Annotated in this window: 110 protein-coding genes (2 of these 110 running past the window's edge); 84 read left to right on the top strand and 26 right to left on the bottom strand. The window is 48.6% G+C overall.

Annotated elements, in window-relative coordinates; all coding sequences use genetic code 11:
• The 5 genes from truD to rpoS all read left to right on the top strand — a co-directional run.
• Positions 1–760: the 3' portion of a tRNA pseudouridine(13) synthase TruD gene (gene truD, locus ACJJIN_RS11370; RefSeq protein WP_444898141.1), read on the top strand. The gene continues 203 nt to the left of window position 1, outside the view; the window shows 760 of its 963 coding nt (coding positions 204–963); its start codon lies off the left edge, out of view; the stop codon is at positions 758–760.
• A gap of 54 nt (positions 761–814) precedes the next feature.
• Positions 815–1,486, top strand: a complete 672-nt coding sequence (locus ACJJIN_RS11365) for a protein-L-isoaspartate(D-aspartate) O-methyltransferase (protein WP_444898140.1) — start codon at positions 815–817, stop codon at positions 1,484–1,486.
• Positions 1,483–2,445 (top strand): DUF368 domain-containing protein, encoded by a 963-nt coding sequence (locus tag ACJJIN_RS11360; protein WP_444898139.1) that lies wholly within the window; start codon positions 1,483–1,485, stop codon positions 2,443–2,445. The genes ACJJIN_RS11365 and ACJJIN_RS11360 overlap by 4 nt, the downstream gene beginning before the upstream one ends.
• Before the next feature lie 194 nt (positions 2,446–2,639).
• A complete protein-coding gene (locus ACJJIN_RS11355) occupies positions 2,640–3,401 on the top strand; it encodes a peptidoglycan DD-metalloendopeptidase family protein (protein WP_444894558.1) in 762 nt (253 codons plus the stop codon).
• Between the two features lie 199 nt (positions 3,402–3,600).
• A complete protein-coding gene (gene rpoS / locus ACJJIN_RS11350) occupies positions 3,601–4,647 on the top strand; it encodes an RNA polymerase sigma factor RpoS (protein ID WP_413664895.1) in 1,047 nt (348 codons plus the stop codon).
• 92 nt (positions 4,648–4,739) lie between these two features.
• Here the strand turns inward: rpoS and ACJJIN_RS11345 are convergent, their stop codons facing one another.
• From ACJJIN_RS11345 to ACJJIN_RS11335, 3 genes are all read right to left on the bottom strand, one after another.
• The gene (locus ACJJIN_RS11345; protein ID WP_282931814.1) at positions 4,740–5,066 is read right to left on the bottom strand and encodes a YdbL family probable chaperone protein; all 327 of its coding nucleotides are present in this window, start codon (positions 5,064–5,066) and stop codon (positions 4,740–4,742) included.
• A 10-nt stretch (positions 5,067–5,076) separates the two neighbouring features.
• Positions 5,077–5,271 carry a YnbE family lipoprotein gene (locus ACJJIN_RS11340; RefSeq protein ID WP_282931815.1) on the bottom strand — a complete coding sequence of 65 codons (195 nt, stop codon included), beginning with the start codon at positions 5,269–5,271 and terminating at the stop codon, positions 5,077–5,079.
• A gap of 181 nt (positions 5,272–5,452) precedes the next feature.
• Entirely contained in the window at positions 5,453–8,443 is a 2,991-nt protein-coding gene (locus tag ACJJIN_RS11335; protein ID WP_444898138.1) for an intermembrane phospholipid transport protein YdbH family protein, read from the bottom strand.
• Between the two features lie 517 nt (positions 8,444–8,960).
• Here ACJJIN_RS11335 and pepN point away from each other — a divergent pair.
• Positions 8,961–11,591, top strand: coding sequence for an aminopeptidase N (gene pepN / locus ACJJIN_RS11330; RefSeq protein ID WP_444898249.1), 2,631 nt, complete (start codon positions 8,961–8,963; stop codon positions 11,589–11,591).
• A gap of 42 nt (positions 11,592–11,633) precedes the next feature.
• Here pepN and ACJJIN_RS11325 read toward each other — a convergent pair whose 3' ends face one another.
• Together ACJJIN_RS11325 and ACJJIN_RS11320 are read right to left on the bottom strand one after the other, a co-directional pair.
• Positions 11,634–12,182 carry a histidine phosphatase family protein gene (locus tag ACJJIN_RS11325; protein ID WP_444898137.1) on the bottom strand — a complete coding sequence of 183 codons (549 nt, stop codon included), beginning with the start codon at positions 12,180–12,182 and terminating at the stop codon, positions 11,634–11,636.
• A gap of 10 nt (positions 12,183–12,192) precedes the next feature.
• The gene (locus tag ACJJIN_RS11320) at positions 12,193–13,752 is read right to left on the bottom strand and encodes a carboxylesterase/lipase family protein (protein WP_444898136.1); all 1,560 of its coding nucleotides are present in this window, start codon (positions 13,750–13,752) and stop codon (positions 12,193–12,195) included.
• A gap of 275 nt (positions 13,753–14,027) precedes the next feature.
• Here ACJJIN_RS11320 and ACJJIN_RS11315 point away from each other — a divergent pair, with 275 nt between their 5' ends.
• The 5 genes from ACJJIN_RS11315 (at position 14,028) to ACJJIN_RS11295 (ending at position 23,275) form a co-directional block, all read left to right on the top strand.
• Positions 14,028–17,330, top strand: a complete 3,303-nt coding sequence (locus ACJJIN_RS11315; RefSeq protein ID WP_444898135.1) for a BapA/Bap/LapF family prefix-like domain-containing protein — start codon at positions 14,028–14,030, stop codon at positions 17,328–17,330.
• 144 nt (positions 17,331–17,474) lie between these two features.
• The gene (locus ACJJIN_RS11310; protein ID WP_444898134.1) at positions 17,475–18,905 is read left to right on the top strand and encodes a TolC family outer membrane protein; all 1,431 of its coding nucleotides are present in this window, start codon (positions 17,475–17,477) and stop codon (positions 18,903–18,905) included.
• On the top strand, positions 18,902–21,100 hold the full coding sequence (locus ACJJIN_RS11305) for a type I secretion system permease/ATPase (protein ID WP_444898133.1): 2,199 nt from the start codon (positions 18,902–18,904) through the stop codon (positions 21,098–21,100). The genes ACJJIN_RS11310 and ACJJIN_RS11305 overlap by 4 nt, the downstream gene beginning before the upstream one ends.
• A gap of 22 nt (positions 21,101–21,122) precedes the next feature.
• Entirely contained in the window at positions 21,123–22,367 is a 1,245-nt protein-coding gene (locus tag ACJJIN_RS11300; RefSeq protein WP_444898132.1) for a beta-barrel domain-containing protein, read from the top strand.
• Complete coding sequence (locus tag ACJJIN_RS11295; protein WP_444898131.1) at positions 22,367–23,275, top strand: transglutaminase-like domain-containing protein; 909 nt, start codon at positions 22,367–22,369, stop codon at positions 23,273–23,275. Before ACJJIN_RS11300 ends, ACJJIN_RS11295 begins: the two co-directional genes overlap by 1 nt.
• A 145-nt stretch (positions 23,276–23,420) precedes the next feature.
• Here ACJJIN_RS11295 and ACJJIN_RS11290 read toward each other — a convergent pair whose 3' ends face one another.
• The gene (locus ACJJIN_RS11290; RefSeq protein WP_444898130.1) at positions 23,421–28,178 is read right to left on the bottom strand and encodes a CapA family protein; all 4,758 of its coding nucleotides are present in this window, start codon (positions 28,176–28,178) and stop codon (positions 23,421–23,423) included.
• A 637-nt stretch (positions 28,179–28,815) separates the two neighbouring features.
• On the opposite strand from ACJJIN_RS11290, the gene ACJJIN_RS11285 reads away from it, so the two are divergent.
• Positions 28,816–30,081, top strand: a complete 1,266-nt coding sequence (locus ACJJIN_RS11285; protein ID WP_444898129.1) for an MFS transporter — start codon at positions 28,816–28,818, stop codon at positions 30,079–30,081.
• An 84-nt stretch (positions 30,082–30,165) separates the two neighbouring features.
• On the opposite strand, the gene ACJJIN_RS11280 is transcribed toward ACJJIN_RS11285, so the two are convergent.
• Both ACJJIN_RS11280 and ACJJIN_RS11275 read right to left on the bottom strand, forming a co-directional pair.
• On the bottom strand, positions 30,166–32,202 hold the full coding sequence (locus ACJJIN_RS11280; RefSeq protein WP_413664906.1) for an oxidoreductase: 2,037 nt from the start codon (positions 32,200–32,202) through the stop codon (positions 30,166–30,168).
• 225 nt (positions 32,203–32,427) lie between these two features.
• Positions 32,428–33,321, bottom strand: coding sequence for a LysR family transcriptional regulator (locus ACJJIN_RS11275; protein WP_444898128.1), 894 nt, complete (start codon positions 33,319–33,321; stop codon positions 32,428–32,430).
• 108 nt (positions 33,322–33,429) lie between these two features.
• Here ACJJIN_RS11275 and ACJJIN_RS11270 point away from each other — a divergent pair, with 108 nt between their 5' ends.
• The 7 genes from ACJJIN_RS11270 (at position 33,430) to ACJJIN_RS11240 (ending at position 38,963) form a co-directional block, all read left to right on the top strand.
• Entirely contained in the window at positions 33,430–34,104 is a 675-nt protein-coding gene (locus ACJJIN_RS11270; RefSeq protein WP_444898127.1) for a histidine phosphatase family protein, read from the top strand.
• 14 nt (positions 34,105–34,118) lie between these two features.
• Complete coding sequence (locus ACJJIN_RS11265; protein ID WP_444898126.1) at positions 34,119–35,351, top strand: acyl-CoA dehydrogenase family protein; 1,233 nt, start codon at positions 34,119–34,121, stop codon at positions 35,349–35,351.
• Positions 35,344–36,396 carry a phosphotransferase gene (locus tag ACJJIN_RS11260; protein ID WP_444898125.1) on the top strand — a complete coding sequence of 351 codons (1,053 nt, stop codon included), beginning with the start codon at positions 35,344–35,346 and terminating at the stop codon, positions 36,394–36,396. Before ACJJIN_RS11265 ends, ACJJIN_RS11260 begins: the two co-directional genes overlap by 8 nt.
• A gap of 24 nt (positions 36,397–36,420) precedes the next feature.
• The gene (locus tag ACJJIN_RS11255) at positions 36,421–37,197 is read left to right on the top strand and encodes an SDR family oxidoreductase (RefSeq protein ID WP_282931833.1); all 777 of its coding nucleotides are present in this window, start codon (positions 36,421–36,423) and stop codon (positions 37,195–37,197) included.
• Positions 37,198–37,199: 2 nt separating this feature from the next.
• Positions 37,200–37,976, top strand: coding sequence for an SDR family NAD(P)-dependent oxidoreductase (locus ACJJIN_RS11250; RefSeq protein WP_444898124.1), 777 nt, complete (start codon positions 37,200–37,202; stop codon positions 37,974–37,976).
• Positions 37,977–38,025: 49 nt separating this feature from the next.
• A complete protein-coding gene (locus ACJJIN_RS11245; protein WP_444898123.1) occupies positions 38,026–38,484 on the top strand; it encodes a MaoC family dehydratase in 459 nt (152 codons plus the stop codon).
• Positions 38,485–38,771: 287 nt separating this feature from the next.
• Positions 38,772–38,963, top strand: coding sequence for a hypothetical protein (locus ACJJIN_RS11240; RefSeq protein WP_444898122.1), 192 nt, complete (start codon positions 38,772–38,774; stop codon positions 38,961–38,963).
• A 213-nt stretch (positions 38,964–39,176) separates the two neighbouring features.
• On the opposite strand, the gene ACJJIN_RS11235 is transcribed toward ACJJIN_RS11240, so the two are convergent.
• The 3 genes from ACJJIN_RS11235 to dinB all read right to left on the bottom strand — a co-directional run bounded on the left by ACJJIN_RS11235 (position 39,177) and on the right by dinB (position 41,532).
• Positions 39,177–39,641, bottom strand: coding sequence for a hypothetical protein (locus ACJJIN_RS11235; protein WP_444898121.1), 465 nt, complete (start codon positions 39,639–39,641; stop codon positions 39,177–39,179).
• A gap of 13 nt (positions 39,642–39,654) precedes the next feature.
• Entirely contained in the window at positions 39,655–40,182 is a 528-nt protein-coding gene (locus ACJJIN_RS11230; RefSeq protein ID WP_444898120.1) for an RNA polymerase sigma factor, read from the bottom strand.
• A 273-nt stretch (positions 40,183–40,455) separates the two neighbouring features.
• On the bottom strand, positions 40,456–41,532 hold the full coding sequence (dinB, locus tag ACJJIN_RS11225) for a DNA polymerase IV (protein WP_444898119.1): 1,077 nt from the start codon (positions 41,530–41,532) through the stop codon (positions 40,456–40,458).
• 82 nt (positions 41,533–41,614) lie between these two features.
• Between dinB and ACJJIN_RS11220 the strand changes: the two genes are divergently transcribed.
• Positions 41,615–42,157 (top strand): carboxymuconolactone decarboxylase family protein, encoded by a 543-nt coding sequence (locus ACJJIN_RS11220; RefSeq protein ID WP_444898118.1) that lies wholly within the window; start codon positions 41,615–41,617, stop codon positions 42,155–42,157.
• A 25-nt stretch (positions 42,158–42,182) separates the two neighbouring features.
• On the opposite strand, the gene ACJJIN_RS11215 is transcribed toward ACJJIN_RS11220, so the two are convergent.
• From ACJJIN_RS11215 to mutS, 4 genes are all read right to left on the bottom strand, one after another.
• Entirely contained in the window at positions 42,183–42,341 is a 159-nt protein-coding gene (locus tag ACJJIN_RS11215) for a DUF1328 domain-containing protein (protein WP_282931841.1), read from the bottom strand.
• A 45-nt stretch (positions 42,342–42,386) separates the two neighbouring features.
• On the bottom strand, positions 42,387–43,082 hold the full coding sequence (locus ACJJIN_RS11210; RefSeq protein ID WP_282931842.1) for a polysaccharide deacetylase family protein: 696 nt from the start codon (positions 43,080–43,082) through the stop codon (positions 42,387–42,389).
• A 62-nt stretch (positions 43,083–43,144) separates the two neighbouring features.
• The gene (gene fdxA / locus ACJJIN_RS11205; RefSeq protein ID WP_108732342.1) at positions 43,145–43,468 is read right to left on the bottom strand and encodes a ferredoxin FdxA; all 324 of its coding nucleotides are present in this window, start codon (positions 43,466–43,468) and stop codon (positions 43,145–43,147) included.
• A gap of 139 nt (positions 43,469–43,607) precedes the next feature.
• Positions 43,608–46,259, bottom strand: coding sequence for a DNA mismatch repair protein MutS (mutS, locus tag ACJJIN_RS11200; RefSeq protein ID WP_444898117.1), 2,652 nt, complete (start codon positions 46,257–46,259; stop codon positions 43,608–43,610).
• A gap of 811 nt (positions 46,260–47,070) precedes the next feature.
• Between mutS and ACJJIN_RS11195 the strand changes: the two genes are divergently transcribed.
• From ACJJIN_RS11195 to ACJJIN_RS11150, 10 genes are all read left to right on the top strand, one after another.
• The gene (locus ACJJIN_RS11195) at positions 47,071–47,430 is read left to right on the top strand and encodes a hypothetical protein (RefSeq protein ID WP_444898116.1); all 360 of its coding nucleotides are present in this window, start codon (positions 47,071–47,073) and stop codon (positions 47,428–47,430) included.
• Positions 47,431–47,888: 458 nt separating this feature from the next.
• Positions 47,889–48,248, top strand: a complete 360-nt coding sequence (locus tag ACJJIN_RS11190) for a hypothetical protein (RefSeq protein ID WP_444898115.1) — start codon at positions 47,889–47,891, stop codon at positions 48,246–48,248.
• Between the two features lie 57 nt (positions 48,249–48,305).
• Positions 48,306–48,677 (top strand): hypothetical protein, encoded by a 372-nt coding sequence (locus ACJJIN_RS11185; RefSeq protein WP_282931105.1) that lies wholly within the window; start codon positions 48,306–48,308, stop codon positions 48,675–48,677.
• A gap of 130 nt (positions 48,678–48,807) precedes the next feature.
• A complete protein-coding gene (locus tag ACJJIN_RS11180; protein ID WP_444898114.1) occupies positions 48,808–49,644 on the top strand; it encodes a ParA family protein in 837 nt (278 codons plus the stop codon).
• Entirely contained in the window at positions 49,637–50,158 is a 522-nt protein-coding gene (locus ACJJIN_RS11175; RefSeq protein ID WP_444898113.1) for a hypothetical protein, read from the top strand. The genes ACJJIN_RS11180 and ACJJIN_RS11175 overlap by 8 nt, the downstream gene beginning before the upstream one ends.
• Before the next feature lie 368 nt (positions 50,159–50,526).
• Positions 50,527–50,883 (top strand): hypothetical protein, encoded by a 357-nt coding sequence (locus ACJJIN_RS11170; RefSeq protein ID WP_444898112.1) that lies wholly within the window; start codon positions 50,527–50,529, stop codon positions 50,881–50,883.
• A gap of 106 nt (positions 50,884–50,989) precedes the next feature.
• Positions 50,990–51,418 carry a hypothetical protein gene (locus tag ACJJIN_RS11165; protein WP_444898111.1) on the top strand — a complete coding sequence of 143 codons (429 nt, stop codon included), beginning with the start codon at positions 50,990–50,992 and terminating at the stop codon, positions 51,416–51,418.
• Between the two features lie 542 nt (positions 51,419–51,960).
• A complete protein-coding gene (locus ACJJIN_RS11160; protein WP_444898110.1) occupies positions 51,961–52,398 on the top strand; it encodes a hypothetical protein in 438 nt (145 codons plus the stop codon).
• 130 nt (positions 52,399–52,528) lie between these two features.
• On the top strand, positions 52,529–53,722 hold the full coding sequence (locus tag ACJJIN_RS11155; RefSeq protein WP_444895881.1) for an IS91 family transposase: 1,194 nt from the start codon (positions 52,529–52,531) through the stop codon (positions 53,720–53,722).
• A gap of 68 nt (positions 53,723–53,790) precedes the next feature.
• Positions 53,791–54,168, top strand: coding sequence for a DUF5071 domain-containing protein (locus tag ACJJIN_RS11150; protein ID WP_444898109.1), 378 nt, complete (start codon positions 53,791–53,793; stop codon positions 54,166–54,168).
• Positions 54,169–54,206: 38 nt separating this feature from the next.
• Here ACJJIN_RS11150 and ACJJIN_RS11145 read toward each other — a convergent pair whose 3' ends face one another.
• A complete protein-coding gene (locus tag ACJJIN_RS11145) occupies positions 54,207–55,148 on the bottom strand; it encodes an IS110 family RNA-guided transposase (RefSeq protein ID WP_444898108.1) in 942 nt (313 codons plus the stop codon).
• Positions 55,149–55,459: 311 nt separating this feature from the next.
• On the opposite strand from ACJJIN_RS11145, the gene ACJJIN_RS11140 reads away from it, so the two are divergent.
• The 25 genes from ACJJIN_RS11140 to ACJJIN_RS11020 all read left to right on the top strand — a co-directional run bounded on the left by ACJJIN_RS11140 (position 55,460) and on the right by ACJJIN_RS11020 (position 69,891).
• Positions 55,460–55,966 (top strand): hypothetical protein, encoded by a 507-nt coding sequence (locus tag ACJJIN_RS11140; protein WP_444898107.1) that lies wholly within the window; start codon positions 55,460–55,462, stop codon positions 55,964–55,966.
• Positions 55,967–56,419: 453 nt separating this feature from the next.
• Positions 56,420–56,707, top strand: a complete 288-nt coding sequence (locus ACJJIN_RS11135) for a hypothetical protein (RefSeq protein WP_444898106.1) — start codon at positions 56,420–56,422, stop codon at positions 56,705–56,707.
• Positions 56,708–56,830: 123 nt separating this feature from the next.
• Positions 56,831–57,175 carry a hypothetical protein gene (locus ACJJIN_RS11130; RefSeq protein WP_020411209.1) on the top strand — a complete coding sequence of 115 codons (345 nt, stop codon included), beginning with the start codon at positions 56,831–56,833 and terminating at the stop codon, positions 57,173–57,175.
• A 106-nt stretch (positions 57,176–57,281) separates the two neighbouring features.
• Entirely contained in the window at positions 57,282–58,157 is an 876-nt protein-coding gene (locus ACJJIN_RS11125; protein WP_444898105.1) for a toll/interleukin-1 receptor domain-containing protein, read from the top strand.
• Positions 58,158–58,223: 66 nt separating this feature from the next.
• On the top strand, positions 58,224–58,529 hold the full coding sequence (locus ACJJIN_RS11120) for a hypothetical protein (protein ID WP_444898104.1): 306 nt from the start codon (positions 58,224–58,226) through the stop codon (positions 58,527–58,529).
• 87 nt (positions 58,530–58,616) lie between these two features.
• Complete coding sequence (locus ACJJIN_RS11115; protein ID WP_444898103.1) at positions 58,617–58,874, top strand: hypothetical protein; 258 nt, start codon at positions 58,617–58,619, stop codon at positions 58,872–58,874.
• Positions 58,875–58,958: 84 nt separating this feature from the next.
• The gene (locus tag ACJJIN_RS11110; RefSeq protein WP_444898102.1) at positions 58,959–59,378 is read left to right on the top strand and encodes a HEAT repeat domain-containing protein; all 420 of its coding nucleotides are present in this window, start codon (positions 58,959–58,961) and stop codon (positions 59,376–59,378) included.
• 55 nt (positions 59,379–59,433) lie between these two features.
• A complete protein-coding gene (locus ACJJIN_RS11105) occupies positions 59,434–59,880 on the top strand; it encodes a hypothetical protein (protein ID WP_444898101.1) in 447 nt (148 codons plus the stop codon).
• Between the two features lie 21 nt (positions 59,881–59,901).
• Positions 59,902–60,654, top strand: a complete 753-nt coding sequence (locus ACJJIN_RS11100) for a hypothetical protein (protein ID WP_444898100.1) — start codon at positions 59,902–59,904, stop codon at positions 60,652–60,654.
• A gap of 131 nt (positions 60,655–60,785) precedes the next feature.
• The gene (locus ACJJIN_RS11095; protein WP_444898099.1) at positions 60,786–61,373 is read left to right on the top strand and encodes a hypothetical protein; all 588 of its coding nucleotides are present in this window, start codon (positions 60,786–60,788) and stop codon (positions 61,371–61,373) included.
• Between the two features lie 143 nt (positions 61,374–61,516).
• The gene (locus ACJJIN_RS11090) at positions 61,517–62,161 is read left to right on the top strand and encodes a hypothetical protein (RefSeq protein ID WP_444898098.1); all 645 of its coding nucleotides are present in this window, start codon (positions 61,517–61,519) and stop codon (positions 62,159–62,161) included.
• 105 nt (positions 62,162–62,266) lie between these two features.
• On the top strand, positions 62,267–62,566 hold the full coding sequence (locus ACJJIN_RS11085; RefSeq protein WP_444898097.1) for a transposase: 300 nt from the start codon (positions 62,267–62,269) through the stop codon (positions 62,564–62,566).
• Positions 62,567–62,570: 4 nt separating this feature from the next.
• Positions 62,571–63,458: an IS3 family transposase gene (locus ACJJIN_RS11080; RefSeq protein WP_444898096.1), complete on the top strand. Its 888-nt coding sequence runs from the start codon at positions 62,571–62,573 to the stop codon at positions 63,456–63,458.
• Positions 63,459–63,561: 103 nt separating this feature from the next.
• Entirely contained in the window at positions 63,562–63,924 is a 363-nt protein-coding gene (locus tag ACJJIN_RS11075; RefSeq protein WP_444898095.1) for a hypothetical protein, read from the top strand.
• Positions 63,925–64,013: 89 nt separating this feature from the next.
• The gene (locus tag ACJJIN_RS11070) at positions 64,014–64,280 is read left to right on the top strand and encodes a DUF6966 domain-containing protein (RefSeq protein ID WP_444898094.1); all 267 of its coding nucleotides are present in this window, start codon (positions 64,014–64,016) and stop codon (positions 64,278–64,280) included.
• 83 nt (positions 64,281–64,363) lie between these two features.
• Positions 64,364–64,744: a hypothetical protein gene (locus ACJJIN_RS11065; RefSeq protein WP_444898093.1), complete on the top strand. Its 381-nt coding sequence runs from the start codon at positions 64,364–64,366 to the stop codon at positions 64,742–64,744.
• 100 nt (positions 64,745–64,844) lie between these two features.
• On the top strand, positions 64,845–65,303 hold the full coding sequence (locus ACJJIN_RS11060; RefSeq protein ID WP_444898092.1) for a DUF2846 domain-containing protein: 459 nt from the start codon (positions 64,845–64,847) through the stop codon (positions 65,301–65,303).
• A gap of 111 nt (positions 65,304–65,414) precedes the next feature.
• Complete coding sequence (locus ACJJIN_RS11055; protein WP_444898091.1) at positions 65,415–65,726, top strand: hypothetical protein; 312 nt, start codon at positions 65,415–65,417, stop codon at positions 65,724–65,726.
• A gap of 105 nt (positions 65,727–65,831) precedes the next feature.
• Positions 65,832–66,080 carry a hypothetical protein gene (locus ACJJIN_RS11050; RefSeq protein WP_444898090.1) on the top strand — a complete coding sequence of 83 codons (249 nt, stop codon included), beginning with the start codon at positions 65,832–65,834 and terminating at the stop codon, positions 66,078–66,080.
• Between the two features lie 106 nt (positions 66,081–66,186).
• Positions 66,187–66,444: a hypothetical protein gene (locus tag ACJJIN_RS11045; protein ID WP_444898089.1), complete on the top strand. Its 258-nt coding sequence runs from the start codon at positions 66,187–66,189 to the stop codon at positions 66,442–66,444.
• A 596-nt stretch (positions 66,445–67,040) separates the two neighbouring features.
• Complete coding sequence (locus ACJJIN_RS11040; RefSeq protein ID WP_444898088.1) at positions 67,041–67,463, top strand: hypothetical protein; 423 nt, start codon at positions 67,041–67,043, stop codon at positions 67,461–67,463.
• A 93-nt stretch (positions 67,464–67,556) separates the two neighbouring features.
• Positions 67,557–67,691, top strand: a complete 135-nt coding sequence (locus ACJJIN_RS11035) for a hypothetical protein (protein WP_444898087.1) — start codon at positions 67,557–67,559, stop codon at positions 67,689–67,691.
• Between the two features lie 35 nt (positions 67,692–67,726).
• Positions 67,727–68,077, top strand: a complete 351-nt coding sequence (locus ACJJIN_RS11030; RefSeq protein WP_444898086.1) for a hypothetical protein — start codon at positions 67,727–67,729, stop codon at positions 68,075–68,077.
• Positions 68,078–68,604: 527 nt separating this feature from the next.
• Positions 68,605–68,943: a TonB family protein gene (locus ACJJIN_RS11025; RefSeq protein ID WP_444898085.1), complete on the top strand. Its 339-nt coding sequence runs from the start codon at positions 68,605–68,607 to the stop codon at positions 68,941–68,943.
• Between the two features lie 432 nt (positions 68,944–69,375).
• A complete protein-coding gene (locus ACJJIN_RS11020) occupies positions 69,376–69,891 on the top strand; it encodes a ClbS/DfsB family four-helix bundle protein (protein WP_444898248.1) in 516 nt (171 codons plus the stop codon).
• Positions 69,892–70,272: 381 nt separating this feature from the next.
• Here ACJJIN_RS11020 and ACJJIN_RS11015 read toward each other — a convergent pair whose 3' ends face one another.
• Positions 70,273–71,223 (bottom strand): IS5 family transposase, encoded by a 951-nt coding sequence (locus ACJJIN_RS11015; protein ID WP_444895065.1) that lies wholly within the window; start codon positions 71,221–71,223, stop codon positions 70,273–70,275.
• A gap of 1,347 nt (positions 71,224–72,570) precedes the next feature.
• Here ACJJIN_RS11015 and ACJJIN_RS11010 point away from each other — a divergent pair.
• On the top strand, positions 72,571–73,065 hold the full coding sequence (locus ACJJIN_RS11010; protein ID WP_444898084.1) for a DoxX family protein: 495 nt from the start codon (positions 72,571–72,573) through the stop codon (positions 73,063–73,065).
• Positions 73,066–73,629: 564 nt separating this feature from the next.
• Positions 73,630–73,977 (top strand): hypothetical protein, encoded by a 348-nt coding sequence (locus ACJJIN_RS11005; RefSeq protein ID WP_444898083.1) that lies wholly within the window; start codon positions 73,630–73,632, stop codon positions 73,975–73,977.
• A gap of 378 nt (positions 73,978–74,355) precedes the next feature.
• Here the strand turns inward: ACJJIN_RS11005 and ACJJIN_RS11000 are convergent, their stop codons facing one another.
• Positions 74,356–75,291: a TauD/TfdA family dioxygenase gene (locus tag ACJJIN_RS11000; protein ID WP_444898082.1), complete on the bottom strand. Its 936-nt coding sequence runs from the start codon at positions 75,289–75,291 to the stop codon at positions 74,356–74,358.
• On the bottom strand, positions 75,284–76,054 hold the full coding sequence (locus ACJJIN_RS10995; RefSeq protein WP_444898081.1) for a class I SAM-dependent methyltransferase: 771 nt from the start codon (positions 76,052–76,054) through the stop codon (positions 75,284–75,286). The genes ACJJIN_RS11000 and ACJJIN_RS10995 overlap by 8 nt, the downstream gene beginning before the upstream one ends.
• A gap of 672 nt (positions 76,055–76,726) precedes the next feature.
• Here ACJJIN_RS10995 and pcaB point away from each other — a divergent pair.
• Both pcaB and ACJJIN_RS10985 read left to right on the top strand, forming a co-directional pair.
• Positions 76,727–78,076 carry a 3-carboxy-cis,cis-muconate cycloisomerase gene (pcaB, locus tag ACJJIN_RS10990; RefSeq protein ID WP_444898080.1) on the top strand — a complete coding sequence of 450 codons (1,350 nt, stop codon included), beginning with the start codon at positions 76,727–76,729 and terminating at the stop codon, positions 78,074–78,076.
• Between the two features lie 322 nt (positions 78,077–78,398).
• On the top strand, positions 78,399–79,139 hold the full coding sequence (locus ACJJIN_RS10985) for a carbon-nitrogen hydrolase family protein (protein ID WP_444898079.1): 741 nt from the start codon (positions 78,399–78,401) through the stop codon (positions 79,137–79,139).
• Positions 79,140–79,178: 39 nt separating this feature from the next.
• Here ACJJIN_RS10985 and ACJJIN_RS10980 read toward each other — a convergent pair whose 3' ends face one another.
• From ACJJIN_RS10980 to ACJJIN_RS10970, 3 genes are all read right to left on the bottom strand, one after another.
• Positions 79,179–80,231 (bottom strand): NAD(P)H-dependent flavin oxidoreductase, encoded by a 1,053-nt coding sequence (locus ACJJIN_RS10980; RefSeq protein ID WP_444898078.1) that lies wholly within the window; start codon positions 80,229–80,231, stop codon positions 79,179–79,181.
• A 130-nt stretch (positions 80,232–80,361) separates the two neighbouring features.
• The gene (locus tag ACJJIN_RS10975; RefSeq protein ID WP_413664944.1) at positions 80,362–81,099 is read right to left on the bottom strand and encodes a TIGR04219 family outer membrane beta-barrel protein; all 738 of its coding nucleotides are present in this window, start codon (positions 81,097–81,099) and stop codon (positions 80,362–80,364) included.
• A 162-nt stretch (positions 81,100–81,261) separates the two neighbouring features.
• Positions 81,262–82,134, bottom strand: coding sequence for a LysR family transcriptional regulator (locus tag ACJJIN_RS10970; protein ID WP_282931865.1), 873 nt, complete (start codon positions 82,132–82,134; stop codon positions 81,262–81,264).
• Positions 82,135–82,331: 197 nt separating this feature from the next.
• On the opposite strand from ACJJIN_RS10970, the gene leuC reads away from it, so the two are divergent.
• The 21 genes from leuC to ACJJIN_RS10865 all read left to right on the top strand — a co-directional run bounded on the left by leuC (position 82,332) and on the right by ACJJIN_RS10865 (position 108,282).
• Positions 82,332–83,780, top strand: coding sequence for a 3-isopropylmalate dehydratase large subunit (gene leuC / locus ACJJIN_RS10965; RefSeq protein ID WP_444898077.1), 1,449 nt, complete (start codon positions 82,332–82,334; stop codon positions 83,778–83,780).
• A complete protein-coding gene (gene leuD / locus ACJJIN_RS10960; RefSeq protein WP_444898076.1) occupies positions 83,780–84,427 on the top strand; it encodes a 3-isopropylmalate dehydratase small subunit in 648 nt (215 codons plus the stop codon). The genes leuC and leuD overlap by 1 nt, the downstream gene beginning before the upstream one ends.
• 30 nt (positions 84,428–84,457) lie before the next feature.
• Positions 84,458–85,516, top strand: a complete 1,059-nt coding sequence (leuB, locus tag ACJJIN_RS10955; RefSeq protein ID WP_444898247.1) for a 3-isopropylmalate dehydrogenase — start codon at positions 84,458–84,460, stop codon at positions 85,514–85,516.
• Between the two features lie 69 nt (positions 85,517–85,585).
• Positions 85,586–86,701, top strand: coding sequence for an aspartate-semialdehyde dehydrogenase (gene asd / locus ACJJIN_RS10950; protein WP_444898075.1), 1,116 nt, complete (start codon positions 85,586–85,588; stop codon positions 86,699–86,701).
• Between the two features lie 190 nt (positions 86,702–86,891).
• Positions 86,892–87,887: an Asd/ArgC dimerization domain-containing protein gene (locus ACJJIN_RS10945; protein WP_444898074.1), complete on the top strand. Its 996-nt coding sequence runs from the start codon at positions 86,892–86,894 to the stop codon at positions 87,885–87,887.
• A 197-nt stretch (positions 87,888–88,084) separates the two neighbouring features.
• A complete protein-coding gene (locus tag ACJJIN_RS10940) occupies positions 88,085–91,468 on the top strand; it encodes a motility hub landmark protein FimV (RefSeq protein ID WP_444898073.1) in 3,384 nt (1,127 codons plus the stop codon).
• Between the two features lie 131 nt (positions 91,469–91,599).
• A complete protein-coding gene (gene truA, locus ACJJIN_RS10935) occupies positions 91,600–92,493 on the top strand; it encodes a tRNA pseudouridine(38-40) synthase TruA (RefSeq protein ID WP_413664951.1) in 894 nt (297 codons plus the stop codon).
• Between the two features lie 125 nt (positions 92,494–92,618).
• Positions 92,619–93,227 (top strand): phosphoribosylanthranilate isomerase, encoded by a 609-nt coding sequence (locus ACJJIN_RS10930; RefSeq protein WP_108732437.1) that lies wholly within the window; start codon positions 92,619–92,621, stop codon positions 93,225–93,227.
• Positions 93,228–93,546: 319 nt separating this feature from the next.
• Positions 93,547–94,770 carry a tryptophan synthase subunit beta gene (gene trpB, locus ACJJIN_RS10925; RefSeq protein ID WP_108732438.1) on the top strand — a complete coding sequence of 408 codons (1,224 nt, stop codon included), beginning with the start codon at positions 93,547–93,549 and terminating at the stop codon, positions 94,768–94,770.
• Between the two features lie 92 nt (positions 94,771–94,862).
• A complete protein-coding gene (trpA, locus tag ACJJIN_RS10920) occupies positions 94,863–95,672 on the top strand; it encodes a tryptophan synthase subunit alpha (protein WP_444898072.1) in 810 nt (269 codons plus the stop codon).
• Positions 95,673–95,832: 160 nt separating this feature from the next.
• Entirely contained in the window at positions 95,833–96,687 is an 855-nt protein-coding gene (gene accD, locus ACJJIN_RS10915; protein ID WP_282931874.1) for an acetyl-CoA carboxylase, carboxyltransferase subunit beta, read from the top strand.
• A 77-nt stretch (positions 96,688–96,764) separates the two neighbouring features.
• A complete protein-coding gene (gene folC, locus ACJJIN_RS10910) occupies positions 96,765–98,039 on the top strand; it encodes a bifunctional tetrahydrofolate synthase/dihydrofolate synthase (RefSeq protein ID WP_444898071.1) in 1,275 nt (424 codons plus the stop codon).
• A complete protein-coding gene (locus ACJJIN_RS10905; RefSeq protein ID WP_444898070.1) occupies positions 98,020–98,664 on the top strand; it encodes an SPOR domain-containing protein in 645 nt (214 codons plus the stop codon). Before folC ends, ACJJIN_RS10905 begins: the two co-directional genes overlap by 20 nt.
• Positions 98,665–98,905: 241 nt before the next feature.
• Positions 98,906–99,400, top strand: coding sequence for a CvpA family protein (locus ACJJIN_RS10900; RefSeq protein ID WP_282931877.1), 495 nt, complete (start codon positions 98,906–98,908; stop codon positions 99,398–99,400).
• A gap of 45 nt (positions 99,401–99,445) precedes the next feature.
• Positions 99,446–100,933, top strand: a complete 1,488-nt coding sequence (gene purF / locus ACJJIN_RS10895) for an amidophosphoribosyltransferase (protein ID WP_282931878.1) — start codon at positions 99,446–99,448, stop codon at positions 100,931–100,933.
• A 184-nt stretch (positions 100,934–101,117) separates the two neighbouring features.
• The gene (locus ACJJIN_RS10890; protein WP_282931879.1) at positions 101,118–102,299 is read left to right on the top strand and encodes an O-succinylhomoserine sulfhydrylase; all 1,182 of its coding nucleotides are present in this window, start codon (positions 101,118–101,120) and stop codon (positions 102,297–102,299) included.
• A 415-nt stretch (positions 102,300–102,714) separates the two neighbouring features.
• On the top strand, positions 102,715–103,626 hold the full coding sequence (locus tag ACJJIN_RS10885; RefSeq protein ID WP_444898069.1) for an AAA family ATPase: 912 nt from the start codon (positions 102,715–102,717) through the stop codon (positions 103,624–103,626).
• A gap of 4 nt (positions 103,627–103,630) precedes the next feature.
• The gene (locus tag ACJJIN_RS10880; RefSeq protein WP_444898068.1) at positions 103,631–104,641 is read left to right on the top strand and encodes a DUF58 domain-containing protein; all 1,011 of its coding nucleotides are present in this window, start codon (positions 103,631–103,633) and stop codon (positions 104,639–104,641) included.
• Positions 104,641–106,671, top strand: a complete 2,031-nt coding sequence (locus tag ACJJIN_RS10875) for a transglutaminase TgpA family protein (RefSeq protein WP_444898246.1) — start codon at positions 104,641–104,643, stop codon at positions 106,669–106,671. The genes ACJJIN_RS10880 and ACJJIN_RS10875 overlap by 1 nt, the downstream gene beginning before the upstream one ends.
• Positions 106,672–106,695: 24 nt before the next feature.
• Positions 106,696–107,916 carry an MFS transporter gene (locus ACJJIN_RS10870; RefSeq protein WP_444898067.1) on the top strand — a complete coding sequence of 407 codons (1,221 nt, stop codon included), beginning with the start codon at positions 106,696–106,698 and terminating at the stop codon, positions 107,914–107,916.
• Positions 107,917–107,988: 72 nt separating this feature from the next.
• Positions 107,989–108,282 carry a DUF3175 domain-containing protein gene (locus ACJJIN_RS10865; protein ID WP_413664960.1) on the top strand — a complete coding sequence of 98 codons (294 nt, stop codon included), beginning with the start codon at positions 107,989–107,991 and terminating at the stop codon, positions 108,280–108,282.
• Between the two features lie 30 nt (positions 108,283–108,312).
• On the opposite strand, the gene sppA is transcribed toward ACJJIN_RS10865, so the two are convergent.
• The 4 genes from sppA to arsC all read right to left on the bottom strand — a co-directional run bounded on the left by sppA (position 108,313) and on the right by arsC (position 111,587).
• Complete coding sequence (gene sppA / locus ACJJIN_RS10860; RefSeq protein ID WP_444898066.1) at positions 108,313–110,178, bottom strand: signal peptide peptidase SppA; 1,866 nt, start codon at positions 110,176–110,178, stop codon at positions 108,313–108,315.
• A gap of 86 nt (positions 110,179–110,264) precedes the next feature.
• Positions 110,265–110,612 (bottom strand): DUF2069 domain-containing protein, encoded by a 348-nt coding sequence (locus ACJJIN_RS10855; RefSeq protein ID WP_444898065.1) that lies wholly within the window; start codon positions 110,610–110,612, stop codon positions 110,265–110,267.
• A 10-nt stretch (positions 110,613–110,622) separates the two neighbouring features.
• Positions 110,623–111,243 carry an NAD(P)H:quinone oxidoreductase gene (wrbA, locus tag ACJJIN_RS10850; RefSeq protein WP_444898064.1) on the bottom strand — a complete coding sequence of 207 codons (621 nt, stop codon included), beginning with the start codon at positions 111,241–111,243 and terminating at the stop codon, positions 110,623–110,625.
• Positions 111,243–111,587 carry an arsenate reductase (glutaredoxin) gene (gene arsC, locus ACJJIN_RS10845; protein WP_282931887.1) on the bottom strand — a complete coding sequence of 115 codons (345 nt, stop codon included), beginning with the start codon at positions 111,585–111,587 and terminating at the stop codon, positions 111,243–111,245. Before arsC ends, wrbA begins: the two co-directional genes overlap by 1 nt.
• A 172-nt stretch (positions 111,588–111,759) precedes the next feature.
• On the opposite strand from arsC, the gene ACJJIN_RS10840 reads away from it, so the two are divergent.
• The 4 genes from ACJJIN_RS10840 to ACJJIN_RS10825 all read left to right on the top strand — a co-directional run.
• Complete coding sequence (locus tag ACJJIN_RS10840; RefSeq protein ID WP_444898063.1) at positions 111,760–113,163, top strand: YihY family inner membrane protein; 1,404 nt, start codon at positions 111,760–111,762, stop codon at positions 113,161–113,163.
• Positions 113,081–113,542, top strand: coding sequence for a TlpA family protein disulfide reductase (locus tag ACJJIN_RS10835; RefSeq protein WP_444894511.1), 462 nt, complete (start codon positions 113,081–113,083; stop codon positions 113,540–113,542). The genes ACJJIN_RS10840 and ACJJIN_RS10835 overlap by 83 nt, the downstream gene beginning before the upstream one ends.
• 162 nt (positions 113,543–113,704) lie before the next feature.
• Complete coding sequence (locus ACJJIN_RS10830) at positions 113,705–115,069, top strand: L-cystine transporter (protein ID WP_413664966.1); 1,365 nt, start codon at positions 113,705–113,707, stop codon at positions 115,067–115,069.
• A gap of 149 nt (positions 115,070–115,218) precedes the next feature.
• Positions 115,219–115,343, top strand: partial view of a hypothetical protein gene (locus tag ACJJIN_RS10825; RefSeq protein WP_444898062.1) — the beginning only. 289 nt of this gene lie beyond the right edge of the window; only the first 125 of its 414 coding nucleotides appear in the window; the start codon lies at positions 115,219–115,221; its stop codon lies off the right edge, out of view.

The following is a 115,343-nucleotide window of genomic DNA, read 5'->3' as shown; positions in this document are numbered from 1 at the left end:
TGGGGTGCAAAGCCGGGATGTCAGCTTTTATGGCTTGAAAGACCGACATGCTGTTACCACTCAATGGTTCAGTGTATGGCTCGGACAAAAGCCAGAAGCAGACTGGTCGCAAATTAACAGCGATGAGATTTCATTGCTCCAGGCCTTCCGGGGACCACGCAAGTTGCGTCGCGGCGAGCATATAGGGAATCGCTTCAAGATTCGGTTGCGCAATGTAGAAGGTGATCGGGACAAAGCAGAAGAAGTACTTCAGCTAATTCCCAAAGGGGTGCCCAATTACTTCGGTGAACAGCGCTTTGGGATTGATGGCAATAACCTTAGCCTGGCAAAAAACTTAGCTGAAGAAGACGGTCGCTGCCGCAAAAGCGAAAAGGCCTTCGCCATGTCTGCTGCCCGTAGCTGGCTGTTCAATCAGGTTTTGGCTGAACGAGTCAACACCGGAACCTGGCAGAGCCCTCTCGTTGGAGAACCTGAAGATTACCCAACTGGGCCTCTTTGGGGGCGTGGCAGAAATCTGTCAACGGATGCCCTGGGGCTGTTGGAAGAGCAAGTGTTGTCTCCGTGGCAGCCTTGGTGCAACTGGCTGGAGCACTGCGGTCTTAGCCAGGAGCGCCGGGCCATGATTTTATCCCCGGAGGCGTTTCGCTATGAGTGGGAAGGTGATCATTTAATCGTCGAATTTGCCTTGCCACCGGGTACTTTTGCTACGGCTTTGCTACGGGAGATAGCTCAGCTGGTCAATGTTAAACAGTGCACATAAAATTTGTATTTAGGTGACTGGCACTGTTGCACAAATCATGGACAAGAAAAGAATATGGATCGCTTGAGACAAGAAGGTCTGGGGATGACTTCCCAGCGAACCCGTAATCGCTTGATCCAGCGATTGCGGGAAGAGGGGATATCCAACGAGGAGGTGCTGGATGTAATGGCGTCCACTCCTCGACACCTCTTTCTGGATGAAGCCCTGGCTATTCGGGCTTACGAAGATACTGCTTTGCCCATAGGGTATGGCCAAACTATTTCCCAGCCATACATTGTCGCCCGTATGACTGAACTCCTACTGAGTAGAGCCAAGTCTCTACACCGAGTTCTGGAAGTGGGTACGGGCTCTGGCTACCAAACGGCCATTCTTGCTCGCTTGGTCGAACAACTTTATTCCGTCGAGCGTGTCGAACCTCTATTGGAAACCGCTCGCCATCGGTTGGGGGAGCTGGGTTATAGCAATGTAGAGTACAAGCTCAGCAATGGGGGCTTTGGTTGGAAAGACGAGGGTCCTTACGATGCAATCCTGGCTGCAGCAGCACCTGCAATGATTCCTGATGAGCTGCGAGAACAGCTGGCTCCCAATGGGGTTTTGGTAATTCCGGTGGGGGCCGAGCAACAATACCTGACGATGGTGACTCGTCGTGAGGATAGTAATAAGTTTGATGTGGAAAAGTTGGAAGCGGTACGTTTCGTGCCTTTACTCGGTGGCGTGGTTCGATGAGATTTACTGAGGTTCTAAAAAGTCGCTACCCCGGAGTACTTCTGCGGGGAATGGCAATGGGGGCTGCCGATGTGGTACCCGGTGTTTCCGGGGGAACTATTGCCTTTATTACCGGCATCTACCAGGAGCTTTTGGACTCCCTCAGTCGAATAGGCCCGCATTGTATTACAGTGTGGCGGAAGGAGGGGTTTCTATCCACTTGGCGCTATATTAATGGGAGCTTTCTGCTCTCTCTTTTCCTTGGGGTATTGTTGAGCGTTTTTAGCTTGGCCCACCTGATTAGTGGCTTACTGCAAAATTATCCAATTGTTGTGTGGTCTTTCTTTTTCGGTTTGGTTATCGCTTCTATTGTTCCCATTGTGAGAAATATCCCCCGGTGGTCGCCATCTGTTTTGGTTTTTCTCGTACTGGGTATTGCGCTTGCAGTAACTGTGAGCGAGATGCGGCCTTCGGAGATACCGGCAACTCCACTTACACTATTTTTATCAGGTGCTTTGGCAATATGTGCGATGGCACTGCCGGGAATTTCCGGCGCTTTCCTGCTGTTATTAATCGGGATATACCCCAAGGTTTTAGCTGCAGTTCATGAACTCCAAATTTCAAACCTATTGTGCTTTGCGGCAGGAGCGGCAATAGGTCTGATGCTCTTCAGTCGGTTGTTGTCTTGGCTGATGCACAAATATGTAGCCAGGACATTGGCATTTCTTGCCGGGGTTTTGTTGGGTAGTTTGAAGATTATTTGGCCCTGGAAACTGCCTATGCCTGGGGAAATCGAAGCATCAAGCAAATTGGCCCCTTTGCTATCCAACACTTCTCCGCTAACTTATGTCGAGCAAACCGGCGACAGTGCTCATTTGGGGGGCGCAATTGTTGCGGCTCTAGTGGCAGCGCTCTTAGTTCTCGCTGTAGACTTCTTTGGCAAGGTGCACAGAGAGAAGTCTTGCGCCACTCCGCAATAAGATCTGGAAAATCTCGGTATGGCAGCGTTTTATCAAACTTTTCCAGAGATTTTTGGAGCTTTTCTTTAGACACTTTTTCCATAAATGCCGTGGTCTGATGTAAAAAGAGAATAATGGAATGTCATCTTTTGCAACCTCTTGAGCGCCGATGTTGGCGGAACAAACTCCCTAAAATCGGTCATTGTTTGTGGGGGGTGTTTAAAATATTAGGCTTGCTGGTTCTGCTGCAGGCCGTTTCCTCCTGTTCCAGCCACAAAGCCCCCTCAAGCTCCCTACGCCAGCCCCCGAGTATCAAAATTACCCACCACACGGTTGGTAAAGGGGATACCCTCTATTCGATAGCCTGGCGTTACGGCAAGGATTTTCGCCAATTGGCTGCGATAAATGGTATCCGCTCCCCTTATCAAATATATCCTGGGCAGAGAATCAGGCTGACGGGTTCAGTGCCAACCAAGAGCACTGCCAGCACGCAAAAGAAGCAAAAAGCGCCAGTCGCAAAAGCTAAACCGAAAACAACACAAACGACCACTGCTAAAAAATCTTTAACACCAAGCCCAAAGCGCCAATCAACAGCATCTCGCCGGAGCGGATCGGTCAACTGGCGCTGGCCCGCCAAGGGGAAAGTGATTAGTCACTTCCGCTCTGGGGACCCATTGCGTAAGGGAGTTGATATCGCGGGTGAAAAGGGTGAGTCTGTACTGGCAGCGGCTGATGGCACCGTGATCTACGCAGGAAGCGCCTTGAGAGGTTATGGAAAGCTGCTGATCGTCAAGCACAACGAGGTTTACCTCAGTGCCTATGCACACAATCACCGGTTGCTCGTAAAGGAGGGCAGCAGGGTAAAGGCGGGGCAAAGGATAGCGGAACTGGGTTCGAGTGGTACCGACCGCAACAAGCTCCACTTTGAGATTCGCAAAAACGGTCAGCCAGTAGACCCTCTTGCCTACTTACCGTAAGTTCACGGCCGCAGTAAAGCTCTGCAAATAAAAATGGACTTTTAACTAGTACCACTTGAGGTAGTCACTGTAATCGTGGCCATCCCAGGGTCAGCCGATTCAGTGGCTGTCGCCACATACCTGCGGCATTGATAGTTGTGTTATCAATGTCCGAGTGTGTTGTGCGGCTGAAATTGGCAAAGTACAAGGAGCAGGGGAAATGGAAGCACAACGGCAAGACCAGTCTATGGCTGGCCAGGCAGAAGACTTTCCTCCTGAGTTAGACGTTGAAAATGATGAGCAGAAATTAGGTTCAACTGAAGCAGGTGTTAGTCGCACGCGGAAATCTGCGGCTAAAAAGAGTTCCGCACCCTCCCAGGCAGAGAAAAGTAGAGTTTGTAGATTGGATGGCGATGGCCATTTGCAGAAAAATCTCGACGCTACTCAACTCTATCTCAATGAAATTGGATTCTCCCCCCTATTGACCGCAGAAGAAGAGGTGTATTACGCGCGCAAGGCTTTGCGTGGAGATGCTGCGGCAAGAAAACGAATGATCGAGAGCAATCTTCGCCTTGTTGTAAAGATTGCTCGCCGCTACGTTAGCCGAGGTTTGGCACTGCTGGACCTTATTGAGGAAGGCAATCTGGGCCTGATTCGAGCAGTTGAGAAGTTTGATCCAGAGAGAGGTTTTCGCTTTTCCACTTACGCCACCTGGTGGATACGTCAGACGATAGAACGGGCCATAATGAATCAGACCCGGACCATACGCCTGCCCATCCATGTCGTGAAAGAGTTAAACGTGTACTTGCGTGCATCTCGAGAGTTGGCGCAAAAGCTGGATCACGAGCCATCTGCAGAAGAAATTGCCACCCTCCTTGAGAAGCCAGTCGAAGATGTCGAGCGTATGCTGGGGCTCAATGAGCGGGTTACTTCTGTAGATACTCCCATTGGGCCCTCTTCTGAGAAGACCTTGGTAGATACCATCCCCGATCAGCAGGAATCTGACCCAGCAGAGCTTTTACAGGACAGGGACCTTTTTGACAGCATCAACCGCTGGTTGGGAGAGTTACCTGACAAGCAGTGTGAAGTGGTCTCTAGGCGGTTTGGTTTGCGCGGTTTTGAAGCGAGCACCCTGGAAGAAGTAGGGCGTGAAATCGGTCTCACCAGGGAGCGGGTCAGGCAGATACAGGTGGATGCACTGAAACGTTTAAGAGAGGTTATGGAGAAGCAGGGGCTCGACGGGCATTCACTATTTGGCAATTTGTAGCCTCTACTCCTTGATAATACCCCACTGCCAGTTTCTGGCTGTGGGGTTTTTTATCATCTCTTCTTACTGAGCTGAAGTCTTCGGGCTATGAGTTACTTCCTTACCCAGCGTCCCAGGTTGTCCTGGTAGTATTCTCCGGGTGACAAGCGGGCTTCCAACTTTTCAGCGGCGCGTGTTGCCACTTGGGCTATATCAATTTTATTGCGTTCAGCGATTCGAGCGTAAGCAGCTTTTCGCTTGGCATTCACTTCTTTGACCAGTTTTTCCAGTTCTGGTGAGCTGGCATCTACGATAGCGATGTATCCGCTATTGGCTTCACCAACCAGGCCCTTACTTTTGGCTTCATTCAGGGAAATTGCCATTGCAGGCAGGGCGATTAATAAGCTCAGTGCCAAAAAGGCTTTCATTAATGTCTTCATATTTGCCTCCTTAGAAAATCCCTTCCTTGTCTTCAAACAGGTTGTCCAGGTCCTTGTCGACCTTGACCCGAATTTCATGCTCAATTTTCACATTCAGGTTTACTGTAATTGGCTCACTGGGAGCCTTGACCGCTACAGTGGGTGTACACCCTGTAGCAACCATAGCGTATAGCAGCCCCATAGGAATCAGTCGGCTGGCTTTCATCTGACACTCCTCACAGTACCTCTTTGGTACCCTTTTACTTTTTGTACCTAGCCCGTGTTACCTGCCTGGTTCAGCAGGTGAGTTGGATGCCGGCAGACCCAAGTATTTTATTGAGTCAACCTTAACCGGTGATGAACCAAGCAGGCTTGTACATACCAATAAAGGCTACTTCACTCCTGACCTATTGGTCCAGCTGCTTTTCCAGGGTTTCAGTCAAATCACGACTGGCTTGCAATGAGCGCAGCATATCTGGGATATTGTTTTCAAGGTTCAGGTTGATCACCAGGTCTCGATCAGAATCGATAGCCTCACTTCGACCAACCAGCTTTAGCTGTAGTTGGAGATCTCCGCTGGCTGGATAGTCTATGCTGCCTTCCAGTGTTTGAAACTCATAATCTTCCAGTGCATTGGCTATCAACTTAAGTTGGGGGTTGCTTGCCAGCATCTGCGGAGAAAAGGCTCCGTAGTAGCGTAAGCGTCCGCCTGGAGCTTCACCCTGAAGGTGGCCGGCTTCCACAGTGATACCCTCAGGTCCCGTTACAATGGGGATTTCCAAATTAATTAGCCCGCTGGCCTCAAAGTTCTCTGAGTCCGTCTCCTGAGCTAAAGCCTTTAGAGAAATACCTTGTGCATGTACAATGCTTTTTCGAGTCTCTTCAGCGAGATTCCAAATAAGGGCTGATGAAGTAACCTTGCCTTGCAAAAAATCAGCAGAAAAATTATGCAATGTAATATCTTTCTGTTTGTCCAGTTGCAGTGATAACTGGATATTTTTCACTGGTAAGCCCGCGTTAATAGATTCTATCGATAGTGGGTATGGTGTAGGTGTGATCCAGTGCCCATCTTCGTTTTCTACTTTTAGATCTCCACTGATTCCGGTGGCAAAACTATCTTTATAGGTTGCTGCAATATCGTCCAATAAAACATGGATACTATCTTTGGACTGGGAGGGCAAAGACACAGAACCACCGGCAGAAAGTCTGCCCGAGACGATATTGAGGGGAAGGCCCTGGATCGTATCGTTTAGAGAGCGATCCGTACTAAAGGTCACTTCAGGAACGGAAAATTCAACTCCACCTGAGGATTTTGATAAGTCGTAAGAGCCGCTTAAATCAATTTTAATTGCACCTGCTTTAATTTGACTATGACTTGTTAGCTTATTGTGTTGCAGGGATAGCTTGCCTTTGGCTGAAGAGTTAACCTTGTACTTTTCCGGTGTCTCAATCTCTAAATTGTTACTATTAAATTTACTGTCCAGCGCTGTAGCACCATTTTTGATGGTAACAATACTATCAAGAAAATTGAGATCTCCAGAAAGGGAAAATTGCTCGGTGTTGATAATTCCAAACTGACTGCTTATTTCTGGGAGAGTACAGATTGTAGGTTCTGTTACTTCGCAGTGTACTGCTGGTATATCTAAGTTTACTCTGTCAGCCTCCAATGTTTTGGTTGTTATTTTTTCTCCAGATACTTTAATGTTCTCTAGAGTGAATTTTTGACCTTCAAGATTGCTTTCAATCTTTGCCTTGGCCGTTGAACTTAGATTGGTAACTGCTAATTCTCTGGCCCGCTCATAAAGTTGGGATACTTTTGTCTTCAGCTCAAAGTTACAGGCACTGATATCAGAGAAGTGACATTGTATGTCGCTAGCGGTTAACTGTACTGTCGAGTCCCCATTGGAGCCTTGTATCGTTGCAGTTAGAGATCCTTGTTCGATCTTAATATCTCTTTGGTTGGGATTGGTCAGGTCACCTGTAATGGAGATAAGATCTTTAATGCTTGCCTGTATCTTGCTCTGATGTAATCCAGTAGTAATTAAAGGAGAGTTTTTTCCTGAAGTGGAAGCTGAAATATCCAATTGAATAGTTTGGTTTGGTATCAATTCTAATTGAAAGCTATTTACTTCTGGAGAGTTAAGATTGTTAAGCGAACTTAGTTGAAGTTTACCCTTAAATGTCACATCTCCATTAACACTATCAATAGGTAGTGCTGGCAAGTGTCTGAGATATAGGGGGGAATTAACTATAGTATTTGCACTTGTTAGATGAAAAGTACCTTCGATATCTAATTCGGGAGATGTCGCCGATGTGCTCGAGCTAAAGTCCGCACTTAATAGCGGGGTATTGGTGTTTTTATCAGTATCTAAAGCTATATCAAGCTCGCCACTCCCCTTGATATGTCGAGGTTTAAATGGAAATAGTGATTCAAGTGTTATTTTTATTGGATTACTTATAGATAATTGGGCTTCTATATTGGAGTTTAGTTGAGCGTATGGGATTGTGGCCTTTAGATCATTGCCATTAAGTTGAATGTCAATTTCTCGGTAGCTTGAAATGGATAGCAGATTGTCTGGCAAGCTAATTGCGGTGGTAGCTATAATTTTGCCTGATACTGTCGGCTTAGTTGTGGAGCTAGCTTTAGGTTCAAATATCTCTATCAGTGGGGCTATAGATTCCAGCTCTGATACAAGTTCACTGTTTAAAATCCATGTGTCAGTTTCTAGTTTAGCAATAGTTATATCAGCTTCAGACAGAATCTTTGAGTTGTTAGTTAGTATTCTGGGTTTTAGTTTGATTTCTGACAAACCTAAAAAAGCCTCAAAATATAAATTAAGCTCGCCAAACTGGGGGTGTTTAAGGGGAGTTTCGGCATGAATTTTTGTGCTGTCGCGAGCTATATTTAGTGGGCCGCCAATCAATTGGCCATCGGGTACTATTTGCTTAACGGATATCTTGCCTGGCAAAAAGCGGGTTAGACTTTGGCTTAGGGCACTTAACGATAATATATTATTTGTCTTGACATTATTTTCCGGGAGCTGCTCGTTGATATGGGCTTTGGTAACGATATCTTCAGCTTCCATGCTCCTGGTTAGCTTTTCTATTGATAGTTCAATTTTTTGGGTGTTATCTCGGTCATAAATAATATGGAAAGGATAGACAATTTTTACTCCTTCGAGGAGGATAATACTATTTACGCTGGACTTTAGGCGAACTTCCTGGATGGAAACTTCTTTAAAACCCAGTCGTAGTCCTGTCAGCTCCTGAATAACTACCTCTCCTGAGAAAATATTGATTAGCTGAGAGGCAACGATATCCTTTTTCCACCAGCTAGCTGCTATGAGGGCAGCTAAAAAACAAGATAGAGTTATGATGGAGATACGGAGTTTACGCACACTGAACCTCGGAATTCCCGCAAGAGATTAGCTCAAACTTAAATCTATTATTCGTTACGAAAGGGCGAAGTAGGAATACTTTAATCCCTTACTGCTACCTTATGACGAGTTTACCAGATTGGATAATTATACTGGCTGCAATTTCTCACCATGTTGGTCAGTATCTACTGTGCTGTGGGGTAGGGCAGACAGTAAGTGCTCTATATGGGTATATAATCGACCACTATTATATAGTTTTCATCTATCTAATGTGGCGCGCTGATAGTTTTTGTCTTCTCCGTCGCTGTTACCTCTGTGCTTGTGGAGGCAGACGTGCCAAGAGTGCCGGTGGGCAAGGCTGCAAGGGCAAGTATTAATCTAACTTATCTATGCGTGGCACCAATCGCGCTGGGAAGCTATAGTCCGGTTTTTAACTTGGGTGATAAATAGTATTAGCCCGGGTAACGATATTGTTGGTCCAATTAATCGAATTCATACTGCCCCGGAAGGGCATAGAATGACTGAAGGTGTTTCAATAATGAAAGATAGCCAGCCAAAGACCATTTACCTGAAAGACTATCAAGTACCAGATTACCTGGTGGATGCTACTGATTTACATTTTGAGCTGGAACCCAAGGCAACTTTGGTCAAATCTCGTTTGAATATTCGCAGAAATCCGAAAGCGGGCACAGGGCTGCCGCCTTTAGTGCTGGATGGTGTCGAGCTGGAATTACTTTCGGTTTCTTTGGATGGAGTTTTGTTGTCTACATCTGATTATCAGGTTCTACCTGAGGGCCTGTCTATCCCTGTAGAGAAACCAGAATTTCTGCTGGAAATCCGCAATCGGATAAATCCGGAGGAAAACACATCTCTAGAGGGATTATATCTCTCTAATGGTATGTATTGCACTCAATGTGAAGCTGAAGGATTTAGAAAAATTACTTTCTATCCTGACCGGCCGGATGTTATGTCCAAATTTACCACCACCATCGTCGCGCCGATGGACCACCCAGTACTACTTTCAAATGGCAATGAAGTTGAAAGGGGTAGATATGAAGATGGTCGTCAGTTTGTAACTTGGGAAGATCCATTCGCCAAGCCGGCTTACTTATTTGCGTTGGTAGGCGGGGACTTGGAGCATGTGGAAGATAGCTTCACAACAGCCTCTGGTAGAAAGGTTAAGTTACAGATCTTTACGGAAGCGAAAAATATTGGGAAGTGTGATCATGCTATGCGCTCACTTAAAAATGCGATGCGTTGGGATGAGGAAACTTACGGAAAGGAATATGACCTAGACATCTTTATGATTGTTGCTGTTGATCATTTCAATATGGGGGCTATGGAAAACAAAGGATTGAATATTTTCAATTCGGCCTGTGTGCTCGCTAGCCCAGAAACAGCAACGGATTCAGCTTTTCAGCGGATTGAGTCTATTGTAGGGCATGAGTATTTTCACAACTGGTCCGGCAATCGGGTTACTTGCCGGGATTGGTTTCAGTTGAGTCTGAAGGAAGGTTTTACCGTATTTCGTGATGCGGAGTTCTCCGCTGATCTTAATTCCCGAGCGGTTAAGCGTATTGAAGATGTATCCCTTTTGCGTACTACCCAGTTTGCTGAAGATGCCGGCCCTATGGCCCATCCTATCAGGCCAGATTCTTATATAGAAATTTCAAACTTTTACACTCTGACAATTTATGAAAAGGGTGCAGAAATTGTACGGATGATTCATACCCTCTTAGGTGAAGAAGGATTCCGCAAAGGAAGTGACTTGTACTTTCAGCGGCACGATGGCTGCGCGGTAACCTGTGAAGATTTCGTCAAGGCGATGGAAGATGCTAACAAGGTTGAACTGAAGCAATTCCGCAACTGGTACAGCCAAGCAGGCACGCCGATACTTGACGTGACAGATAGCTTTAATGAAACTGATGGCACTTATAGTCTAACTATTCGCCAGTCTTGCCCTTCATCGCCAGGTCAGGAAGAGAAGTTACCTTTCCACTTACCAATAAGAATTGGATTGCTGGGGGCTGATGGCGCAGAGCTTGTACTCAATGAGCAGGGTGATACTGAAACTGTTTTACAGTTAACAGAAGATGAGCAATCTTTTGAGTTTTCCGGGCTTGCGGAGAAGCCTTTACCCTCATTGCTGCGAGGCTTCTCCGCTCCAGTAAAAATAAGGTACAACTATAGTAATGAGCAGCTTCAATTTTTAATGAGGAAGGATAAGGACACGTTTAACCGCTGGGATGCAAGTCAGCGCCTAGCATTAAATGCTTTGTGTGAGCTTCAGGTGGCTTTTCGTAAAGGTGAGGAACTACAGGTACAACCAAGTTTAATTAGTGCTTTTAAAGAGGTTTTACAGGATGTTGATCTCGATCTAGCGCTGGTTGCAGAGATCTTGCAGTTGCCCAGCGAGCAGTTTATCGCTGAAGAGTCATCATCTATTGATGCGGAAGCAATAATTGTTGCGAGGGAATTTGTAAGGAAGGTAATAGCAGGTGAATTATTTGATGAATTTCGCACGCGCTATCTAGAATTGAATACGACTAAGCCCTATAGCCCGAATGCGTTAGATATTGCGCAAAGACGACTTAAAAATACCTGTTTATCCTATATGTGCATAACAGAAACTGAGGAGGCGTTAAATATAGCCCAGGTTCAGTTTGAGAGCGCTAGTAATATGACAGATAGTGCGGCGGCTCTCGCTGTTATTATTAATCATGCACCGGAAGATCGAGCCAGGGCGTTGATTGAGCAATTTTATGAGCGCTGGAAAACCGATACTCAAGTCGTAGAACTATGGCTGAGTCAGCAGAGTTGTAGTCCCAAGCGCGGTACATTGGAAAATATTCGTGCACTTATGGATCACCCAGCTTTTGAAATGAAAAACCCCAATAAAGTAAGGTCTGTAATAGGTGGTTTTGCTAATCGTAATTTTAAGCAATTCCATAAGATCGATGGTAGCGGATTTGAGTTTGTTGCCGATCAGGTTCTGGTCTTGGACAAGCTAAATCCACAAATTTCAGCAAGGCTGGTTATACCGATCACACGTTGGAAAAAATACTCTGGTAGCCTGGGTGAGAAGATGAAAGTTGCCCTGCAAAGGATTGCTGATTCGGGAGACCTATCTAAGGATTTGTTTGAGGTAGTCAGCAAAAGCTTGATTTAAAATAAATGCCCGCTTGGGGTATGCTGGACATACCCCATTTTCTTATAGAATTTTGTTATCTTTTTCTTCGCCTAGCTGGACTAAATGTAGCTTGTTTCCATCATTTTTTAGCTCAGTGATTGAAGTGTAATCGGGCCTAAATTGTTGTACTTTTTGGTGGTTTCGGATATGTGCAACAACTGAATTGATGACCATAAAATGGCAGAAGATAAAGGTGTCCTCTGAAAGACTTTCCAAATACCTGATTATTCCATCACGCCAATCTTTTTGTTCTCTGTCGCAAGGGTCCCACTCTCCAGTAAGTAATGTTCGTAACCAGGTTAGGCGTTGAGCTTTGGGTATTTCCTCTGGTGTAGGTATTTCCGTCACTGCATTTTCAATTACAACCTCTATATCCCAAACTTCGGCCAAGGGCTTTGCTGTTTGCTGTGCACGGAGTTTGGGGCTGCTTATTAATTGAACTTTCTCGAGAGAGGAAAGTTTTAGGGCTAGCTCTACTGCCTGCTTGTAACCTTCGTCTGTGAGTATTGGATCGGGGATGTGCTCCCCTTTCGCTGCTTCTCCATGCCTGATTAAAAAAATTCTTGCCATCTATGCCCGCCTAAAGATAACCATTCAACCTATCGTCGGGTATATGTTGCCATAAACTGAGAAGCTCTGGTGAGTTAAACGCCCTGGCTGAGGGATGATTGCCAAATCGCTTACTGTGTTTTCCTGAAAATTCTGGCCAATCATTGCCGGGTTTCCCTGTTTCAGAAAAATTCAACCAAGCTTGTTGCATTGAGGCACTTAATAAATGGGGGTTTTCTTCAGCACCATATAGTGTTTTCAAGGACTGATCGCTATGGGTTCCAAATACATAGCCAAGCTCAACGGCGTGACAGGCCCCTAGTAAAGGCTGTGCAGCGAGAGGTTGTGCAAAGTGATAGTGATAGTTTTCCCCCTGATGACTTTGTAGGTGTCTCAGCCCAGGCAAGGTGAATACCATATCAGTGAGCAAAAGGTTCCAGGCTCGACTCCACTCTGGCCAGGGATTGTCTGTCATTTTTTTTGCTAGTTGATAGTAATGTCTGAGTAGGGGCTTTAACTCGGACTCTGGGATAAGCCATTCGAGATGAGTGCATATTTGCCGGTAGTCCATGTTAAAGCTTTCAGGGTTTATCGCGCTGAAGAGATTCCATTCCTCCAAATTGTTCCCTAACAAAAGGGATGTTTGGTGTGTCGGGGAGAGCTTTTTTTCAGGGGAAAAAAGTTCCCTGTCTGCGACAGGTTTAAATGGCAGTTGCCCCCATTTTGCTGTCATAGATGTGTCAGAGAGTATTGCTTTTTGGGTTTTCAGAAGCAGTTTGGTCGGACAATTTTTTAGTGAGATGCCACCAGAGATTTTTTCATATTGTTGAATGAAAGTCTTACCAACATGGTTAGCGCTTTGCAGGGAGTGGGAGGCTCTTGGGTGCCCACTCTGGACAATTGCACGGCGTATAAGACCTTTACATTGTGGAGTTTCAAGTAAGGAGGCAATACTCATTGCCCCAGCTGATTCACCGAAAAGAGTGATATTGTTTGGATCTCCGCCAAATGCTGAGATATTTTTTTGAACCCATTGTAGGGCGGCTATTTGATCTAAAAGCCCTTCATTGCCGGTTGATGGTATATCACTAATATCCTTTAGACGTAGAAATCCCAGTGCGCCTAAACGGTAGTTTATAGTGACAACAATTGTCCGACCGCTAGCTGCTAAGTATTTACCATTGTAAATTTCTTGGCATCCTGATCCCATGTAAAAAGAGCCGCCATGAACCCAAAACATTACTGGCAGCTTTTTTCCTTGCGACATTGCGGGAGAAAATACATTCAAATAGAGGCATTCCTCCCTTTCAGGAAGATTCCCGTTTTGATCTCGAACTTCCATTAGGGCGGATGAGTTTTGCGCTGCTGGTGAACCAAAGCTATGCGCTTGGAAAGGATTTTTCCAGCGGTCTAACTCTTGCGGTGGTAGCCAACGTAAATTCCCTACAGGAGGGAGAGCGTAGGGAATACCCAAGAATTTATATACGCCAGTTTCCTCATCTGTGGTTCCGATGATTGGCCCGGCAGGCGTATCAACAACGGGGGTAGGTTTTTTGTTTAAGTGCCTGCCAATTTCCGGGTCTGTAGTCATTTGTAACTTCCTAATCTTGCTGAAGTTAGCACGAAAACTGTTTTTCTCCTGCCGCTGCCTAACTCCTCCTTGAAAACGTTTTGAATTACGTCCATACAAAAGTAGTGCGCGTAAAAACGTACTGGCGTAATTGTTTTTTTATGGAGGGAAATTAGTAAGGCTATGTATTAGTGAATCTAGTCACGGATGGGCTCAAAGTGGGGTATTTTCCGTCTTTAAGCTCAGGCCATGAACTGTGTATTTAGGAAGTTGCACCGTTTGAAGTTGGTGAGAGCATGATTGCGAAAATCTTTGACAAATCCACGGGCTCAATCGACGAGCGATCACTGGAGGGGCTATCTTTGACCTCTCCTGGTCTTGTCGAAATGCCCGCAGATCCTGAGGATATTGCGTCTTTTTCCAAGGACGGATTAGACCTCGTTATTGTTTTAAAATCCGGCCAGATCGTCATTGTTTCAGGGTTTTACCTGTTAGATGAAGATGGCGAGCACAGTGAGCTAGTGCTAACAGGGGCTGGAGAGCCTCTTATGTTAGCTTCTAATGGAGATTTAATCTCTGCCTTTGCTGCGGCTGGTGGCGCTTCTTATCCAGCACCAGCACCAGTCGATCCGGGTATTTCTTGGTGGATTCCTGCATTAATTGCACTTGGAGTTGTTGTTATCGCTGTAGCGGCTAGCGATAACGATGATGACAATCGCGATCAATTTTTTATTCCTGACTCTGATGCTGATGCTGATGCTGATGCTGATGCTGATGCTGATGCTGATGCTGATGCTGATGCTGATGCTGATGCTGATGCTGATGCTGATGCTGATGCTGATGCCGATGCCGATGCCGATGCCGATGCCGATGCCGACGCGGATGCTGATGCCGACGCAGATGCCGATGCCGATGCCGATGCCGATGCCGATGCCGATGCCGATGCCGACGCCGACGCCGACGCCGACGCTGATGCCGATGCCGATGCCGATGCCGATGCCGACGCAGATGCGGATGCCGACGCGGATGCCGACGCGGATGCCGACGCTGATGCCGACGCGGATGCCGATGCCGATGCTGACGCGGATGCCGATGCCGATGCCGATGCCGATGCCGATGCCGATGCCGATGCCGACGCAGATGCTGATGCGGATGCCGACGCGGATGCCGATGCCGACGCGGATGCCGACGCGGATGCGGATGCCGATGCTGATGCAGATGCCGATGCCGATGCCGATGCCGATGCCGATGCCGACGCCGACGCCGACGCCGACGCCGACGCCGACGCCGACGCTGATGCCGATGCCGATGCCGATGCCGATGCCGATGCCGATGCCGATGCCGACGCAGATGCGGATGCCGACGCGGATGCCGACGCTGATGCCGACGCTGACGCTGACGCTGACGCTGACGCGGATGCGGATGCGGATGCGGATGCCGACGCAGATGCAGATGCTGATGCCGATGCCGATGCCGATGCCGATGCCGATGCCGATGCCGATGCCGACGCGGATGCCGACGCAGATGCCGATGCCGATGCCGACGCCGACGCCGACGCCGACGCCGACGCTGATGCCGATGCCGATGCCGATGCCGATGCCGACGCAGATGCGGATGCCGACGCAGATGCCGACGCAGATGCCGACGCGGATGCAGATGCCGACGCAGATGCCGATGCCGACGCGGATGCCGACGCGGATGCCGACGCGGATGCCGACGCTGATGCCGACGCTGACGCTGACGCTGACGCGGATGCGGATGCCGACGCAGATGCAGATGCTGATGCCGATGCCGATGCCGATGCCGATGCCGATGCCGACGCGGATGCCGACGCAGATGCCGATGCCGATGCCGACGCCGACGCCGACGCCGACGCCGACGCCGACGCTGATGCCGATGCCGATGCCGATGCCGATGCCGACGCAGATGCGGATGCCGACGCGGATGCCGACGCGGATGCCGACGCTGACGCGGATGCGGATGCCGACGCAGATGCAGATGCTGATGCCGATGCCGATGCCGATGCCGATGCCGATGCCGATGCCGATGCCGATGCCGACGCGGATGCCGATGCGGATGCGGATGCCGACGCGGATGCCGACGCTGACGCGGATGCGGATGCGGATGCGGATGCGGATGCCGACGCAGATGCCGATGCCGACGCCGATGCCGACGCTGATGCGGATGCCGATGCTGACGCCGATGCCGACGCCGATGCCGATGCCGACGCGGATGCCGATGCCGATGCCGACGCCGACGCCGACGCCGACGCCGACGCCGACGCGGATGCAGATGCGGATGCAGATGCCGACGCCGATGCCGATGCCGATGCCGATGCCGATGCAGATGCCGACGCCGACGCTGATGCTGATGCGGATGCGGATGCGGATGCGGATGCGGATGCCGACGCCGATGCGGATGCAGATGCCGACGCCGATGCCGATGCCGATGCCGATGCCGATGCCGATGCAGATGCCGACGCCGACGCTGATGCTGATGCGGATGCGGATGCGGATGCGGATGCGGATGCCGACGCCGATGCGGATGCCGATGCGGATGCGGACGCCGATGCCGATGCGGATGCGGATGCGGATGCGGATGCCGACGCTGATGCCGATGCCGATGCCGATGCCGATGCCGACGCGGATGCCGACGTAGATATCGACATAAATATTGATATCGACATTGATATTGATATCGACGTTGACATCATCATTATCAATATCGGACATCATCCGCACGAGCAGAGCGCACTTCATGGAAGTGATGTAGCGACTCTGGGTGGCGACGGAGATATTTTGGCAGATCCGCCGTTATTCACTTGGGAACCGGACGGAGATGCTGATGCAGATGCAGATGCAGATGCTGATGCAGATGCTGATGCTGATGCTGATGCTGATGCAGATGCAGATGCAGATGCAGATGCAGATGCCGATGCCGATGCCGATGCCGATGCCGATGCCGATGCCGATGCCGATGCCGATGCCGACGCTGATGCCGATGTGGATATCGACATAAATATTGATATCGACATCGATATCGATATCGACGTTGATATCATCATTATCAATATTGGAAGGGACTACCAAGAGCCAGATGCGCTCCCAGATGAAGGTGTCGCTTTCATGGTTGAAAGTATTGGAATGCCAACAGATGAGATATTTGTTTGGGATTCTGACGCGGATGCCGATGCCGATGCCGATGCCGATGCCGATGCCGATGCCGATGCCGATGCCGATGCCGATACTAGCGTTGACATTGATATCAACATCGACATTTCAGTTGATATCGATATTGATATTGACATTACCATCATCAATATTGGATCAGATGTGGCAATGGACTCTGACGGCATATTGGATGTTGGTACTGCAACTGTGCCTGGTATTGACATGCTGGGTAGTGGCTCTGACTTGACTCTTGATGATCTATTCGAATCTGTGGGTAGCGATACTCAAATATTCGAGTCTGCTGGAGAGGTGGCTGGCGTAGATACGAGCCAAATTTCTAGTGGAGTAATGGATTCGATGGAGATGTCGGCAGCAATTGACGACACTATCGGAGATATGTGGCAACAAAACAGCTTGAGCGACACTTAGATCTGAAAGCGAAAAATTAACTTAAGTACCGGGCCGTAAGGCCCGGTTTTTTTTGGCTAGACTTTTGTGGCCACTCTACAGAATTTATGTAATTAGATGTTAATAGAGTGTTTAACCTCCCGGTAATTATTGAAAGTGAATATAGTGGAAGTGTTTAAACAGAAAATGAAAATATCATTTGTGTTGACTCTGGTGTTTTGGTCAATCACAGGTGACGCCGATATATTAATTTCTACCCGTTCCTCTGAAGTAATTAGCCCAAGAAGCATGGAAGTAGAGGCTTATGATTCATTAAAAAAGTTTTCCTTTAGGGAGTATGAGGAAGGTATAAAGCGAACTGAATTCAATATGCTTGAAGTGGTGCACCAAGCCGTCGGTTGGCATCCATTAATTGCAGAAGCCGTTGGGAATCTCTATCAGCAGAGGCAAGGCGTCAAAGCTGCACGATCGGGATATTTTCCTCGATTGAATGCTGGAATTGTGGCCGGGAACGACTCCGAGTACAAAAGCGAAGGTGATGGACACGCGTTCCAGGTGAATATTTCCCAGATGGTTTATGACTTTGGCAAAGTATCTAGCAATGTTGACTTTGCAAAGGCTGGTGTACAAAGGTCTCAGGCTGAAGTTCTCCAATCTATTGACGAAGTTGCAAGGAGAACCGCAAAAGCGGCAATTGAGGTTCAGCGCTATCAGTCTCTCCTTTTAACTTCTGATGCACAAGTTAATGGCGTATCTGCTATTGCTGATCTTGTGCAAATTCGAAAGGAGCGTGGAGTTAGTTCCCGCTCAGATGTGTTACAGGCGCAATCAAGAGTTGATGCTGCACAGGCATCTAAACAGCAAGTAGAAGCTTTGTTACGCCGATGGCGTACCACTTTACAGAATCTCACTGGATTCCAATCTCCATTTCGGGTGGCTATGTATGTTCCTGAGGACGTCGCACAAGCATGTGATGTCCAGTCTTTTGATTTGTCGTCAGTACCAGATGTACTTATTGCTGCCGCATCTAGAGCTGAAGCTGAAGCACAGCTTAAATCGGCAAAAGCAAATGCATGGCCAACCTTAACCCTTGATGGAAATGTGAATCAGTACTTGGATCAAAACTATGTTGATGCCAATGCACTTGATAGTAATGAGAAGGCGATTTTCTTTAATGTTTCCATGCCTATTTATCAAGGTGGAAAGATATCTGCCGGAAGAGAGGGGGCGAGTTATGCCTTGCTGTCGGCTGATGCGGCGAGAGACTCGGCACAATTATTTGTAACCCAAAAATATCGTGAGGCACAAGAAGAAGCTGAAGGGTTAATGCGTAGTTTGAGTTCGCTTAGCGCTAGGGAGAGCGCTATAGCTGAAACAAGGGATCTATATAAACAGCAGTATTCCACTCTAGGCACGCGGACTCTAATTGATTTGCTAAATTCAGAACAGGAGCTACACATTGCCCGCCGAGAAAAAAATAATACGATTTTTGATTTGCACCTTCTAAAAATAGATTGTCTACATAGTCGTGGTGGTTTGCGCGAGGCATTTAAACTGGATGGAACCGAGATTCAGGGTGTGGAGGTGTTGCCTTGAATGGAAGCCAATTAGATATTGCGGGTGAAATTGAAAAGCCATTTTCCAGCTCTAAAAATAATGCCGCTAACGTTACTCCTTGGTGTGAGGCAATAATTTCTATTGCTCGACATTATCGAATTGATTGCTCTTATGAAAGGGTCCGAATAGCTGGGAATTGGGGGGGATATAACTCTATAGAAAGCGTTGTTAGGCAGATGGCGCGACAGGCCGGGCTTACGGCAACATTCAGCTCGTTCAATGAGTCTGCGATCAATTCGTGGCGTTTGCCCATTGTTGCCCAATTGGTGGATGGTCAGTTAGTTGTTGTAGAGTCTGTATCTAAAGATATGGAACTGAGTGTTATCTACTGTGGCGATAAAGGTCTAAAGAGTACAGTACATCTGGACGATTTAAAAAATAATGTTCTGAACCTGGCTATATTTCGTCCCAGGAGAACGGCAACAGACTCTCGTATAGATGACTATGTTAAGACTGAAGACAAGCATTGGTTTCGCCGGATTATCCTTAGGGATTTGAAACCCTATTTTCATGTGATGATTGCCACAACAATTGCAAATTCTCTAGCACTAGCTGGAATTGTTTTTTCAAAACAGGTCTATGACAGAGTCATTCCAGCTGAGTCTTTTCCTACCCTTTACGTTCTATTTAGCGGTGTTGTAGTAGCAATTATCTTTGATTTTATTATGCGTACTATGCGAGTCAGGGTAACGGACTTGCTGGGGAAGCGTGCTGATATTCGTATGTCGGATTTGGTTTTTGGGCATGCTATTAGGGTTAAAGATCAAGCCAGACCAAAATCAACCGGTACATTTATCTCTCAGATTAGAGACCTTGAGCGCATAAGAGAATTGTTTACATCTTCCACCGTTTTGGCTCTTGCAGATTTACCTTTTTTTGTACTCTTTCTGTTTGTTATGTGGTGGGTTGCTGGGAGCTTGGCACTAATACCTCTTGTAGCAGTTTTCTTGTTAATTATTCCTGGGTTGCTTCTTCAGCCGAGGCTTGCAAAGTTATCGAAGGAATCTATTAAAGAAGGAGCGCTACGTAATGCAATGCTAATAGAAACGGTTCAAGGGCTGGAAGATATAAAAGCCATGCAGGCGGAACAGCGCTTTCAAGGGCAGTGGAATCATTTCAACGCAGTCACCGCAGATTCCAATCTAAAGCTGCGATATCTGGTTGGTGTTTTACTGAGTTGGACCCATAACGTGCAGTCATCAGTTTTTGCTGTAGTTGTGTTATTTGGAGCTCCGATGGTCATGGCTGGCGACATGACAACGGGCGCACTGGTTGCTGCCTCTATTCTTGGTTCGCGGATGATGTCACCAATGGCAAATATCACCCAGGTTTTAAGCCGCTGGCAGCAAGCCCGGTTTGCGATGAAAGGAATTGATCAGATTATGCAGTTACCGGTTGATAACCCTGAAGATGAAAAGAAAGTGCAGAAGTCCTCGCTTCAAGGAAATTATCACTTTAAACAGTCGGTTTATAACTATGGAGATGATACGTCTGATCCCGCTCTAGTTATTCCTGAATTAAAAATTACTCAAGGTGAACGGATTGCTATATTAGGTCGAAATGGATCCGGTAAGTCAACGTTGCTACATGCACTGTCGGGTTATATTGAGCCCGCTCGTGGTCAGTTACGGTTAGATGATGTCAGCTTGGCTCATATAGATCCCGCTGATGTAAGACGAGATATTTCTCTCCTTAGCCAAAAGACAGGGCTATTCCATGGGACTATTTATGAAAATCTTGTCTTAGGTTCTCCCAATGCCAGCGATGATGAAATTCTCGTCGCACTTAAAATGAGTGGTGCCGAGACTTTTGTGAGTAAGCTCCCGAAAGGCTTGGGATCTATGATTCAAGAAGGTGGCTACGGGCTGTCTGGAGGGCAAAAGCAGTCTCTGCTGATTGCTAGGATTTTATTACGTCAACCAAATGTTCTTTTGCTGGATGAGCCTACTTCAGCACTGGACGAAGCCACTGAGAAAAAATTTATTTGTGCATTATCAGATTGGAGTGTAAACAAAACAGTTGTTATTGCAACTCATAGAACTAGCATCCTTAGCTTTGTAGATCGAATAATTGTGCTGGATAGTGGTCGAGTTGTTCTCGATGAGCCAAAAGAAAAAGCACTCTCTATTCTTTCTCGACGGAAGGATCCTAAGAAGGATGAAGAAGTTTCCTAGAGGTTAGGATGGAGAAGCTGTAATGCCAATTCCAGATGACTTCGGTTTTCGCCGCGAACCAAAACGCATCGCTCTCTTAGATATTGATTCACAAAATGATGAAAAACAATATGAGGATGATATTGATGATGCATCTCTCGTACGCTCAGGAAGAATAGTTTGGGTATTTTTTTTATTGTTAGCCGCGTTGGTTTTTTGGTCTTACTTGGCCAAGGTTGATGAGGTTTCTTCTGGCGCTGGTAAAGTGGTTCCGACTTCGCGTTCACAGATTATCCAATCATTAGAGGGAGGAATACTGAAGGATCTTAAAGTTTCTGAGGGGGATATTGTCGAAAAGGGTGAAGTGTTGGCGCAGTTGGATCCTACAAAATTACGTTCGAATGTAGAAGAAATATTGGCTCGCTACAGAGCTGCTTTGGCTAGTGTCGCGCGATTGAGTGCTGAGGTAAATAGTACATCGATTAAATTTCCAGAGGAACTGTCTTCGCATGCGGAGCTTATTGCTAAAGAAAGAAAACTATTTGATACGCGGCGGAGAGGATTAGCAGAATCGTTGAAAGGTTCAAAGGAAACCCTAGAGTTGGTCAATAAAGAGTTGTCTATCACCAGGTCGCTTGTCGAATCAGGGGCAGCCAGTAGTGTTGATCTTTTACGTCTGCAAAGACAAAAGTCTGAGTTGGAGACAAAGATAAATGAGATAAAATCTATGTACATGGTGAAAGCCCGAGAGGAGTTGGCAAACTTTAGTGCTGAAGTTGAGGCGCTGTCTTCTGTAGTTGAGGGGCGTTCTGACTCACTAATAAGACTTACTCACAAATCTCCTGTAAGAGGCATTGTTAAAGCTATTGAGGTTACAACTATTGGTGGCGTAATCCCCCCAAATGGAAAGATAATGGAGATTGTCCCACTTGATGATCAGCTTTTAGTTGAAGCAAAAATTTCCCCCAGGGATATCGCATTTATTCGTCCTGGGCAGGTAGCTAAAGTAAAAATTACTGCATACGACTATACGATTTATGGTGACTTAAATGGTACAGTGACGACTATATCTCCTGATACGATTCAAGATGAGTTTGTGCCAGGCGAATACTATTATAAGGTTTTCATCCTCACAGATACTGATTCTCTGGAAAATCATGAGGGTAATAAATTTCCGATAGTGCCAGGTATGATTGCAGCGGTAGATATAAAAACGGGTTCGAAAACTGTTTTTGATTATCTTATGAAGCCAATCAATAAGGCGGGTGAGGCGCTACGGGAAAGGTAATGGCGAAATGGTTAGCTAACTCATTGGTGCACATTGTTTTTGGCTTCTTTGGTCTTTCTAGCTTATCTCAAGCTGAATCAAAAATTGTTACTCTTTCGGTTGAGGTCGCAATTACGAACTCTTCGAAGCAGGATATTAATGGTTATGTTCAAAGACTTTCTATGCCTGTAGAGTATAGTTTGCAGCAGTCATTAAAGAAGATTAGATATGATTATCCAGAAAAAATTATTTACAAGAAGCATGGTGTAGGGGGTTCTAAGTACCTTGAGTTTGTGCTGAGTATTCCTGCTGGAAGGACAGTTTCCAGGATTGTTGAGTTTGATTTAATGCTTACTTCATATGATTATACTCAATTGAGCAGGGGGCGAGACTTTTTTCCAAGTGGTACTTACTTAGAGTCAGCGAGGTTTATCGAGTCAGATTCCACTCCAATTAAAAAGTTATCCCTTAAAATACAAAATACTTTTGAAGATGAAGAGAGTCGTTTGAGGGCAGCTTTTTTGATTCCTCAAGCAATAATTAAATATAAAGTTCAGCCTACAAAAGGCGCTCTGGCGGGCCTTGAGTCAGGGGAGGGTGATTGTACAGAGCATGCGGCGCTTTTTGTCGCATTGGCACGCTCTATGGGGTATCCTGCAAGAGTTACTTCAGAGTTTCTTTTTTCCAAGAAAAAAAGATTTGATCGACCTAATCATCATGCCGCTGAAGTTTTTATGGGTGGTCGGTGGGTGCCGGTAGACCCCAATTTGGCGCAGAAGCCTTATCTTGGATATGGTTTCGGTAAGGGTAGTATAAGTAAAATTGTTCTTACTCGAGAGTTTTCATGGGTTTGGTCTAATTTGTTTCCGAAAGATTTTAAAGGTAAAAAAAATAATGTTAGTGTTTCTGTTTTGTGGAGTTTGCAATAAATATTGAATTTCTGGATTCAATTATTTGTTATGGGTGGGTTTAGTAGGGCGTGCAGTGGTATAGCGAATTACATCTGTCGGCCAGATGTGTAAGTTTGATCTGTATCATGTTTTTCTTGAGTTGTCATGTGTTGGATTTTAAGTTTTATTCTACCTCTATGGGTTGTCCGGTTTTTTGAAGTTTTTCTAGTAGGATGGGGATTGAGCCAAAGTCGGAGTCCCTTCTGGATCCTTTGATAAGTATTAGGTCTGAATCCTGGGAGAAATCAGCTAGATAGTCAACGAGAGGTGAAGCCTCTGAAAAATGTGGTCCTAAAATTTCTTCCGGTAATAACTCCCGGAGAAATTTCATTTCCTCACCGTGTGTTATTACCCAGTTAACATTGCTGTTGAGTAAGGGGTGAGTGAGACTTTCATGTAATTCTTGTGCTTTTTTACCTAAATGGACAATGCGACCTAGTACCGCAATTCTTCGTCCATTATTTTTTATTTTACTCTGAGAAAATACTGAGAATGCATTAATCATGGAGCAAACTTCAGCGTTCCAGCTATCATCAATAAGTGTTAGGGATTTACCTTGAATGTTTAAATTTTTTCTTTTTAAATGTCCCTCATCAAGTTCTAGGTCAAGCAATCTATTTGCGCATTGGGCTAGGTCTTTATCTAGCGCGTAAGCTGCACAAATAGCAGCTATGGCATTGTACATCATGCCAGTGCTGGGTGCGGGAACCTTTAATTCTAATCTTTGAGTTGGGAACTGTAGTGTGACATTGCTTCCAGTTTCATCGGCATCAATATTTATTATCTTAACATCTGCCCTTTCTCCTTTGCCAAACACTATTATTTTTTTAGCATATTTTTTTGCTTGCGAAAGAATATAGTCGAAGCACTTTAGGTGGTCCCCTAATATAGCTACTGAAGAATTCGTTAATCCGTCAAAAATGCACGATTTCCATTTCGCAGTGTCTTCAACTGATTTTATGCGATGGTTAGTTTGTGATAGACCAATTTCCGTAATTATAGATATAGTTGGTTTTATCTGTCTTGTGATGGGGCCTCGTTTCATCCATAATGCGCTCTGAGCCACTTCGATAACGGCAGCTTCATGGTCAGGATTTAGACTGGCAAGCATCGAAGGTGCGCCTACACGTGAGTTATAGTTACCTAAACTGGATAATATCTTTTCTTTGGGGCCCAGAATTTGCACAAGCATTTTTAGGGTGCTTGATTTTCCTGCAGTACCTGTAATGGCAATGACATCGCCTTGGAATCGTTTTCTGGCTGCTAATCCGAGCTCAATTATAACTTTTAATGGGTCTTCAACTTGAAGTACAGGCAGTTCCTTAGGCAATCCATCTACAGGGTGGGAAACAATGGCGCCAGCAATACGATGTGCAAATTCAGGAAGGGTTTTATGGCAGTCAAAGTAATTGGCAGATGGCTTTGAGCGCTGTTCGTGAAAATCTCTGTCTTTACTTGTATGAGCAACAAATAAGACAGGCCCCACTGCTTGGTCTAAAAATCCACTCCCAGAAATTACGCTGCGAATGTACCAATTTTCAGGTGGCGGCGTTAGCCATTTTCCTCCAGAAACTAGTTCAAGTTGTTGAGCATTCCAAGTCTGCATAGGCGTATGTTGGTATACAGCCGGAGGAAAATCTGTTTTGTATGTAGGAATTTGTGGCGGCTTCTTAGAAAAGTTTAGCTGTGTAATCATTCCGCCAACAATTACAGGCTTTACTTGTTGTGTGTTGGAAATAATACCTACGGCAAGTTGAAGATGAACAGGCTTAATTTGATTGGCTGCCGGGGCCCTTAACCCATAAAAGTCACGGTAGATTCTTCCTGGTTCCCATCGAGAAGTGGGTACTTGCCAATCACAAGGATCGTGGTCCATCGCCTTTCCCCAATAAGGCATAGATGTTTCTTTGATTGGGATCGCTCGAAAATCTAAACGGAAATCCTCCTTTACCTTTTTATCGGTAGTCCAAAATGACTCTACCCATAACATTTGTCTAGTCTTTATTTCACGCGGAAAAAATCTTACTCCCAATAGTTTAAGCGGCCCGCATTTTATTGGGGGGATGCGAGCATCTAGGGGGACTTGATCTACAGTCCAATTAGGGTTCAATGGACGCTTTTCTCTAATTACTTCTCGTTTGTAATGGGTTTTAAGAAGATGGGGAAGTTTACGGTATTGCCTGTCTGGAGGTGACAGTAGAATGGTTCCGCTACCATCTGGATTTAAGGTCAGGTGTGTCCCCAGCTCTGAGCAAGCTTTCGAAAATCGTTGCGTAAGATCTTTTGCTACATCTCCACTTAGTTGCTTACTGAAACCAAACCCAACACCTACGGGCACAAAAATGATTTTTTCTATTCCATTTTCGCTTAATTGGAGGCGAAAGATTCCACTATCGGCTAGGTTACGTCGGACCGCATCGAACAAAAGATCCCCAGCATCGTGGATAATAGGTCTGTCCTGATAAATTTCAATACCTTGTAGGTTATGTGCGCTGGTACCTAATATACCATCTGCTCCGGCATCGATAATGGCGTGGCCAATGGTTATTTCATCTTCGCTTGGTTTTGGTTCTCTGTTGTTTCCCCAATGAACAGCGACGAGCACGAGATGTGCTTTTTTGCGCGCTGCTTCAATCCTAGGCTTTAGGTTATCAAGCCAGAGGCTGGGTATGGTAAGTGGTAGATGAGCGCAACCAGGCGTACTTGGACCTGCGGCAAAGCGGGGCTGTGTGGCATCAATAGAGAAAATGGCGACGTTTAGCCGACCGGCGGGACGATATACTGGGGTAAGTGCTTCTTCGATATTAATACCTGATCCAGCGTAACCGATACCGGTTGCATCCAGCCAGTGTTGTTGCTCCAAAAGTGCTTTGCTTCCATAGTCCCCACTATGATTGTTTGCAGTAACAACGACATCAATACCGGCCTCCATTAACACGGATAGCATTTCAGGGCGGGCTCGGTAATAGTATGGGGATGACTCTCCCTTACTGATTCCTTGTTCGCCCTCAGTCCCTATCACACACTCTAGATTCACTACGCTTATATCTGCGTTTTTTAGGGCAATAATTGTGCCGAGCACTTTCTCGGTTCCAAATTGTGCCGTGCGATAATGTTGCCTTCGTGCCAAGTTTACGTCCCCCCCCCAAGCGAGCACAGGCAATGACTTGTGTGAATCGGCAGCTGGTTCGATAAGCATTTCTTGGTATGCCTCCTCAATATCCTCCGGTATATCTTTGGCGGCAATAAGATAATTTCGATAGGCGATAAAACCAGATAGATAGTGCTCGACATCATCAATACGAACTCTGAAAGCATGGTGCCGTATAAAAAAGCTTCCTAAGATTCGTCTGGGATTCTTGAAGTACATGGCTATTTCGGGCCAGAAATAGCCGTTTAGGAGGTACATTGCACGTTTGTGTAACGCTCTGTAAAAGTGCTTTAGATCTACCTGGTCTAGTAGGTACTGAAACTTGGGCTCTTTGCGTAAGCGAGTCACCATCTTTTCAGCAGCCATCATCAATTCAAGCAGAGTTGGGAAGGTGGTGATTCTATTTTCAACAAAATCCAAGTAACTGGAAAAGTTGCGAATACCGAACTGATAATACTTTTCTTCAGGGCGATATAGTGTCAGCTCATTGACACAGTAGCTCAGCCAGTGATCGTGGGCACGCCAGTGCTCAGCTCGGATAAAATAATTGAATGCCTTCTCGACCAATGTCAGCCAGCGGGAATCTTTAGTAAATCCGTAAAGACGCATTAAACCAAAGGCAGCTTCACCATCGTAATAGATGACTCTATGCTTGTCTTTAACTTGAAGTTCAGGATATTCAAGAACATGACAAAATTGCCCAGTGACGGCGTCTTGCATGTACTCCATACCAAGTGCCAGCTGCTCCATTAAATCGGAGTAGTGTTCGGTTTTTGTTACCTCAGAGTACTTTACTAGTGCCAGGAGTGATACAGCGTTGCCCCCTAATTTAATCTCATTATTCGACTCTACTAAAAATGCACCCATCTTCCCTGAAGGAAGGAGCGCGGATTGTATTAGCTTTTCTGTCAGGTACTTTAGTGACCGAAGGATGGAAGTCATCAGTGCTTTATCACCGGTTACCTCCCAGGCTTCAATCATCGCATAGGTACTGCTTGCATGACGCAAATTGTTATAGGTATCTATCTTCCGGTCGAAGCAGGCATGCCAACCATAGTGGAATGCTCCATTGTTTTTGACTTGGCTGCCCAGGTAATGGCTGCTTGTTTTAATTAATTTCGTAACAGTATTAGCATTTAGTTTTTCGATGATACGCCGACCAGCGTCTAATCCTGGACCATAGAGGCAGACGGGTTCACGTTTAGCTTCACAAAAAATCCCCTGAGTTGACAGAAGATATACTGGGCTGTCATCTGAAAAATCTAACTTGGTGTTTAGTCCAAAACGTTTCTTAGCATAGGCAAGGAAATTATTCTCGTTGATGATTACGTGATCGATCTGATTCCCGCCATAAAGCATGGCATTAGCATTGAGTTCCTGTTCAAGGAATGCGACATCACAGTTATCATCCAATGCCAGACCATAGCGAAAGTATGATCGTTTGGTATCTCTAAGTATTTGTTCCAGCCCAGCAAACGTCATTGCACTTTTTTGAGTTACCCAGTCAACTCTCAACCAGCAGGGGTTCACCCTGTGCGATTTTGCTGCACTTTGGATGATCTTTGCTAGGTCTTGCCATACCTCTGCAATATCTGCCGCCGTTTTATGTTTTACGATGGCACGCTTCTTTACATCGCTAATTGAAAAAAACAACGTATAAGGAGGGCGTTGGCTCCTCAATGCCTGCTCAACCTGAGCACGCACTTGAACGAGCATGTTGGATAGGGACATGTCGCGACTTATCTCTCTATTAAAAAAGCGTGGCAGTATTTTTTCTGCTGGTCGGCTCGGGTGCTTTTCCTGAACGAGTATAGACGGGGGGGAAGATTCTGCTTTTAGTGGTTTGTACTGAGGTGGTGGTGTGGTAAATATTTTTTTGTTTTATCTGTCAATTTGGGTTTTCAAAACAAATCTTGTCGGATAGTATTGGGTAACCGTATTCAGAATGATTGTTGTGCAACTCACTCAGATTATTCTCTATTAACCTGTAATTAACAGTTTGGGTTAATACCAAGGTTTAGCCGCAGGGCAGGAGCATTTTCTGCCAAGAAGGAAACCCGGGATCTTATCATCTCGGGTTTTTTTGTCGGTAAATATAGGTTGTTTGTCTCAAATTCATCTTGCTTACTGAAACTCTTCTTTGTCTGCTTCTTAATTTTCTGAGGTAGGCTGCTTGCCCTCCTCTGAAAGATGGGCACCTTGGCCGAATAGTGAAAGAACCTTCCGGGTTTGTATTTGTACCAAAGTCTTGCGGGCACTCGCCGAGTGGCCTTGGCGCCATTCTTTTATCTGGAACCAGCCAACTTAAACCATACAGGACAGGTGCCTCTATCGAATTGTTGGCAGTGAATCTATTGGAGTAGTAACCATGAATGGGAAGTGGTGGAGAAGCTTGAGGAGCTTCCCTCCGTTAGTTTGGATTATTTTAATTGGCAGTTTTTTTAGCCGTGGAACTTATTTTATGGTCTGGCCTTTCCTGGCCATCCTTCTGTTTGAAAAGTTTCACCTCGGTGCGGCTGAAATTGGTTTGATCTTGAGTGCATCTGCCGTTGGTGCTGCTGTATTGGGCTTCTTTACCGGTGCGCTATCGGATCGCTATGGGCGTCGCAATATGCTATTGCTTGGCTGTATTGTGAGTATTTTTTCCTTTGCCTTGTTGGCTGTGACGCAAACCTTGGCAGGATTTATCTGTGCGATGACCCTGTGTGCTATTGGTCGCGCTGTGTGGGAGCCGCCGGCGAGTGCGCTGATAGGCGACTTAATTGACGATCAAGCCAGCCGTGAATTGGCGCTGCAATTCCGCTACTTCCTGATTAATGTGGGGGCCGCGCTGGGGCCCATTGTGGGTGTCTGGGCCGGTTTGAGTGCGCAGCAATCCACTTTTGGGCTCACCTCTCTCAGCTACCTACTCTTAGCCCTGGCCTTTGTTTGGGGTTTTGCCAGAACTGAGAGCGGGCGTTTAGCGAGTAAGCAAAGGGATGCGGGCGTATCTCTGGGAAATACGCTTTCGGTATTGCGCCGTGATCAGGTATTTCTGGTGGTGATTATTGCGAATATTTTAACGCTGTTTATCTATGCGCATATGGATTCAAGCTTGGTGCAATACCTTACCCGCGCTGAAGCGCCGGGATTGGTGGAGCTGATATCCAGCATGATCTTTGTTAATGCGTCGACGATAGTATTACTGCAGTTTCCCATTATGAAGTTAATGGGGCCGCTGGCCATTAACACCCGTATTGTGATTGGGTTGGGTATTTTGTCGATCTCCCAGATTTGGTATGCCCTAAATCCGGTAGATTGGTTTTGGGGTTGGCTCGGAGCGACTTTTATTTTGAGTCTGGCTGAGGCAATTTTGTTTCCAACCATGAGCATTCAAATTGATCGGTTGGCACCATCCCATTTACGGGGTACCTATTTTGGGGCCTCTTCCTTTTATGCCATTGGCTGGTCGATGGCGCCATTAATTGGTGGAGTGATTATTCAATGGTGGAGTGGCCCGGCCTTATACGGCTTGTTAGTGGCGTTATGTGGAGTTGTGTTCGTGCTCTATCGCCTTACCGAGTATCTGTCTCGCCCTGAGTGGCTTGAGCCTGAGGGAACGGTAGTCGCGGATCGAGTCGCCAATGTGTCCTAGCAAGGGATACAGAATTTAAGGGCAAAAAAATACCCCCGCCAACTCTGGTCGACGGGGGTATTTTATTTTGTGATCGCTGGGAGATTAGATCTCGGCAGCGAGACGTGAGCCCTGGTCGATAGCGCGCTTGGCATCGAGTTCTGCGGCTTCATCAGCGCCACCAATCAGATGGGTGGTTACGCCGCGCTCTTGCAGAGCTTCATATAGCTTGCGTGCAGGCTCCTGACCGGCGCAGACAATAATATTGTCGACTTCCAGTACCTTTTCCTCTTCACCAACGCGGATATGCAGACCTTTATCGTCAATTTTGTCATAAAGGGCACCGGCAATCATCTCTACCTTGCGATGCTGCAAGCTGCCGCGGTGAATCCAGCCGGTGGTTTTACCCAGGCCCGCGCCCACTTTGGTGGTTTTGCGTTGCAATAGGTATACCTGGCGCGGAGAGCTTACTGCTTCGCGAGGCTTCAGGCCGGAGCGATTCTCCAGGGCAATATCGACACCCCATTCGTTGAAGAACTCTTCCTTATCGCTGGCGACCACTTCATCTTCAGTGGAGTGGGGGCCATCGTGGGTCAGGTACTCCGCTACATCAAAGCCGATACCGCCGGCACCGATAATGGCAACCTTCTCGCCAACCGGCTTCTTGTGCTTCAGTACATCCAGGTAACCCAGGACTTTATCGCTCTCAATGCCGGGGATCGGTGGAGTGCGCGGCTCGATACCGGTAGCAATAATCACTTCATCAAAAGATTGCAGGTCTTCCGCTGTGGCGATGGTATTAAGTTTTACTTCAACACCGGTGACTTCCAGGCGGCGCTTAAAGTAGCGCAGGGTTTCCTGGAATTCTGCCTTGCCGGGGATCTGCTTGGCGATATTGAACTGGCCACCAATCTTATCGCTGCCTTCGAACAGGGTTACTTCGTGTCCACGCTCTGCGGCAACGGTAGATGCGGCCATGCCCGCAGGGCCGGCGCCGATTACAGCTACCTTTTTCACGTTGTCGGTAGGCAGGTAGTTCAATTCGGTTTCGTGACAAGCGCGGGGGTTTACCAGGCAGGAGGTCAGTTTCAGCTGGAAAGTGTGATCCAGACACGCTTGGTTACAGCCAATGCAAGTGTTGATCTCGTCGGCGCGGCCTTCGGCGGCTTTGTTGACGAACTCAGAGTCTGCCAGGAAGGGGCGTGCCATGGAGATCATGTCAGCCTGGCCGGAGGACAGAACTTCTTCGGCGACTTCCGGCACATTGATACGGTTGCTGGCAACTACCGGGATAGACAGGTGCTTTTTCACCTTGGCGGTGATATCGGTAAATGCCGCGCGGGGAACACTGGTGGCAATAGTGGGAACGCGCGCTTCGTGCCAGCCGATGCCGGTATTGATAATTGTGGCGCCAGCTTTTTCGATAGCCTGGCCCAGAGCCACTACTTCATCGAAGTCACTGCCATCTTCCACTAGGTCCAACATGGACAGGCGGTAAATAATAATAAAGTTCTCGCCGACGGCTTCCCGTACGCGGCGCACAACTTCGATCGGCAGGCGGATACGGTTTTCGAAGGAGCCGCCCCATTCATCGGTACGCTTGTTGGTGCGTTTCACGATGAACTGGTTAATAAAGTAACCCTCGGAGCCCATGATCTCCACACCGTCATAGCCGGCTTCGCGAGCCAGGGTGGCGCAGCGTACATAGTCATCGATCTGGCCTTCGATTTCCTCGCTGGTCAATTCGCGCGGGGTGAAGGGGTTGATCGGCGCCTGGATGGGAGAGGGTGCAATCAGGTTTTCGTTGTAGGCGTAACGGCCGGTGTGCAAGATCTGCATACAGATCTTGCCGCCCTCAGCGTGAACAGCATCGGTGACTTCGCGGTGCTGCTGGGCTTCTTCCGAAGTGGTCATCTTCGAAGCGCCCTGGAATACGCCACTCTCTTCGTTCGGGGCAATACCACCGGTTACAATCAGGCCAACGCCACCGCGGGCACGTTCGGCAAAAAAGGCCGCCAAACGGGTGAAGCCATTGGGGTGTTCTTCCAGGTTGGTGTGCATGGAGCCCATCAGCACCCGGTTTTTCAGGGTGGTGAAGCCCAGGTCCAGGGGGGCAAGCATATTAGGGTAGGCTTGGGACATGGCAAATTTCTCTTCTTGTAACCTTTAGGGTTCATTTATGTATATGCAAAAAAGTGCATATCGTTGCCCAGCAGGATAACAAGACGGCCCACTGTGAAACAGTGACTTAACCGGTCGAATTCAGTGATCAATTACGGGCCCCATCTAACCTTGATGCGTCCCATTCTCATCTATAAATAAAGTGTTTTTTAAGGGTTCCCTGTCTCGACGTATACAGAGGCTCATTTACTCCTCTACCAAGCTTACCAACTTGTTTCGCAGCCATTGATTGGCGGGATCGTCGTGTTGATTTTTATGCCACAGCAGGTGCCAGTCCATTTGCGGTATTTGAAACGGAAGCTCAAACAATCGGGCTGAGTACTGTCGCGCCAGGCTGGCGGGGACTGTCAGTGCCAGGTCGGTTCTCAATACCACTAACGGTGCGACCCGGTAGTGCTGGACCCTCAATTTCACATTGCGACGGCGCCCTAACTTGTTCAGGGCAATATCTTCCAGGCCAGGACCACTCCGACGGCTGGAGACATGGATATGTTCCAGCTTCAGGTACTGTTCCAGGGTAAGGCTGGCGGAATCCGCCAAGGGGTGATCCTGGCGCAACATACACAGGTAGCGATCGTTCATCAGTCGCTGTTGTTTTATCTGTGGGGAAGTGGGTACGGGAACATCTAGGGCAAAGTCCAGGGTGTTGGCGGCCAGTTCCTTGACCAGCTGCTCCCTTGGGACCTGGAAAGACTCGACAGTGATACCTGGGGCCTCCTGCTCCAGCACTTCCAGCAGCCTAGGTAAAAGGAAAGTCTCCGCCATATCGTTCATGGAGAGCCGCAAGGTTTTTCTGGCTTCCTGTGGCACAAAATGACGCTGCTCGCTAAGGCTTGCCCCCAGTAGAGAAAGAGCTTCCTGGACCTTCGGCATAATGCTCTCAGTCAGTGGCGTCGGTGCCATACCGGTGGGGCTGCGAGTGAATAGTGGGTCGTCTAACGTACGGCGAAGTCGCGCGAGAGCATTACTGACAGCCGGCTGGGTGATATGCAGTTGCTCAGCGGCACGAGTCAGGTTTCGGGTTGTGTATATCGCCTCCAGCACGGGAAAGAGGTTCATGTCGATCCGCTGTAATTGCATTGCTGTCACCACCATCACTCTCATGAATGATTCAATATTCGCATAATAAACTTTGATGATTCAAATGCTGGAGATAGGGTTGGGGAGATCAAAAGGGGAGGGAAATAGGTGGCTGAATTTATTCTGGTACGTCACGGACAGGCTTCATTTGGGGCCGATGACTATGACAATCTCTCCGATACCGGCTGGCAACAGTCGCGCTGGTTGGGTGAATACTGGCGGGATAAGGGTATTCGTTTCGACCGGTTGCTGTGTGGCAACCTAACCCGGCACCGGCAAACTTTGGACGGCATTTGCGAGGGGCTGGAAATCCCCGGTGAAAATACCCGCAGTGTACTCACCCAGCTTAATGAATTTGATTTTCTAGCGGTTGCCAAGCATTACAGCGAACTATACCCGGATCGGGCACCGGGAGCAGGTGCCAGTCGCGCCGATTTTTATCGATTCCTGAAGCAGGGGATGCTGGCTTGGGCCGCCGGTGAGATCAGTCCACCGGAAACCTGGTCGCATTTTGAAGCCAGAATCGCAGATGCGCTTAAAAACATTTGCGATAGCCCCAAAGGCAGCCGAACCCTGGTTGTTAGTTCGGGTGGTGCCATTGCCATGATGTTGACGCAAATATTGGGAGGCTCAATTTCCACCGTTGCCAATCTCAATATGCAAATCCAAAACACAGCCGTTAGCCGTTTATTTTTCAGTGCAGAAAATATCAGTCTGCACAGTTTCAATCATGTGCCGCACCTGGATCGGGATGGGCGTCACGAACATATCACTTACAGTTGATCGGGCAGGTAGCGATGGAATTTGAATACTCAGACAAGGTAAAGGGACTGCTGGAACGCCTGCAAAATTTCATGCAGCAATATATTTATCCCGCCGAAGCGATATTTATGCAGCAGTTGCAGGAGGATCGCTGGGGAGAGCCGGCGATTTTGGCAGAATTAAAGATTAAAGCCCGGGAAGCGGAACTCTGGAATTTGTTCTTGCCGGATTCCCGTTACGGTGCCGGGCTCAATAACCTGGAGTATGCGCCCCTGGCTGAGGAAATGGGGAAAGTACTTTTTGCATCGGAGGTATTTAACTGTAATGCCCCGGATACGGGCAATATGGAAGTTTTGGCTCAGTACGGTTCTGAGGCCCAGCGGGAACAATGGTTAACTCCGCTTCTGGATGGAAAAATTCGCTCTGCCTTTGCTATGACCGAACCCCGGGTTGCCTCCTCCGATGCCACTAATATCGAAACGTCGATTATCCGCGATGGCGACAGTTACGTTATTAACGGTCACAAGTTTTATATCAGTGGCCTGATGAATAAACGCTGTAAAGTGATGATCGTGATGGGTAAGACCGACCCGGAAAATCCCAATCGTCACCAGCAGCAATCGCAAATCCTGGTACCCACCGATACGCCTGGAGTCAAAATAGTTCGCCCGATGACGGTATTCGGTTATGACGATGCACCGGAAGGGCATGCAGAGGTGATTTTTGAAAATGTCCGGGTGCCCGCAAGCCATTTAATTCTTGGAGAGGGGCGCGGTTTTAAAATTGCCCAGGGACGTTTGGGGCCGGGCAGGATACACCACTGTATGCGGTTAATTGGCCAGGCTCAAAGAGCGCTGGAAATGATGTCGGCACGCGCGGAGCAGCGCATTGTCTTTGGCCGCCCGATGAGCAAGCAGGGATCGGTGCGTGAAGATATTGCCAAATCCGCCTGCGAAATTGAGCAGGCACGCCTGCTGACTCTGAAGGCCGCTGCGCAAATGGATCGGTTGGGTAATAAGGCGGCCAAAGATTTAATCGCAATGATAAAAATTGTCGCGCCACAGATGGCTTGTAAGGTGATAGATCGCGCCATACAGATTCACGGCGCCGCGGGATTGGGGCAGGATTACAGCCTCGCCCATCACTATGCCTATGCTCGGACTATCCGTCTGGCGGATGGTCCCGATCAAGTCCATATGATGCAGTTGGGCAGAAACCTGGCTGCTCACTATGCCGCCGCGGAAAATCATGGAGGACTCAGTGACTGAGACGGTAAACAATTTGCGCAGCTCTGTGGAAGAGCTGCCTGTTGAGCGACTGCAAGAATATTTGTCCGGCAAAGTCGACGGTTTCAATGGGCCTGTAACGGTCACCAAATTTCCCGGTGGCCAGTCTAACCCCACTTTTAAGTTGCAAACCCCGGCGCGATCTTATGTTTTGCGGCGCCAGCCTCCGGGCAAGTTATTGAAATCTGCCCATGCCGTAGATCGGGAGTACCGGGTAATGTCGGCACTCGCCGATACTAATGTGCCGGTGCCCAAGGTATTGCACCTCTGTGAGGACCGGGACCTGATCGGTTCTATGTTTTATTTAATGGAATATTGTGAGGGCCGGATATTCTGGAATGCGGCACTGCCGGAAGTTGACGTCGAGCAGCGTAGCGCTATGTACAATGAAATGAATCGTGTACTGGCGGCCATGCACAGTTTGGATATTAATGCCGTAGGCCTTTCGGATTACGGCCGACCAGGTAATTACTTTCAGCGGCAGTTGGACCGCTGGAGCACTCAATATCGAGCCTCTGAGCTGGAGCCCATTGCCGCAATGGATGAGTTGATGGCCTGGTTGGGTGACGTTTTACCGGATGATGATGGGCGTATCGCATTGGTGCACGGTGATTACCGGCTCGACAATATGATTTTCCATCCTCAGGAGCCCAAGGTCATAGCGCTTTTGGATTGGGAACTTTCCACACTGGGACATCCCTATGCCGACCTCGCTTACCAGTGTATGCAAATGCGAATGCCCGCCGGCAAAGACAAAATGTCCGGCCTATTAGGCTTGGATATAAAGGCCTTGGGCATCCCCTCCGAAAAAGAGTATGTGGCCAAATACTGCCAGCGAATGGGTATTGATGGGATTGATAATTGGCCGTTTTATCTGGCATTTAGCTTCTTTCGCCTGGCAGCGATTGTTCAGGGGGTGGTGAAGCGTGCAAAAGACGGCAATGCCTCCAATAAAAATGCGGCAAAACTGGGAGCCCTGGTAGAACCCCTCGCACAAGCTGCATTGGATATCGCTGCTAACGGTTAACTTCTGAAATTATAAGGATAAGAAATGGCAAAGAATATTTTTGATCTCTCGGGAAAAATTGCCCTGGTGACGGGTGCCAGTCGAGGTATTGGTGAGGCCATCGCAAAACTTTTGGCTGAGCAGGGTGCCCATGTTTTGGTTTCCAGCAGAAAAATTGAGGGGTGTCAGGCCGTAGCCGACGCAATTGTGGATGCCGGAGGCTGTGCCGATGCAATCCCCTGCCATATTGGCAACATGGATAATATCCAGCAGGTTATTGGCGATATTCGCGAGCGATTTGGTCGCTTGGATATTTTAGTCAACAATGCGGCAACCAACCCTTATTTTGGGCATATTCTTGATACTGATCTAGCGGCCTTCGAAAAGACGGTAGAGGTCAATATACGCGGTTATTTCTTTATGTCGGTAGAAGCCGGCAAGTTGATGCGAGAGCAGGGGGGTGGCGTTATTGTAAATACCGCGTCAGTGAATGCCTTGCAACCGGGTGTAGGGCAGGGTATTTACTCAATTACCAAGGCGGCGGTAGTCAATATGACCAAAGCGTTTGCCAAGGAGTGTGCGCAATTTAATATCCGGGTGAATGCTTTACTACCAGGGCTTACAAAAACCAAATTCGCCGGGGCATTGTTTTCCCACGAGGATATTTATAAAACTGCGGTTGGCCATATTCCCATGCACCGTCATGCGGAGCCGGAAGAGATGGCGGGTACCGTTTTGTATTTGGTCTCCGATGCTTCCAGTTATACGACCGGCGAGTGTGTCGTTGTAGATGGTGGTTTGACTTCGTGTGGGGGGATTTAACCATGCATGATCCAATTCTCGATTTTAGCGATAAAGTCGCACTGATTACCGGTGCTGCCAGTGGATTTGGAAAATTACTGGCCGAGGAGCTTGGTTCTCGGGGCGCTCGTTTGGTATTGGGAGATATCAATGAAGAGGCTTTGATGCAGTTGGCGGACAAACTGGGAAGCCAAAATATTGCTGTGCGCGCCCAGCGCTGTGATGTTTCCCAAGAGTCTGATTGCGCTGCTCTGGCGCAATTGGCTCAGTCAGAGTTTGGACAGCTGGATATCGCTGTTAACAATGCTGGAATCGCGCCTCCGATGATGTCTCTTAAGCAGACCGATGAGGCCATGATGGATCTTCAGTACAACGTTAACCTTAAGGGTGTTTTCCTGGGGCTTAAACACCAGTTGCCCCTATTGAAGATGACCGGCGGAGCTGTACTGAATGTTTCCTCTATGGCGGGGCTGGGCGGTGCTCCCAAGATAGCCTCCTACGCCGCGGCAAAACATGGTGTGATCGGCCTGACCAAAACGGCAGCGATGGAAAACGCCAAGTACGGTATCCGTGTAAACGCGATTTGCCCCTTCTATTGTCTGACCCCGATGGTTACCGATATTGCAACTGAAGATGCCAGCCCTGAACAAGTTCAAGCGTTTCTCGCTGAGGGATGCCCGATGAAACGCCTGGGCAAGCCGGAAGAAGTCGTAGCGGCCATGTTGATGCTGGTTTCCCCAAAAATGACTTACATTACCGGGCAGGCACTGGCAGTAGATGGCGGTCTCTCGGCCTATTGAGGTTGGGAGTCGCTGAGAAAGCGAATAGAGAATCGAAAAGGAGCCTTCGATGCCTGTAGAAATTTCACCTGATAGCCTCGGCTATTACATTGGCTTTGAAACAGAGCCCACAGACTGGTTTGAAATTGACCAGCAGAGAGTTGATAGCTTTGCTGAGTGCACCTTGGATCGACAGTTCATCCATGTAGACCCAGAGGCCGCCGCCAAAACACCTTTTGGGGGAACGGTTGCCCATGGTTTTCTCTCATTGTCACTGCTGCCTTATTTTGTAGGGGCTCTACAGATAACGGTTACAGGTGCTTATATGGGGGTGAATTATGGTTTGGATAAAGTCCGCTTTATCAACCCGGTAAAGACCGGTAGCCGGGTGCGCGTATTTGGGAAAATACTGGATATTACGGAGAAAAAAGATTCCCAGTATCAAATTAAGCTGATGGTAACTATGGAAATAGAGGGCGAGGCGAAGCCAGCTTTAGTTGCAGAGTGGATTTTTCTGCAGATTACCTAGTGGGGTCGGTATAAGGTTGGACCACCATTTTTCTAAGTCGCAGAGGAAAGTGGTGGATTCGATCTGTTTGAGAGTTATTTAAGGCGAGTTTATATAAACGTTTTTTCCTGTTTAAGGGTGTTGAGACCCATGCGAACAATATTCAAGTGAGAAGCGGGAATACCTTTTTTGTAGTACTCGCCAGTAAAGTCAAATTGTTGGACTTCGATAAATGGTGAGAATAGGGTGCATCCCCAGTAGGGGTTTATACCCCACCAGCCATATTTTCCGGCGGTTCTGGGGTTTCTTTGAAAGAAGTTGTAAGCCCTTTTGATATTGTCATATTTGAGTTTGAATTTTCTTTTGTCATTGATGCTGTGGGCATCAAATATCACCAGGCATTGTATAGAGATGCCTTGCCGGCCAAGCGCATTGGCGATTTTTATCGCAGCATTTCCCCCTCTGCTGTAGCCAAACAATATCGCTGCTTTTTTGCGTGAAACCCCATTTTTAAGGTAACGGTAAATAGTTAGCTTTCGTGTGTGGGAGAATATCCGCCCATGAAGTTGGTTGATTACCGACTTTAGTACCGGATTTTCTCCGGCAGAAGGACCACCGGCACCGTAGATGCCCACCACAGTGTAGTGGCTAAGTTGAGACTGTATAGGGAGTGAGAATTCGAATTGGCCGCTTGAACTTGATATCAGTTGTTTCTAGCTCCTTGAAGCCGTGCTCGATAAAATCCGGCAGTGACGCTTAGCACTTTTACGTAATTCATCGGGTAGGGATTCTTCACTTGCATCCTGCTGTTCTGCCCGCCAATAGTGGCACAAGGCAACATACTCGCCACTATTTACCTGATTGCGTAGTGCGAGCCAGGGATCTGGCGCTGGGGTAACTGCCATCACAGTTTCTTTCCAATCCCTTAACGCCGGCTCGTACAAATGCTGCTCGGTGGAATTTGCTTTGTGAGTGAAGGCACCCAGGTGTTGGGCTGGATGAAGAAGCAATAGCAAGGCGGTTACCAAGCTACAACTTACTGTTGCACGAGAGAGTAGATGATTGACGTTTACTTTCGGCTTATAGGTTTGGGCTGTTTTATATAGATCGTCATCCAGCTGCTGCGGGGAAGTCAACGTCTCGGCTTCTTTAAAATATTGATTTTCCCAATTGCTCATAGCATTAACTCGATTACTCTTCGATAACTTCTACTTGCCAAGGTCTTCTCTCCGAACCGTATATCGCTTCGTCCAGTGCGGTGCGGGCGCGATGATATAGGGTGCGGCATTTATTGAGAGAGAGCTGCTCGATGTCAGCCACGGTTGCCAGTGGCAGCTTGCATTCCATATGCAGTAATAAAACATTGCGCAATTGAGAAGGTAAATTTTGAATTGCTGCAAGAATTCTATTGTGCTGGGGAGACTCTTGCGCGGATTTCTTCGAACTGGAAAATTCCTCAAGCTTGAGCAATTTATTGACTTGGATGTAAAGCCAACTTTTAAGCAGGCGCCCGTGCAGTTCTGGCGGATTTTCCAAAAGACCACGCCAGAGTTTTTGCAAGAGTAAAGTGGATGAAGACGGCGCCATTTGCATACAGTAGCGATACAGGGAATCTTTATGACGGCCGTAGAGTTGACGGAACACAGCAGGTTTGCGCGACTCCTTGTAGTATTGGAATAGCGCCTCGTCAGATAGCTGGCGTAACTCTTTGAGAGACAATGTCTTGAGCCTCCGTACGCAAATTATCCCGCCTCGAACCACTGGCCGAGTATTGGTTTATGCGGCGTCAATAAAGAAGATTGTAGTATGGTTCTGCGTCGCAATTATTCTCTGGCCAGTACTTATAATTTCAGCCGATGTCACGGTACGACAGATACGAATCTTCGGGCTTGCGAAGTATAGTTGCCCCTGGTTTGAGAGGTGGTTGCTCGGGTAAGGGCCAACGCCAGATTTATCGATAGGTGATGATGCGCCTAATTAAGCAATCAAACGTCAAAAAGAGGCTTGCTCCGGCAAGGGTAGTGGCAATTGGACAGGGCCTTGCCCCGCCCGGAGGTCTGTGAGTCGCAGGCCTACCCCAAGAAGGCGGATAGGAGCAGGGCGTTTTTCTCGACACTCCTTCAGTAGCTGGCGGAATTCAGAAATACGCCCGGCACGGCTGCTGCGCTCGTGGGTGCTGGTAGTAAAATCTGCGTACTTTACTTTAACGGTGGCGCCATTTACTTCGTAATGATCGCCGAGTTTTTCCAGGCGCTCCAGCAGACGCATATACAGCTCTGTCAGCTGTTCCAGCCATTCGTCAAAACTGGATAAGTCTTCGCGAAAGGTGCGCTCGACACTAACACTCTTGCGGGAGCCATCGCCGCTTACCGGGCGATCGTCAACACCACGGCAAAGGTCGTAAAGGCGGCGGCCAAATTTGCCAAACTTCTTACTCAGTTCAACTTGTGAAAAATTGCGTAAATCCGCGCAAGTGCGAATGCCTTGTCGATGCATTTTCTCTGCGGTCACCCGTCCCACGCCGTGTATTTTGTTGATAGGCAGGCGCAAAACAAATTGATCGACCTCGCTTGGCGTAATGACTGTCAATCCGTCGGGCTTCTGCCAATCACTGGCAATTTTGGCCAGGAATTTATTCGGGGCCACCCCGGCAGAAATAGTGATACCCAGGGTATCGCGCACCCGTTGCCGGATTTCCTCAGCGATTAGGGTAGCGCTGCCGTGGCAGCGGCCACTGTCGGTGACATCCAGGAAAGCTTCGTCCAGGGATAGGGGCTCAATATCATCGCAGTAGTCGAGAAATATCTCCCGTATCTGCCCGCTGACCTCCCGGTACTTAGCCATGTTGCCGGGTACTACAATCAAATCAGGGCACAGTTTCTTGGCCTGGGCGGTAGGCATTGCGGAGCGAACCCCATAGCTGCGGGCTTCATAGTTGCAGGTAGAGATCACTCCGCGGCGGTCGCTACTGCCTCCAACGGCCAAAGGGCATCCACGAAGATTGGGATCGTCACGCATTTCGACCGAAGCGTAGAAGCAGTCACAATCACAGTGGATAATCTTTCTCATGCTGTGATTATATACAGTGTTATGTCGTGCCAGAAAGTAATTTATGCCACTTGGACACCCGGCGATGACAGGTAGGTGAATAATGAGCAGTATTCCGTTGGTCGAGCACCCAACTTCCGATGATGTAGCCAGGGTTTTTGCTGAGATTGATGACGAGCTGGGGGGAATCCCCAGTCTGTTCCGTGTCTACGCCCAACACCCGGGATTGCTTGAGGCAAACTGGTACAAGTTTAAGACGGTGATGATTCACGGCTGTTTGTCGGCGCAGCTGAAAGAAGCCATTGGCCTGGCAGTCTCAGCCGATAACCACTGTGACTATGGCATTTACCATCACAGTATGTCTCTGCAAATGCTTGGGGTGGAAACCGATGAAGTGATGCGGATTCGCACTGACCCCAAGCATGTGCACTTTTCTGAAAAAGAGCACGCCCTGTTTGACTTGGCGCGCAATGCCAACAGCGCCCCTGATGACCATCGCGAGCACCTGATTGCCGCTGCGCGAAAGCTCGGTGCCGGTGATGATGAGATTCTTGAGGCGTTGGGCGTAATGGAGATGGTACTGGGGGCCAATCACATTGCTGAAGTACTCAGCCTGGCGCCGACCCGAGTGCCTCACAAGAAGTAATAACAGGCGCCCTTGGGCGGCTGTTCTACTTGGGTCTGCCGAAAATCAGTGCCAGCACAAACATCACAAGGAAAATAAAGAACAGAATCTTGGCTATTTCAGTTGCGGTCGAAGCGATGCCACTAAAGCCAAAGAAGGCGGCGATCAGCGCAATAACCAGGAAGGTGACAGCCCAGCGCAACATAAGAGGCTCCCAATAGAGTGGAGGGAGCCTTGGGCTCCCGTTCCGCTAATTGATAGAGTCCCGCTCCACAGGTTCCAAATGGTCGCCTGCTTTCATCAGGGTTAGTTGCTCCAGTGTGGCAAACTGGAAGCCCTTTTGCCTGAGTTGCGCAGTAATGAGGGGCAGGGCCTCCATTACCTGATGGTGCTGACCATACATGGGGTGAAGCAGAACCACACTTCCGTCTTTTGCCTTTTGGGATATATAGTCAGCTGCGACTTGAGCGCCGCCTGCTTGCAGTTGCTCAGTAGGATCGATATCCCAGTGAGCAATCTTGAACTGGTGATCACTTAAAAGCGTGCCCAGCTCGTCAGACATCTTTCCGTGAGGAGGGAGAAACATGGGCTTGCTGGTATAGCCATTACTTTGTAGTAGCCGACAGGTTTTTTTAATCTCTTCCTTGGCACTGCTCAAAGGCATCTGGGAAAGGTTTGTGTGTGAGTAACCATGGTTGCCTAACTGATGCCCAGCCTGAATGATTGCCTGGGTCTGTTCCGGGTACCTTTCCATTTCCTGCCCTGTAGGGAAAAAAGTGGCGGTCACTTCCAAAGACTCGAGCCGCTTTAACAGCGGTTCGGTTTTGTCGGGGGAGGGCCCCTCATCAAAAATAAGCGCTACCCATTTATCCTTGCCGGTAATTGCCTGGGCACAGATTGAAAATACAAAAAGCCAAATGCAAATAGCATTAATTATTATTTTCATTTTTTGGGGTTTCCACAGATAGAAAAAAAGCCGTCAATGACGGCTTTTTTCTTTGAACTTGTTTAGCGCTCTAGCTGGTCCAGCTTGCCCTTCTTGCCGTCCCATTCCTCGGCATCCGGTAATGGGTCTTTCTTCTCAGTAATATTGGGCCATACCTCGGCGAGTTCTGCGTTCAACTCGATAAACTCTTGCTGATCGTCCGGAACCTCATCCTCAGAGAAAATCGCGTTGGCGGGGCACTCCGGCTCACACAGGGCGCAGTCGATACACTCGTCTGGGTGAATTACCAGGAAGTTGGGGCCTTCGTAAAAACAGTCTACCGGGCAAACCTCTACACAGTCGGTGTATTTACACTTAATGCAGTTTTCCCCAATTACGAATGTCATGTTTGTCCCTCGATAGTGCCACTGAATTCTTCGTGCAGCGGATTTTATCAATTACTGGCGCGAATTGTAGTGGCTTTTCAGTCGATTTAGTTCACTGTTTATAACAGGATGAATTGGGCGACTAGGGTCGCCCGGTCTTTTACTTCAGTAACTTGCGTAAAGAATAGAGCGCTTCCAGTGCCTGGCGTGGCGTCAAATCGTCCGGATCAAGCTCCTCAAGGGCATCCACGGCCGGGTGGCTTGGGCTGCCAAACAGATCTACCTGCTGGGGGGAACCAGGGCCCGCAGGCATTGGCACAGCGGCTTCTTCCGGCTCCTGTTTGGGGGCCGGTGCAGGCGTAGCGATAGGAGCGGGCACATCTACTGACTGGGCGCCGGCTTCCAATGCCGCCAAGCGCGCGCGGGCCTCGGTCAATACATCACTGGGGATACCGGCCAGTTTGGCCACCTGCAACCCGTAACTTTTAGAGGCGGGCCCTTCCTGGATGCGGTGCAGGAAGACAATTCCCTCGCCGTGCTCGGTGGCATCCAAGTGGATGTTGGCGGCTTCAGGGCACTGGTTGGGCAGGTCAGTCAGTTCAAAGTAATGGGTGGCGAACAGCGTAAAGGCGCGCACTTCCCCTGCCAGGTAGTGGGCACAGGCCCAGGCCAGGGACAGGCCGTCGTAAGTGCTGGTACCACGGCCAATCTCATCCATCAGTACCAAACTGTGCTCGGTGGCATTGCGCAGGATATTGGCGGTCTCGGTCATTTCCACCATAAAGGTGGAGCGGCCACCGGCCAGGTCATCGGCACTGCCGATGCGAGTGAAGATACGATCCAGCAAGCCGATCTGGGCACTGTCGGCGGGTACGTAACTGCCACAGTGGGCCAACAGGGCAATCAATGCTGTCTGGCGCATATAGGTAGATTTACCGCCCATGTTCGGGCCGGTAATTACCAGCATGCGGCGGTCGTCGTGCAACTCAATATCGTTGGCCACAAAGGGCTCGTCCAATACCTGCTCCACCACCGGATGGCGCCCGCCGGTAATATGCAGGCCCGGCTCAGTGCCCAGTTCTGGGCGGCACAGGCGCAAATCGTCAGCGCGCTCGGCCAAGCAGGCCAGCACGTCTAATTCGGAGATACCTGCTGCGGCGGCTTGGAGCTCTGCCAGGGACTCATTCAACTGATTGATCAGCTCTTCGTACAATGCCTTTTCACGAGCTAGCGCGCGGCTCTTGGCGGAGAGTGCCTTGTCTTCAAACTCCTTCAGCTCGGGCGTGATAAAGCGCTCGGCATTCTTTAGGGTCTGGCGGCGAATGTATTCAGCTGGCGCCTTATCGCTTTGCCCGCGACTGATTTCAATAAAGTAGCCGTGCACCCGGTTGTAACCCACCTTAAGGGTGGGAATACCGGTGCGCTCTTTTTCCCGCTGCTCTAGTTGCACCAGGTAATCGCCGGCGTTTTCACTGATAGCGCGCAGCTCGTCCAGTTCTTCGTCGTAGCCGGTAGCGATAACGCCACCATCGCGAATTACCACCGGAGGGTTTTCAATAATGGCATCTTGCAGCAGCTCTACGGTTTCTGGCCACTCGCCGATCTGGCTGCACAATTCATTCAATAAAGTTGCTTCAGATTCCGCTAACTGTTGCTGAATTTCTGGGAATTGAGCTAGGGACTGGCCCAAGCGAGCCAAATCCCGAGGACGTGCAGAGCGCAGTGCCAAACGGCCCAGGATTCGCTCCATATCGCCTACAGGTTTGAGGGCATCACGCAGAGGCTCAAAGCCATAATCGGCAATTAACGCTGCGATGGCATCCTGGCGGTTGCGCAAGGTGGTCAGCTGGCGCAGGGGGTTGTTGAACCAGCGGCGCAATAAGCGGCTACCCATAGCGGTTTTACAGCTATCGAAGACCGACAATAGGGTATTGTCATCGCCACCGTTCAGGTTCAGATCAATCTCCAGATTGCGGCGGCTGGCACCATCCAAGGCGACTGTCTCATCACCACTTTCCGTCAGCAGGCCGCGAATATGGGGCAGCTCGGTACGCTGGGTGTCCCGTGCGTATTGCAGCAAACAGCCGGCAGCGATCACAGCGCCGTGCATATGGCTACAACCAAAGGCCTCCAGGTTCATGGTGCCGAATTGCTGGTTGAGCAGACGCAAAGCGCTCTCCAGCTCGAACTCCCAAGGTGCGCGGCGGCGCACGCCCGCGCGGCGTTCGATTTCAATCGGCAGGCTAAGCTCTTCCGGCGCAAGCAGTTCAGCGGGATTGTGGCGCTGCACCTGCTCGGCCAGAGCTTCCAGAGTATCTGTTTCCTGAACCACAAAACGACCGGTTGCCAGGTCCAGCAGTGCCAGGCCAAATACATCGCCCAAGTGTGAAATAGCAGCCAGGAGGTTATCGCGGCGATCGTTGAGAAGTGCCTCGTCGGTGACCGTGCCCGGAGTAACAATACGTACTACTTGGCGTTCAACCGGTCCCTTGCTGGTGGCGGGATCACCGATTTGTTCACAAATGGCAACGGAAACACCAGCTTTAATCAGCCGCGCCAAGTAGCCCTCAGCTGCATGGTATGGAATACCGGCCATGGGTATAGGCTCACCCCCGGACTTGCCACGGGCAGTAAGAGTGACATCCAACAGCTCTGCCGCCTTCTTGGCATCATCAAAGAACAGCTCGTAAAAGTCCCCCATGCGGTAGAACACCAGCTCTTGGGGGTGCTGGGCCTTGATGCGCATGTATTGTTGCATCATGGGGGTGTGTTCGGGTTTCGCGGCCTTGGTCTTGTTTGCGGTTTTTGGCATTTTTCTCTAAGAAAATCAGTAAGTTACAAAAGTGTTCGCAAACCCCAAGAGCCCCGCAGGAGTGGCGGCCGGCTCAGATTGGGGTAGGGGGCAGGTTTCCTCGGGGGCTTAATAAGCAGAAGCGTTCGATCAAATAATGAACGGCAAGCCCAAACCTGATGTTCTTGAAGCATGCAATCGGGATAGATCTGAACAGAAAGGTCCAGGCCAAAGTTCGAAGGGCTTCTTTATAGGGGGCGCAGAATAGCAGAGTGGGGGACAAACCACTATGGATGGCTTATCAACTGCAAGTGGAATGGCCAGCAGCGACCCTGTGATTTTATGAGAGCCTTGTAGGGAAGCGGGACGTTTTCGTCTTTGGGGTAAGGACCGTCACTTTTCTTTGCTCTAAAGAGTCTGCTGCTGATCTCAACAAAAAAGATTCCTGACTCAGTAAGGTCGAGTACTAAGCAAGCCAATTCTTTACGCGGTAGCGCATCCCTCCAGCTGGGACATATGTGCATAGTAGGCTGATGAAATACAGTACTGATAACTAAGTCCTGCTTCGTATATCAGAATTCAAAAGACGCTGCTCCTATTTCTGGGGAAAATTCTATAACTTGTTGATTTTTAAAGGATGTGAAAAATGATATAAAGCAGGGAGAGCTCGGAATTATAAAGACGCTGCTTTATATCTACTTGTTTCGTTTCGTGCCACTCAATGTATTTTTTTGATTTTATTGGGTTTTTAAGCGGGCTTTGATTGAAGGCGGTAGAATTATATAGAAGGGTGATATATAGACGCTGCTTTTGAATTAACTGTTAAGTGCTTATGATGGAATCGCGCAAAATTCTAGTTACAAAGTTAGTTGAGTATAAAGCTCCAATAGATGAGATTCTGAGAGATCTCAAGTCATACGGCTGGGATTCAGAAATTGACTTGGTAACTTTAAAGCCATCTCACCTGGAAAATGTACTGGAACTTTTTATCTCCGGTGAATTAAGTGATCAAAAAGTCAGAGAATGGGCAAATGCGATCGAACATCGAGAGGACATTGGGCTTCTTAGTGAGTACAAGGATACATTGGATGAAATGATATTTTGGTTAGCTAATCCAGCTATCAATTATCCAATAACAAAAGATTTAGCTAAGCGTGTTATCAAAAATCTACAGTCAAATAATGTGCAGTAAGCACTTAACAAGCGCCTGCAATCGGACCTCCGGCCGTTGAGGCGGGCGTTAAATGCCAAATGGAGAAGCCACATCAACACTACTGAAAAAACTGTTGTCGCGCTGTCATTGTTAATGTGTCTACCAACTTGGCTTGCATGTGATGGGCTGCGGATATATGTATTGCAAATAGGTCCTGCCTGGAAGGAGGGGCTGCATATCATTGCGTATACGGTAGTATTTTCAGCACTAATTTGGCTGCCCTATTTAGGCTTTTTAGTGTTTAAATGGTCACATATACAAAATATCATAAAGGCTATAACCTTGTTTCCCTTTATCGTAATGCTTAGTGTTACCCTTTATGGTAATTCCAAGGGTATTCCATGGTGAAAGCATTTAACAAACACATCAAAAACCGCTCCACTACGTTGCGCTGGACGTCGCTGACGCTCCGCCTTTTATGTGGGCGTTAAGTGCTTATGATGGAATCGCGCAAAATTCTAGTTACAAAGTTAGTTGAGTATAAAGCTCCAATAGATGACATTCTGAGAGATCTCAAGTCATACGGCTGGGATTCAGAAATTGACTTGGTAACTTTAAAGCCATCTCACTTGGAAAATGTACTGGAACGTTTTATCTCCGGAGAATTAAGTGATCAAAAAGTCAGAGAATGGGCAAATGCGATCGAACATCGAGAGGACATTGGGCTTCTTAGTGAGTACAAGGATACATTGGATGAAATGATATTTTGGTTAGCTAATCCAGCTATCAATTATCCAATAACAAAAGGTTTAGCTAACCATGTTATCAAAAATCTACAGTCAAATAATGTGCAGTAAGCACTTAACAAGCGCCTTCAATCGGATCTCCGACCGTTGAGGCGGGCGTTATGCATCATGAATAAATTACCACTCATCATACTTATCTCGCTTCTTTCGGCATGCGCAACCTATAAAGTTGAGCCGGAGGACAAATTTAGTGAAGCTATAAGCGATAAAGATGCTGTCGCCGTAACAAGAGTAAATAAGTGGCCAGAAGGCAATCATTGTTTTGAACCAATGATGTACGTACTCACGCTAGGCATTATCCCTACCCACTGCATCAATACATACAGTGTTTCATCCGGGTCACAAGAGCTTGGTCAGGTTAAAGTTACCTCAATGCAAGGCTGGGTAGCTCTTTTAATAGCTCCATTTCCAAATTGGCAGTATGGTTACACCAATGAGGTGGAGTCTGAAATCAAAGATATGGTGCAGGTAGCAGAGTAAAATGCATAACCAGGCCAGGCAAGATCGCCCAACCGGAGGCTGGGCTGGACAGCCTACGCTCTGCTTCGGCTGCCCTTGCTGGCAACGTTAGCTTTACAACATACACCGAGAAATAAATGGAGATTGTTACTTGATAGTCGTTAGCTTAATAAATATGAAAGGTGGCGTTGCCAAAACAACCATGGCAATCAATATTGCTGATTGCTTAGCAAGCAGACATGGAGAACGAGTCCTCCTTATTGATGTTGACCCTCAGTTTAATGCGACTCAGTGTTTAATGTCTCCGGAAGACTATATAGCGCATGTTGCAGGTGACGGCGACACTATACTAAAGGTATTTGATCGATCTCAGAGAGTCATCCCAAGCGCAGTAGCAAATCCTCAACAAGCAAAACCCAAAAAGCTCGAAGATATAGAGATTGTAAATGTAAAGCAAAACTTCGATTTGTTGCCGGGAAACCTTGAGCTGTACCGCCTTGAAATGGCGCCAGGGGATGGTCGAGAGAATCGGCTTAAAAACTATCTACAGAAAGTTCAAAATGATTACGACTACGTAGTAATAGACACTCCCCCTACACCATCAGTATGGATGACAAGTGCTCTGATAGCTTCCGACTTCTATCTTATTCCTGTGAAGGCTGACCCGATATCCCTAACTGGCATCGATTTGCTCAGAAGCATCATTGAAGAAAAGAAGGATAATTTTGGTCTTAATCTAGAATGTGCTGGCCTTGTTTTAACGCTTACTGAAGCCAATACAAAGGTGTTCCAACGTGCTAAAGAAAACTTGGAGAATGACCAATATTGGCGTAGATACCTTTACCCAGTATCATTACCAAAGCGGGTTGGAATTGCTCAGGGGCAGCTTGAGCAAATGCATATACTTTCAGGTGATAACAGCGAAGCCAAAATTGCAATCACTGGTATTACAACTGAATTTACCAATAGAGTAGAAGAAAATGAGTGAGTCGAAGAAAGGAAAAAGCAGGGTCTTATCAGATGAAACTAAAGTTAAGCACGCTATAGATTTCATCGAAGAACTTTCTTGGCTTCTCGACTCAAAGCGAAAATTAAAGTTGAGCGATATACCTGAAATTCTAAGGCATCAATTATCTGCCACTAATTCCGCTGCAGGAGCTGCAAATAAGTACGCGTCGCCCAATCCGAATATCCATTATTTAATTGGTGTTCTCCCTCGGCTTTTTCAGGACAAAAAGATATTTCCTAAAAATGAAGATATAGCGTCTTTTGCGAGTGATGTACTAGGTGTAGATATATCAAGAGTGGAAAAACGTTCAAAGTATGAGCTGATTGGTATGGTAGTTTGTGAATGCAATGAATTAGATGATTCAAAGCTAGAAGAAATGGTGAGTGCATTAGCCGTGGTGACAGGCAATTCAGAAAAGATTAGTCGATTTGCGGAAGAACGTAAGGCAACAGGTTTTTCTTGGAATGAAACTATTAGAAAATTAGCAGAATAATATGACTAGGGAATGCAATTCCGACTTTAAGCAAATCAAGAAGTATATTGAAGACTATAGGATTGACCAGAATTTAACAAACTCTGATTATGTATCATCTCTAAAGTTAATGCATAAGTGTTACTTTTCATCGATAACCTGGAATGCAGAGTTACTTCATAATAAAGCTACTTTTATAGCTATGGAACCGTCTTGTAATGAGGATATTATCTTGCGCTTAGTCGAGGTGGTTTCGGATTTAGGATCATCCCTATTCAATTGGTCAAATGGTAACTACAAAGCTTCTAGAGTAATGCTAAGGGTTGCTATAGAGAACTTCATTAGGGCTTTGAGTGCCTTTGAAGAAAAAGATCAATTGTTGGAGAAAAATGTATATCAACTCTTCGACAATGCATCTTCGCAAAACATTTTCAAAAAAAAATGCAACTGTTACTAAGTGTTATCAGTCTCTACATTCTGATTATAAGTTGCTTTGTGAAGATGCTCATACTGCCACGATACAAAATATGGAGCACCTAAGCTCTCTTTCAGACTTGCCTGCATATGAAAAAGTAAAATCAGATAATTCAGCAAATGTTTATGTGCGAGTTTGTAAAAACATAACTTCTGTATTCTGTATTACATTTAATACTTTCTATCACCAAATGCATCATAGAAACAAAGAAAACATCTTGAATAGTTTGGGGAAAGATATCAAGCCTGTTGTAACGGCGCCAGAAAGCTAACAAGCGCCTGCAATCTGACCTCCGGCCACTGTCACGCTTTATGCGTTCCGCACAAAGCGCGCCAGTAACTTCCGGCAGTTGAGGCGGGCGTTAGCATTCAGTAAATATGAAATTTTTATATAGAATACTGCGTTGGTTGTTTCTTGGAGCTGTTGGAGTTTCAGCAATCCTTATATTCCTAACTATAGGATTTGTCTGGTTGTGGGATATGAACTCTATCAACTCAATAGGCGAGGCGAAAGAACTTCTGAGCAAGCATGGCAGTAACGAGCACGAGCTAATAATTAATGAGTGCTCGAAGTTAATAAAGGATGGAGAAGAGCGCACTTTAATGCATGAGGATATCCCAGAAGTGCTAAAGTCGTTGTCGCCACAATATGTCCGAGCTTCAGAGTATTCATGTGAGGTAAACCTTTACAAACAGCCAGGCAAAGGAATTGGCTACTTTGTAAAAAAATCTCCTAGTGGCTCTTTCATACTTAGTTGGTTTAACCATTTTGAAAGTTGGGACAGTCATGATATTGAAGTCAAATAGTGCACATGCTAACAATCACAGGCAGTTAGCGCCGGCCCCTATTGGGGCCTCTGCGGGACGGCCTACGCTTCGCTTCAGCCGCCCCTGCTGTGGGCGTTATAGGGCCAAGGAATTACAGTGATAAAGCCACTTAATTTACTCTCAGTTCTTATTACCACATCCTTGCTAGTCGCATGTGATGGTGGCTACGAAACACCAGAAGTTAGAACTCCAGAAATGGCTGCTCAAGCAAAAAGCAGTGTAATTACATACCTCGCCAGAAAGAATCTACCTCCAGAAGGGCTAGCTATTTTAAAATCATCAGTGAAACCAGAGCCAAGCTTTAGTTACTTGTATACCGGTAACGATCGCTGCATCGAAATCATAGTTTTATGTTATGGTCAAAACTGTAGTGAAGTTCGATCATACCCGTATGATAGGCATAATGAACAATGTCCCCAATAACAAGCCGCAGCAATCGCTCCCGTTGGTCGCTGGGACAGCCAAAACGCTACGCTAATTTGTCTGCCCTTGTGCGGGGCGTTAACCCAACGAGGAAAGTAATGGCTCAAGAAAGAAAACCATTCATCACACTTGGAAAGTCAAAGCTTTCCAAATTCGCTAATGGCACTGTACTCGTCATCTTACTTGTCTATGCCGCTGTAAAGAGCGGCATCATAGAGCCAGCTGTTACACGAGGATTTGATTACACGATTCCTGCAAACGAGTTGTCAGTTTCTAGCGCTCAGGAGTTACAAGAAAAATTGGGGAGCTTCTCTCTCAACGAGGCACAATTAAGCTCAGAGCTTGCAAAAGCTGGCATAGACTTACATCAGTTCCAAGAAAACACGTCAATGGAACTCGTTATTAGCACAACGCAAAATGGATTCGAGGGCCTGGTTATTGAGTTTCAATCAACACTGGACCCAAATAAGCTAAAGTCAGTTTACGCAAAAATTGCTGACCAAATTCAAAGTCATGTTTCAAATAAAAAGGGTTAACAAGAAGCTGCACCCGACTCCGGCGCTATCGCGCCTCTGCGGGTGAGCTTGGCGTTGTACAAACCCGCTGCGCGGGAGTGGTGCCACTTTTAAATTATAAGAGGCATTTTAGAAAATGCATAACCGGGTATTGCAAAATATATTTTCTGCGTACAGTGGTTATTTATCTAAAACTGCGCAACCACTAAAAAATTTAAAGGCTATCTCCTCGATACAAGAATGCCGTACAAAATCGATGGGAAGCAGTTATTATCGTTGTAAGCACAACCATGTCACTGAACAGCATCATTCTTGTAGGCATAGAAGTTGCCCCCTCTGCTCAGGCAGAAAACAGCTCCAGTGGGTTGATCAGCAGCGTCGTAAATTATTTGATACAGATCATTTTCATGTGGTCTTTACTATACCTCATGAGTATCTGCCGATATGGCAATACAACGAGGAGAAGCTTACAGATATACTCTTTTTGTCGAGTAAAGAAACGCTATTTGAATTGATGGCAAGTAAGGACTATCACGGCGTAACCCCCGGGATGCTTATGGCTCTGCATACTTGGGGAAGACAGTTAACTTTACATCCACATATACACTGCCTGATCACCGCTGGCGGTTTGACTTTAAGAGAAAACTGGAAAGAAACAGGTGAGTATTTATTACCTGTGCGAGTGGTTAAGAGTTTTTATAGGGGAAAGTTTCAAGCGCTGTTACTAGAGCAGTATCGTGCTGGGCTAATCAAGCTGCCTCCCAGTTGGCCCATTGGCCAGTTTGATATTCTCTTTAAAGCTTGCTATCGCAAAGAATGGTCAGTTCGTATTCAGGATCGATATGAGCATGGACAAGGCGTTCTGCTGTATTTTTCACGATATATCAAAGGTGGCCCGCTGAAGCCAAAGCAGATATTAAACGTGGATCATAAGGGGCTGGAATTTCGTTATTTTGATCACCGTGACCAGCGACGCAAGCGACTAAGATTAAAGCCTGAAGAGTTCTTAAGACGTGTCTTGCAGCACATACCTCCAATAGGAAAACACATGGTACGGAGTTATGGATTATATGCTGGGTGCAATAAGAAAAAGCACGATCTATGTAGTAATCAAGTGGGTTTAATGAAAGATCAACGACTCCCAGCTGGATTGCAAATCCAAGATCTGGTGGTAGAGTGTGGGCAGTGCCATGAATCTACAAAGTTGACTGGCAGAGTGTGGTCTAAGGCGAAAAAAGGAATTTCCTTTATAAAGGGGGCGGCTCGGCAAGATAGTGCCGGCGGGAATGTACAACATGGCGATGAACCAGACACTGCAGGAATGGGCCTCTTTAGTTCGGCCTAAATTCAATGCCAGATCATTTTTTTTACCGCCTGCAGTGCAGGTTATCTAAGCGTTATACGCAATAAAAAATGAATATAGTCCCTGCTAATAAATCAGACTTAGATGCTTGTAATAATCTATTGCGGGCATCTGATGAAGAAGTGGAAGAAAAAGTAAATGAGCTTCTAGAATGGGTGCAGGACATCAACTGGCCAGTTGCAGTACCTATATGTGAAAGGCTTAAAAATATTGGCAGCCCGCTAGTAGGGCCAGTGAAAAAGATATTGTTGAGTAACGATGAAGTCTGGAAATATTGGGTTATTTCTGGCCTGTTAAGTAAGGCCTCAAATGAAACGGTATGTTCATTGAAAGCCGAGCTTGAGAATATAGTAGAAAACCCAACGGAAGCTGAAAAAGCAGAGGAAATTAATATCGTTGCAAACGAGGTTTTGGTTAAGTGCCAGTAAAAGCGTATAACAAGTGACTATGGTTACTCGTCAAGTTTTTAAGCCATACTTTCATCCCAGTAGGTGTTGTTTTTCACCATTGTATTCAGGATCGTAACCTGCTTTCTCATGCAGGCAACCAGAGCAACCTTTTTAGGTTTGCCAGCGTCGACTAATCGCTTATACATGGGCTTTAGTTTGGGATGATGTTGTATGGCCGACATGATGGAAACAAAAAGAACCGTGCGTACGCGATGCCTTCCACCTCGAATATATCGTTTGCCCTGGAAGTTGCCGCTATCACGGTTCATCGGGGCGATACCGACAAGTGCAGCGATTTCTTTACGGTTCAATTGTCCTAGCTCAGGAAGTTCACTCATTAACGTATAGGCCAATACATTTCCGACCCCTTTGGCACTCAACAATAGGTCACGCCTTTGCCGCCACTCGGACACACTGTTAACCAGTTTTTCCAGTTGCTTGTCGATACCTTGTAACTCTTTCTTGATGGTGTTTAGAATGGTCTGGATAGGTTTGTGTACTGATTTCGGCATCCTCTGAAGCCGATTCTTTTGCATTGTACTCATCTCTAAACACTGACTTCTTACAGCCAGTAAGTCACTGATCGCCCTAAGCTTTTCTGGTTTTAGCACCGACAGCCCTGGCTTCATGGCCTCACCAAAATGTGCAATATCCATTGCATCTAGCTTGTCAGTTTTGGCGAGGCGCCCTGCAGATTTAGCGAAGCTCCTTATCTGCGAAGGATTGCAAACAACAATAGGTAATCCGGCTTTGTCGGCGGCGCAAACAAACTCTAACTCGAGCCTTCCCGTAGACTCTATTAATACTCTTTGAGGTTTAAGAGGTTGTAGTTGTTTAATGGCACCTTTAATGCCATTTTTATCATTGGCAACACTAAAGAACTGGCCAGTAGGTCTCACATAAATATCGAGTTGTTTACTGCTGGTATCGATACCGACATTGATCTCTTGAGGTTCCATAAGATAAGCTATCTCCGCCTTGCTATTCGGGCTCGAGGCCCACATGACTATCCGAGTTATGCCTAGTGAGTGCTTATCACGTTCATACTTGTTATCGGTCTTTTACGAACCAGCCAAGCAGCGAACTGTGATAAACAAGGCCTTCGGTGGCCGCCGAAGGTGGGTCTCAATTTACCCGTTAACGAAAAGGATTTTCAACATCAGAATCGGGCAAGAACAACCATACAAGTCAGTCCACTGGGACGCCTCACCGCGGCGTTGCCGCGCTGGCGTCGCCCGTGGCTTCAAACGTTATGTTTCTTGGGTAGTGAATGGTCAATAGATATCTTGAAATATACCTAGGCTCTCCAGATGGTTTGAAATGCCTGATACAAGGTAATCTCAGTAAGTTACTCCAATTTTACAGGGATAGCTTATGGTATGGCCTGTCTGAAGAAGTGTTGAACTATGTAGACTCTTTAAACTTTGGTTCAGAATTAGAACCTATGGATGTAACGCAAGCTAGATATATCGATAAGTTTATTGAGTATGTATTTGACTTTTATGGTGAGCATCATGAGTTCCCAGAAAGTTTGGGAAATGTGTGGTGCACTGAATCAGAGATAGAGCATATTTTTTCCATAACAGGCAGGCGCATATTTTCTGGTTATGGTGCTGATTTTGATACGGGAAACAAATCGACAAAAATAGGGTATTTATCAAATTCTGAATTAAGAGATTTAAAAATATCTGGTGCGAGCGATTTTTTACAATTGTTAACGTCAGCGAGAGATTACGCAAAATCAAAAGGGTGCGGTCTTGTATATACCATCGATTAAACATAACAAGCGCAGGTTGCCGGAACGCCTTTCCGCTCCTTCGTCGCTACAAGTCGTCCGCAACTGCGGGCGTTATTAGGCTTACATTGATGAAACACTTCAGTTTTCTTTTTGTCGTTCTATCTATAAGTGGCTGTGTCAATCAACCCAAGACATGCTCGATGGCGAAGGGCTCAGAAGGCTGGGTGTATATTAAAAAACCGCCTGCGGAGGTGACGGAAGCAGCGGTAATACAAATTAAGAGTGGAGCGCATCATCTATGGTTAAAGAACAAAGATGGTCGTTATGGATTTTGTAGTCGGCCTAGAGATTACGTTGATTGCTCGTATCATTTCGAAGAAATAGATCTAGTCAATGGTAATTACGAGCAAGTTACTTTAACAGTATCTACGTGTGGTAGCCCCTATTAATGATTAGGGCGAGAAACCTAATTAACTGTTATAGGGCTAGAACTTGAGCCAAATTCACAAAGACCAAAAATTAAGTGTATATCTGTGGAAATTCATGGTTTGTCTTTTTGCTTCAAGCTTGATTCCCATGGCATATGTACTTTGGGCGGTTTTACCAGGGTTAAAGGGAGATTGGTTTGGTGTTGCTGTGGTTTCAGCGGTTTGTTCAGCATTATTGACTGCGGCTTTACCGGTAAATAATGCTCGTTACTATGTCCCAAGTAGTGTTGTTGTGGGCGTGTTATTTTATGGGATAATTCAGGGTTACTTATTATACAATGGGGCCCCATAACTAGGCCAAGCAGGCTCGCCCAGCCCCCTGTGGGGCTAGGCTGGACAGCCTACGCGGCACGCTTCGCACGCAAACGCTCCGGCCGCCCCTGTTGGCAACGTTATGAGTATTGAGATTTAAAGCATGGAGACAGTCACTTGCTATAGGCCAACCGGCGAAAAAGAGTTAGAACTGGTTAAGGAATCAGGCTATAAGAAATGGCCACCTCGTTTGCCAGAACAGCCAATTTTTTATCCGGTTACAAATGAAGAGTATGCCATTGCCTTAACACAGTGGAATATCACCGATTTCGGTGCAGGTTACGTAACCAAATTTGAGGTAGTTAAGTCCTTCATGGAAAAATACCCCATAAAATGCGTGGGTGCTAAGTCACATACCGAATGGTGGGTGCCGGCTGAAGATCTGGAAGATCTTAATAAAAATATTGTTGGGAAAATCGAGGTGATAGGTGAGTACCGAAGCTCATAACAAGTCAATTAACTACGCGCCTTCGGCGCCCGACAGCTTACACGCCGCTTCGCTATGTTTCAGCTGCGGGTTATTGAGGCGTTATGGGAATAAAGGAAATTTGTAGATGGCGGTAAGCGTGTTTTTAAGTCATAACCATCACGACAAGGATTTTGTAAGAAAGCTTGCGAGAGACTTGGAGAGCCATGGTGTTCGTTATTGGCTTGATGAAGCGGAAATGAAAATAGGCGATTCATTGATACAGAAAATACGAGAAGGTATTGATTCTGTAGACTTCTTCGCCGTTGTCTTATCTCCTAATTCTGTTGAAGCACCTTGGGTTGTAAATGAGCTTGATGTTGCTATGAATCACCAGATAAACGGGAAGCCTATTAAAGTACTCCCCATTCTGCTCAAAGAGTGTGAGCTTCCCGGATTTCTGGTTGGGAAGCTGTATGGGGATTTTCAGAACGAAGCTCAATACGAAGACTCATTTAAAACTCTCATTAATAGTATCGGATTGGTCTTCAATAAGAGCGTTATGAACTCTGAAAGAAGCTCAAACAGTCTCGGCACTGCTCTAGATAAAGCTTTCTTGAAAAGTTTGCCTCTTATGTCAAAACCTTTTCATCGGCCATTTCAGTATATGGGGATGCCCATCCACAAGGCTGAAGCAGAGGTTGGAGCCACTGCGAACTCTGTAGGTAACATTATCGTCGAAAATGATGATTGCAGAATGCTCCTAGAGGCAGAAGGGAACTTTATTAGCTATGTAGAAGTTGATCTGAAAGCCACTGCTCCACATAACCAAAATCAAGAATTCGATTCAGAGCCTGTTCTTGGTGCTTTAAGCATCGGATTGACGGAACTTGATTTAGAAAGGAAGAAAACCCATTACCACACCTACTATGACCATAGAAGAAAGCTCAAAGTCAGCGTCTCATGCCTTTATGATGGGGCGCCGCTTACGGTGGCATTTAGTTCAAAATACTATGGTATGTAAATCGCATAACAAAGCATTGCAGCGGATAAACCGCTGAATGCGGCGTTATGCATCTTCTGGTGACTAATGAGCTGGTTTCGAAGACAGGACAGTAAAAAGAACAGTGACTATCTTCTCGAGGGTTTGCTCGCAGGGATGGCAGCCTCTCTTGGGAGTTCATTATTAGTCATTGGAGCTTTGGGTGGCTGGTTAGGGTTTGTACCCTTTGTCGCTCTTTGTACTGCTACTTACTGGTGCGCAAAGATATTTATATACAAAAAGAAGCTTTTATCGGGTATCGGAAGAAGCGAATTTTGGTGGCTAGGTTTTTTCGCTGGCGGCCTTATCTTCATGGGCTACGGTTTTGCCGCATTGGGAGTGGTAAATGCATAACAAGGCGCTGTTGTCGCAGCCTATGGCTGCTGGGACGGCCCACTGTGTGGTCCGCCCCAAAGCTTGGCGTTAAATACAGGGAATTAAATGAAGAAAGGAAACAAGACTACAGGAATACAATTGCTGATCTTATTGGGCTTGTTTGTTGCTTCTATCGTTTGGTGGAGGCTTTGGTTTTACCAAGGCTTTGTTGGTCCCATTCCTTTCTTACATTGGTTTATCCACGTGGATGGTGAGGCCTCGTATGACTTAACCTATTGTGAAATGTTTATTCAACTCATACTGGTTTGGTTATCATCTAATGTGTTTTACTATGTTAAAAAACGTTATGGTAAAAGCATTTAACCAGCTCAGGCACGCGACCCACTTTTCGTTCCGCCTTTCGGCTCCACAAAAAGCGCTCGCATGCTAAAGACGTTAGGGCACCTCATGATTGAGTCTGCAGAAGAATTTAAAAGGCTTAGAGAAAGCGAAGTAATAGATGAATATACTCGCGCCGCTCATGACCAGGCTCCCACGAAAATATGGGAGGATGTTCTCGAGAAATATCCAAAACTGGCATTCTGGGTAGCGCAGAACAAAACTGTACCAGTCGAAATACTAGAAAATCTGGCAGCACACAATGACCCAAAAGTCCGAGGCATGGTTGCTCGTAAAAGGAAAATCCCAGAATCGCTCATGCTGCAACTAGCAAAAGATGAAGATGAATCCGTAAGGAATGCGCTGGCGAACAACGGTAAAATTACTGAAGCGGTATTGAGGGTTCTAATAAATGATTCCTGGCAAGTTGTCAGGGAAAGGGCTTCGGAGAAACTTCGAGCCCTAACAAGCAAAGGCAGCGGACGCTAAGAGCGCCGCTGCTTTGAGCGTTATGCCACTAATAAGAATTAAGTAGGAGTAGTTTATGAAATTAAGAATTGCAATTTTGGGTGTCTTGATACTGAACTCAAGTGCGGTAAGCTCAAATGAACCGGATACAGCAATGGGAGCAGCTGGACTTGCTTCCCAGCTGTCGAGCCATTTGAATAAAATGGTTGAAAGGTGCATAGAGTTTATTCCAGAGGGTGAAACGAAAATTCTTACTGCGCAATCCGGTTGGAGAGATAGGAATATAGACGTTATATCCGTTGCTGAGGGATTGATGGCTAAGGCTCGTATGGAATTGCCGGAAGTCTTCGCAAAGTTGGATGTTGCCGAGGATAAAAGCATAGCCGCAATGTTTTTGCCGATGACAGTCGAAATTAAAAGACAGTATTGCGGAAAATATTTTACAGATATCACTAACGGCTCTAGAGACATAAGGAATATAAGTCCTAAAGCATACGAGTTACTAAAAAATTATAAATCCTGAATAGGCATAACAAGGCGCGCAATGCTCGGCCAACCAGTTGGCCTGGACTGTCACTGCTACGCAGCGCCAGCCCATTCGCTTGGCGTTAAGCATACGGTAGAAGTTATCAAGAATATGATTGCAAGTATCTCCAATGAAATAAAAAGGGCGCCCGTTGCAACTATTTCCAGTGCTGCTGGGGTAATTTTTGCTGGTATAACGCTTTTTCTCGCGATCCTTCAATTTAAGTCTGGTATTTCGATTCAATCTGGAGATATTTCAACTTCCTCTGGAGATAAAGATTCAGTTAATGTAGGAAATTTGTTTTTAGCAGTCTCTTTTTTTGCATCTAGTTCTTTTACAGTAGCCGTAATTGTCCGCTTAATCGCAAGAAGACATGACTTAGCGGCTCTATTTTTGTCCGTTCCAATGGCAGCTCTTGTGAATTTTGTTACCGTTGTAATGCTTTACTTGGCTCCACCAAAGGAACTTACTAAAGATTTATTCACTTCTGCGCATGACTTAGTTCTGTATTCGTCCGTATTCGTTTTTCTTATCGTGTGTGGTCGGGCGGTGTTAGTAGACTTAGCGAGATCGGTAACTGAAAATGAAAAATCTGATACTACTAAAGATAAGGCTTCTGACTTTAATGTGCTCAGCATACTATTTTTATGCGCTCTAATGGTTGGCATTTGGTCAACCCTCGTTTTCAAAGGTCAATTATTGCTATCCAAAACGTTCTTGCCAGAAATCACGACCCCACACTTACCAAATAAAGAGGCAAAAAATGCCTAACAAAGTGCTGCAGCCGACGTCTTACTTTATTCGCCTTTTGCGCAGTCGCGTTGTTCCTATTTTTTTCGCAAAAGGCGAATAAATCAAGCCGCCGCTGAGCACGGCGTTAGGCCGCATAAGGAGATATTGAGGTGAAGAAGGTTATTTATATCTTGCTTTCTTTATTTTATGGAAATGCTGAAGCAAGTAGCGAAGACATTGATATTTTACTCAAAAATGCAACAGAAAGAGAGGGGCTAAGGAAGGCGCAGATAGAGAGAATTTTAGACACGTATGATCTGGAGAAATGGATTTTTACCAGCCGAGTTGTAGTTGATGAAAACGCAATTCGCCCTTCAAGTCATCCCGTCTTAACTTTCAATGTTAAGCGCATCGGAAGTGATGAATCCTTTCTTGCTAGCTTTTTGCATGAGCAAATTCATTGGTTTGAAGAAAAAAACAAAACACAAGTAAATGCGGCCATTGAAGACTTGAAGAAAATATATCCAGATGTTCCTAAAAAGCGTCCAGACGGAGCAAGAGATGAGTACTCTACCTATTTGCACTTGATAGTATGCTACTTAGAGTATGATGGGTTGCGTCAAAATATAGGAGATAAAAGAGCAACAGAGATCATCTCTAAGAACTCCGAGTATTTTTACAAATGGATTTATAAAACTGTGCTAAATGACGGAGACGCTATTCGCAAAGTAATCGAGGCGCATACACTTCGCATATAGATTGCCGGCCTAACTAGGCAATGCAGCCGACGTCTTACTTTATGCACTTTTTGCACAGTCGCTATGCTCTCATTTTCGTGCAAAAAGCATACAAAGTAAGCCGCGCCTGATTGCGACGTTAGGCTCAGAAAAGGAGAGAGATTGTGCTACATCGCATACTAAGTGGATTGATCCTTCTTGTTTTTTCACTCGCATGTCTAGCGACTGCACAGCGTCCAGATATTATCATCATTGATGATAAAGAGCTTCGCTTGAATACCAATCCACTTGAGAGTTATCTAAAGGGGATCAATTGGAAACCACCTGAAGAAGCTGCTATATGGTCATCCAACTGGAGGGGGTATGTGGCTTCTTGGGAAATAAAAGACAAGCATCTTTTGCTCTCGGATATAACCATTGAGTTGAATAGCGACTCTCACGAAGACCGAAAAAGAAAAAGCATATTGAATGAAATATTCCCAGCTAAGACAGAGGTGGTCGCAGAATGGTATAGCGGAGTACTTATAGTGCCTGATGGCGAAATGACAAATTATATCCACATGGGCTACGCTTCCACATATGAAGCATATCAAATATTGCGGATAAATAACGGAGTAGTTATTGAGCACATGAGGATGACCGAACAAGAGTTCAGACTCTATAAAAACAAGAAATTTGAAAAATTTAAAGAGTCTGAGCAGTTTAAGAAAGAATTTGAGAACCTTACTAACGGGGAACATGATTGGTCGGAAGAGGAAGCCATTGGGTTTATGAGAAGCTATTATGCTGAGTACTATCTCTCAAATTAATACTAAGCCTAACAAGTCGTTGTTGTCGCCGCGCTGCGGCTGGGACCTCCGTTGAAACCTTTCCCCATTGAGTAGACGCCTACTTTTTGAGTAGGGGAGGAAAAAATGCCGAAAATACTGAGTGAAGAGCGGGTTGTTGAATATTCAACAGAGTTCAAAGTTAGAGTGGTAGCTCTCGCTAACCAACTGAAAGTAGATACAACTACTATCGCCAACATTATTGGTTTGCATCCAGTAATGGTGTATAGATGGCGACAGGAAAGTAGAGAAGGCAAGCTGGTCGAGAAGCCCAGTCGTAGAATAAGTATGACAAAAATAACGAAAATTCCATCTCAAACTGATGATAAAGAGATCAGACGTCTAAAAAACAGGTTGAAAAACTGCAAAAGGAGAATAATTTCCTAAAAAAGTGGGAAATGTACCTGAAAGATCCAAAGCCGAAAGATTCTCGTTCATAGCTCTTAATCGATCAGACTTTGGTGTCAGGTACTTATGTAGATACTTGAATGTTTCACCCCAAGGATTTTATAAGTGGCTCAACCGTGATGAGAGCACTCGAGACATAGAAAATAGGCGAATTCTTGGGTGTATCGAAGCTATCTATGCGCAGCATGATGGTAATTATGGAAGTCCAAGAATTAGCGCAGAGCTGAAAGCTAATGGTGAACGAATAAATCACAAGCGCGTTGAGCGCCTTATGAGAGAGGCTGGAATCGTGGGGAAAGCTGGAAGGATCTATCGTCGGCGCCCTTTGCCTGGAAATCCTTGCATTAAGGTTGAAAATATACAAAGAGAGCCTGGTATGCCGAGTAAACCAGACTCTCAATGGGCTGGCGATGTAACCTATCTGAAGATCAATGGACAATGGCAATATTTAGCTGTGATTATTGATCTTTACTCCCGGAAAGTGTTGGGTTGGGAGTTGTCGGATACTCGAACTGTTGAGCTAACACTGTCAGCGCTAAATAAAGCTGTTCGTCGCAGAAATATAGAATCAGATCTAATATTTCACAGTGACCGAGGTTCTGAGTACGGTGCTTATGCATACCAAAGTCGACTCAAAGAACTGGGTATTGAGCCGAGCATGAACCGTCCAGGATTTATGAATGATAATGTGTATGTAGAATCATTTTTTCAAACACTGAAAACTGAGAGTTTCAAAGGATTTAATTTTGAATCCGTTGAGGAACTAAGAGCTAACTTAGCTTGGTATCTTGATAGGTACTATAACTTTAAAAGAAGACATGGTTCACTTGGGTTCAAAAGCCCAGATGAATATGAAAGTATGGCCGCATAAGATGAATATAAGGTGGCGTCTACTTTAAGGGGGGAGGCTTCTACACTGCGCTTCGCTACGTTCCTGCTGCCGGTTATTGAGGCGTTAAGTTTCTTACCAAACTATGACTTACTTAAAATGGACTTTATATTTTCTAGGGCTGCTAGCATTAGCTATAGTAACGCCCTTGGTTGCTTCAATGCTGCTGGGCTATTTCATCTGCTGGCAAGAGCCTATTGCAGGTCCAATAACAGCTATTACAGTTGTCGGGTATAGCTTCGCGGCAGCCCCAAGCCATAAAGCCTGGGGAGCAATTTTTGGTTTTTCTCTAGGTTGTGCTCTAGCATATATCGCGCCAGACATTGACATTTACCCTGAGTGCCATGCCAAAGCCTATCAAAAAAATTATATTGCGTTAGCACTTACTTATACAGCGGGGTTGTTATTTTTAGGGAGGCTGTTATTTTGGCCTCGACAAATAACTTAACAAGTGGCGGCACAATCGCAGCCTGCGGCTGCTGGACTCGCCACTACGTGGCTCGCCTGTGCGCCAGGCGTTAACTGTAATCGAGAATTATGGAATTAAACGAAGCAATTGATGCATTTAATCTTCTGCTTTCAAAGCATGGCGTGCGTAGCCGGAAGCTTAGTGCAGTAAATAGTGTCTCCGGGGCTCAAGCCATTCTGAGTAAGTTTGGAGGCATGGGTAGCGTTAGTGATTTGTACATATGTGCAGCAAATGGCCACAATATAGAACCCGAAAGTGAGGTCGCAGTAAATCAAAAGCTACATAGCTTACTTGATTGTATTTACACACACTGTAAAACCAAGGCAGGGCAATGAGCACATCACAGTTAACAAGTTGCGGAAGCGGGACAAAGTGCTGCGTACTTCGCCCCTTCGCAAGGCGTTAACTGTTCCTAATTATGAAAGCTATTCTGTATTCAAGTGAGGTTTTATTTGGTCTAGGGCCAATTCTGGTGCTTTGGCTAATCGGTGTTGGTATGGGGTTGCCGTTTAGCGTGGCAGCGGTATACAACGGCGAGGTGATGGGTGCTTTAATTCTTGGCTCGGTCCTACTTGGTTCAATTGGTATGTGGGGGCTTATTCAGCTCCTAAAAAAGCTAATATGGCCAGATATCAATTACTCTATCAAAAAATATCGGTTTCACCTTATTTGCGGTAGCCTGGCAGTGTTATTAGCGGCAATAAGCTTTATTGGCATCAACAATTTTGTGGTTATTTATATGGTGGTTCCAATATTGGTTACAGGTCATCTTTACCATGTTTGCAGTAAACACAGTTAACAAAAAAATCAACCAGACTCCGCTAAGCGTGGTTCGCTTTGCTCACAATGCCACGCTTAGCTACGCTCGGTTATTGTGGCGTTATACATTCAGAGGTAATATGAAAAATTTATCAATCATCCTGTTTCTCATTCAAGTTATATCTGGATGTGCCACATACAGCCCAAACTGTGACATTCCCACCGCGGAAGGTGACGATGCAGTAACTCTTATCATATACCGTCCTTCAGCTATGTACGGCATACTCTACGCAACTCCGTTCTCTATTGATAATTGCAGGATTGCTAACTTAAGCAATAACTCATATCAGGTACATAAGTTGCCCGCCGGTCAGCACAGAGTAGCAGCAGAAACGCACCCCTTTTCGGTCGGCGGTGACGGTGTTGTTTCTGGAAACTATGAAGCTGGTGAGACATACTATCTTCATTACTCTATGAGCGCTGGTAGTCCCTACTATATGCCAAATATTGGTATTGGCTTTACCACATCAACTCATTTTTATTTAACATCAAGAGAAACTGCTCTTGAATTAATGCCGGAACTTAGCGTGGTGCAATAAATGTAAAACAATTTGCTCAACCACCGTTCCGGCCGAAAAGCGGCCTCCACTGGGCAGCCAAACCTTCGGTTTGGCTGCCGGTTAGCAAGGCGTTAAGTGCTAAGGATAGGCATGGAAGAATTCGACTCGATACCTGAGATCATTTTTTGGACTACAAATGTAGGAGTAATAGCCTTAGGCATTCTTTTTTTCTTCATAATTAGAAATAGAGTAGCCAAATTGAGCTTGGTCATTTTAATGCTGGGCTTTCATTTCATTGTTGTTCCATCGGCTTTATTGGGCTGCGAGATAGCTGTATTTGATGATGTGTTTTGTAGAGAAAGTTGGTGGTTATTAGTGTTTATACCTCCAGCACAGTTTTTAGTTGGTGTTGTAGCCCTTGTAGCTGTCAAAATTATTGGCCGTGCAAATGCGGGCACTTAACAATAAAATTATGTTTTCGGCTACGCCGCAGGACGCATTAACAGCGCTTCGCGTTTAAAAACAATGCGCCTCATATTTAGGCGTTAAGTGATACAAGGGTGGCCAATGAAATCGTTCATCATTAATCTTGTCGGCTTAGTTGGATCTTGGTATATGATTGATCTTACTTCCGAAAACTCGCTTAATTCAGTATTTGCTCCATTATTATTTACAGCCTTTCTAATTTCCAGTGTGCTGTGGTTTATTGTGGAGTTCGGGATAACTCAGGGTTCTAGCACTGGTGGTTACTTTGACAGTGGTGATTCTGGTGGTTTTGGTGGTGGAGATGGAGGGGGTAGTGATGGTGGGTGTTAGATCACTTAACAAGCGCATGTTGTTCGCTAATATCGTGGCCGGACGGCTTACGCTATGCTCCAGCCGTCGCAAATGCGAACGTTAAGTTTCAATTCATATGGAATACTTGAATAAGGATGATATTTTCGAACTAATAGATTCCTTGAGTAGTGATGTTGTTAGCTTTGATAGAGTGCGTCCACATAATAAAGGTGAAATTAGAAAATCAGCCTCAATGGATAGAAGAGAGCTGAAAGAGTTTATCGCTGGGGCTATTGAAGAGGAGCATCAACCTGGTGGTAATATTGAAATATTTATTCCATTAATCAATAAAATTTTAGTTGGGCAACATGACGGAGTTTATTGGCTTGAGAGCAACAATTAACAAGTTGCTGAAGTGCACTCCAGCCGCAAAAGGCGCGGCTCACGCGGGACAGCCAAATCTTTGGTTTGCCTGTCCCTTAGCAAAGCGTTAAATTTCACCATGAACGAACCACGAATAAAAACGGCAAATAAAAGTAATGGGTCCATATTCCTGGCGATAGCAATTGTTGGCGCTTTGCATTTTTTCTTGTTGGGTCAACTTTATACACATGTAGGCCCACAAGAAGCAGGAAAATTTATTGGAGGGGTGGTACTTCTGTTAATATCTTTCTTCTCAATACTGGTCGCAATCAACAATTTCAGATTTAAAGTATTTAAGTGTCCAAATTGCCGATTGCGTATAGGGAAGATAGAGCCACATGGAAAAGTCCCTGGAGATCCGATTTACCAGTATTGTTATTGTTGTAATACTTTGTGGCTGGTAGGTAAGGTTCCTGGGCGCATACTGGCCGCCGGTGCAGATGCCTCCGATTCAGGCGCCGGCGGAGAATAAATTTAACAGTGCGCTGCAGGCCGACGTCTAACTTTGTGCACTTTATGCGCGGTCGCTACGCTCCCATTTTTGCATATAAAGCGCCCAAAGTTAGCCTCTAAGCCATGAATAAATTCTTAGTAGTCTTAGCTCTATTGATATGCTCACCAAGTGGGCTGGCAAGCTGCTGGATTGAATATACGAAGAAAACATTATCTGAAAGAATAGAAGAGTCGAATTTTACCTTTCGTGGAGAGGTTCAATATCGAAAGGCTATCGTATCGCAAGAAAAGGGGCATGAAGAAAGAATGGAATCTATTGAAGTTCTATTTGATAAGGTCGAAGATCTTAATGGAAATAGAATTGAAAAAATCTATCTAAAGCTTGATACAGCCTGTACGTGCAAATACGACTTTCAAGTCGGGGTAAGATATGTGGTTATTGGAGATAAGTCAGGCGCTCGGATTTCGGTTCAGAATTGTAATAATATCCTTACGGAGCAAATCTATGAGTTGCATCAGAAGTTCGAGCTTGGTGGCAAAGGCTAACGAGTAGGTGATGTTCGTTCCAGCCTCTCGTGGCTTCCATATGCCGCTTATGACTATGCCCACTCATATAATAAGAACACGAAGATCAAGCCAGTGAAGATCGAGTTCCCTGAGCCTTACTACAAAATAGAGGGAAGTTCTGCTGTAGTAGTTTACGGCAACTATATCGATAAGCTGTTTCTTTTGAAGAAAAATGGTATTTTAAAAGCTCGTGGGGACTTTCAATAAAAAAGCTAACAAGCAATGGCAGCATTGTCTAGACTATGAGAGATAAACGAGCCATATTTGCGACAGTTGAACTCTGGTATTGCGAACACAAAGGCATTCTGTTCGCAATCTTGGTTACGCTAGCAATTGGAGTGCTCTTCCTATATGTCGGTTTTCCTAAAAGCACTGAGCTTGTTTCAGGTGTCGCGCATGCTCAGGTTTATGATGGCAGCCAAACTGGAAATGAGCCTAAGCTCTTGGTCAAATTATCTAACGGCAACTTGGCTCATGTGGGGGTAAGTTCTCCTGGCCAAGTAAAAATAGGCTCAGAGCTGTGCCTATATAAAAAGACAAGTCATGCAGGTACAGTACATTTTTCAATTAAGGCAGTAGGTGAATGCACATAATAAAATTAAGCATGTGACGTTTGCTACGCGGCCGCACCTACTAAAGGCGTTAAGGTTCTTCATGAATAAGCTTGTCACTCTATTATTACTAAGTAGCAATACTTGCTTAGCTCAGGATCTAGTAGGCACCGGGTAGGATAGGAGTGGGGGTATATTTGATGGTGAGTCAGGCTGGGACGAGTGTGAGTTTAGATATGACAACACTTTTAAGTGTACAAACTATCCAAAACTAGGCTGTTTGGTTTTACCTTTTGAAGGAGCTTGGGAGTTAATAGGTAACACTTTCATTCTTCGCTTGGATGGTTCTTATATGGTAAAGGCTCATATTGCCGAGATTGATAAGGATTTCTTTAGAGGGCTGGTAGAAAATGGCAATAAATTTACGTTTAGCAGGCAAAAGCCTTAACAAGGCAATGTAGCTGACCTTTTACTTTGTGCGCTTTTTATACCGTTGCTGCGCTCCAATATGCATGTTAAATGTTCACGAAGTAAGCCGCCGCTGATCTTAGTGCTATGAGAATAAGAACATGAAGAGCATTCCAATAACTTTCATTCTCACTATTTCTCTCGTGTCCGGATTTGCGTCGGCAACAATAATTTATGTAAAGCCAAATTATCCTTTAGAGGCACTTAAAAATTGCATAGAGGGTTGGGTAGAGTTCGAAGTGACGGTAATTCCTGGTAGTTTTTTTGAAAATGTTAAAATCATAGATTCTTATCCTGAAGGTGTATTTGATGAGGCAGCTAGAAAAGCTCTTATGAAATACAAGTTAGTGCCTAAGGAATTAATAGGCGTAACTGCCCCGGTTCATGGCGTGAAGCGCAAAATAAGCTACAATCTGGACGGCGAGTGTATACAGAAATAACAATCACAGGCAGCGAGTTTGCGGCCCTATGGGTCTCCGCAAAGGTGTTAATTGGTACAAGGGGAGCAAATGAAATCATTCATAATTAATTTTTTCGGCCTAGTCGGATCTTGGTATATGATCGATCTTACTTCCGAAAATTTGCTTAACTCAATTTTTTTCCGTTAGTATTTACTGGCGTCCTAATTTCCAGTGTACTGTGGTTAGCTGTAAAGTTTGGAATAACCCAGAACTTTAGCTTTAGCTCTGGCGCTTACCTTGGCAGTGGTGATATAGGAGGTTTTGGTGGAGATGGCGGTGCCGTGATGGTGGGTGTAAATCACTGAACAAGCACATATTATTCGCCGCTATCGAAGGGCTTAAGCTACACTTCACCCACCGTAAATGCGAGCGTTATGTAAATACTCTGTAATCGAGTAACCATTGATAGCTATGTCTTCAATTTCGAAAAATAAAGAAGAATTAATCTCGTCAATTGAAAATTCTTATGAAAATTTATTTGCTGATTATATGGGGGTCCCCAAGGAGCTTTCGAGAAAGATTGGTGTTGAGGGTAATATAAAAAATACAGAAATAAGCGTTTCTGATACTATTTCATACCTGATCGGTTGGGGAAATCTTGTCCTAAAATGGCATGAGCTTAGGGTAAATAATCTCGAAGTAGATTTTCCAGAAAAAGGTTACAGCTGGAATGAGCTTGGGAAGCTAGCGCAGCACTTTCATGCATCCTATAAGGATTGGTCTTATAAACAGTTGCTGACAGAATTCCAGTTTACAATACAAAAAATACTGAAGCTTGTAGACTCATTGAGCAATGATGAACTTTATGGGCACAGTTGGTATAAAAGTTACACCCTTGGGAGGATGATCCAGTTTAATACCTCATCTCCAATGAAAAATATCCGCACAAAGGTGCGCAGGTTTAAGAGGCAGAATAATATCAAGTAAATTCATACAGCCTGTAAACCCTGATGACGCCTAAGAAGTACCTAATTTAAGCGTTTTGTTCGAGGTGAAGAGTGAATAGTGAAACAAAAAACGTACTGCTAAGTGCATATACAGCTATAGGGCTTCCTATATCAGGTATTTTGCTTTTTTTTGCATATATTCTTACAGACAAGGCAGTGCCTAGCGTTCAAGATTATGTAATTGCTACGATATGTGTATTTGTTAGCTTAAGGACCCTCTGATCAACGAAGCATTTTTCCAGAATTAAGCTGAGCTGCTTGAAAAATTCACTTTATTACGCACAAACGCGTAATTTGCGCGTAATAGTCCACTAATTTTTCATCTGAAACCCTCAATAGGTGGATTTCAGGCGAACCACCCCTAGGCAGCCAAGTATTTTCTCCCTATTATTAAGTTGGTAAAGCCTGCCAGTAAGCACAGCCTCTCAGTATTTTTTACCAGTCCCCGATAGCGGACCTTGTCATAACCAAATACCCGTTTGATGTAGCGGAAGGGGTGCTCGACCTTCGCTCTTATCTGCGCCTTGATCTTTTCCGCTTTACGAAGTGCATCACGCCCTGGAAGAGTTTTTAGCTTGCTCGGCTTCATTGCTATATACCAATCCGCCTCCCGCTCTTTCAACTCTTCACGTTTCTCCGCACCAATGTACCCAGAGTCTCCCCAGATTCTTTTCTCCTCCCCGTGGAGAACTCGCTCTGTAGTTGTGACATCATGCGAATTCGCTGCTGTTGTATCTATGCTATGTATTACTCCGAGCACATCATCAACCCCGATATGCATTTTCATTCCAAAATGCCACTGATTGCCTTTCTTTGTTTGATGCATTTCTGGATCACGTTTTTTCTTTTTATTCTTGGTTGAAGTTGGCGCAGAGATAATAGTGGCATCTACAATCGTACCTTCACGCAGTACCATGCCATTCTCAGCAAGATGCTTGTTGATTTCATCAAAAAGAGCTGCACCTAGCTGATTGAGCTCCAGTAAGTGGCGAAAGTTAAGAATCGTTGTTTCATCGGGAATTGGGCCGCTCAAAGTCAATCCAGCAAAACTACGCATGGATTCAATTTCATACAGTGCATCCTCCATAGCGGGATCACTGAGATTATAAAATAGCTGCATGCAATGAATACGGAGCATGACACTCAATGGATATGGCTGTCGGCCACGTTTGCCTTGTGGATAGCAAGGAGTGATCTGAGCTTCTAGTCGCTGCCATGGGATGAGGGCTTCCATTTGAGAAAGAAACTTCTCTCGGCGAGTTATACGGCGCTTTAGCTTATATTCTGCTTCGGCAAAGGTGACTTGGTGCATAATTCATCGTAGTCTTGATGGGTAGGTGAATATTACCAATATTGGCTTGGAATTATTCAGAGGTTCCTTAAGTAGTATTTATCTATATAAGAAATTGAGCGCTAGAGAATCTGACCCACCGTTAACTATTCGTACTGCGATTAATGGTGTTTTGTATATTGTAGCAGTAATAGTAATTACAAGTATCATATGGTAATCCTCCTACACAACAAGGGGTTCCAGTCGACACCCAAAGCTACGTACTTTTGAGTGTAAGGTTGCTGCGCTCCCCTTAATACACAGGTGGCGCTTCGCTCCTGGCGAGCCTGAATCCGCCATTATGAGCTAAACCAGCTATGTTTAAGCATGTTCTAAAATTTTTATTTTTAGCGCTTTGTGGCGAATGTATGGCCTCTGCCCACCTAAAAATACTTAAGTAACACGAGTAAATGCTGACTTGCTGTCTATTAAGTTGGAAAAATAGATTCTGGAAGTGTTAATACTTTTCTATATCAGCTTGAGTTTGCTAACAAACTCGAAAGTTGCTTAGCGGGACGGGTTCAAACCTTTCTATTGCTTGATAAAAAGAAAATTTCAAGCTCTTCTATGGATTATAAAGTCGGCAGTGAGCAACCCAGTGTTTTACTTCATATGCCCGCATCGGGTTATTATACGGCGATAACTATCCAGTATTGCTGCTCAGAGGGAGTATCCCCCAGCTGTAAACAATCACTCTCAATCAGTTCGGTCATTGGGGTTACATCGCAGTGAGAGGCCCTCATAGCAAATGACTATGGTTGCTCGTCAATTTTTTAAGCCATACTTTTATCCCGGTAGGTGTTATTTTTCACGATCGTATTTAGGGGGGGGAGTCTGCTTTCTCCGTGCGCAAATAAACTCTAATTCGAGTCTTTCTGTAGACTCTGCTAATATTCTTTGAGATTGAGAGGCGTCCTTAATGACTTAATGAAATTTATATTGGTGACACTAAAGAATTGGCCTGTAGATCTTACATGAATATCGAGTTATTTATTACCGGTATCAATTCCGATATTGATCAGTTGAGGTTCCATGCGATAAGCTATCTCTACCTTGCTATTTGGGCTTGAGATACACATAACTATCTTAGTTGTGCCTTGCGGATATCTGTCACGTTCGTACTCTTTAATGGTCTATATAAACTAATCGGTTCAGCAATGAACTGTAACTAACAGGGTCTTCGGTGGCCACCGAAGATGGCTCCCAATTTACCCGTTAGCGAAAAGTACTTTCAATATCAGAATCGGGCAAGAACAACCACACAAGGCGCTGTCACCGGCTCCAGCGCGAATGCGTCTCTGTGGGTGAGCTTAGCGTTATGAGGAAACTATGGTAACTCCAATAATTATTCTTTTACTGTTGTCTAGTCCCTTAGGTATCTCTTTTATTTATTCAAAGTTTAGCGGCATGCCTCTGAATGTTAAAAAGTACGCCTATTGGGGATTGGGAATAACCTTCATATTCTTCTGCGTTGGGCACTTTGTTAAAACGGAGGGCATGGTGGAAATGTTACCGTCTTGGGTTCCTTTTCGCCTAGCGATAATCTATCTCACTGGATTGATTGAGCTATTGATAGGTATTGCTCTTTTTGTGCCAAGATATCAACTCCATGCTGCATGGCTTGCTATTGTAGTTTTCATTATTTTCTTTCCTGCAAATATTTATGCGGCATTAAACGGTATTGGTCTTGGCGGGCATCAATGGGGGCCTGTTTATTTGTTATTACGTGCGCCACTGCAAATCATACTAATTGCGTGGGCATATTTTCTGTGTGCGAAAGGTCATAACAATTTAAAGCTGTCGACCACTAATTCAGTCGGCTGATTGGGGTGTTGTGTGTAAGGTCTGCCCAAGCTTTAGTAAATCAAATCAAATCTGACAGACGTGCTAACGCACACATGTGTTTGAATTGTTATATTTTTAAAAGGTCGGATGAAATATAGAGCATTATTTGCGTTAGGTTTTTTTGTTGGGTGTGTAGTTCCGATTTCTTGGTGGGTTGTGATTTTTACTCAACTGAGTGGTTTGATAAAATCAATCATATTGGTTGTCGCTGCTTTGATAATGATAACTTCGATGTTTATTTCAAGTAAGGAAATTGACGAACCGTTTCGATTTAGTAAAATTTACAAAAGCAGATGGAAGCCCAAGCTTAAATGTTTTCAATATTTTGGTGTTTTATCACTAGGAATCAATACTCCTATATTCATGTGGGTTGTTTTTTCAATTATTTGGAGTAAAGCATAACAAATTGCTGAATCCTATGTTCTGCTCGCTTTGTGCTGTAGACCAAAGCAGCTTTACCATGGTGATGGCCTGAGTAAAGCGTTGCGCTTATGAGTAGGTCTATGCTACAACTCAGATATGTGTAATCGAGAGGAATAAAAGATGATGAGTTCTTTGGAAGTGGCAGAGTATTATTTCAAACTCTCAAACGAAAGTAACTTTGATGAAATCACAAAGCTATTTTGTGAAAGCTCCACATTCAGGTCAGGAAAAGGAGATCTATTCTTAGGTGTGAATGACATTATGTCTATGCAGAGGCTTCATCATGGTATGTTTTCAAAGCTTGAGTGGGAAGTATGCAGTGTTACAGAAACCAAACCCGGGATAGTTCATTTCAATTTTAACTTTACAGGTGAAACACATGCTGGAGAAAAAGTAGAGTATTCCGGCTTGGAAGATGTGGTTGTATATGGCGGTAAAATTCAGCACGTTCAAATACAGCGTTTGTGATACCTTGTAGCTCCATATCAGCAAGTGCTGCATGCAGGGGTAAAAATCAGGCAAGGGAAGCCATGTAAGTTAAAACAAGAAGCTTTGAAAAGCTGGCCTAGTTTTGCCCAAAAAATCCTCCAACTTCATAAGTCCGGTGTTTGAGGTGTTAATAAAATGACTAGCCTGCCTATAGTAGGTATCCGGTATCGTTAGGTTTAATTGGAAGTTAATAGAAATTTTTGCGGGGAGATCTTTCACCCGTTAAAGCTGGAGAAGTGTTTAAAGTACTTCTCCAGTTTTTCTTAGGCTGCCAATCAGCATTTCGCAAATTATTAGCTCACAAAGTGATGGTGTTCTGCTAAAGAGTATATGGTTTATGGGTTGATTAGATGGAGCCTAATCAATCCATACCCTGGTATAAACCCGCTTCTGATCCGGAGTATCAATAAATCCATCCCGATCATGTAGGACTTTGGTGTTGTCAACGAAGACCATATCTCCAGAGTTCATGTAGAAGCTTAATGTATTCTCCGCACTGTTTAATTCCTTATCTAGTATATCCAGAGCCTTAAGTACTTCTTTTGATAAAGGCTGGTTCACGCGCTGATGGCCTTTCTCAATCCAGTACCGCATATAACGAATGCTGAGCTTTTCGTTTGAATATTCGAAAATAGGAAAACAGTTCTCAAGTATGCTTTTTATGTTTTTGTCACTGCCTGGAGTAACTAAATCTCTAATATAGTTGTTGTACAGGATCTCTAGTTTTTGTGGAGCGGTTTTTCGCAAGTTTTCATGAACTTGAGCCGCAGAAACGATTTTCGATTTTCCACCTTCAACTGCCGGAGTAAGGCAGCATAATCCAAGTATCTTTGGTTGTACGGTACGTTGTGAGCTATCAGTATGGACGCCAGTGGGTGCATTTGTCTGAGACACAGGAATAGCTTCGCTAGTGTAGTCTTTTCCTGTGTCGAGAATCCCATAAAGCCGGCCATAAGTATCTATAGTATTGCCCATTGCCAGGCTAAGCTTTAGAAATAGTAGGTTAAGCGTTGGCTTGCTTAATGATTCCTCGCCTTGTATCCATGCCACACCACTACCATGCTCTATTTCATTTTTTATCTGGTTGGCAAGTTGGTCGAACTCAGGTGTGGCAACTGATTCTTGGGTCAGATTTTCAATCGGGTTGTTTTGTTGTTTGGCCCAGCTCTCCAAAGCCTCGACCTCAGATTTCCAGTTTGAAGGCCACAGAAACTTCCAGTTGGAAGTTGCGGTCATATCATTAGCAGTCCAGGCTTGAGCTTGAACTACTTCACATGGGGCTAAGTTAGTCATTTACTTGCACCTTAAATAATACGTGTAGTGGATAGCCGGCTAGTGGTGAGAAAAAATCTGGATCTAGGTCGAGGTGCTCTTGAGTCACTGAGAGTTCTTGAACAGTTGGTAGGGATTTAAAACCAGCTTGTGCCAGAGCTTCAAAATAGTGTGAAAAATTTTTATGCACGCATCGCACTGAAACTGGTTTTCCATCTCTGCGCCATATTTTTCCTTCAAATGTTTGATCTATACCATCTAAATAAGTCATGTTGCCGTGTTGAAAGTAGAACGGAGGAACTTCTTCCCTCATGAATGGCAGGCAAGGGTGGGGCACTGTAAAAATAAAGGTACCCCCTTTATTTAGTAGATTCTTGACCTTGCTTATCACTTTTGTCATTTCTTCTATGGTTAGATAGTTGAAAAGAAATACAGCGATAGCATGGTCAAATTTATCTCTAGGGAATTCTGTAAATGTAACCGCATTTCCAACTGCATATTCTGCTTTCGTCAAGTTTCCAGCAGAAGCCGTTTTCTTTGCCTGGGAAATCATCTCTGAAGAAGAGTCAACTCCAAAGATTGAACCTGCTCCCTTATCAAGTAGCATCCTGGATACATAGCCTTCACCGCAGCCCATATCCAATATGTTTTTCCCGGAGATATCTCCGATTGCTTCCAAAACTTTGGGGCGAGCGGTGAAATCACTGAGTAGGATTTTCTCAGAGCGGTTCCAGCTGTGAGCTTGTTTGTTATAGATGGTTTCAGTTGATAGTGGTAAGTTCATCCCGAACTGCTCCTTCAATTTTAGGGATAAAGTATGCTATGCAGTGGTGTGTGTATTGGTGTTTACTACATGGCTGGTGAAATTTTAGGTATCTGCGGCTTTAATTATTTAAGTTTAATTGCTGTTTTGATAAGGCTAGCATTTTAAATATATAAAATTAGTCGTTACCAGGAAGTCCATTTGGTAGTTTTTTGTATTCTGCAGCTTATTTTGGGTGGGCATGCTGGCAGTTTTTTATTGTTTGGTTTTGTTGCTTAGTTGAGTATGCAAAGCTGGAGGAGGAGCGTCAAGGTCTTTTCTTTGAGATGGAATATTCATAATTCACATTTTATTTATATTTTTCATGCAGGCTCAGGTTAGCAGTACTTTTGTTTTTAGAGTTGATATATGTCAAATAAAACTTATTTTTTGGGGTTGAATTTAATGGATTAAATTCGCTTTAGGATGCTGTTTAGATAGGGGGTAATGTAATCAGGAGTATGTTTTAGCTTGTTGTATTCAATTCTCTTAGGTTGGATTAATGTGCTTGATTAGCGGCGCCTCTAGTTCCCCATATTCTTGGCGCCTCGATTCTTAGGTTAATTTTTTAGAATATCTCTTCCTTAGCTAATCTGATGTTGTTGTGGTTTTGATCCTGTTGGCGTCTAGGCATCTTGTTAAGCGTGATTTGATATGAGAGCAACCGCGATTGATTCTGTCGTTTTTTGCGATATTTTTAGTACTTCAGCAATGCGGAAGATTTTCTCGGATGAACAGCGTGTTCAGCGCTATCTCGATGTTGAAGCGGCGCTGGCTAAAGTACAGGCCCGGTTAAAAATAATCCCTGCAGAGGCTGCAGAGGACATTACTCAACACTGTGATGCCAAGCAGATAGATTTTGTAAAGCTCAAGGAGCAAACGGAGCTGATTGGTTACCCGGTGCTGGGTGTTGTAGAGCAGCTAGTGTCACTGTGTAGTAGAGATTTAGGTCAGTGGTGTCATTGGGGGGCTACTACTCAAGATATTACGGATACGGCAACCGTCTTACAGATTAGGGCGGCGCTTGAAATTGTTGAGACGGAGGTCAATGGGATAGCAGATGCTTTAGCGAGCCTGGCCAAGCGTTTCAGGGATACGCCTATGGTTGGGCGTAGCAATCTTCAACAAGCGGTACCTATAACGTTCGGCTACAAGGCGGCTGTTTGGTTGGCTGGTATTCATCGCCATCAATCGCGCTTAAAAGAGATAAAGTCTCGGGCGTTTGTAGGGGAATTTGGTGGTGCGGCGGGTAATCTTTCTTCCCTGGGGCATCAGGGGCTAGAAGTTCAAAGAGGAATTATGCAGGAACTCGATCTCGGAGTCCCTTGTATCGCCTGGCATACGATGAGAGATCGTGTTACCGAAGTGGCTTGTCTATTGGGGCTGATTACTGGCACCTTGGGAAAAATAGCCCTCGATATAAAACTAATGGCACAGACAGAAGTCGGGGAGGTGGCGGAGCCTCTTATATCTGGCCGGGGAGCGTCTAGTACAATGCCCCAAAAGCACAACCCTCTATCAGCAGTTCTTATCAGCGGTACTGTCCCAGTGGTTAGACAGCAGGTTGCCTCTTTGCTGGAAGCGATGGTTGAAGACCATGAGCGGGCTACGGGCCCGTGGGAGATAGAGTGGATTGTTCTGCCGGAAATATTCTGCCTTACCGCATCGATATTATCCCAGGCACGTTTTGCGCTAGAAGGACTTCAGGTATTTCCAGAAAAAATGATGCGAAACTTGGAAATGACAGGAGGTTTAGTGCTCTCTGAGGCTGTAATGATGGGACTGGGACCGAAACTGGGGCGTGAGAATGCCCACGATTTGGTTTACCAGATTTGCTGCCAGGCAATGGAGACGGGTCGTCCTTTTTCTGACTTGTTAAAGGAAGATAAACAGGTGTCGGGGGCTCTCTCTGATGCGGAGTTAGATCAACTTCTTGACCCTCATAACTATCTTGGATCATGCGGGGAGATGGTTGATGCAACGCTTGCTGGAAATGAGCGCTGACTCAGTAACCTGCCGTTTCCCAATTGTCAGTGCTAGCTGCTGTGGATTGATTCTTGTGTCCGCTGCTCTTAATGCAAACTCTCTAAGATTAGAGTCTAAACATTTATCTTGGCTGGTTGTTATTTTTTCAGTCAACTATTTTATTTTTAAATAGATACCTGAAGAAAATGTAGGTTATTTATTTAAAGATAGGGATTCTATAGCTGGAAGAAACTTAAAAATTAACACAATCAAGAATCGATGCTTATTACTTGTGGTGTAACATATACAGTAATTTATTCGGTTCATGTTGTATTTAAGTGGTGATCTGAAGGGGGGGATGATGGGCAGGTTTAAACTGGCATTGGCACAGTTGCCGTCAGTGAAAGGAAATATAGGACGCAATATTGAGTCACATATCCATGCTGTAAAAGTCGCAGTAAGGAAAAAGGCCTCTATTGTGGTGTTTCCTGAACTTTCTTTAACTGGTTATGAGCCGGATCTGGCTGAACAATTAGCGCTTAAGATCGACGCTCCACAGTTAAGCCCTCTAGCGGAGGTGGTAGCTGACAGTGGTGTTTGGCTAGTTGCGGGTGCGCCTATTCGCCAGAAGAATGGTATTGCGATCGGTTCGCTCGTATTTTCTCCTCAGGGTGAGATTTCTGTTTATTTGAAAATACATTTGCACCCAGGAGAAGAAAAGTGGTTCGTTCCCGGATCTGAATATCTATCACTGAACATCGAAGGTGAGACCGTAGCTCTGGCTATTTGTGCAGATGTTTGTAACCCAGGTCATGTTGCCACCTATGAAAAGCAGGGGGCTTCAGTTTATGTGGCGGGGGTATTGATTACTCCGACGGGATACCCGGAAGATAGTCAACAGTTGGCAAACTATGCTTTAGAGCACAATTTACTGGTGGCTATTGCGAACTTTAATCAGCCGACAGGTGGTTATTCCACAGCCGGCTGTAGTGCAGCTTGGGGCCCCGAAGGTGAGATTGTCAGCGCGAGTGATACAGCCAGCCAACTAGTTTGCGTTGAGCGCGATGATGAAGGGTGGTGTTCGGAGATTGTATCTCTTTAATTGTGCAGCTCTATAAATGGTAGTTGCCAATAGCTCCCTTCATTTACTCGCTTCCAGCTCCGCTACTAAAGCTGTCACCAATCCGGCTGCGGGCAGGGCTCGTGCGAGAGGGGCTCCTTGTCCGGCCCATTGAACGGCATATTCGTCATTGCCCGCTTTTGTAGCTGCCTGAGCCAGGGCTTTGCCCGCGGAGTAAGCGATCGGGTAATCCGGCAGAGGGGGAGCGCCCTTACTTAGTGCTTTATAGAATTGGTTGCTGATACCGCGAGCGGGGCGCCCGGAAATATTGGCGGTAATCTCTGTGTGCTGTGCGCGCTCACTTTGCAAGGCGCTGCGGTAGCTGTCGGAGGCCGCAGATTCCGGACAGAGGACAAATGCGGTTCCCATTTGCACGGCGCTGGCTCCGAGAGATAGTGCAGCGCGAATGCCAGCGCCATCCATAATGCCACCCGCAGCAACGATTGGTAAGCTGCTGTGGCAACACAGCAATCGCACCAAGGCCAGAGTTCCAATTTCCTGGTCGCTCTCTGGGTGGAAGCCCCCCCTATGCCCACCAGCTTCAATACCTTGGGCAATTAAAACATCGATACCAGCATCCTCAGCCAGTTTGGCTTCTTGAGGGGAGGTTGCCGTGGCCATCAAGATAATCCCTGCACCTTTTAGTGCGGCGATAAACTCCTCTGACGGTAGGCCAAAGTGGAAGCTGACAACCGGTGGCTTTTGCTCGAGCAAAACTTCCAGCATGGCCTTATTGTCGATAAATGTTGAGTAGGGTTCATTGATCAACTTGGGAACCGGTGTATCGAAGGCGGCAAAATGTGGGGCGAGATGGGAAAGCCAGGCTTGCTCCCGTTGGGGATCTTTTGTCGGGGGTTGGTGGCAAAAGAGGTTTACATTAAAGGGGTGCTCGGTCTGGTCGTGAGTACAACGAATTTCATCTGCGGCTTTTTCTACTGAGCAGGCGCCGAGCCCAAGTGAGCCGAGTCCTCCTGCATTGGATACAGCGGCGGCGAGAGCGGGTGTGGATACCCCGGCCATGGGTGCTGCAAAGATGGGATGGGAAATTCCGAGTTTTTCGAGTAATGGATTCATGGCCCTGCCTTTGAATTGCGCTCCCCTTCTGGGCCACCTTAGTGCAGATTGAGCGAGGTAGCTATACCTCACAGGCGTTAGTGCTGCAAAAGTTTTTGGGGAGCGCGAACAGCAATCCTAGGTGGATTGCTTACAGATGTAGGTTGAAACCGATGTATGGTCCTTTGATTTCAATATCGCTCTGCAAGTCGTCGAGCTCTTCCAGATCGAGAGTCATTACGCGGTAACCAGCTTCGATAGCAAAGTCGACAGCTGGTACAAAATCCCAGCGCACTTTAGCTGTCAGGTCGGTATGGGTATCGCCACGGTAGGCCGTTGCATTGCCTTGGGCAATTACAGACCAGCCGGTAAATGGAAGATCAAAGCGCGCCATGCCGTAGGCCATAGGCAGGTAGCCCGTGAGGTCAACAGTCTCTGCCTGGGTATCGCTCACTGCAGTAAATTCACCGTCATACATACGCGCGGTCAAACCGAGATCCAGATTTACCCAGTTGTCCAAAATTTCGTAGTAAAGAGTGGCGTCGGTATGGCTGAGGTTCAGATCTGTGCGGATTTCTGAATTGGCAGTGAAGGTTTCATCATCAAAAGTAACGGAGGTGGCCAGGGTATCGTCACCGTCGGTATCGATATTGCTGTGGGCCAGAAGCACATTGGGCACCAGGGGAATGGGGTGTTCCAGGGCAACCTGCAGGAAGGTAATGTTATCTTCCGAGAGGGACAGGTTATCCAGCTTGTATTCGTCGGTACCGATATTACCGCTATAGCCTGGCAGCCATGCGCCGGCAGTAGCATCAAGGCCGAGGATAGTATCTGCGCTTGCGGTGCCGCAGGCGAGGAGGGTACTCAAGGCAAGTGCGGATTTCTTCATTGACTTCACTCCGTGATGAATTTGTCGCGGAGTTTACAGATAAATTTTTCCCGTGCCGTGGCTAAGTTGCACATTTTTACAAATCTTTAACGTTTTGCACTGGTAAAAATGGTGCGTTTGGGTATTGCCTGTTAGTAAATTGGTCGCTTTTTTCCTGCCTCACTAAATAGCTGCTTCGAACAACATCTGTTGTAGCGCGCTGGCGGGATTGCTCAGTGTTCGGCCCCGGTGACTGATTACGCCAAGGTTTCGCAGTACTTGCAGCTTTTTGACTGGCAGCACTGCCAGGCTGCTGTCCACCAGTGTGTGGGGCAGAACACTCCAGCCGAGACCGACACAGGCCATCATCTTAATGGTTTCCAGATAGTTGGTTGCCAGCTTCGCGGTGAGTTTTAACCCCTGGGCATCAAACTCTCTTTTGATCAGGCGCCCGGTATAGGTATTCATATCCGGCAGTATGGCTGGATAGTTGGCGAGGTCGGTGAGTTCCAGTTCCGGCAATTTTGCCAGGGGGTGGTCCGGGGCCGCCACCACAACACAGGGGTCGGGCCAGATCACTTCGGCATTCAGGTGCGGATACTCCTTAAGTGCCAGGGTGACCACGGCCAATTCATATTTGGCGGCCATCAGGGCTTCGTAAGCTTGTTCCGAGTCGACAAAATCGATGTCCAAGGCAACCTGTGGGTAGCGGAAACTGAACTCTTTCAGCACTGGAGGTAGATGATGTAGACCCACGTGATGGCTGGTGGCGATACGCAAGCTGCCGCTGACCGAGTTGCTCAATGCGCGCAATTCCCGCTCGGTGTCGCTGATCTCATTGAGTATATGGCGGGCGCGGGGCAGCAGGGCGCGGCCGGCATCGGTGAGCTGCAATCGTCGTCCAATACGATCGAACAGCGGGGAGCCCAGTTGCTGTTCCAGGGCAGCCAGGCGCTTACTCATGGCGGGCTGGGTCAGGTGTAGCAGCTCGGCGCCTTCGGATACCGAGCCCTGTTCGGCGATTGCCAGAAATGCCCGCAGCCACTGTAGTTCCAAGCTGTTTCCCCTGAAGTGGTTTGTCGATAAAGGCCCCGATTGAGCCCCTGTGTAAATGGCCGAGACGCCAGAAGATGGATCTTACCCCAGTTTGGCTTTCGAATTCCATTTAGGAATACTTTAGATAATAAATATAAATTGGTGTTATTTGGTGGGTCTGGGTAGACTCAGGCTCTTAACTAATGAGAGGAATGGCTGTGGCAGGGCAAACACTCTACGACAAACTCTGGCAGGACCACCTGATCAAGAACTGTGATGATGGCTCCTCACTTATCTATATCGACCGCCACCTGATTCACGAGGTGACCTCCCCCCAGGCGTTTGAAGGCCTGCGTCTGGCTGGTCGCAAACCTTGGCGCAAGGATTCGCTAGTCGCCACTCCCGACCACAATGTGCCTTCCGAGGCGGCCGAGCGCGCCGCTGGCGTCAGTGGTATTCGTGATGATATCTCCCGAATCCAGGTACAGACCCTGGATGAAAACTGCCGTGACTTTGATGTAGTCCAGTTCGGCATCAATGAGCCGGGGCAGGGTATTGTGCATGTGATCGGGCCTGAGACAGGTGCGACACTGCCGGGTATGACGGTGGTTTGTGGCGACTCACATACCTCCACTCACGGGGCGCTCGGCGCCTTGGCCCACGGTATTGGCACTTCTGAGGTGGAGCACGTGATGGCTACCCAGTGCCTTACCCAGAAGAAAATGAAGAATATGCTGGTTCGCGTCGACGGCCAGCTGCGCCCAGGTGTCACGGCAAAAGATGTGGTGCTGGCGATCATTGGCAAAATCGGTACTGCTGGCGGTACCGGTTACGCGATCGAGTTTGGCGGCGAAGTGATCCGCAACATGTCCATGGAAGGCCGTATGACCGTGTGCAATATGGCCATTGAAGGCGGTGCTCGCGCGGGGATGGTGGCGGTAGACCAGATCACTCTCGATTACGTGAAAGGCAAGCCCTACGCGCCGAGAGACGAAATGTGGGATCGCGCAGTTGAGGCTTGGAGCCACTTGCACTCCGATGACGATGCGGTATTCGACGAAGTCGTGGTATTGGTCGGTGAGGATATTGAGCCGCAGGTCAGCTGGGGCACTTCCCCTGAGATGGTGGCGCCGATCAGCGCCCAGGTGCCTACTCCCAGTGACGAGAGCGATGCCACCAAGCGTACGGGCATGGAGCGAGCGCTGGAATATATGGGGTTGAACGCCGGGCAGAATATCAGTGATATCAAACTGGATCGCGTATTTATCGGCTCCTGCACCAACTCCCGGATTGAAGATCTTCGCGCAGCAGCAGAAGTTGCCAAGGGCCGTTACAAGGCGGATAGCGTCAAGCAGGTGCTGATTGTTCCGGGCTCCCAGGCCGTAAAAGCCCAGGCTGAGCGCGAGGGGTTACACGAGATTTTTGTTGAAGCCGGTTTTGAGTGGCGCGAACCGTCCTGTTCCATGTGTCTGGCGATGAATGCGGACAAGCTGGGGGCGGGAGAGCACTGTGCTTCCACCTCCAACCGCAACTTTGAAGGGCGCCAGGGTTACGGTGGCCGCACGCATCTGGTGAGTCCCAGTATGGCGGCAGCGGCTGCAATTGCCGGCCACTTTGTCGATGTGCGAGAGATGGCACCGGTACAGCTGGAAGAGGAGATGGTTTGATGAAAGCGTTTACCCAGCACGAAGGTCTCGTGGTACCGATGGATCGGGCCAATGTGGATACCGACCTGATCATCCCCAAGCAGTTTTTGAAATCTATTAAGCGCTCTGGCTTTGGCCCGAACCTGTTTGATGAGTTGCGCTATCTGGATGAGGGGGTTCCCGGGCAGGACTGTTCTGGCCGTCCGCTCAATCTGGACTTTCCCCTTAATTTCCCCCGCTACCAGGGTGGTTCAGTGCTGATTGCACGGGAGAATTTTGGCTGCGGTTCCAGCCGTGAGCACGCGCCCTGGGCACTGGAAGATCACGGCTTCCGCGCAATTATCGCGCCCAGCTTTGCCGATATCTTTTTCAATAACTGTTTTAAAAATGGTCTTTTGCCAATTGTCCTGGCGGAAGATGTAGTGCACCAGTTGTTTGAAGAAACACACGGGCAGGAGGGTTATGCGCTCACCATCGACCTGGAACAGCAGCATGTGCGCAAGCCCTGTGGCGAGCTGATTCCATTTGAAGTGGATGCCTTCTACAAGCACTGTTTGCTAAATGGTCTCGATCATATCGGTCTGACCCTGGAGCACGCCGACGATATTCGCGCTTATGAGCAGGCGCGCCGAGAGAAAGCCCCCTGGCTTTTTGATGCGGTTCAATAATTAAAGGAAATTCCTGTGACGAAAAAAGTAATGATTCTGCCCGGTGACGGCATTGGTCCGGAAATTGTTGAACAGGCCATGGCGGTGCTGGAAGTTGCATCGGGAAAATTCAATCTGGGGCTCAGCTTTGAGCAGGGCCTGATAGGTGGCTCATCTATCGATACCCACGGTGAGCCTCTGACTGACGAAACTCTGAAGGCGGCGGGTGATTGCGATGCGGTGCTGCTCGGCGCGGTAGGCGGCCCTCAGTGGGATACCCTGGAGCGGGAAATTCGCCCGGAAAAAGGCCTGTTAAAAATTCGCAGCGGCCTGGGCCTCTACGCGAATCTGCGCCCGGCGATTCTCTACCCGCAACTGGCCGATGCTTCTTCGCTAAAGCCTGAAGTGGTCGCTGGCTTGGATATTCTGATTGTGCGCGAGTTAACCGGCGGTATTTACTTTGGTGAGCCGCGCGGTATCAAGACCCTGGAAAATGGCGAGCGCCAGGGCTTTAACACCTACGTGTACAGCGAATCAGAAATTGAACGCATTGCCCGCTCTGCCTTTGAGGCGGCACAAAAGCGCAATGGCAAACTCTGTTCTGTCGACAAAGCCAATGTACTGGAAGTGACAGTGCTCTGGCGCGAGGTGTTGGATCGTCTGGCTCCGGAATACCCCGATGTAGAGCTGTCCCATATGTACGTGGACAACGCGGCGATGCAATTGGTGCGGGCGCCCAAGCAGTTTGATGTGATGGTAACTGGCAATATGTTTGGCGATATCCTCTCCGATGCTGCCGCCATGCTTACCGGTTCCATTGGTATGTTGCCCTCCGCCTCCTTGAACGAAAGCGGTTTTGGTCTTTACGAGCCGTGCCATGGCTCCGCTCCGGATATTGCAGGCCAGGGTATCGCCAACCCGCTGGCGACTATTTTGTCTGCTGCCATGATGTTGCGTTATTCCCTCGATATGAACGAGGCGGCAGATGCGATTGAAGCAGCAGTGAGCAAGGTGTTGGAGCAGGGTTTGCGCACTGCCGATATTTATACCGACGGCTGCCAGAAAGTCTCTACCGCAGAGATGGGCGCTGCCGTTGTAGCCGCACTTTAAGTTTCGATTCCACTATCGCGCCGCTTTCCCGGCGGCGCACTTTGACCACCTCACATACAGGACACCGCAATGCAAAAAATAGGTTTTATCGGCTGGCGCGGCATGGTCGGCTCGGTATTACTGGAGCGCATGCGAGCAGAGGACGACTTTGCCCATATCGCCGAACCGGTTTTTTTCTCAACTTCCAACGCCGGAGGCACGGCGCCGGACATCGGCAGGCCCCTGCCGCCACTGGGCGATGCTTACGATATTGATGCACTGAGCCAGCTGGATGCGATTGTCAGCTGTCAGGGTGGTGATTACACCAAGGAAGTTTTTACCCGCTTGCGCGAGGCCGGTTGGCAGGGTTACTGGATTGATGCGGCTTCCAGCCTGCGAATGCAGGATGATGCTGTGATTGTGCTGGACCCGGTTAATCGCGATGTGATTGATCGCGCGATTGATGCCGGACAGAAAAGCTTTATCGGTGGCAACTGCACCGTGAGCCTGATGTTGATGGCTCTGGGTGGACTGTTTAAGGCGGGCATGGTCGAGTGGGTTACCGCCATGACTTACCAGGCGGCCAGCGGTGCCGGTGCGCGCAATATGCGCGAGTTGATTGCGCAGATGGGTGCGCTGCGCGATGGTGTGGCAACAGAGCTGGCCGACCCCGCCAGCGCCATTCTGGAGATTGATCGCAAAGTAGCAGCAGATATGCGCTCAGCAGAATTCCCCACTGCAGAATTTGGCGCGCCACTGGCGGGCAGTTTGCTGCCCTGGATCGATACTCAATTGGAGAGTGGCCAGAGCCGCGAAGAGTGGAAGGCGCAAGTTGAAGCAAACAAGATTTTACAGACCGAAACCCCGATTCCTGTGGACGGCACTTGCGTACGTATCGGTGCCATGCGCTGTCACAGCCAGGCTTTCACCATAAAATTGAAAAAAGATTTGCCACTTGCCGACATTGAACAATTGTTAAATGGTGCCAACGACTGGGTAAATGTGGTGCCCAATGAGCGTGAGGCTACGGTGCAGAACCTGACGCCAACAGCAGTTACCGGAAAGTTGGATATTCCTGTTGGTCGACTGCGTAAATTGAGCGTTGGTCCAGAGTACTTAAACGCCTTTACTGTAGGGGATCAGCTGCTTTGGGGCGCCGCAGAACCCCTGCGCAGAATCCTGCTGATTTTACTCGGCAAACTGTAACTGGTACGAACCTGAGTAAGTCCTCTACTAAGAGTGGAAATAGGCCACTTTAGTGGAGGACTTTTTGCCAAGCTGTGAACTTCTTCGCGTAAAAAACGGCTACTGTTTGTCATAGCGCCTTTTTCGAATTTTCCCCACGGGTATAATCGCCCCTCATTTTTCCCTTTCCAATTCAATGAAGTGATTTGCCATGTCTGAAGCCACCCGCGAACTGGTCATTGTCGGTGTTGATAACGCCGCCTTTGGTCCCCTGCTGGAAGTACTCGAAGAGCGTGAAGTAATTTCCGCCGAGCAGCTGAGTTTGCTGGAGACTGACGAACGGGAAGTAGACCCCCAGGTATTTGCCAATCGCAATATTCCGGTGGAGTCCCTGGAGAAATTTACATTTAACGATAAGCAGGTCGTGATTCTGCTGAGCGCCGGCGAAGCCGTTGAAGCAGCCATGGCTGCCGCAGAACAAAATGGCGCCTGGATTGTAGACGTGGCCAACAACACCCGTGGCGATGAAAGTGTTGCCCTGGTACACCCAATGTTTAACAGCGGTGAACTCGCTTCTGCCGAGCGCCGCGTTGTTGCGCTGCCCAGTGCCGGCGCCTCCATGGTGGCGGAAGCCCTGGCGCCCCTGAAAGATAAACTGCAAGCGGTAGAGGTACAGCTCAATCAGCCGGTGTCTGCTCTGGGCAAGGCCGCAATTGATGCAATGGCGGCACAAACCGCGCGGATGTTTAGTGGCCAGGACGCAGAAATTGATCCTGAGATTGGCCACCGATTGGCGTTTAACCAGCTCAGTGCCTGCGAGGCTCTGCTCGCCAGTGGCCACACCCTCAGTGAGCTGACTTTGGTTCACGACCTGCGCCGCTTATTTGGAGACGCGGTAGCAGTCGATGCCAGCATCAATACGGTCTCTGTTTTCCACGGTCAGCTAGCTAATTTGGGCGTCGCTTTATCTGAAGATGTCGATCTGGAAAAAGTGCGTGCGCTGCTGGCAAATGGCGCTGGCCTCAAAATGGCGGAGCAGCCCTCGGCAGAAAGTGCGGTGGGCAGTGACGTGACAATCATCGGCCGCTTGCGCCAAAGTCTACTCAACAAGCGACAGTTAAATCTTTGTGCGGTGTCTGACAACCTGCGTAAAGATGTAGCAATAAACTGTGCACAAATTGCCCACTTGTTGCTAAAAAACTACTGATATTTAATACTTAGCGGCCATAGTGAAGGTGTAATCTTAACTTTGGCCTGGCTGAGGCTGGCGAAAAATTCGCCATAGTTGGCGGCTGCCTAAACGGCGGCTAATTAGTTGAACGATTACCGTTCAGTAATGGGGATATTCTGAAGGCGCGCTTTTCGGAAACCCTGGGAAGGTTCTAACAATAAAGGGAATCGGATATGCGTGTGCGTAAGTTGGCACTTGCAGTTGGTCTAGTCGGTGCACTGGGAAGCAACGCGGCTCTGGCGCTTGGACTAGGTGAGATCAAGCTCAACTCGACCCTTAACCAGCCTCTCGATGCGGAAATCGGACTGCTGCAGACTCGCGGTTTGGAAGATACCGAAATTAGGGTTCGCCTCGCAGGTCCTGAAGAATTCGAACGCGCTGGTGTCGAGCGCTCTTACCTCCTTACTTCTTTAAGTTTTGAAGTGGACTACTCTGGTGGCAAGCCGGTTATCCGCATTTCCAGTCGCGACGCCATTCGCGAACCTTTTTTGAATTTCCTGGTTGAGACTCGCTGGCCCAGTGGCCGTCTACTGCGCGAATATACGCTGCTGATGGACCTGCCGGCGTTTTCCCCAACGGCTGCGCAACAACCCGTGCGCGCAGCTGAGCGCGAGCGGCAGCAAGTGCGTCGCACTACCCCAGTTCAGCAGCCCCAGCCTCGCACAACACCGGCCCCGGCTGCTCGTCAGGCACCGGCCGAACCAGCCCCAACTGAAAGGGCTGCCCCAGAAACTCGCGAGCCCGCTCGTCCGCAGCCACGTTATACGACTACAGACACCAACGAAAGCAATAGCCAGGTATATGGCCCGGTAAGCTCCTCCGATACATTGTGGGAAATCGCGCTGCAAAATCGCGCTAGTCGTGAGTTCTCTGTTCAGCAGACCATGCTGGCGATTCAAAGGCTGAATCCAGAAGCCTTTATTAATGACAATATCAACCTGTTGAAGAAAGGTGCCGTACTGCGCCTGCCTAACTCCGAGGATTTGCGCACTCTGACTATGACGGAGGCGATTTCTGAGGTGGCTCAACAGAATGACTCCTGGCGCCAGCGCTCCGAAGTGGAAGTGGCTACTGGCGCACCGCTGGATGCCCGTGCGGTTGAGGAGGAGTCCTATGTCAGCGAAACGGTTGAAGGGCGCGTTAGCCTGGCTGCACCGGGGGACAATGAGTCCGTTACTTCCGGTTCTGGAGTCGGCACTGATGACAGTGAGGCGCTGGAAGGCGATCTCACAGTAGCTGAGGAAGAGCTGGATAAGTCCAAGCTCGAAAACACTGAATTGCGTGAACGTATCGCCGAGCTCGACGAGCAGATCGATACCATGGATACGCTGATTGATGTTTCCAATGAGGAACTGGCTGCGGTGCAGGCCGCCGCGGAGCAGTCAGACGTGTTGCTCGACCCCACTGAGGCGGATGACGTTGAAGTAGAGTCTTTAGATGACAGCCTGACTGTTGAAGACAGCGAAGAGTTTGATGTTGCTGCTGATACGGAAGAAGAAACTGTTGAAGCCGAACCAGCTCCAGCAGAGACGCGTAACCGTGTAGTTGAAGTTCAAACCAAGCCCAAGCCAACCTTTATGGAGCAGCTGGCCGATAACGGAATGCTGATTGGCTTGGGTGGTGCGGGTCTGCTGGCCGCTATATTTGGCCTGTTCACCTGGCGTCGCCGCAAGGCTGAACAAGAGGCGCAGCAGGAACTTGAACAGCAGATGGCTATGGAACAAGAGCCGCTGGATATTCCTGAGGATATTGCCGAACCCGATGAAACTCTCGCTGCAGTTGAGAGCATGGAGGCAGACGATACCTTCGATTTGGGCGATCTCAGCGATGTGGGCACTGATGACCCAATTTCTGAAGCGGAGATTCACCTGTCCCTGGGACAGTATGAGGAAGCGGAAAGCAAGCTGCTGCTGGGCCTGGAAAAGGACCCGCAGGTAGTCGATGCGCGTCTGATGTTGATGGAGGTTTACGCCCACAACCAAGACGTTGAAAAGTTTGACGATCACTACCGCCAGCTGCTTAGCATCAGCGACGGTCCTGCTGCCGATCGCGCCGCCCGCCTGCGTGAATCCATTGCTGGTGCACCGGATTTTGAAGCCCCAGCTATGGGTCTTTCCAATGAGTCCTTCGAAGCGGCGCAGCTCGACGATATCGGCGCGGCCCTGGACGATGACTTCACCAGCGCCGAGCCGGGACTGGTTGGTAGCGGTGACGCGCTGGAGCCCGATACCTCTCTCCTCGATGACCTGACTATGGATCTGTCATTGGATGAGAAAAGCTCTGATTCTGAGCAAGAGCTGTCCCTGGACCTGGAGTTGGATAGCAGCTTTGAAGAGCCGTTGCAGGCGAGCGCAGATCAAAGTGAGTCGCTGGATACCGAGTTCAATCTGGATGATTTGGACCTGGACAGTGCTCTCGACGGAGACAGCCAGGAAGTTACGGCTGAGGTATCGGAACCAGAAGTTGAAAACGACTTAAATCTTGATGAACTTGATTTGGGTGAGTTGGACCTGGGTGATCTGGGCTCAAGTAATCAAGAGCCCGCTTTGATTGAAGACGATTTGGGGCTTGAGCTTTCTGATAACACAGAAGAGAGTGTCGATGCTCCAATAGAATTCGATACCTCTGAGTTGGATCTGGATTCCCTCGACCTGGAGCCGGCGGCAGAAGAAAACTCTGAGGCCTCAGTTGAGGCCCAGCTGGAAGAAAAGGCAACTACCAGCGGTGGTTCCGTTCCGGGCCTGGATTTTGAGCTGGATCTTTCCATGATGGAGGAAGAGATTCAGCCCCAGAAAGAAGAAGAGACTTCGGTTGAGCTGGATACGGCCTTTGAATTGGATGATGCTCTGGAGCTGGATTCCGTTGACAGCGGTTTGAGCGAGGAAATCTCCCTGACAGAAGGAGTCTCCTCTCCCCAGGAGTCTGCAGAAGAGTTATCTATGGATGACTTCTCTGAGGGTGATCTGGAGATGATCGGCGGCGACTTGGATTCCGATCTGGATCTCGACGGTATCGACCTGGAAGATATTGCTGCGGATCTCAACGCAACTGAGCAGCCCTCGGCAGAGGTAGCCGCGGCCAGCAGTGAGCCGGCAGCAGATTTATCCCTCGATGCTGATCTGGATACTCTCGATGCGACAGGTATGGAACTGGCCGGGGCTAGCGATCTGGACTTCAATGCGGATGCAATCGAAGAGGAGTTCTCCCTGGAGGATGAGCTGGCTCTCATCGATGAATCCACTGAGGGTGATTTGACTCTTGAGCCAGAACCCCTGGTTGAAGCTAAGCCTGAAGCGACAGAGCAGGTTGAGGCGATTGTCGAAAAGCCGTCAGAATCTGACTTTGGTGACCTCGACTTCAACCTGGAAAGCGACCTCAATTCAGAGTTGAGTTTGCTGGAAGGCGGCGATGAGATGGCGACCAAGTTGGAGTTGGCTCAAGCTTATATGGATATGGGTGACGAAGAGGGCGCTAAGGATATCCTCAAAGAGGTAGCCCAGGACGGTGGCGGTGAACACAAAGACCGCGCCGAGGAAATGCTGGAGCGGATGGTGTAAGCTAGCAGCGTATTCCGTTTTTGAAAAAACCTCGCACTGGTTGCGAGGTTTTTTTATTTTTACCGGGAAGTTCCCGGCAGTGATTTTTACCCGGCGCAGTCGCAGCGGGGAGAGCAAGTGGTTTTGGTGATATGAGTCAGGTGACGCAGAGGGAATATATTTACAAGCCAAACGGGGAGGTCCCTGAAGGTGAGGGGCTGCCTGAAGGGCTGCGCCGTATAGCCCTGGGCGTTGAATACTGCGGAGCCAAGCTGCACGGTTTCCAGAAGCAGAAGTCTGCATCGGAGACTGTCCAGGCTCATCTGGAGCGGGCTTTATCCACTATTGCAGCGGAGGATGTGACCCTGGTTTGTGCCGGGCGTACCGATGCGGGCGTTCATGCTACCAACCAGGTCATTCACTTTGATACCCGAGCGCAGCGCCCGGACCGCGCCTGGGTACAGGGAGTTAATACCAAGTTGCCGGATTCCGTGCGGGTGCGCTGGGCTCGGGAAATGCCGGCGCAGTTCCATGCACGTTTTTCCGCTCACGCACGCAGTTATCGCTACCTGATCCACAGCGCACCAACCCGCTCGGCACACAGCGCCGCTGAGGTAACCTGGACCCAGCACTCACTGGACTTGGACGCGATGCGTGAGGGAGCCAGCTACTTGATCGGCCGCCACGACTTCACCAGCTACCGCGCCTCTCAGTGCCAGGCTAAGAGCCCGGTGCGCGAAATTACCCGCCTGGATATTGCTCCAGTGGGTCAGCTGATTGCCTTGGAAATTAGTGCTAACGCATTCCTTCACCATATGGTGCGCAATATCACCGGGGTTTTGATGGCCGTGGGGCGAGGGGAGCGCCCACCAATTTGGGTAAAAGAGGTGCTGGATCAGCGGGACCGCTCCGCCGGCGGCGTGACTGCACCGCCGTTTGGCCTGTATCTCGTTGATGTGCGCTACCCGGATCATTTCCAGCTTCCCCAATGTGAGCCTGGGCCACTGCTGGTGCCACAGCCTTTGGGTGCTTTGCTTTCCAGTTAGACTGCTGAATTTTTCGAGGCTAAAGCAAATCTGGGAGAGGGCGTGCATTTCGCGCCTTCTGACTATCTGCTAGTATCCGTCGTTCCCTCTTTTGATCGGCCAGCCGGCTGAGTCCAGGTTACACGATGCAAGTAAAAATATGCGGCATCACTTGTATAGAAGATGCCCTGATGGCTGTAGATGCGGGTGCCGACGCGTTGGGCCTGGTATTTTATAAGCCGAGCCCGCGCTATATCGATCTTGATATGGCAGCTAAAGTTGCAGCGGCAGTTCCCCCATTTGTCACCCTGACGGGGTTATTTGTCGATGCGGCACAGAGTGAGGTGGACGCTGTACTGGAATCGGTGCCGCTTAACCTGTTGCAATTCCACGGCGATGAAAGCGCCCGTTTCTGCGAACAATTCCGGCGTCCCTATATCAAAGCGTTGCGGATGAAAGATGACCTCGATGTCAAAGCCGCAATGACTGAGCACCCCAAAGCCCGGGGTTTTCTATTGGATGCCTACAGGCCTGGTGTCCCCGGTGGTACCGGAGAGACCTTTGATTGGGACAGGGTTCCCCAAGATAGCAGTCGCCCGATCGTTCTTGCCGGTGGCTTGAATCCCGCGAATGTAACTGCAGCAGTAGAAGCTGCGCGCCCACAGGGGGTGGATGTGAGCGGAGGTGTAGAGCGTCAACCGGGACGCAAGGATCGAGAAAAAGTTTTTGCGTTTGTCAGTGCGGCGAAGAGATAGATTTAGAGGCGGTACCGGAAGTGCCGCCCGCCGGCTTGGCCGGCTTGGCCGGCGCGAGCCAGTAAATACCAGCAGATCGACGCATCTGCGCCAGTATTTTCTGGCGACGTTTGAATAGTTCAAGGAGAACTACGGCTAATAGTATTGAAGCGGCACAAGGAAGTGCCGCCCGCCGGCTTGGCCGGCGCGAGCCAGCAAATACCAGCAGATCGACGTATCTGCGCCAGTATTTTCTGGCGACGTTTGAATAGTTCAGGAAGAACTATTCAAACAATAGGTAAATAGAAAGAAAGTTTTAACCCCACGTGACCCACGGAGTATGAGTGTGAGTAAGCCAGGTGCTATCGATTTTTCCACCTTCCCGGATGCGAGCGGACATTTTGGTCCCTACGGCGGTCGCTTTGTATCGGAGACGCTGATCAGCGCATTGGATGAGCTTCAGGCAATGTATAGCCGCCTGAAAGATGATCCGGATTTTGTCGCTGCCTTTGATCACGATCTGGCGCACTACGTAGGCAGGCCATCGCCGCTGTATCTTGCTGAGCGACTGACTGAGCAGGCGGGCGGTGCGCGAATCTGGCTTAAGAGGGAAGACCTGAACCATACCGGTGCGCACAAGGTAAATAACACGGTGGGCCAGGCACTTCTGGCCAAACACAGCGGTAAGACCCGCGTAATTGCCGAAACCGGCGCTGGTCAACACGGTGTGGCTACGGCAACCGTGGCGGCGCGTCTCGGTTTGCAGTGTACGGTTTATATGGGTGCGGAAGACGTTAAGCGCCAATCCCCCAACGTATACCGTATGAAGCTGCTGGGGGCAGAAGTGGTGCCGGTGGAATCCGGTTCCAAGACCCTAAAGGACGCCATGAATGAAGCCATGCGCGATTGGGTAACCAATGTCGATAATACTTTCTACATTATCGGCACTGTGGCTGGTCCTCACCCTTATCCGCAATTGGTGCGCGACTTCAACTCTATTATCGGCCGTGAAGCCCGTCGCCAGAGTCTGGAGCGCTTTGGCCAGTTGCCCGATGCGCTGGTGGCCTGCGTCGGTGGTGGTTCCAATGCGATCGGCCTGTTCCACCCGTTCCTGAATGACGCTGAAGTGAAAATGTTTGGTGTCGAAGCCGGCGGTGAAGGCCTGGCTTCCGGTAAGCATGCTGCACCACTGAATGATGGTATTCCCGGTGTTCTGCACGGTAACCGCACCTACCTGATGGAAGATGATGACGGCCAGATTATCGAGACTCACTCGGTTTCTGCGGGGCTCGACTACCCGGGGGTTGGCCCTGAGCACTCTTGGCTGAAAGATATCGGCCGGGTGGAATATGTCACCGCCGATGATGATGAAGCCCTGGATGCCTTCCGCCGTCTCACTCGCACTGAGGGCATTTTGCCGGCATTGGAATCCAGCCATGCAGTTGCGTACGCGCTCAAGTTGGCGGCTTCCATGAGTCCTGAGCAGAATGTCCTGGTGAATCTCTCCGGCCGAGGCGATAAGGATATTTTCACCGTTGCCGCTATCGACGGTATCGAGGTGTAGCAATATCACCGCCCGCCTCTGAGGCGGGCAAAATGGGTGAAGATCAAATAATTGAGCTGGCTTTTTGCCAGGAGTAGCTCAGGGAATAAACTGTGACAGAACAAAATAGAATTGATCGCCGCTTTGCCAAGTTGCGCGATGAGGGCCGCAAGGCGCTGGTAACTTATATTGTCGCTGGCGATGGAGGCTTGGACAATACTGTGCCCTTGATGCATCAGTTGGTGGCCAGCGGGGCCGATGTTATTGAACTGGGGGTGCCATTTTCCGACCCCATGGCAGAGGGCCCGGTAATTCAGAAAGGGCATGAGCGCGCACTGGCCAATGGGGCTTCGCTGCGCAAATGTTTGGCATTGGTGAAAGAATTTCGTCAGTCGGATAGTGACACCCCGGTAATCCTGATGGGCTATGCCAACCCTATTCAGCGTATGGGTGAATTGGAGTTTGCTGAAGCGGCGTCCACTGCGGGTGTCGATGGTGCCCTGACCGTAGATCTGCCAGCTGAAGAGTCCGGTTCCCTGAATGCCTTTTTGGCGGAGCGCAACCTGCGCAATATCTTCCTGCTAACGCCTACCACCACTGAAGAGCGTATTCGTGAAATTACCGATGTTGCCAGTGGCTTTGTTTACTATGTATCCCTGAAAGGGGTTACCGGAGCAGGCCACCTGGATTTGGATTCGGTGCGTGACAATCTGGACCATATTCGCCAGTTTACCGATCTGCCCCTGTGTGTTGGCTTCGGTATCAAAGATGGTGCCTCGGCCCGCCAGGTCAGTGCCCATGGCGACGGTGCTGTAGTCGGTAGCGTGCTGGTGTCGGCAGTAGATGCAGCGGCAGACCTGGAAGCCGCTAAAACGGCGGTTGGAGCTATTGTCAGCGAGATGCGCGAAGCCCTGGATCGCTAAAAGCAGCTATAGGTCTAAGCACAAAGCTGGCCAGAAAGCCAAAAATAGCGGCTGATCTGGCCGGGTTTGTTGTTCAGCTTAGTGTTTTAATTCCTAGCCTGAAACCCACTGGTCGGTAAAATGTGCCGGCCCAAAGAAAGCATCCGGATTTGGAAACGAGATGAGCTGGTTAGAAAAAATTGTCCCTGCGGTAATTCGCACAGAGCGTCGCACCGGCAGCAGCAAGGTCCCCGAGGGGGTTTGGAAGAAGTGCGTCAAATGCGATGCGATGCTTTATCGCCCGGAGCTGGAACGCAATCTGGATGTGTGCCCCAAGTGCGATCACCACTTTAGAATCGGCGCCCGTCGCCGCCTGGATATCTTCCTCGACGAGGAAGGTCGTGAAGAGCTGGCCACCGATGTGCAGCCGGTTGATCGCCTGAAGTTTAAAGACGTTAAAAAATATAAAGACCGCTTGGTGCAGGCACAAAAGTCCACTGGTGAGAAGGATGCCCTGATCGCTATGCAGGGCAGCCTGAATGGTGCTCCCCTGGTAGCGGTAGCATTTGAGTTCGCTTTCCACGGTGGCTCCATGGGCTATGTGGTCGGCGAGCGCTTTACCCGTGCCGCTCAGCGTGCCTTGGAGCAACGTATCCCGCTGGTTTGTTTCTCTGCTACCGGTGGTGCCCGGATGCAGGAGGCCCTGATCTCCCTGATGCAGATGGCTAAAACCTCAGCGGTGCTGGAAAAAATGAAGATGGCCGGCGTGCCATATATCTCCATTATGACCGACCCGGTATACGGTGGTGTTTCCGCATCCCTGGCCCTGCTGGGGGATATCAACGCGGCGGAGCCCGGAGCGCGCGCTGGTTTTGCCGGCCCGAATATTATCGAGCAGACCATTCGCCAGAAATTGCCGAAAGGTTTCCAGCGCAGTGAGTTCCTGCTGGAGCACGGCGCAATTGATATGATTATTCCTCGCAAGGAAATGCGCTCTACAGTGTCCCGCATATTGGGTAAACTGACCGGCAACTGATTTCCATTCCCATAGGGTAATGCTGTGATCAGCTTAATTTCCGCTGATTGCAGCCCCCATCATTGATGTTTTCAACTATGCCTTCACTGCAAGATTGGCTCTCCCGCCTGGAGCAGCTGCACCCTTCCGAAATTGAATTAGGTCTTGAGCGCGTCGCGTCTGTGGCCGATGCACTGGGTATCCAGAAACCGGCACCGACAGTGATTACTGTGGCGGGCACCAATGGTAAGGGTTCCTGCGTGGCGACTATGGAGGCGCTGCTGTGTAAGGGAGGGCGCTCCGTAGGCGCTTACAGTTCCCCACACCTTCTGCGCTTTAACGAGAGGGTGCGTATCGGGGGTGAAGAGGTTGCCGATAAAGATCTCGTGCTGGCGTTTGAGGCTATCGAGGTTGCTCGCGGTGAGACCAGTCTGACCTATTTTGAATACACCACCCTGGCGGCGCTCTGGTTATTTCAAAGGGCAGGCGTCGAGTTTGCACTTCTGGAAGTTGGCCTGGGTGGACGCCTGGATGCAGTCAACCTGGTGGATGCGGATCTCGCTATTATCACCAGTGTTGCCATTGATCACGAGGACTGGCTTGGCAGTGACCGGGATATAATCGGCCGTGAAAAAGCCGGTATCCTGCGTGCTGGGGCGCCTTTTGTCTGTGCTGATAGCAACCCCACCCAATCTGTGCTGTCTGCGGCAGAAAAATTGTCTAGTTCCAGTTACTTTATAGGTCAGGATTTCTCTCTCAATTTGGGAGAGGGTAAAAAAGAACTTTACCGTTTTGGTGAGTTGGAACTTGCGATCCCTCCGATCAACTTGCCGCGCCCGAGTATCGCTGCTGGGATTACCGCGCTGGCTCTGCTCAATGTATTGCCCCAGGGTGGGATCGAATCTGCACTGGCTGAAATTGCCCTGCCTGGGCGCTGTCAGCAGGTTCAATGGCAGGGGCGCAACCTGCTGTTGGATGTGGGGCACAATCCGGCAGCGGCCGAACACTTGGCTAAATGGCTTGCAGATCACCCTGTAGATGGTGAGACCCATGTGCTGGTAGCGGCTATGGCCGATAAGGATTTGGTGGGGCTCTTCGCGCCTTTGCGGGATGTGGTGGATGCCTGGCACCCCGCAGAGTTACCGGGTAATAGCCGCGCTGCGAGCGGAGAGACCTTGCTGAAAGGTCTGGCCGCAGCAGGTGTTGAGGCAACGAACGCCGATAGCCGCTGTCCAAGCGTCGCCGATGGTTTACAACAGCTGCTGCCGACCATTGGTCCACAAGACAGGTTGCTTGTATTTGGTTCCTTCTTTACTGTGGCTGAGGTTCTGCAGCAGATGCGAGACGAAGGTAATGGAGAATTGCGAGGGTAAACCCTCCCGCCGAGGGCGATTGAACGACGGATTTAAGCAGCGCATTGTCGGTGCGCTGGTTTTGGCTGCGCTTGCCGTTATTTTCTTGCCCAGCCTGTTGGACCGAGAGGCCGCAGGCAATATCAGTGAAGCCAGCCAGATTCCGGCGGAGCCGGATATACGCCCTATAGAAATTGCCGAGCCGCAACCGGTAGCGGATGCTGTGCCTGCACCGGCGCCCGGTGAGGCTTTCCAGCCGGATTTTCCAGAGAACTTCTCCAACCCGAAGGCTCCAGTAGCTGATGAGGGAGAGGAGCGGTCAGAGGTCGCCAAGAGTGATGAGCAGGAGGAAAAACTGGCCGCGCCGAAGAAGGGAGCCTCGCCACTTGTGGATGCCTATGGCCTGCCTGTGGCCTGGGTGGTTCAAGTGGCTTCCTACCGGGATGAGTCCAATGCGGACAAGCTGCGTTTGCGCCTGATGAACGAGGGCTACAGTGCCTATACTCGGGCAGTGGATACAGACAAGGGTCGCTTGGTGCGGGTCTTTGTTGGGCCAAAGGTCAACAAGGCCGATGCCCATCAGCTGAAAAAAGAACTGGATACCCTTCTGAAAGCCCAGACCTTCGTGCTTCAGTTCAAGGCCTGATCGGGCCTTTGACTTCAGGTTGCCACCATTTCAGCCCGAGGCGGATGGTGGCAACTTGCTGGCAGACTTCCACTTTGCACTTTTATTCGCAATTAACCGATTGCCACTGCGCCAAACGTCCAGGGAAAGCGGTACTACAAGTAATAAATTCCAATCGGTTGGCCTACGGCTTCACGCGCTTAGTCCCTTCAGTTAGAATGCGCGCTCTTCGCGGCAGCAGCCGCCACGCAGGTAGGATTGAATGAATTGGGCTGACTGGATCATTCTGGCTATTGTGGGTATCTCCACGCTTATCGGCCTTAGTCGAGGTTTCATCAAGGAAACCTTGTCTCTGCTTACCTGGATTGCCGCCTTTATCGTCGCCATGATGTTTCGCGACCAGCTGGCGCCAATGCTATCCAACCTCGTCGACACCCCCTCCCTCCAAATGATTGCAGCTTTTGGCATCCTGTTTATCGGCACCTTACTCGCTGGCGCCGGTCTCAACATGGTGCTTTCTGCCTTTGTTGAGGCAACTGGGCTATCCGGTACAGATAGAGTGCTGGGAATGGCGTTTGGCTTGGTGCGGGGAGCCATTGTCGTGATGGCGCTGTTGATCCTGGCCCCGGCATTGGTGCCGGTGGAACAGGACAGCTGGTGGAGTCAGTCTGTTCTGATTCCCCATTTCCTCGAGTTTGAGGATAGTGCGCGGGAGCTGGCGGGCTCCGTTAAGGAATTCTTCGTAAAGTTGTTTTAAATAGAGCGCCAAAAGCGCTCTTCTCGAGTCAATAGGGTCAAATATATGTGTGGTATCGTCGGTATCGTCGGTAAGAGTGACGTCAATCTGCAGCTCTATGATGGGCTCACTCTGCTACAGCACAGGGGACAGGATGCCGCCGGTATCGTTACCTGTGACGATGATCGCCTGAACCAGCAGAAAGCCAATGGTCTGGTTCGCGACGTATTCCGCGCGCGCCACATGGAGCGTCTGAAAGGCAATTTTGGTATTGGTCACGTCCGCTACCCCACTGCCGGCAGCTCCGGCCCGGCGCTGGCTCAGCCGTTCTACGTGAACTCCCCCTACGGCATCGCCATGGCTCACAACGGCAACCTCACCAATGTGCACGAGGTGGTCGATGAGATCTTCCAGCAGGACCTGCGCCATATCAATACAGATTCTGATTCGGAAGTGTTGCTGAACGTGTTTGCCCACGAGCTGCACAAGTTGCACAAGCTGCAGCCGAAAGCCGAAGATATCTTCAGTGCGATGCGCTCTGTACACAAGCGCGTGCGCGGCGCCTACGCTTGCGTTGCCCTGATTGTTGGTTACGGTATTGTCGCTTTCCGCGATCCCAACGGAATTCGCCCACTGGTTTACGGCAAGCGTGAAACCGAGAAGGGCACCGAATATATGGTGGCTTCCGAGTCCGTGGCTCTGGACGTACTGGGTTACACCTTGGTGCGCGATGTCGCTCCTGGCGAAGCGCTCTATATCGAGCTGGATGGCACTGTGCACTCCGAGCAGTGTTCAGATAACCCGTCTTTGACTCCCTGTATTTTTGAGCATGTGTACTTTGCCCGTCCTGACTCCATTATGGATGGCGTATCGGTACACAAGGCGCGTTTGCGTCAGGGTGAGCATCTGGCGGACAAAATTCTCAGCATGCGCCCGGATCACGATATCGACGTGGTTATCCCGATCCCGGATTCTGCCCGCACGGCAGGTCAGACGGTAGCCCACCGCTTGGGGGTGAAATTCCGTGAAGGTATGGTGAAGAACCGCTATATCGGCCGGACCTTCATCATGCCCGGTCAAAAGCAGCGCAAGAAGTCGGTTCGCCAGAAGCTCAACGCCATCGAGCTGGAATTCCGTGGCAAGAATGTGTTGCTGGTAGATGACTCCATTGTGCGCGGTACTACCTGTAAGCAGATTATCCAGATGGCCCGCGATGCCGGTGCTGCCAAAGTGTACTTCGCCAGTGCTGCACCAGCGGTAAAATACCCGAATGTCTACGGTATCGATATGCCCTCCGCCACTGAGCTTGTGGCTCACGGTCGCACCACCGAGGAAATCTGTGAGGAGATTGGCGCAGACTGGTTGATCTACCAGGAGCTGGAAGATCTGGTAGTCAGCTCCAGTGGCGGTAAGCAAAAAATTGATCGCTTTGATTGCTCTGTATTCGATGGCAATTACATCACCGGTGATGTGGACGAGGAATACTTGAACGATCTGCACGCTCAGCGCAATGATACGGCCAAGCGTAAAAAGGCCGACGCCAACGCTTTGTAATTCGTCCTTGGGGGAATATCTAAATATCCCTCACCTGATTTGGCGGGCGGCAAAAAACCGTTTTTTGTAGCCTGCCAATAGTAAAAAAGCGTAAGCGTCCTTTTCTCGCGGCAGAAGAGGGCGCCAGTTAAGATCGTTTCGGTTAAGATGACTGCTTCCAAAAATACTGACCAGGAAGCGGTATATGTTTGAAGACGACGGTTACGCTCTGGAAACCCTGGCGGTGCGCGCCGGCCAGGTTCGCTCACCGGAAGGAGAGCACTCCGAGGCACTTTACCTCACCTCCAGTTATGTTTTCCCCTCCGCTGCAGAGGCTGCTGCGCGCTTCTCTGGCGAAAGCTCCGGCAACGTCTACTCCCGCTATACCAACCCCACAGTACGCACTTTTGAAGAGCGCATCGCTGCTCTCGAAGGCGGTGAAGCTGCGGTAGCCACTGCTAGCGGCATGGCTGCCATTCTCAGTATTTGTATGGCGTTACTGAAAAGTGGCGACCACGTTATCTGTTCCCGCAGTGTTTTCGGCACAACTACGGCTTTATTTGGCCGCTATATGGAAAAGTTCGGCGTGCGGGTGAGCTATGTCGATTTGACCGATATGGATGCCTGGAAGCAGGCCGTAGATGGTTCCACCAAGCTGCTGTTTATGGAGACGCCTTCCAACCCTCTGTGTGAAGTAGCCGATATCCGCGCGTTGGCACAGGTCGCCCACAGCGCTGGTGCCATGCTGGTTGTCGATAACTGTTTCTGTACCCCGGCACTGCAGCGACCTCTATCCATGGGCGCCGATATTGTGGTGCACTCCGCAACCAAATTCCTCGACGGCCAGGGCCGGGCCCTGGGCGGTGTTGCTGTTGGCCGCAAGGAAGTAATGGATGAGTTGGTGGTTTTCCTGCGCACTGCCGGACCGAGTATGAGCCCGTTTAATGCCTGGGTATTCCTCAAAGGCCTGGAAACTTTAAAGCTGCGTATGCAGGCGCATTGCACCAATGCACTCGACTTGGCTTGGTGGCTCGATGAGCAGGAGATGGTTGAGAAAGTAAATTACACCGGCTTGCCTAAACACCCCCAACACCGCCTAGCGCGGGAACAGCAAGACGCTTTTGGCGCAGTGCTGAGTTTTACTGTGCGCGGTGGTCGCGAAGCTGCCTGGAAAGTGATCGACAATTGTAAAATCCTCTCCTGCACCGCCAACTTGGGGGATGCAAAAACCACTATTGTGCACCCTGCCACGACAACCCATGGCCGCCTTAGTGATGAAGATAAGGCTCGCGCCGGAATTACTGAAAATTTGATTCGAGTTTCGGTAGGGCTGGAAAATGTTGAGGACCTCAAGCGCGACTTGATGCGTGGATTATCCCAGTTATAAGCGCTGGCGTAAGCGCCCAGCTACCTATGATTATTAGGGAGCCTCTGAATAATTCCGCAATACCTCTGCGGGCCTTGAAGGCTATAGATGTTAGGCGTAGTGTGCCGCGAATGGCCACAGCCCTTTGCAAGAGCTGCAACACAGCAGATGCGGCCTTCAAGACCCGCCCTTCGGGGCTTGCAGAGCGATTCACACTCTGCGTTGCAGCTTCTTGAAAGGTCTAGACATTCCTGCGAAGCCGCGCCTTGATTGTGAACCGCGCTGCATGCCAGCGGTATCACGGAGTTATCCAGAGGCTCCCTAGCGGACAGTGAAATACTGTTCGCTGCTTCCGGTAGTGTTTGCATTTTGTCGCGCCCCTGCCGGTGTGCAGAAATAGCCCCCTTGAGAAAAATTGAGCAGTAATGGATTTGCCGTGCAAAAAATAGTTTCCGCCATAGTGTCTGATATCGGCAGTGTTTTGTTGGGTAAAGAGCGTCAGGTAAAGCTGGCGCTGGCCTGTTTGTTATCAAAAGGCCACTTGTTAATTGAAGATCTACCGGGCATGGGTAAGACCACCTTGGCCCATGCACTCGCACAGGTGCTGGGGTTAACGTATAAGCGGGTGCAGTTCACCAGTGATATGTTACCGGCGGATATTCTTGGTGTTTCGATATTTGATCGGGAGTCCAGCCAATTTCACTTTCACGAGGGACCCGTGTTTAGCCAGGTGTTATTGGCGGACGAGATTAATCGCTCATCGCCAAAAACCCAAAGTGCGCTATTAGAGGCCATGGAAGAGCGCCAGGTGAGTGTCGATGGCGAGACCCGCACACTGCCCCAGCCATTTTTTGTGATTGCCACGCAAAACCCGATGCAACAATCGGGCACCTTTGCATTGCCGGAATCTCAACTGGATCGCTTCCTGATGCGTATCAGCCTCGGCTATCCCACCCGGGAGGCGGAACGAGCTTTGTATTTGGGGGCCGATCCGAGGCAGCAGCTGGCGAAGTTAAAGCCGAGAATCGATACCGCCACACTCGGAAAAATGCAAAACCTGGTTACGCAAGTGAAAACTTCTGACAGTCTGTTGGATTACCTTGAGCGACTGGTTTTGCAAACCCGCCAGAGCCCGGATTGCGCAGTGGGTTTATCACCCCGAGGCGCCTTGGCCCTTTTGCGCGCAGCCAAAGCCTGGGCGTTGATTCACAATCGTGGCCATGTTTTGCCTGAGGATATCCAGGCTGTGTTGCCGGCGGTGGCAGGACATCGATTACAGAGCGATGGCAGCAACGGCGAGCAGTTGGTTGAGCGTCTGATGCGCCAAGTGGATGTGATCGCGGCCTGAGTCGATGAATGTAAGTCACCCCCAACGTCGGAACCCTTCCCGCAATCCGATACACCTGCTGGTGGAATATTGGCGCAACCTTATGCAGCGCTGGCTTAGTCGCCGGGCACCGCGGGCCCGAGCGATTACCTTGAACCACAGCCGATTATTTATCCTGCCCACGCGCGCAGGCTTAGGTTTCCTAATAGTGGTGGCATTATTGTGGTTGCTGGGCACCAATTATGAAAACAATCTGGTTTTCGCTCTGACATTTTTGTTGGTCAGCATTTTAGCGGTGTTGCCACTACACACCTTTGCCAATTTAAGTGGCGTGCACTTGCGCCTTGTGGATACCCGAGCAGCTTTTGCTGGTGATTTTGCCGAGGCGGAAATTAATGTCAGTTGTGAGGGCAAGCGGGAGCGGGAATGGCTCGAGCTGAGTTGGCCACCGGAGCAGGGCAGTCGCGTGGATTTGTGCGAGCAGAAAAGTGCGGATATTTGTATCTCTATGCCGGTAGTAAAACGTGGGCGAGTGCAGGCACCTCGGTTGAGGGTTGAAAGTCGTTTCCCTCTCGGGTTATTTCGCTGCTGGAGCCGCATTGACCTGGATGTTGAATTTTTGGTTTACCCCCGTCCAATTTCTGCGGGCCCTTTACCGCTAGGAGAGACTGTTGCCGAGGGGGAGTTTGGTGAGGTGAAGCGGGGGGGAGATGATTTTGCCGCGCTAAAACCCTATCAAGCGGGTGACTCGTTACGCCATGTAGCCTGGAAGCAATACGCGGCCGGACGCGATCTTTACAGCAAGGACTATGAGCGCAAAACTGACACGCGCTTGTGGCTCGACTGGGGTTTACTCGATGGTAGGGATATAGAGATGCGCCTGAGCAATCTCTGTGACTGGACCCTACAAGCGGAAAAGCAAGGCATTGCATATGGTTTGTGCCTGCCTGGCATTTCAATAGAGCCTTCGCTCGGTTCCGAGCATCAGCAGCAGGTCTTGCAGGCATTGGCCCTGTACCCCGGGCGAGGCCAGTGATGATTGCGAATAAGGATTTATTGCCCAGGGAAAGTTTGCTGTGGATTTTTGCTGCCCAGTTTGTCGCCCTTTTGCCGCAATTCACAATGCTGCCACTGTGGGTGGTTTTTGCCTGGGCCTTTGCGGTTTATTGGCGCCTGGAAGTCTTTCGCGGGCGCAGGGATTTACCCGGCCGCGCTCTTAAACTGACAGTGATTCTATTGACGGTGGCGGGACTGGCTCTGTCCTATCGGCGCTTGTTTGCTTTGGAGCCGATGATTGCACTCTTGGCGCTGTCATTCACCCTGAAAAATCTCGAACTGGTCAGCCGCAGGGATGCCTTTGTCAGTCTACTGCTGGCCTACTTCGTAGCCGCCACTCTGTTTGTGCAAGAGCAGACCATTCCCTATGCACTTTACGGTTTACTGAGTGTGTTGGTAATTACTGCAGCCCTGGCGGCGCAGCTGGGACACTTTAGTGCGCGCCCGCGCCGGGCTCTGGGATTATCCCTGCGGTTGGTGGCACAGGCCACGCCGTTAATGGTGTTGTTGTTTTTGGTGATGCCTAGGCTGGGGCCCCTTTGGTCTGTGCCGCAGAATACCTCCGCTGGGCGTACCGGTGTCAGTGATTCGATGGCCCCGGGAGACTTTACTGAGCTTTCCAAATCCAGCAAGCCGACCTTGCGTATCTCCTTTGATGGACCAGTGCCCCCGCCAGAGCAGCGCTACTGGAGGGGCTTGGTGTACTCGGAATTTGATGGGCGTACCTGGCGCCAGGGCTATGGTGTTGACCCTCGAAATGGCGGGCGAGTGTATTGGAGAAGTGGTGAGCAGGTGCTTCCGCAAGTGGGTCCCCGTTATCGCTACCAGGTTATCCAGGAAGCGAGCCGCAGCCCTTGGCTATTCGCTATGGCAAAACCGGCTTCAGAGAGCGCGGGTGTGGGAGAGACAACTGATGATCGCCTGGTAAAACGGACCCCGGTTCTCAACCGCTTTTCTTACCAGGTAAGTTCCTGGCCGAGAGAAACCCTGTCGCTCAGTGCTACTCTCAGCAATGCGGAGCGGCGCAGGAATTTGCAACTTCCCAGTTTCGGCAATAGCCGTACTCGTCAGTGGATGGCTTCCCTACGAGATCAGGGGCTCAGTGCTGAGGCGGTTTCCTCCCAGCTGCTGTCGCACTTCCACAGTGCTTTCACTTATACCCTGAAGCCTCCAGCACTGGGCGGCGATACTATTGATGAGTTTCTTTTCGATAGCCAGCAGGGCTTCTGCGAGCACTTTGCCGGTAGTTATGTGTTTGCTATGCGCGCAGCGGGGATACCGGCGCGAGTAGTGGCTGGTTACCAGGGCGGTGAGTGGGTCAGTGGAGAAGAGTACTTATTGGTGCGAGAGTACGACGCCCATGCCTGGGCAGAAATTTGGCTCGACGGCCAAGGCTGGCAGCGTGTAGACCCCACAGCGGCAGTAGCTCCGGAGCGGGTGCGCGACGGTCTGGAGAGTGCGGCGGGTGAAGAGTTTATGCAGGACTCCCTATTTCTCTTGCACCGTATCGGTATTCTCAGCCAGTTGCGCTTACAGTGGGATATGATCAACTACCGTTGGTATCAAACCGTGGTGAGCTTTGATGCCGATCGACAGCAGAATTTGTTACAGCGGCTATTTGGTGATCTGTCTCCAATGCGTATCGCCCTATTACTGGGGGCGCCGATTCTTGTGCTTTTGTTGGGGATCAGTTTATGGGCGGCCCGCTCCGCAGGAGGACCCAAGTTGGCGCCTGCGGAGAAGCTCTACCAGCGCTTTTGCCGGCGCATGGCCCGCAATGGGGTCCAGCGGCATTCCGGTGAGACTGCAGGATCCTATGCCCGCCGGATTGCCGAGGAAAAACCGGAGATGTCTGGTTATGCCGCAGCAGTGACAGAGGCTTTTGAGTCTGCCGCCTATGGTGGTGATGGCTCTGGGCTAAGAACACTTCGGAAGCTATCAAGCTGGTATTTCTGGTTGCGGCACTCGGCAAATATGACGCCGCACAAGCGTGAGTTGGCAGGTTATTAATCATTGAGTTATTTCGTATCTAGAATGCCAACCCAATTGCAAAGGTTTCTGTTGGGCTATAGCGGCACCTCCCTGGCAACCGGGTTGCAGGTGATATTGCTGCCCTGGATTGCGCTGATGATCGTGGATCTTCCGGCCCTGCAATTGGGGTGGATTCAGGCATCAGTATTGCTGCCAAACCTGGTATTCCTGCTGTTTGGCGGCGCTTTGGCGGATAGGCGAGACCCGGCTCTGGTGTCGGCTCTGGCCTGCTTGGGCCTGGCGCTTTGTCATACCGCATTGTTGTTGTATTTCACCTTCCATGTCCTGAATTTATCCACCTTGATGGTTTACGGAATTTGCCTGGGGGTGTGCAGCGCTTTTTTACAGCCGGCACGGGATAACTTGGTGCAGCGCAGTGCCCGCAACCGCAAGGGGCAGGCCACTGAGCGAGGCGTGCAAAAAACCGTAACCTGGATGATGTTGGCGCAGTACGGCGGCCAGGCGGTGGGTATGCTATTAGCGAGTCGATTTGACCAGTGGGGCTTGCAGCACTTACTGGGTGTACAGATTGCCGTTGTGCTAGTGGCTTCATTATTACTTTTCTCCTTGCGCCAGCCTCAAGAGCGTCAAAAGGCACCAGAGAAGCGACCCCATACCCTGATTCTTGATGGTCTCAGTCAGGCATGGAAACACCCGGTTTTGCGGGAGCTGACCGCATTGATGGCATTCAATGGCTTTGTGCATATCGGGGTTTTCCTGGTGGTCTTGCCGCTGCTGGCTGAGGACTACGGTCGCGGTGCCGGTTACTACGCGACCCTGCAGCTGGCATTTATAGCGGGCACGGTGATCGCGACGGTGACTATGTTGAGACGGGGCCAGGGACAGGAGCCAGGGCGGGGAATTTTGATGTGCTTGCTTTACAGCGCAGCACTCTTGATTGCTATCAGCCTGGGGCCAACAAAGTTTGGCTTGATTCTGTTGTGTCTGTGTTGGGGGGCGGTTGCGGCAGCCTCCGCGGGGTTGGGGCGAGGCATTGTGCAATTGCTGGCGCCGGCGGATTATCGCAGTCGCATTATCTCCATTTATCAATTTGCCCTATTTGGCTCTGCGGCGCTGGGAGCCCTGGCTGCGGGTGTTTTGAGCGAGGTTGCAGCGCCTCTGACGACACTATTGTGGGCGGGAATTCTGAGTTTATTGGCATTCGCACTGGTTGCCCTGAGTGGGGCTCTACGGCAGGTTAAAATTTCCGATAGCGAGGTATAGGAATCCCGCAACGACCAAATCCGGTTGAGCCACCATATATTTAACAGGGAACTGCGGTTATGGAGGTGGGGTTTGGTATCTGTAAAAAGTGCCAAATGGTCACAGAGAGTCACGACAAACAGCCATGCGCTGGACCTTGAAGCCGGTGTATTTAGCCTGGATGATCCAAAAGCGATAGCCAAATCCCTGAAGAGTGCAGCTGAGGCTAGTCAGCAGCGCAAATCAGAGCCTTTCCGTTCAGCCATGTCTATGCTCACTTTTTATATCAATCGTGCGGGTCATCATTTGCCTGCGCGCAGGCGCAGAATCCTGGAGGCCGCGAAAAATGAATTGCGTGAGCTTTATGGGCGTCCGCGCCGGCATTGAGCCGGCGCAGGGTAGAGGCGATGAAGTCTTTTAGGGGGCTAGGCAGGGCAGGCAGCGCACGTAGAGTCCGCGCGGGTCGCGGAAGCTCTGCAGTTCGCCGATTGGTGCCAAAACCGGTTGTAAGCTGTTTAACCAGGCGCCGAGTGGCAGGTTTGCCTCAAGGCTGGCGGCGATACGTGCATCCACATTATCGCTCAGGGCGCGCAGGAATCTTTCGCCGGGAGTCAGCTCGCGCTGGATCTCTATTACATCGTATTCTTCGATCTCAGCAAGCTGTGCGGCGTCGGCAATGGCGTCGTTGAGATTGCCCAGATCGTCTACCAGCCCCAGGTTTTTGGCCGCGCGCCCGGTCCAGACCTGGCCCTGGGCAATTTTGTGCACTTCCTTGGGAGTGCTGCCACGGGACTCGGCCACAATTCTCAGGAACCTGGCGTAGGTATTATCCACTCCCTGTTGCAGGATACTGGCGGCTGCCTCGGGTAGGGCACGATCCAACCGCATGCTGCCGGCCAGGTCTGAAGTGCCCACACCATCGGTATAAATACCCAGTGCCTCGAGGGAATCCTCAAAGGTCGGGAAGGCGCCAAATACGCCAATGGAGCCTGTCAGGGTTGCGGGAGAGGCCCAGATTCGATCGCCGCCGGTAGCAATCCAGTAGCCACCAGATGCGGCCAGACTGCCCATGGAGATAACGACAGGGATATCGGCTTCGCGGGTGGCGAGTAACTCCTGTCGAATTGCTTCTGACGCGAAGGCGGAGCCGCCACCACTGTCAATGCGTAGAACCAGTGCATCAACTTCTTTTTTGCGCGCCTGTGCGATTAGTTCACCCAGGCTTTCGCTGCCGATCCTGCCGGCGGGAGCGCGGCCATCGACAATAGAACCGCTTGCCGTGATTAAGGCAATCTTATTGGGTTCTTTCTTGGCGGCGACTTCGCTGAGCTTTTGGCTGCGTAAATAGGTGAGGGCATCGATGGCCTTATAACTGCGTTCATCGTTCTCATCTTCACCAATGGTTTTGCGTAGCTCTTGAACAGCCAAGTTGCGGTTGGCGAGTTGGTCGACCAGTTTATTAGCCAGAGCAGTACGTGCCCAGTCGCCCTCATGCTGCTGCAGTTTCTGGGGTAGCTCGTCGATAAATAGATCGATGCTTTCAGTTGGCAGGTTGCGAAGGCCGGTCACCTGTTCGGTGTATTCACTCCAGAGTTCATGCAGCCAGCGCTGGTTATTCTCACGGGAAGCCGGAGACATGTCGTCGCGAGTATAGGGTTCGATAAAATCCTTGTAGTCGCCAACGCGGAACACGTGGAAATTAACTTTGAGCTTTTCAAGGGCGCTTTTATAGTAATTTCGATAGACGCCAAAGCCGGTGAGCATCACGGAACCCATTGGATTCAGGTACACCTTGTCGGCGTGGCTGGCGAGGAAATACTGCGCCTGGGTGTAGTTATCACCCACCGCATAAATGGGCTTGTCGGCAGCCTTGAAGCGCTGCAGGGCTGCGCCAATCTCGTCGAGCTTACTGAGGCTGCCGCCGACCATATTGTCGAGCTCTAGCACCAGTGCGGAAATGCGTTTGTCCTGTGCGGCTTTGTCGATAGAGTCGACAAGATCCTTAACCCTGATTTCTGCTGGCCCCTGGGAGCCGCCGAAGAAAATCGGTAATCCGCTGGGCTGGCTGAGCTCATCTACCAAAAATCCACTCGGAGCCACTCGAAGGGCCGCGCCTTGTGGGACTACCAGCTGTTCGTCCTTGCCAAAAATTGCGATACCCAGGAATACCAGTATTAACAGGAATATCAGGTTGGTAAACACTCGCCTCAGCCAGGTAATTGAGCCGCCAATGGCACCAAAAAAGCTGCGGAACAGTCCTTTCTCATTGGATGAATCAGTCAAACCTCAAAACTCCTTAGTGCGCTGAGGGGCAAGCGTTGTCTATTTATCAGTTACAAAATCATAAGCAATGTGAGTAGTGCCGGTGGCTATTGCATGCGATGCCAGCGGCTGCTCATCATTGATGAAAAGAATAGGATAAGGCTAAGGACTACCAGTACGCCATCCTGCCAGCCGCGTGTAGGCATCGTTACACCGACAATACTGGCAGTGATATACAGCAAAAGAATAAAACAGAGCCACAGATAGCTGCGATAGTGCTGCTTGAGTAACCCAGGTAGTACCAATAGCAGTGGTATGGTCTGCAAGCACCACAGGAACAATGAGCCGCCTTCGAGGAATAGATTCCAGACGACAAACAGTACGAGCATGCCGATATAACAAATCCAGTTTATTCGCAGCGCTATCTTGAGCTTGCGCTGTACAGAATCGTTCACACTTTATCCTCTAGTTGTCGCCGTTATGCGAATTATCCAGCGTCTGTGCCAGGCTGCCGACTCGCTTGCCCAGTGCCCGGCACAGGGTTACTTCGTCATCGGAAAGCGATGTGGCGTGTTCACCGGACCAGTGTGAGGCACCATAGGGTGTGCCGCCAGTGCGGGTGCGCATTAAGGCGGCTTCGGAGTATGGGATGCCGGCGATCAACATGCCGTGGTGCAGCAGGGGCAGCATCATGGATACCAGCGTAGTTTCCTGACCACCGTGAAGACTGCCAGTGGCGGTAAATACCGCAGCCGGCTTACCGGTAAGGCTGCCATCGAGCCAAATATCACTGGTTTGGTCAAGGAAATAGCGCAGCGGAGAGGCCATGTTGCCAAAGCGGGTGGGGCTGCCCATCAGTAAACCGGAGCAATTGCGCAGGTCCTCGATTGTACAGTAGGGGGCACCTTCGGTGGGTACCGGCGGCTCGCTGGCTTCAGTGTCTGGGGATACGCCGGGCACGGTGCGCAGGCGAGCGGTAATCCCACTGGCCTCTACGCCGCGAGCCAGTTCGGTGGCCATGCGCGCTGTAGCGCCGGTGCGGCTGTAGTAGAGGATGAGGACATAGCCTTCGTTGTCCCGATCCATCAGATCAGCCCCAGTACATTTTCAGGGGGCCGCCCTATCACTGCTTTGTCGCCTTTTATAACGATCGGGCGTTGGATCAAAATAGGGTTTTGAGCCATTGCGTCAATTAACTGGGATTCGGCCAGATCTTTGTCTTTCAGATTTAACTGCTTGTAGGGCTCTTCACCAGTGCGCAACAACTGTCGTGCATCAATATCCAGTTTGTGCAGCAACTGCTGAATATCCTCGGCAGAAGGTGGAGTTTGTAGATAGAGAACCACCTCAGGTTCAATACCGTTATCCTGCAATAGCTGTAGGGTTTGGCGGGATTTTGAGCAGCGGGGGTTGTGGTAAATCGTCCACATTGTGGCGGCATCCTGTTACTGTTTGGCGTATTCTAACCGAAGAATGTTGCGGAGTTCTAAGGCGCTTCTGAATAATTCCCCCAACGTCCTGCGGGGTTTTCGGGAGCTCCTTGGCTATTTGGGGCAGTAATACTGCGGCCTGGGCGAGATGTCCAGGCATAGAGAGATCACAATGAGAAGCACCGTAAAGGATTGGGGAAACCACTGGCTGCGCTTTGCGACGTCACTGTGGAAACTGTTTGATGAAAAGGATTGTCGGCAACGCGCGGCTGCTCTTACCTACCTGACACTGTTTGGCATAGTTCCCCTGGTGACGGTCAGCTACGCCATGTTGTCACTGTTTCCCGACTTTGCCGGCTTGCAGAGTAGGTTACAGGATCAACTGTTCACCCACTTTTTACCTCAGAGTGGGCGCGAGATCCAAAAATATATCAGCAGTTTTTCCGAACAGGCACAGCGTTTGACTGGCGTTGGTATCGCGATGCTGATTATTACTGCGGGTTTGACCCTTCGCGGTATCGAGGGGACCTTTAATTCTATCTGGGACGTCCAAAAAGGCCGCAGCGGCGTTTCGAGTTTTCTTTTGTACTGGGCGATATTGAGTCTCGGTCCAATCCTATTAGGGGCGGGACTGGCGACAAGTACTTTTGTCTTTTCACAAAAATTTTTCTTGGGTGGAGCTGATTCTTTTGAGGTAACTTCGTTGTTATTCAGGATTCTGCCGTTTGTTTTCAGCTCCATAGTTTTTACCCTACTGTTCATAGCTGTGCCCAATTGCTATGTCCCGTTGCGCCACGGAATAGAGGGGGGGATCATAATCTCGATTGTTTTCGAGGTTATGAAGTACTTATTCGGCTTGTTGGTAGCGCGGAGTTCGGTCCAGGCAATCTATGGGGCATTCGCTGTTGTTCCCCTGTTCCTGCTTTGGATTTATCTGATGTGGATACTGGTATTGGCTGGCTGTGTGTTGGTGCGCACACTATCGGTTTATCAAGCTGCGACCCAGGAGCGGGAGCATTCTGACCTGGTTGCCCTCCTTATTGTTCTCTGGCAGATGTATAAGAAATGCGCGAAGGGGAGGCCTCTGAAGGAGCGAGATATTTCCCGTATGGGAATCAAGTTTGTTCAGTGGCGAAGGTTGCGGAATATCCTTCAGGCTAATCGTATGGTGACCCAGACTGATCGCAATGATTATGTTTTGCTGAGGGACCTGAATACGGTGTCCCTGGTTGAATTGGCAGGTTGGCTGAGTTCGGATTGGATGCCCAGTGGAATTCCTGCGAGTCTGGATGGATTGCCCTGGTATGGAGAGGTAGAGCAACGCTTTGCCAATGCCAGAGAGTCAACCCGGGAGCAATTAGGTATCACTGTTGGAGAGTTGTTCCTGGAGGCCGAGCAAAAGGAAGCTGAAGATAAGCCCCTTGAGCTGGGCCACGACGGCGGGACTGATGATAAGCAAACAAACTCTGAAACCGGGGGAGAAAGTGGGCCTGATGAAAATAGTCAAAGTAAAGATGGCAAGAGCAGCAGCGGTCACCTTTCTTTTGTTGGTATGCGGAATAAGCGCCTGCGCTAAAGACGATAAATCGCTTCTAGCCATTGATGGGGAAGAGTTGGATGTATCGGGTAAGGTTTTGCTGGTTAACTATTGGGCAGAGTGGTGTAAGCCCTGTCGAGAGGAGATCCCGGTCCTTAACCAACTGGCCGACGGTAACAACAATGTCGTTGTTGTTGGGGTGAACTTCGACAATTTACCGATTGCGGAAATACAAAAACAGGCGGATAAGTTGGGTATTACTTTTCCCGTTCTAGTGGCCGAACCGCAAGGGCGCTGGGGGCAGGAGAAGCCGGAGGTGCTGCCTTCTACGTTCATTATTGGTACCGATGGTCGCTGGCATAAAACATTGGTTGGGCCGCAGGATAGAGACGACTTCATTTCGGCTCTCAATCTATAGCGAGTACTAATGGAGTGTTGGTAAAAGCCGGCGGGGTAACAGTGGATTATTAGAAGCTCCCAAACTTTATAAAACTATAACTAACACATCTATAGGCTTGTGGCGGTTCGCTGATAGCATGCCGCCACTTTCCCCTTTTGTTCCGGGTGGGACCCAGACCTTATGCATATCAGTTCATTTGCTTTCCTGCTTCTATTTATTGTTTTTATATACGGACTTTTTCGCTGGCAGCGAGGCCGTGACTCCCTCGCACCAGCAGTGCTGGCTGGCCTGATTCTTGGGGTTATCTTTGGAGGCACCCTGCAACTGTCTCGCGGATGGGGGGCTGCACCCGCAGAGGTGATACCTTGGGTAGAGATGATAGGGGACAGTTACGTAAACCTATTGTATTTACTCGTGATGCCCCTGGTGCTGACTTCCATATTAGTGGCGGTAGTTAAAGTCAGCCATACCCAGGCGCTGGGCAAAATCAGTATTTCAGTCCTGGGGGTGCTATTGGGAACAACGGCGGTGGCCGCTCTAATTGGCGTGGCTATGGCCGAGCTATTTGGTTTGTCGGCTGCGGGATTGGTTGAGGGTTCCAGGGAAGCTGCGCGAGTGGAAGTACTGAATGAGCGCATTGGCAAGGTCACAGACCTTTCCATTCCTGAGATTATTACTTCTTTTGTGCCGCGCAATATTTTTCTGGACCTGACCGGGGCTCGCTCTACTTCTGTTATAGCGGTGGTTATATTCGCGGTGCTTTTAGGGTTGGCAGCCTTGGCGGTTCGCCGTGAATTTCCCGAAGAGGGCGCAGCGATTGAGCGCTTCGTTCATGTGGCTCAAGTCTGGGTTATGAAGCTGGTGCGACTAGTGATGGCTTTTACCCCTTACGGCGTGATGGCTTTGGTTACCGGCCTGATCGCTAAATCCAGTATGGGAGATATTCTTAACTTATTGAGTTTTGTTCTGGCCTCCTTTACGGCTATTGGTTTGATGTTCCTGGTGCACGGTCTGCTGCTACTGATTAATGGTATCAATCCGCTGCACTATTTCACCAAGGTATGGCCGGTGCTGGTTTTTGCCTTTAGCTCCCGCTCCAGTGCTGCAACTATTCCCCTGAATGTCGAGACTCAGGTGGACCAGCTGCGTACGTCTCCAGCAATTGCCAATTTCTCTGCATCTTTCGGTGCGACTATTGGGCAAAACGGCTGCGCCGGCATTTATCCGGCCATGTTGGCAGTGATGGTGGCAGTCCCCATGGGGATCAATGTATGGGACCCGGTATGGATTGCTACTTTAGTGGCGGTTGTAATGATCAGTTCTTTCGGTATAGCGGGCGTTGGTGGTGGGGCTACCTTTGCAGCCTTGGTGGTATTGCCGGCGATGGGGTTGCCAGTCACTATCGCGGCTCTGCTGATTTCTGTTGAACCTCTGATTGATATGGCGCGAACCGCGCTGAATGTTAACGGCGCTATGACTGCTGGCACCCTGACACAACGCTGGCTCGGTGATGAAGTGCCCGGCCCGGAAGTTGTAGAGGGTTGAGCAGAGAACGGTACTTTGCGCACCGATTTTTTTTGTCTTCTGATTTTGCCGATTTTTCATAGGAGTCCTGTCAACCAGCTCTAGTGCCTGACGTTATAGTCAGTGCTGTTAACGCATTGAGTTTTTTGTTCACGGAACTGGAGCAACTTATGAATAAACTGATAGGACTGTCAGTACTGGCGCTTAGCCTTGGTTTTCCCCTCTCGCTGCAAGCTGAAAGCAGTGAGGATGTTGGACATGATCGCGGCGACCGTATCGAAAATCGTCTCGACAG

It is taken from the genome of Microbulbifer maximicatervae (SeqCode) (assembly GCF_052467505.1).
Note: the sequence above shows the minus strand (reverse complement) of the source record. Positions and strands in the feature narration are given on the sequence as shown.

What these genes read in the sequence shown, in the direction of transcription:
- ACJJIN_RS11365 (WP_444898140.1), top strand. Translation starts at nt 815, where the DNA reads ATGGATCGCTTGAGACAAGAAGGTCTGGGGATGACTTCCCAGCGAACC.
- ACJJIN_RS11360 (WP_444898139.1), top strand. Translation starts at nt 1,483, where the DNA reads ATGAGATTTACTGAGGTTCTAAAAAGTCGCTACCCCGGAGTACTTCTG.
- rpoS (WP_413664895.1), top strand. Translation starts at nt 3,601, where the DNA reads ATGGAAGCACAACGGCAAGACCAGTCTATGGCTGGCCAGGCAGAAGAC.
- ACJJIN_RS11345 (WP_282931814.1), bottom strand. Translation starts at nt 5,066, where the DNA reads ATGAAGACATTAATGAAAGCCTTTTTGGCACTGAGCTTATTAATCGCC.
- ACJJIN_RS11340 (WP_282931815.1), bottom strand. Translation starts at nt 5,271, where the DNA reads ATGAAAGCCAGCCGACTGATTCCTATGGGGCTGCTATACGCTATGGTT.
- pepN (WP_444898249.1), top strand. Translation starts at nt 8,961, where the DNA reads ATGAAAGATAGCCAGCCAAAGACCATTTACCTGAAAGACTATCAAGTA.
- ACJJIN_RS11325 (WP_444898137.1), bottom strand. Translation starts at nt 12,182, where the DNA reads ATGGCAAGAATTTTTTTAATCAGGCATGGAGAAGCAGCGAAAGGGGAG.
- ACJJIN_RS11320 (WP_444898136.1), bottom strand. Translation starts at nt 13,752, where the DNA reads ATGACTACAGACCCGGAAATTGGCAGGCACTTAAACAAAAAACCTACC.
- ACJJIN_RS11315 (WP_444898135.1), top strand. Translation starts at nt 14,028, where the DNA reads ATGATTGCGAAAATCTTTGACAAATCCACGGGCTCAATCGACGAGCGA.
- ACJJIN_RS11300 (WP_444898132.1), top strand. Translation starts at nt 21,123, where the DNA reads ATGCCAATTCCAGATGACTTCGGTTTTCGCCGCGAACCAAAACGCATC.
- ACJJIN_RS11295 (WP_444898131.1), top strand. Translation starts at nt 22,367, where the DNA reads ATGGCGAAATGGTTAGCTAACTCATTGGTGCACATTGTTTTTGGCTTC.
- ACJJIN_RS11290 (WP_444898130.1), bottom strand. Translation starts at nt 28,178, where the DNA reads ATGTCCCTATCCAACATGCTCGTTCAAGTGCGTGCTCAGGTTGAGCAG.
- ACJJIN_RS11285 (WP_444898129.1), top strand. Translation starts at nt 28,816, where the DNA reads ATGAATGGGAAGTGGTGGAGAAGCTTGAGGAGCTTCCCTCCGTTAGTT.
- ACJJIN_RS11280 (WP_413664906.1), bottom strand. Translation starts at nt 32,202, where the DNA reads ATGTCCCAAGCCTACCCTAATATGCTTGCCCCCCTGGACCTGGGCTTC.
- ACJJIN_RS11275 (WP_444898128.1), bottom strand. Translation starts at nt 33,321, where the DNA reads ATGCAATTACAGCGGATCGACATGAACCTCTTTCCCGTGCTGGAGGCG.
- ACJJIN_RS11265 (WP_444898126.1), top strand. Translation starts at nt 34,119, where the DNA reads ATGGAATTTGAATACTCAGACAAGGTAAAGGGACTGCTGGAACGCCTG.
- ACJJIN_RS11255 (WP_282931833.1), top strand. Translation starts at nt 36,421, where the DNA reads ATGGCAAAGAATATTTTTGATCTCTCGGGAAAAATTGCCCTGGTGACG.
- ACJJIN_RS11250 (WP_444898124.1), top strand. Translation starts at nt 37,200, where the DNA reads ATGCATGATCCAATTCTCGATTTTAGCGATAAAGTCGCACTGATTACC.
- ACJJIN_RS11245 (WP_444898123.1), top strand. Translation starts at nt 38,026, where the DNA reads ATGCCTGTAGAAATTTCACCTGATAGCCTCGGCTATTACATTGGCTTT.
- ACJJIN_RS11235 (WP_444898121.1), bottom strand. Translation starts at nt 39,641, where the DNA reads ATGAGCAATTGGGAAAATCAATATTTTAAAGAAGCCGAGACGTTGACT.
- dinB (WP_444898119.1), bottom strand. Translation starts at nt 41,532, where the DNA reads ATGAGAAAGATTATCCACTGTGATTGTGACTGCTTCTACGCTTCGGTC.
- ACJJIN_RS11220 (WP_444898118.1), top strand. Translation starts at nt 41,615, where the DNA reads ATGAGCAGTATTCCGTTGGTCGAGCACCCAACTTCCGATGATGTAGCC.
- ACJJIN_RS11215 (WP_282931841.1), bottom strand. Translation starts at nt 42,341, where the DNA reads ATGTTGCGCTGGGCTGTCACCTTCCTGGTTATTGCGCTGATCGCCGCC.
- ACJJIN_RS11210 (WP_282931842.1), bottom strand. Translation starts at nt 43,082, where the DNA reads ATGAAAATAATAATTAATGCTATTTGCATTTGGCTTTTTGTATTTTCA.
- fdxA (WP_108732342.1), bottom strand. Translation starts at nt 43,468, where the DNA reads ATGACATTCGTAATTGGGGAAAACTGCATTAAGTGTAAATACACCGAC.
- mutS (WP_444898117.1), bottom strand. Translation starts at nt 46,259, where the DNA reads ATGCCAAAAACCGCAAACAAGACCAAGGCCGCGAAACCCGAACACACC.
- ACJJIN_RS11195 (WP_444898116.1), top strand. Translation starts at nt 47,071, where the DNA reads ATGATGGAATCGCGCAAAATTCTAGTTACAAAGTTAGTTGAGTATAAA.
- ACJJIN_RS11190 (WP_444898115.1), top strand. Translation starts at nt 47,889, where the DNA reads ATGATGGAATCGCGCAAAATTCTAGTTACAAAGTTAGTTGAGTATAAA.
- ACJJIN_RS11185 (WP_282931105.1), top strand. Translation starts at nt 48,306, where the DNA reads ATGAATAAATTACCACTCATCATACTTATCTCGCTTCTTTCGGCATGC.
- ACJJIN_RS11175 (WP_444898113.1), top strand. Translation starts at nt 49,637, where the DNA reads ATGAGTGAGTCGAAGAAAGGAAAAAGCAGGGTCTTATCAGATGAAACT.
- ACJJIN_RS11170 (WP_444898112.1), top strand. Translation starts at nt 50,527, where the DNA reads ATGTATATCAACTCTTCGACAATGCATCTTCGCAAAACATTTTCAAAA.
- ACJJIN_RS11165 (WP_444898111.1), top strand. Translation starts at nt 50,990, where the DNA reads ATGAAATTTTTATATAGAATACTGCGTTGGTTGTTTCTTGGAGCTGTT.
- ACJJIN_RS11160 (WP_444898110.1), top strand. Translation starts at nt 51,961, where the DNA reads ATGGCTCAAGAAAGAAAACCATTCATCACACTTGGAAAGTCAAAGCTT.
- ACJJIN_RS11150 (WP_444898109.1), top strand. Translation starts at nt 53,791, where the DNA reads ATGAATATAGTCCCTGCTAATAAATCAGACTTAGATGCTTGTAATAAT.
- ACJJIN_RS11145 (WP_444898108.1), bottom strand. Translation starts at nt 55,148, where the DNA reads ATGGAACCTCAAGAGATCAATGTCGGTATCGATACCAGCAGTAAACAA.
- ACJJIN_RS11140 (WP_444898107.1), top strand. Translation starts at nt 55,460, where the DNA reads ATGGTCAATAGATATCTTGAAATATACCTAGGCTCTCCAGATGGTTTG.
- ACJJIN_RS11130 (WP_020411209.1), top strand. Translation starts at nt 56,831, where the DNA reads ATGGAGACAGTCACTTGCTATAGGCCAACCGGCGAAAAAGAGTTAGAA.
- ACJJIN_RS11125 (WP_444898105.1), top strand. Translation starts at nt 57,282, where the DNA reads ATGGCGGTAAGCGTGTTTTTAAGTCATAACCATCACGACAAGGATTTT.
- ACJJIN_RS11120 (WP_444898104.1), top strand. Translation starts at nt 58,224, where the DNA reads ATGAGCTGGTTTCGAAGACAGGACAGTAAAAAGAACAGTGACTATCTT.
- ACJJIN_RS11115 (WP_444898103.1), top strand. Translation starts at nt 58,617, where the DNA reads ATGAAGAAAGGAAACAAGACTACAGGAATACAATTGCTGATCTTATTG.
- ACJJIN_RS11110 (WP_444898102.1), top strand. Translation starts at nt 58,959, where the DNA reads ATGATTGAGTCTGCAGAAGAATTTAAAAGGCTTAGAGAAAGCGAAGTA.
- ACJJIN_RS11105 (WP_444898101.1), top strand. Translation starts at nt 59,434, where the DNA reads ATGAAATTAAGAATTGCAATTTTGGGTGTCTTGATACTGAACTCAAGT.
- ACJJIN_RS11100 (WP_444898100.1), top strand. Translation starts at nt 59,902, where the DNA reads ATGCTCGGCCAACCAGTTGGCCTGGACTGTCACTGCTACGCAGCGCCA.
- ACJJIN_RS11085 (WP_444898097.1), top strand. Translation starts at nt 62,267, where the DNA reads ATGCCGAAAATACTGAGTGAAGAGCGGGTTGTTGAATATTCAACAGAG.
- ACJJIN_RS11075 (WP_444898095.1), top strand. Translation starts at nt 63,562, where the DNA reads ATGACTTACTTAAAATGGACTTTATATTTTCTAGGGCTGCTAGCATTA.
- ACJJIN_RS11070 (WP_444898094.1), top strand. Translation starts at nt 64,014, where the DNA reads ATGGAATTAAACGAAGCAATTGATGCATTTAATCTTCTGCTTTCAAAG.
- ACJJIN_RS11065 (WP_444898093.1), top strand. Translation starts at nt 64,364, where the DNA reads ATGAAAGCTATTCTGTATTCAAGTGAGGTTTTATTTGGTCTAGGGCCA.
- ACJJIN_RS11060 (WP_444898092.1), top strand. Translation starts at nt 64,845, where the DNA reads ATGAAAAATTTATCAATCATCCTGTTTCTCATTCAAGTTATATCTGGA.
- ACJJIN_RS11055 (WP_444898091.1), top strand. Translation starts at nt 65,415, where the DNA reads ATGGAAGAATTCGACTCGATACCTGAGATCATTTTTTGGACTACAAAT.
- ACJJIN_RS11050 (WP_444898090.1), top strand. Translation starts at nt 65,832, where the DNA reads ATGAAATCGTTCATCATTAATCTTGTCGGCTTAGTTGGATCTTGGTAT.
- ACJJIN_RS11040 (WP_444898088.1), top strand. Translation starts at nt 67,041, where the DNA reads ATGAATAAATTCTTAGTAGTCTTAGCTCTATTGATATGCTCACCAAGT.
- ACJJIN_RS11030 (WP_444898086.1), top strand. Translation starts at nt 67,727, where the DNA reads ATGAGAGATAAACGAGCCATATTTGCGACAGTTGAACTCTGGTATTGC.
- ACJJIN_RS11025 (WP_444898085.1), top strand. Translation starts at nt 68,605, where the DNA reads ATGAAGAGCATTCCAATAACTTTCATTCTCACTATTTCTCTCGTGTCC.
- ACJJIN_RS11020 (WP_444898248.1), top strand. Translation starts at nt 69,376, where the DNA reads ATGTCTTCAATTTCGAAAAATAAAGAAGAATTAATCTCGTCAATTGAA.
- ACJJIN_RS11015 (WP_444895065.1), bottom strand. Translation starts at nt 71,223, where the DNA reads ATGCACCAAGTCACCTTTGCCGAAGCAGAATATAAGCTAAAGCGCCGT.
- ACJJIN_RS11010 (WP_444898084.1), top strand. Translation starts at nt 72,571, where the DNA reads ATGGTAACTCCAATAATTATTCTTTTACTGTTGTCTAGTCCCTTAGGT.
- ACJJIN_RS11005 (WP_444898083.1), top strand. Translation starts at nt 73,630, where the DNA reads ATGATGAGTTCTTTGGAAGTGGCAGAGTATTATTTCAAACTCTCAAAC.
- ACJJIN_RS11000 (WP_444898082.1), bottom strand. Translation starts at nt 75,291, where the DNA reads ATGACTAACTTAGCCCCATGTGAAGTAGTTCAAGCTCAAGCCTGGACT.
- ACJJIN_RS10995 (WP_444898081.1), bottom strand. Translation starts at nt 76,054, where the DNA reads ATGAACTTACCACTATCAACTGAAACCATCTATAACAAACAAGCTCAC.
- pcaB (WP_444898080.1), top strand. Translation starts at nt 76,727, where the DNA reads ATGAGAGCAACCGCGATTGATTCTGTCGTTTTTTGCGATATTTTTAGT.
- ACJJIN_RS10985 (WP_444898079.1), top strand. Translation starts at nt 78,399, where the DNA reads ATGGGCAGGTTTAAACTGGCATTGGCACAGTTGCCGTCAGTGAAAGGA.
- ACJJIN_RS10980 (WP_444898078.1), bottom strand. Translation starts at nt 80,231, where the DNA reads ATGAATCCATTACTCGAAAAACTCGGAATTTCCCATCCCATCTTTGCA.
- ACJJIN_RS10975 (WP_413664944.1), bottom strand. Translation starts at nt 81,099, where the DNA reads ATGAAGAAATCCGCACTTGCCTTGAGTACCCTCCTCGCCTGCGGCACC.
- leuD (WP_444898076.1), top strand. Translation starts at nt 83,780, where the DNA reads ATGAAAGCGTTTACCCAGCACGAAGGTCTCGTGGTACCGATGGATCGG.
- leuB (WP_444898247.1), top strand. Translation starts at nt 84,458, where the DNA reads ATGATTCTGCCCGGTGACGGCATTGGTCCGGAAATTGTTGAACAGGCC.
- asd (WP_444898075.1), top strand. Translation starts at nt 85,586, where the DNA reads ATGCAAAAAATAGGTTTTATCGGCTGGCGCGGCATGGTCGGCTCGGTA.
- ACJJIN_RS10945 (WP_444898074.1), top strand. Translation starts at nt 86,892, where the DNA reads ATGTCTGAAGCCACCCGCGAACTGGTCATTGTCGGTGTTGATAACGCC.
- ACJJIN_RS10940 (WP_444898073.1), top strand. Translation starts at nt 88,085, where the DNA reads ATGCGTGTGCGTAAGTTGGCACTTGCAGTTGGTCTAGTCGGTGCACTG.
- truA (WP_413664951.1), top strand. Translation starts at nt 91,600, where the DNA reads ATGAGTCAGGTGACGCAGAGGGAATATATTTACAAGCCAAACGGGGAG.
- ACJJIN_RS10930 (WP_108732437.1), top strand. Translation starts at nt 92,619, where the DNA reads ATGCAAGTAAAAATATGCGGCATCACTTGTATAGAAGATGCCCTGATG.
- trpB (WP_108732438.1), top strand. Translation starts at nt 93,547, where the DNA reads ATGAGTGTGAGTAAGCCAGGTGCTATCGATTTTTCCACCTTCCCGGAT.
- accD (WP_282931874.1), top strand. Translation starts at nt 95,833, where the DNA reads ATGAGCTGGTTAGAAAAAATTGTCCCTGCGGTAATTCGCACAGAGCGT.
- folC (WP_444898071.1), top strand. Translation starts at nt 96,765, where the DNA reads ATGCCTTCACTGCAAGATTGGCTCTCCCGCCTGGAGCAGCTGCACCCT.
- ACJJIN_RS10905 (WP_444898070.1), top strand. Translation starts at nt 98,020, where the DNA reads ATGGAGAATTGCGAGGGTAAACCCTCCCGCCGAGGGCGATTGAACGAC.
- ACJJIN_RS10900 (WP_282931877.1), top strand. Translation starts at nt 98,906, where the DNA reads ATGAATTGGGCTGACTGGATCATTCTGGCTATTGTGGGTATCTCCACG.
- purF (WP_282931878.1), top strand. Translation starts at nt 99,446, where the DNA reads ATGTGTGGTATCGTCGGTATCGTCGGTAAGAGTGACGTCAATCTGCAG.
- ACJJIN_RS10890 (WP_282931879.1), top strand. Translation starts at nt 101,118, where the DNA reads ATGTTTGAAGACGACGGTTACGCTCTGGAAACCCTGGCGGTGCGCGCC.
- ACJJIN_RS10880 (WP_444898068.1), top strand. Translation starts at nt 103,631, where the DNA reads ATGAATGTAAGTCACCCCCAACGTCGGAACCCTTCCCGCAATCCGATA.
- ACJJIN_RS10875 (WP_444898246.1), top strand. Translation starts at nt 104,641, where the DNA reads ATGATTGCGAATAAGGATTTATTGCCCAGGGAAAGTTTGCTGTGGATT.
- ACJJIN_RS10870 (WP_444898067.1), top strand. Translation starts at nt 106,696, where the DNA reads ATGCCAACCCAATTGCAAAGGTTTCTGTTGGGCTATAGCGGCACCTCC.
- wrbA (WP_444898064.1), bottom strand. Translation starts at nt 111,243, where the DNA reads ATGGATCGGGACAACGAAGGCTATGTCCTCATCCTCTACTACAGCCGC.
- arsC (WP_282931887.1), bottom strand. Translation starts at nt 111,587, where the DNA reads ATGTGGACGATTTACCACAACCCCCGCTGCTCAAAATCCCGCCAAACC.
- ACJJIN_RS10840 (WP_444898063.1), top strand. Translation starts at nt 111,760, where the DNA reads ATGAGAAGCACCGTAAAGGATTGGGGAAACCACTGGCTGCGCTTTGCG.
- ACJJIN_RS10835 (WP_444894511.1), top strand. Translation starts at nt 113,081, where the DNA reads ATGAAAATAGTCAAAGTAAAGATGGCAAGAGCAGCAGCGGTCACCTTT.
- ACJJIN_RS10830 (WP_413664966.1), top strand. Translation starts at nt 113,705, where the DNA reads ATGCATATCAGTTCATTTGCTTTCCTGCTTCTATTTATTGTTTTTATA.